98 protein-coding genes and 10 pseudogenes (1 of these 108 running past the window's edge) are annotated in these 113,107 nt (G+C 71.5%); 47 read left to right on the forward strand and 61 right to left on the reverse strand.

Features of this window, described 5'->3' with window-relative positions; all coding sequences use genetic code 11:
- The 3 genes and pseudogenes from ACXKR8_RS46295 to ACXKR8_RS46305 all read left to right on the forward strand — a co-directional run.
- Positions 1-1,149 (forward strand): annotated as a pseudogene (locus tag ACXKR8_RS46295) (sugar ABC transporter ATP-binding protein) (it extends 423 nt beyond the left edge of the window).
- Positions 1,133-2,176 carry an ABC transporter permease gene (locus ACXKR8_RS46300; protein ID WP_458270550.1) on the forward strand — a complete coding sequence of 348 codons (1,044 nt, stop codon included), beginning with the start codon at positions 1,133-1,135 and terminating at the stop codon, positions 2,174-2,176. Before ACXKR8_RS46295 ends, ACXKR8_RS46300 begins: the two are co-directional and overlap by 17 nt.
- A gap of 6 nt (positions 2,177-2,182) precedes the next feature.
- Positions 2,183-2,906, forward strand: a pseudogene (locus ACXKR8_RS46305) (FadR/GntR family transcriptional regulator).
- Here ACXKR8_RS46305 and ACXKR8_RS46310 read toward each other — a convergent pair.
- The 24 genes from ACXKR8_RS46310 to ACXKR8_RS46425 all read right to left on the reverse strand — a co-directional run bounded on the left by ACXKR8_RS46310 (position 2,878) and on the right by ACXKR8_RS46425 (position 29,270).
- Positions 2,878-3,549 (reverse strand): FadR/GntR family transcriptional regulator, encoded by a 672-nt coding sequence (locus tag ACXKR8_RS46310; RefSeq protein ID WP_458270552.1) that lies wholly within the window; start codon positions 3,547-3,549, stop codon positions 2,878-2,880. The pseudogene ACXKR8_RS46305 and the gene ACXKR8_RS46310 overlap by 29 nt on opposite strands.
- A gap of 53 nt (positions 3,550-3,602) precedes the next feature.
- Positions 3,603-5,153, reverse strand: a complete 1,551-nt coding sequence (locus ACXKR8_RS46315; protein ID WP_462100132.1) for an RICIN domain-containing protein — start codon at positions 5,151-5,153, stop codon at positions 3,603-3,605.
- Positions 5,047-7,353: a hypothetical protein gene (locus tag ACXKR8_RS46320; RefSeq protein ID WP_462100133.1), complete on the reverse strand. Its 2,307-nt coding sequence runs from the start codon at positions 7,351-7,353 to the stop codon at positions 5,047-5,049. The genes ACXKR8_RS46315 and ACXKR8_RS46320 overlap by 107 nt, the downstream gene beginning before the upstream one ends.
- Positions 7,268-8,218, reverse strand: coding sequence for a hypothetical protein (locus ACXKR8_RS46325; protein WP_462100134.1), 951 nt, complete (start codon positions 8,216-8,218; stop codon positions 7,268-7,270). Before ACXKR8_RS46325 ends, ACXKR8_RS46320 begins: the two co-directional genes overlap by 86 nt.
- Positions 8,219-8,332: 114 nt before the next feature.
- Entirely contained in the window at positions 8,333-9,745 is a 1,413-nt protein-coding gene (locus tag ACXKR8_RS46330; protein WP_458270554.1) for a nitrosuccinate lyase, read from the reverse strand.
- Complete coding sequence (locus ACXKR8_RS46335; RefSeq protein ID WP_458270555.1) at positions 9,742-11,691, reverse strand: FAD/NAD(P)-binding protein; 1,950 nt, start codon at positions 11,689-11,691, stop codon at positions 9,742-9,744. Before ACXKR8_RS46335 ends, ACXKR8_RS46330 begins: the two co-directional genes overlap by 4 nt.
- A 65-nt stretch (positions 11,692-11,756) precedes the next feature.
- Complete coding sequence (locus tag ACXKR8_RS46340) at positions 11,757-12,476, reverse strand: 4'-phosphopantetheinyl transferase family protein (protein WP_458270556.1); 720 nt, start codon at positions 12,474-12,476, stop codon at positions 11,757-11,759.
- Entirely contained in the window at positions 12,473-13,804 is a 1,332-nt protein-coding gene (locus ACXKR8_RS46345; protein WP_458270557.1) for an aminotransferase-like domain-containing protein, read from the reverse strand. Before ACXKR8_RS46345 ends, ACXKR8_RS46340 begins: the two co-directional genes overlap by 4 nt.
- The gene (locus ACXKR8_RS46350) at positions 13,801-14,901 is read right to left on the reverse strand and encodes an alpha-hydroxy acid oxidase (protein WP_458270558.1); all 1,101 of its coding nucleotides are present in this window, start codon (positions 14,899-14,901) and stop codon (positions 13,801-13,803) included. The genes ACXKR8_RS46345 and ACXKR8_RS46350 overlap by 4 nt, the downstream gene beginning before the upstream one ends.
- Entirely contained in the window at positions 14,898-15,800 is a 903-nt protein-coding gene (locus tag ACXKR8_RS46355) for a hypothetical protein (protein WP_458270559.1), read from the reverse strand. Before ACXKR8_RS46355 ends, ACXKR8_RS46350 begins: the two co-directional genes overlap by 4 nt.
- Positions 15,801-15,802: 2 nt before the next feature.
- The gene (locus ACXKR8_RS46360) at positions 15,803-16,099 is read right to left on the reverse strand and encodes a phosphopantetheine-binding protein (RefSeq protein ID WP_458270560.1); all 297 of its coding nucleotides are present in this window, start codon (positions 16,097-16,099) and stop codon (positions 15,803-15,805) included.
- Positions 16,100-16,155: 56 nt separating this feature from the next.
- Positions 16,156-17,085, reverse strand: a complete 930-nt coding sequence (locus tag ACXKR8_RS46365) for a 3-oxoacyl-[acyl-carrier-protein] synthase III C-terminal domain-containing protein (RefSeq protein ID WP_458270561.1) — start codon at positions 17,083-17,085, stop codon at positions 16,156-16,158.
- On the reverse strand, positions 17,082-18,503 hold the full coding sequence (locus ACXKR8_RS46370) for a condensation domain-containing protein (protein WP_458270562.1): 1,422 nt from the start codon (positions 18,501-18,503) through the stop codon (positions 17,082-17,084). Before ACXKR8_RS46370 ends, ACXKR8_RS46365 begins: the two co-directional genes overlap by 4 nt.
- A gap of 1 nt (position 18,504) precedes the next feature.
- Positions 18,505-20,133 (reverse strand): class I adenylate-forming enzyme family protein, encoded by a 1,629-nt coding sequence (locus tag ACXKR8_RS46375; protein WP_458270563.1) that lies wholly within the window; start codon positions 20,131-20,133, stop codon positions 18,505-18,507.
- 31 nt (positions 20,134-20,164) lie between these two features.
- Positions 20,165-21,136, reverse strand: a complete 972-nt coding sequence (locus ACXKR8_RS46380) for an alpha-ketoacid dehydrogenase subunit beta (protein WP_458270564.1) — start codon at positions 21,134-21,136, stop codon at positions 20,165-20,167.
- Positions 21,136-22,107, reverse strand: a complete 972-nt coding sequence (locus ACXKR8_RS46385) for a thiamine pyrophosphate-dependent dehydrogenase E1 component subunit alpha (RefSeq protein ID WP_458270565.1) — start codon at positions 22,105-22,107, stop codon at positions 21,136-21,138. Before ACXKR8_RS46385 ends, ACXKR8_RS46380 begins: the two co-directional genes overlap by 1 nt.
- A complete protein-coding gene (locus ACXKR8_RS46390) occupies positions 22,100-23,023 on the reverse strand; it encodes a phytanoyl-CoA dioxygenase family protein (RefSeq protein WP_458270566.1) in 924 nt (307 codons plus the stop codon). The genes ACXKR8_RS46385 and ACXKR8_RS46390 overlap by 8 nt, the downstream gene beginning before the upstream one ends.
- The gene (hppD, locus tag ACXKR8_RS46395; RefSeq protein ID WP_458270567.1) at positions 23,023-24,156 is read right to left on the reverse strand and encodes a 4-hydroxyphenylpyruvate dioxygenase; all 1,134 of its coding nucleotides are present in this window, start codon (positions 24,154-24,156) and stop codon (positions 23,023-23,025) included. Before hppD ends, ACXKR8_RS46390 begins: the two co-directional genes overlap by 1 nt.
- A 17-nt stretch (positions 24,157-24,173) precedes the next feature.
- Positions 24,174-25,469, reverse strand: a complete 1,296-nt coding sequence (locus ACXKR8_RS46400) for a beta-ketoacyl-[acyl-carrier-protein] synthase family protein (RefSeq protein WP_462100135.1) — start codon at positions 25,467-25,469, stop codon at positions 24,174-24,176.
- Positions 25,466-26,086 carry a beta-ketoacyl synthase chain length factor gene (locus ACXKR8_RS46405; protein WP_458270569.1) on the reverse strand — a complete coding sequence of 207 codons (621 nt, stop codon included), beginning with the start codon at positions 26,084-26,086 and terminating at the stop codon, positions 25,466-25,468. The genes ACXKR8_RS46400 and ACXKR8_RS46405 overlap by 4 nt, the downstream gene beginning before the upstream one ends.
- Entirely contained in the window at positions 26,083-27,231 is a 1,149-nt protein-coding gene (locus ACXKR8_RS46410; protein ID WP_458275253.1) for a beta-ketoacyl synthase N-terminal-like domain-containing protein, read from the reverse strand. Before ACXKR8_RS46410 ends, ACXKR8_RS46405 begins: the two co-directional genes overlap by 4 nt.
- 26 nt (positions 27,232-27,257) lie before the next feature.
- On the reverse strand, positions 27,258-27,518 hold the full coding sequence (locus ACXKR8_RS46415; protein ID WP_458270570.1) for an acyl carrier protein: 261 nt from the start codon (positions 27,516-27,518) through the stop codon (positions 27,258-27,260).
- 2 nt (positions 27,519-27,520) lie between these two features.
- The gene (locus ACXKR8_RS46420; RefSeq protein ID WP_458270571.1) at positions 27,521-27,790 is read right to left on the reverse strand and encodes an acyl carrier protein; all 270 of its coding nucleotides are present in this window, start codon (positions 27,788-27,790) and stop codon (positions 27,521-27,523) included.
- Positions 27,780-29,270 carry a class I adenylate-forming enzyme family protein gene (locus tag ACXKR8_RS46425; RefSeq protein WP_458270572.1) on the reverse strand — a complete coding sequence of 497 codons (1,491 nt, stop codon included), beginning with the start codon at positions 29,268-29,270 and terminating at the stop codon, positions 27,780-27,782. The genes ACXKR8_RS46420 and ACXKR8_RS46425 overlap by 11 nt, the downstream gene beginning before the upstream one ends.
- 407 nt (positions 29,271-29,677) lie before the next feature.
- Here ACXKR8_RS46425 and ACXKR8_RS46430 point away from each other — a divergent pair, with 407 nt between their 5' ends.
- The 7 genes from ACXKR8_RS46430 to ACXKR8_RS46460 are packed head-to-tail and all read left to right on the forward strand — an operon-like array spanning position 29,678 to position 34,906.
- Positions 29,678-30,118: a class I SAM-dependent methyltransferase gene (locus ACXKR8_RS46430; protein WP_462100136.1), complete on the forward strand. Its 441-nt coding sequence runs from the start codon at positions 29,678-29,680 to the stop codon at positions 30,116-30,118.
- On the forward strand, positions 30,052-30,618 hold the full coding sequence (locus tag ACXKR8_RS46435) for a methyltransferase domain-containing protein (protein WP_462100732.1): 567 nt from the start codon (positions 30,052-30,054) through the stop codon (positions 30,616-30,618). Before ACXKR8_RS46430 ends, ACXKR8_RS46435 begins: the two co-directional genes overlap by 67 nt.
- Complete coding sequence (locus ACXKR8_RS46440; RefSeq protein WP_458270574.1) at positions 30,615-30,914, forward strand: hypothetical protein; 300 nt, start codon at positions 30,615-30,617, stop codon at positions 30,912-30,914. Before ACXKR8_RS46435 ends, ACXKR8_RS46440 begins: the two co-directional genes overlap by 4 nt.
- On the forward strand, positions 30,914-32,110 hold the full coding sequence (locus ACXKR8_RS46445; protein WP_458270575.1) for a glycosyltransferase: 1,197 nt from the start codon (positions 30,914-30,916) through the stop codon (positions 32,108-32,110). The genes ACXKR8_RS46440 and ACXKR8_RS46445 overlap by 1 nt, the downstream gene beginning before the upstream one ends.
- Entirely contained in the window at positions 32,107-32,871 is a 765-nt protein-coding gene (locus ACXKR8_RS46450; RefSeq protein WP_458270576.1) for an ABC transporter permease, read from the forward strand. The genes ACXKR8_RS46445 and ACXKR8_RS46450 overlap by 4 nt, the downstream gene beginning before the upstream one ends.
- A 47-nt stretch (positions 32,872-32,918) precedes the next feature.
- Positions 32,919-33,881, forward strand: a complete 963-nt coding sequence (locus tag ACXKR8_RS46455) for an ATP-binding cassette domain-containing protein (RefSeq protein ID WP_458270577.1) — start codon at positions 32,919-32,921, stop codon at positions 33,879-33,881.
- 35 nt (positions 33,882-33,916) lie between these two features.
- Positions 33,917-34,906, forward strand: a complete 990-nt coding sequence (locus ACXKR8_RS46460) for a UDP-glucuronic acid decarboxylase family protein (protein WP_458270578.1) — start codon at positions 33,917-33,919, stop codon at positions 34,904-34,906.
- 24 nt (positions 34,907-34,930) lie between these two features.
- Here the strand turns inward: ACXKR8_RS46460 and ACXKR8_RS46465 are convergent, their stop codons facing one another.
- The 4 genes from ACXKR8_RS46465 to ACXKR8_RS46480 all read right to left on the reverse strand — a co-directional run bounded on the left by ACXKR8_RS46465 (position 34,931) and on the right by ACXKR8_RS46480 (position 38,792).
- A complete protein-coding gene (locus ACXKR8_RS46465) occupies positions 34,931-35,641 on the reverse strand; it encodes a hypothetical protein (RefSeq protein ID WP_462100137.1) in 711 nt (236 codons plus the stop codon).
- A complete protein-coding gene (locus tag ACXKR8_RS46470; protein ID WP_462100138.1) occupies positions 35,638-36,228 on the reverse strand; it encodes a condensation domain-containing protein in 591 nt (196 codons plus the stop codon). Before ACXKR8_RS46470 ends, ACXKR8_RS46465 begins: the two co-directional genes overlap by 4 nt.
- A gap of 395 nt (positions 36,229-36,623) precedes the next feature.
- Positions 36,624-37,634: a hypothetical protein gene (locus tag ACXKR8_RS46475; RefSeq protein WP_458270580.1), complete on the reverse strand. Its 1,011-nt coding sequence runs from the start codon at positions 37,632-37,634 to the stop codon at positions 36,624-36,626.
- A gap of 351 nt (positions 37,635-37,985) precedes the next feature.
- Complete coding sequence (locus ACXKR8_RS46480; RefSeq protein ID WP_458270581.1) at positions 37,986-38,792, reverse strand: polysaccharide lyase family 7 protein; 807 nt, start codon at positions 38,790-38,792, stop codon at positions 37,986-37,988.
- A 677-nt stretch (positions 38,793-39,469) separates the two neighbouring features.
- Between ACXKR8_RS46480 and ACXKR8_RS46485 the strand changes: the two genes are divergently transcribed.
- The gene (locus ACXKR8_RS46485; protein ID WP_458270582.1) at positions 39,470-39,868 is read left to right on the forward strand and encodes a hypothetical protein; all 399 of its coding nucleotides are present in this window, start codon (positions 39,470-39,472) and stop codon (positions 39,866-39,868) included.
- A 76-nt stretch (positions 39,869-39,944) separates the two neighbouring features.
- Here the strand turns inward: ACXKR8_RS46485 and ACXKR8_RS46490 are convergent, their stop codons facing one another.
- On the reverse strand, positions 39,945-40,781 hold the full coding sequence (locus ACXKR8_RS46490) for a class I SAM-dependent DNA methyltransferase (RefSeq protein ID WP_458270583.1): 837 nt from the start codon (positions 40,779-40,781) through the stop codon (positions 39,945-39,947).
- A 94-nt stretch (positions 40,782-40,875) separates the two neighbouring features.
- Here ACXKR8_RS46490 and ACXKR8_RS46495 point away from each other — a divergent pair, with 94 nt between their 5' ends.
- On the forward strand, positions 40,876-41,454 hold the full coding sequence (locus ACXKR8_RS46495; RefSeq protein WP_458270584.1) for a TetR/AcrR family transcriptional regulator: 579 nt from the start codon (positions 40,876-40,878) through the stop codon (positions 41,452-41,454).
- Between the two features lie 45 nt (positions 41,455-41,499).
- Here ACXKR8_RS46495 and ACXKR8_RS46500 read toward each other — a convergent pair whose 3' ends face one another.
- From ACXKR8_RS46500 to ACXKR8_RS46520, 5 genes and pseudogenes are all read right to left on the reverse strand, one after another.
- The gene (locus ACXKR8_RS46500) at positions 41,500-42,357 is read right to left on the reverse strand and encodes a hypothetical protein (protein WP_462100139.1); all 858 of its coding nucleotides are present in this window, start codon (positions 42,355-42,357) and stop codon (positions 41,500-41,502) included.
- A gap of 172 nt (positions 42,358-42,529) precedes the next feature.
- Entirely contained in the window at positions 42,530-43,249 is a 720-nt protein-coding gene (locus ACXKR8_RS46505; RefSeq protein WP_458270586.1) for a leucine-rich repeat domain-containing protein, read from the reverse strand.
- An 11-nt stretch (positions 43,250-43,260) separates the two neighbouring features.
- Positions 43,261-43,449: a hypothetical protein gene (locus ACXKR8_RS46510; protein ID WP_462100140.1), complete on the reverse strand. Its 189-nt coding sequence runs from the start codon at positions 43,447-43,449 to the stop codon at positions 43,261-43,263.
- A complete protein-coding gene (locus ACXKR8_RS46515) occupies positions 43,415-43,801 on the reverse strand; it encodes a DEAD/DEAH box helicase family protein (RefSeq protein ID WP_462100141.1) in 387 nt (128 codons plus the stop codon). Before ACXKR8_RS46515 ends, ACXKR8_RS46510 begins: the two co-directional genes overlap by 35 nt.
- 177 nt (positions 43,802-43,978) lie before the next feature.
- A pseudogene (locus ACXKR8_RS46520) lies at positions 43,979-44,840 on the reverse strand (oxidoreductase); the annotation flags it as partial.
- Between the two features lie 114 nt (positions 44,841-44,954).
- On the opposite strand from ACXKR8_RS46520, the gene ACXKR8_RS46525 reads away from it, so the two are divergent.
- Positions 44,955-45,899: an ArsR/SmtB family transcription factor gene (locus tag ACXKR8_RS46525; protein WP_458275254.1), complete on the forward strand. Its 945-nt coding sequence runs from the start codon at positions 44,955-44,957 to the stop codon at positions 45,897-45,899.
- Here ACXKR8_RS46525 and ACXKR8_RS46530 read toward each other — a convergent pair.
- Positions 45,851-47,125, reverse strand: coding sequence for an MFS transporter (locus tag ACXKR8_RS46530; protein ID WP_458270589.1), 1,275 nt, complete (start codon positions 47,123-47,125; stop codon positions 45,851-45,853). The genes ACXKR8_RS46525 and ACXKR8_RS46530 overlap by 49 nt on opposite strands.
- A gap of 261 nt (positions 47,126-47,386) precedes the next feature.
- Here ACXKR8_RS46530 and ACXKR8_RS46535 point away from each other — a divergent pair.
- Positions 47,387-47,551 (forward strand): annotated as a pseudogene (locus ACXKR8_RS46535) (STAS domain-containing protein); the annotation flags it as partial.
- Positions 47,552-47,896: 345 nt separating this feature from the next.
- Here ACXKR8_RS46535 and ACXKR8_RS46540 read toward each other — a convergent pair.
- From ACXKR8_RS46540 to ACXKR8_RS46555, 4 genes are all read right to left on the reverse strand, one after another.
- Positions 47,897-49,051, reverse strand: a complete 1,155-nt coding sequence (locus ACXKR8_RS46540) for an IS701 family transposase (protein WP_458270591.1) — start codon at positions 49,049-49,051, stop codon at positions 47,897-47,899.
- An 80-nt stretch (positions 49,052-49,131) separates the two neighbouring features.
- Positions 49,132-50,340, reverse strand: coding sequence for an alpha/beta hydrolase family protein (locus ACXKR8_RS46545; protein ID WP_458270592.1), 1,209 nt, complete (start codon positions 50,338-50,340; stop codon positions 49,132-49,134).
- Positions 50,337-50,732 (reverse strand): hypothetical protein, encoded by a 396-nt coding sequence (locus ACXKR8_RS46550; protein WP_458270593.1) that lies wholly within the window; start codon positions 50,730-50,732, stop codon positions 50,337-50,339. Before ACXKR8_RS46550 ends, ACXKR8_RS46545 begins: the two co-directional genes overlap by 4 nt.
- The gene (locus tag ACXKR8_RS46555; RefSeq protein WP_458270594.1) at positions 50,729-51,361 is read right to left on the reverse strand and encodes a TetR/AcrR family transcriptional regulator; all 633 of its coding nucleotides are present in this window, start codon (positions 51,359-51,361) and stop codon (positions 50,729-50,731) included. Before ACXKR8_RS46555 ends, ACXKR8_RS46550 begins: the two co-directional genes overlap by 4 nt.
- Positions 51,362-51,574: 213 nt before the next feature.
- On the opposite strand from ACXKR8_RS46555, the gene ACXKR8_RS46560 reads away from it, so the two are divergent.
- Positions 51,575-52,489, forward strand: coding sequence for an LPXTG cell wall anchor domain-containing protein (locus ACXKR8_RS46560; RefSeq protein WP_458270595.1), 915 nt, complete (start codon positions 51,575-51,577; stop codon positions 52,487-52,489).
- Between the two features lie 106 nt (positions 52,490-52,595).
- Here the strand turns inward: ACXKR8_RS46560 and ACXKR8_RS46565 are convergent.
- Positions 52,596-53,533, reverse strand: a pseudogene (locus ACXKR8_RS46565) (NADP-dependent oxidoreductase).
- Positions 53,534-53,633: 100 nt separating this feature from the next.
- Here ACXKR8_RS46565 and ACXKR8_RS46570 point away from each other — a divergent pair.
- The 7 genes from ACXKR8_RS46570 (at position 53,634) to ACXKR8_RS46600 (ending at position 59,679) form a co-directional block, all read left to right on the forward strand.
- Positions 53,634-54,242 carry a TetR/AcrR family transcriptional regulator gene (locus ACXKR8_RS46570; protein WP_458270597.1) on the forward strand — a complete coding sequence of 203 codons (609 nt, stop codon included), beginning with the start codon at positions 53,634-53,636 and terminating at the stop codon, positions 54,240-54,242.
- Between the two features lie 72 nt (positions 54,243-54,314).
- A complete protein-coding gene (locus ACXKR8_RS46575; RefSeq protein ID WP_458270598.1) occupies positions 54,315-55,547 on the forward strand; it encodes a phospholipase D-like domain-containing protein in 1,233 nt (410 codons plus the stop codon).
- A gap of 67 nt (positions 55,548-55,614) precedes the next feature.
- Positions 55,615-56,214: an ArsR/SmtB family transcription factor gene (locus tag ACXKR8_RS46580; protein ID WP_458270599.1), complete on the forward strand. Its 600-nt coding sequence runs from the start codon at positions 55,615-55,617 to the stop codon at positions 56,212-56,214.
- The gene (locus ACXKR8_RS46585) at positions 56,211-57,530 is read left to right on the forward strand and encodes an MFS transporter (protein ID WP_458270600.1); all 1,320 of its coding nucleotides are present in this window, start codon (positions 56,211-56,213) and stop codon (positions 57,528-57,530) included. The genes ACXKR8_RS46580 and ACXKR8_RS46585 overlap by 4 nt, the downstream gene beginning before the upstream one ends.
- A gap of 125 nt (positions 57,531-57,655) precedes the next feature.
- Positions 57,656-57,862, forward strand: coding sequence for a hypothetical protein (locus ACXKR8_RS46590; RefSeq protein ID WP_458270601.1), 207 nt, complete (start codon positions 57,656-57,658; stop codon positions 57,860-57,862).
- An 82-nt stretch (positions 57,863-57,944) separates the two neighbouring features.
- Positions 57,945-59,018, forward strand: coding sequence for a phosphotransferase family protein (locus ACXKR8_RS46595; RefSeq protein ID WP_458270602.1), 1,074 nt, complete (start codon positions 57,945-57,947; stop codon positions 59,016-59,018).
- Positions 59,019-59,220: 202 nt separating this feature from the next.
- On the forward strand, positions 59,221-59,679 hold the full coding sequence (locus ACXKR8_RS46600) for a DoxX family protein (RefSeq protein ID WP_458270603.1): 459 nt from the start codon (positions 59,221-59,223) through the stop codon (positions 59,677-59,679).
- Positions 59,680-59,742: 63 nt separating this feature from the next.
- On the opposite strand, the gene ACXKR8_RS46605 is transcribed toward ACXKR8_RS46600, so the two are convergent.
- Positions 59,743-60,297, reverse strand: a complete 555-nt coding sequence (locus tag ACXKR8_RS46605) for a DUF1203 domain-containing protein (protein ID WP_458270604.1) — start codon at positions 60,295-60,297, stop codon at positions 59,743-59,745.
- Between the two features lie 205 nt (positions 60,298-60,502).
- Here ACXKR8_RS46605 and ACXKR8_RS46610 point away from each other — a divergent pair, with 205 nt between their 5' ends.
- The 5 genes from ACXKR8_RS46610 to ACXKR8_RS46630 all read left to right on the forward strand — a co-directional run bounded on the left by ACXKR8_RS46610 (position 60,503) and on the right by ACXKR8_RS46630 (position 65,237).
- Positions 60,503-61,855: a ricin-type beta-trefoil lectin domain protein gene (locus tag ACXKR8_RS46610; protein ID WP_458270605.1), complete on the forward strand. Its 1,353-nt coding sequence runs from the start codon at positions 60,503-60,505 to the stop codon at positions 61,853-61,855.
- A gap of 230 nt (positions 61,856-62,085) precedes the next feature.
- Positions 62,086-62,442 carry a YciI family protein gene (locus tag ACXKR8_RS46615; protein WP_458270606.1) on the forward strand — a complete coding sequence of 119 codons (357 nt, stop codon included), beginning with the start codon at positions 62,086-62,088 and terminating at the stop codon, positions 62,440-62,442.
- 26 nt (positions 62,443-62,468) lie between these two features.
- Complete coding sequence (locus ACXKR8_RS46620) at positions 62,469-63,671, forward strand: RNA polymerase sigma factor (RefSeq protein WP_458270607.1); 1,203 nt, start codon at positions 62,469-62,471, stop codon at positions 63,669-63,671.
- Positions 63,672-63,732: 61 nt separating this feature from the next.
- Complete coding sequence (locus ACXKR8_RS46625; RefSeq protein ID WP_458270608.1) at positions 63,733-64,518, forward strand: DeoR/GlpR family DNA-binding transcription regulator; 786 nt, start codon at positions 63,733-63,735, stop codon at positions 64,516-64,518.
- A 53-nt stretch (positions 64,519-64,571) separates the two neighbouring features.
- Positions 64,572-65,237, forward strand: coding sequence for an NUDIX domain-containing protein (locus ACXKR8_RS46630; protein ID WP_458270609.1), 666 nt, complete (start codon positions 64,572-64,574; stop codon positions 65,235-65,237).
- A gap of 37 nt (positions 65,238-65,274) precedes the next feature.
- On the opposite strand, the gene ACXKR8_RS46635 is transcribed toward ACXKR8_RS46630, so the two are convergent.
- Positions 65,275-68,331 carry an AfsR/SARP family transcriptional regulator gene (locus tag ACXKR8_RS46635; RefSeq protein ID WP_458270610.1) on the reverse strand — a complete coding sequence of 1,019 codons (3,057 nt, stop codon included), beginning with the start codon at positions 68,329-68,331 and terminating at the stop codon, positions 65,275-65,277.
- 336 nt (positions 68,332-68,667) lie between these two features.
- Here ACXKR8_RS46635 and ACXKR8_RS46640 point away from each other — a divergent pair.
- Both ACXKR8_RS46640 and ACXKR8_RS46645 read left to right on the forward strand, forming a co-directional pair.
- Positions 68,668-69,134 (forward strand): annotated as a pseudogene (locus tag ACXKR8_RS46640) (MarR family winged helix-turn-helix transcriptional regulator).
- A gap of 2 nt (positions 69,135-69,136) precedes the next feature.
- Entirely contained in the window at positions 69,137-69,580 is a 444-nt protein-coding gene (locus ACXKR8_RS46645; protein ID WP_458270612.1) for a hypothetical protein, read from the forward strand.
- On the opposite strand, the gene ACXKR8_RS46650 is transcribed toward ACXKR8_RS46645, so the two are convergent.
- The 8 genes and pseudogenes from ACXKR8_RS46650 to ACXKR8_RS46685 all read right to left on the reverse strand — a co-directional run bounded on the left by ACXKR8_RS46650 (position 69,577) and on the right by ACXKR8_RS46685 (position 78,034).
- The gene (locus tag ACXKR8_RS46650; protein ID WP_458270613.1) at positions 69,577-69,891 is read right to left on the reverse strand and encodes a hypothetical protein; all 315 of its coding nucleotides are present in this window, start codon (positions 69,889-69,891) and stop codon (positions 69,577-69,579) included. The genes ACXKR8_RS46645 and ACXKR8_RS46650 overlap by 4 nt on opposite strands.
- A 141-nt stretch (positions 69,892-70,032) precedes the next feature.
- Entirely contained in the window at positions 70,033-72,006 is a 1,974-nt protein-coding gene (locus ACXKR8_RS46655; protein ID WP_458275255.1) for a PTS fructose transporter subunit IIABC, read from the reverse strand.
- 85 nt (positions 72,007-72,091) lie between these two features.
- A complete protein-coding gene (gene pfkB / locus ACXKR8_RS46660) occupies positions 72,092-73,039 on the reverse strand; it encodes a 1-phosphofructokinase (RefSeq protein ID WP_458270614.1) in 948 nt (315 codons plus the stop codon).
- Positions 73,040-73,107: 68 nt separating this feature from the next.
- Positions 73,108-74,740: pseudogene (locus ACXKR8_RS46665) on the reverse strand (SpoIIE family protein phosphatase).
- A gap of 253 nt (positions 74,741-74,993) precedes the next feature.
- Positions 74,994-75,671 (reverse strand): class I SAM-dependent DNA methyltransferase, encoded by a 678-nt coding sequence (locus ACXKR8_RS46670; protein WP_458270615.1) that lies wholly within the window; start codon positions 75,669-75,671, stop codon positions 74,994-74,996.
- A 109-nt stretch (positions 75,672-75,780) separates the two neighbouring features.
- On the reverse strand, positions 75,781-76,128 hold the full coding sequence (locus tag ACXKR8_RS46675) for a DoxX family protein (RefSeq protein ID WP_458270616.1): 348 nt from the start codon (positions 76,126-76,128) through the stop codon (positions 75,781-75,783).
- Position 76,129: 1 nt separating this feature from the next.
- Positions 76,130-77,044 carry a sigma-70 family RNA polymerase sigma factor gene (locus ACXKR8_RS46680; protein ID WP_458270617.1) on the reverse strand — a complete coding sequence of 305 codons (915 nt, stop codon included), beginning with the start codon at positions 77,042-77,044 and terminating at the stop codon, positions 76,130-76,132.
- Between the two features lie 108 nt (positions 77,045-77,152).
- Positions 77,153-78,034 carry a class II glutamine amidotransferase gene (locus tag ACXKR8_RS46685; protein ID WP_458270618.1) on the reverse strand — a complete coding sequence of 294 codons (882 nt, stop codon included), beginning with the start codon at positions 78,032-78,034 and terminating at the stop codon, positions 77,153-77,155.
- A gap of 133 nt (positions 78,035-78,167) precedes the next feature.
- Here ACXKR8_RS46685 and ACXKR8_RS46690 point away from each other — a divergent pair, with 133 nt between their 5' ends.
- Positions 78,168-79,109, forward strand: a complete 942-nt coding sequence (locus tag ACXKR8_RS46690; RefSeq protein ID WP_458270619.1) for an alpha/beta hydrolase family protein — start codon at positions 78,168-78,170, stop codon at positions 79,107-79,109.
- 12 nt (positions 79,110-79,121) lie between these two features.
- On the opposite strand, the gene ACXKR8_RS46695 is transcribed toward ACXKR8_RS46690, so the two are convergent.
- From ACXKR8_RS46695 to ACXKR8_RS46710, 4 genes are all read right to left on the reverse strand, one after another.
- Entirely contained in the window at positions 79,122-79,781 is a 660-nt protein-coding gene (locus ACXKR8_RS46695) for a peptidoglycan-binding domain-containing protein (RefSeq protein ID WP_462100142.1), read from the reverse strand.
- A 324-nt stretch (positions 79,782-80,105) separates the two neighbouring features.
- On the reverse strand, positions 80,106-80,636 hold the full coding sequence (locus ACXKR8_RS46700) for a tetratricopeptide repeat protein (RefSeq protein ID WP_458270621.1): 531 nt from the start codon (positions 80,634-80,636) through the stop codon (positions 80,106-80,108).
- 80 nt (positions 80,637-80,716) lie between these two features.
- Entirely contained in the window at positions 80,717-81,649 is a 933-nt protein-coding gene (locus ACXKR8_RS46705; protein ID WP_458270622.1) for an aminoglycoside phosphotransferase family protein, read from the reverse strand.
- 63 nt (positions 81,650-81,712) lie between these two features.
- A complete protein-coding gene (locus ACXKR8_RS46710; RefSeq protein WP_458270623.1) occupies positions 81,713-82,735 on the reverse strand; it encodes an ArsR/SmtB family transcription factor in 1,023 nt (340 codons plus the stop codon).
- Positions 82,736-82,824: 89 nt separating this feature from the next.
- On the opposite strand from ACXKR8_RS46710, the gene ACXKR8_RS46715 reads away from it, so the two are divergent.
- A complete protein-coding gene (locus tag ACXKR8_RS46715) occupies positions 82,825-84,102 on the forward strand; it encodes an MFS transporter (RefSeq protein WP_458270624.1) in 1,278 nt (425 codons plus the stop codon).
- Between the two features lie 22 nt (positions 84,103-84,124).
- Here the strand turns inward: ACXKR8_RS46715 and ACXKR8_RS46720 are convergent, their stop codons facing one another.
- Together ACXKR8_RS46720 and ACXKR8_RS46725 are read right to left on the reverse strand one after the other, a co-directional pair.
- Positions 84,125-85,183: a hypothetical protein gene (locus ACXKR8_RS46720; RefSeq protein ID WP_458270625.1), complete on the reverse strand. Its 1,059-nt coding sequence runs from the start codon at positions 85,181-85,183 to the stop codon at positions 84,125-84,127.
- Between the two features lie 93 nt (positions 85,184-85,276).
- Positions 85,277-86,302 (reverse strand): alpha/beta hydrolase, encoded by a 1,026-nt coding sequence (locus tag ACXKR8_RS46725; protein ID WP_458270626.1) that lies wholly within the window; start codon positions 86,300-86,302, stop codon positions 85,277-85,279.
- Positions 86,303-86,744: 442 nt separating this feature from the next.
- Here ACXKR8_RS46725 and ACXKR8_RS46730 point away from each other — a divergent pair, with 442 nt between their 5' ends.
- The gene (locus ACXKR8_RS46730) at positions 86,745-87,968 is read left to right on the forward strand and encodes a S53 family peptidase (protein WP_462100733.1); all 1,224 of its coding nucleotides are present in this window, start codon (positions 86,745-86,747) and stop codon (positions 87,966-87,968) included.
- A gap of 19 nt (positions 87,969-87,987) precedes the next feature.
- Here the strand turns inward: ACXKR8_RS46730 and ACXKR8_RS46735 are convergent, their stop codons facing one another.
- Genes ACXKR8_RS46735 through ACXKR8_RS46750 form a run of 4 tightly spaced genes read right to left on the reverse strand, consistent with a single transcriptional unit; the run spans position 87,988 to position 90,531 of the window.
- Positions 87,988-88,827 carry an LLM class F420-dependent oxidoreductase gene (locus ACXKR8_RS46735; RefSeq protein ID WP_458270627.1) on the reverse strand — a complete coding sequence of 280 codons (840 nt, stop codon included), beginning with the start codon at positions 88,825-88,827 and terminating at the stop codon, positions 87,988-87,990.
- A gap of 33 nt (positions 88,828-88,860) precedes the next feature.
- The gene (locus ACXKR8_RS46740) at positions 88,861-89,046 is read right to left on the reverse strand and encodes a hypothetical protein (RefSeq protein ID WP_458270628.1); all 186 of its coding nucleotides are present in this window, start codon (positions 89,044-89,046) and stop codon (positions 88,861-88,863) included.
- Between the two features lie 43 nt (positions 89,047-89,089).
- Positions 89,090-89,554, reverse strand: coding sequence for a cupin domain-containing protein (locus tag ACXKR8_RS46745; RefSeq protein ID WP_458270629.1), 465 nt, complete (start codon positions 89,552-89,554; stop codon positions 89,090-89,092).
- Positions 89,551-90,531: an NADP-dependent oxidoreductase gene (locus tag ACXKR8_RS46750; protein ID WP_458270630.1), complete on the reverse strand. Its 981-nt coding sequence runs from the start codon at positions 90,529-90,531 to the stop codon at positions 89,551-89,553. The genes ACXKR8_RS46745 and ACXKR8_RS46750 overlap by 4 nt, the downstream gene beginning before the upstream one ends.
- 83 nt (positions 90,532-90,614) lie before the next feature.
- Here ACXKR8_RS46750 and ACXKR8_RS46755 point away from each other — a divergent pair, with 83 nt between their 5' ends.
- From ACXKR8_RS46755 to ACXKR8_RS46825, 15 genes and pseudogenes are all read left to right on the forward strand, one after another.
- The gene (locus tag ACXKR8_RS46755; protein ID WP_458270631.1) at positions 90,615-91,175 is read left to right on the forward strand and encodes a MarR family winged helix-turn-helix transcriptional regulator; all 561 of its coding nucleotides are present in this window, start codon (positions 90,615-90,617) and stop codon (positions 91,173-91,175) included.
- Positions 91,176-91,329: 154 nt separating this feature from the next.
- Positions 91,330-92,496 carry an L-rhamnose isomerase gene (rhaI, locus tag ACXKR8_RS46760; protein ID WP_458270632.1) on the forward strand — a complete coding sequence of 389 codons (1,167 nt, stop codon included), beginning with the start codon at positions 91,330-91,332 and terminating at the stop codon, positions 92,494-92,496.
- Between the two features lie 88 nt (positions 92,497-92,584).
- Positions 92,585-94,624, forward strand: coding sequence for a bifunctional aldolase/short-chain dehydrogenase (locus ACXKR8_RS46765; protein ID WP_458270633.1), 2,040 nt, complete (start codon positions 92,585-92,587; stop codon positions 94,622-94,624).
- A gap of 18 nt (positions 94,625-94,642) precedes the next feature.
- The gene (locus ACXKR8_RS46770; RefSeq protein WP_458270634.1) at positions 94,643-96,133 is read left to right on the forward strand and encodes a rhamnulokinase; all 1,491 of its coding nucleotides are present in this window, start codon (positions 94,643-94,645) and stop codon (positions 96,131-96,133) included.
- 81 nt (positions 96,134-96,214) lie between these two features.
- Complete coding sequence (locus tag ACXKR8_RS46775) at positions 96,215-96,970, forward strand: (Fe-S)-binding protein (protein ID WP_458270635.1); 756 nt, start codon at positions 96,215-96,217, stop codon at positions 96,968-96,970.
- Positions 96,971-96,990: 20 nt separating this feature from the next.
- Entirely contained in the window at positions 96,991-98,394 is a 1,404-nt protein-coding gene (locus ACXKR8_RS46780) for a LutB/LldF family L-lactate oxidation iron-sulfur protein (protein ID WP_458275258.1), read from the forward strand.
- Entirely contained in the window at positions 98,391-99,047 is a 657-nt protein-coding gene (locus ACXKR8_RS46785) for a LutC/YkgG family protein (RefSeq protein ID WP_458270636.1), read from the forward strand. Before ACXKR8_RS46780 ends, ACXKR8_RS46785 begins: the two co-directional genes overlap by 4 nt.
- 317 nt (positions 99,048-99,364) lie before the next feature.
- A complete protein-coding gene (locus ACXKR8_RS46790; protein WP_458270637.1) occupies positions 99,365-100,885 on the forward strand; it encodes a sugar ABC transporter ATP-binding protein in 1,521 nt (506 codons plus the stop codon).
- Positions 100,882-101,925: an ABC transporter permease gene (locus ACXKR8_RS46795; protein WP_458270638.1), complete on the forward strand. Its 1,044-nt coding sequence runs from the start codon at positions 100,882-100,884 to the stop codon at positions 101,923-101,925. The genes ACXKR8_RS46790 and ACXKR8_RS46795 overlap by 4 nt, the downstream gene beginning before the upstream one ends.
- Positions 101,918-102,912, forward strand: a pseudogene (locus tag ACXKR8_RS46800) (ABC transporter permease); the annotation flags it as partial. The gene ACXKR8_RS46795 and the pseudogene ACXKR8_RS46800, both read left to right, overlap by 8 nt.
- 167 nt (positions 102,913-103,079) lie before the next feature.
- Positions 103,080-104,178, forward strand: a pseudogene (gene rhaS, locus ACXKR8_RS46805) (rhamnose ABC transporter substrate-binding protein).
- A gap of 125 nt (positions 104,179-104,303) precedes the next feature.
- Positions 104,304-105,322 (forward strand): annotated as a pseudogene (locus ACXKR8_RS46810) (LacI family DNA-binding transcriptional regulator).
- A 163-nt stretch (positions 105,323-105,485) separates the two neighbouring features.
- A complete protein-coding gene (locus ACXKR8_RS46815) occupies positions 105,486-108,410 on the forward strand; it encodes an alpha-L-rhamnosidase-related protein (protein WP_458270642.1) in 2,925 nt (974 codons plus the stop codon).
- Between the two features lie 42 nt (positions 108,411-108,452).
- Positions 108,453-108,989: a hypothetical protein gene (locus ACXKR8_RS46820; RefSeq protein WP_462100143.1), complete on the forward strand. Its 537-nt coding sequence runs from the start codon at positions 108,453-108,455 to the stop codon at positions 108,987-108,989.
- Between the two features lie 10 nt (positions 108,990-108,999).
- Complete coding sequence (locus ACXKR8_RS46825; protein WP_462100144.1) at positions 109,000-111,528, forward strand: alpha-L-rhamnosidase-related protein; 2,529 nt, start codon at positions 109,000-109,002, stop codon at positions 111,526-111,528.
- Positions 111,529-111,595: 67 nt separating this feature from the next.
- On the opposite strand, the gene ACXKR8_RS46830 is transcribed toward ACXKR8_RS46825, so the two are convergent.
- Entirely contained in the window at positions 111,596-113,077 is a 1,482-nt protein-coding gene (locus ACXKR8_RS46830; protein ID WP_458270644.1) for an aspartate-alanine antiporter-like transporter, read from the reverse strand.
- Positions 113,078-113,107: the final 30 nt, after the last annotated feature.

Genomic DNA, 113,107 nt, shown 5'->3' on the forward strand with positions numbered 1-113,107 from the left:
GACATCGACCCCTCGGTGCGGGCCCGGACCTGACCGTGGAGCAGCGCCAGTTCGTCGAGATCGCCCGCGCCCTGTCTTTCGGCGCCCGGTTCATCATCCTCGACGAGCCCACGGCCAAGCTCGACGCCCCGCGGCATCGATCGGCTGTTCACCAAGCTGCGCGAACTCCAGCAGCGGGGCGTGGCGTTCCTGTTCATCTCGCACCACCTGCAGGAGGTGTACGAGCTGTGCGGCACCGTCACCGTCTACCGGGACGCCCGGCACATCCTCACCGCCCCGGTGGCCGAACTCGGCCAGGAGGCCCTGGTGGAGGCGATGACCGGGGAGGGAACCGTCGCCACCGCGCCGAGCGGTCCCTACACCGCGCCCGCGGTGACGGAAGGGCCGGGCCTTCTGGACGTCAGCGCACTATCCCTCCCCGGCGCCTTCGCGGACATCGACCTGGCCGTGCGGGCCGGCGAGCTGGTCGGCCTGGCCGGTGCGGCGGCCAGCGGCAATGTGCAGCTGGGGGAGACCCTGGCCGGGCTGCACCGCGCGTCGGGCGGCGAGGTGCGGGTGGCCGGGCGGCGGGTCCGCAGCGGCGATGTGCCCACCGCGCTGGCGGCCGGCGTGGGAACTCGTTCCCGAGGACCGGCATCTGCAGGGCCTGGTGGTCCAGCGCAGTGTGGCCGAGAACGCCACGCTGACCGTCGGCGACCAGCTCGGTCCCTTCGGCACCGTGCTGCCGGCCAGGACCAGGGCCTTCGCCCAGCGCATGATCAAGGATCTGGACATCAAAGACCCCCGGCCCGGGCACCCTGGTCTCCGCCCTGTCCGGCGGCAACCAGCAGAAGGTGGTGATCGCCCGCGCCCTGGCCACCGACCCGAAGGTGCTGGTCGCGATCCGGCCCACCAACGGCGTGGACGTCAAGTCCAAGGAGTTCCTGCTGGCCCGGATCCGGCAGGTGGCGGACAGCGGAAAGGCGGCGCTGATCGTCTCGGACGAACTGGACGACCTGCGGGCCTGCGACCGGGTCGTGGTGATGTTCCACGGCCGGGCGGTCGCCGAGTTCGCGCACGGGTGGAGCGAGGAGCAGTTTGGTCGCCGCCATGGAGGGCATGGCGACCGACTCACACGAAAGGAAGCACACTGATGTCCCGCAGCACTGACCTCTCCGCGCAGCCGGCGGCCGTCGCGGTCGAGCCGGCCGCCCTGTCGTCCGAGAGCCGGTTCGACTTCAAGCGCTACCGGGAGCTGTCCCTGGTGCCGGTGCTGCTGGTGATCGGAGTGATCGGGTTCATTGCCTCGCCCGCGTTCCTGACCTCCACCAACCTGCTCGGCGTGGCCCAGCAGTCCACCGAGCTCAGCCTGCTGGTGCTGGGCGAGGCACTGATCCTGATCTGCGGCCGGATGGACCTCTCGCTGGAGTCCACCATCGGCGTGGCACCGGTGATCGCGGTCTGGCTGGTGCTCCCCACCCACGGCGGACGCTTCGACGGCCTGGGCCTGATGCCGGGCTGGACCGCCATCCCGCTGTGCCTGCTGATCGGCGCGCTGGTCGGGGCGTTCAACGGCTTCCTGATCCTCAAGCTGCGACTGAACGGCTTCATCGTCACCCTCGGCGGGCTCACCATGCTGCGCGGACTGCAGGTCGCGGTCTCCCAGGGCCAGTCCATCGTCGAACTCCCCACCTCCTTCACCTACCTGGGCCGCGCCTCCTGGCTGGGCGCGCCCGCCGCGATCTGGATCTGCGGCCTGCTGTTCCTGATCGGCGGCTCGGCCCTGGCCTGGCTGCGGCACGGCCGGGCGCTGTACGCGATCGGCGGCAACGCCGAGGCGGCCCGTACCGCCGGGATCCGGGTGGACCGGATCACCTGGATCGTGCTCGTCATCGGCGGCCTGCTGGCCGCCTTCGCCGGGATCCTCTACACCGGCCACTACGGGTCCATCTCGGCGACCCAGGGCAGCGGCTGGATCTTCCAGGTCTTCGCCGCCACCGTGATCGGCGGCGTCAGCCTCAACGGCGGACGCGGCACCCTGTTCGGCGCGCTGACCGGGGTGCTCACCCTGCAACTGGTCGTCAATGTGATGACCCTGGCCGGGGTTCCGCCGCTGTGGAACCAGTTCCTCAACGGGGCGATCATCATCGTCGCCCTGATCATCTCCCGCTTCGCCTCCGGCGAGAAGCAGGAGTAGGCGGCGGTGGCCGTCACTGACGACGCGATCGCCAGGATCAAGGAAATGATCATCGCCGGGGTGCTCGCGCCGGGGTCCCGGCTGCCCCGGGAGGAAGATCTCGCGCTGGCAGCTGGGCCTCTCCCGCAGCTCGCTGCGGGAGGCGGTGCGGGCGCTGACCGCGATGCGGATCCTGGTCAGCAAGCAGGGCGACGGCACCTATGTGTCCAGCCTGGAGCCGCACCTGCTGCTGGAGGCGCTGTCCTTCGTCTCCGACGTCTCGTACGGGGACGGCGCCGCGCAGCTGCTGCAGGTGCGCCGGCTGCTGGAGCCCCCCGCCACCGGGCTCGCCGCCCGGCTGATCACCGATCAGGACCTGTCCGTGCTGCGCTCGATCCTGGCCCAGAGCGTGGCGGCGGTCAGCATCGAGGCGTTCATCGAGTGGGACGTCGCCTTCCACCGGACCATCGTCGAGGCGGTCGGCAACCCGGTGCTGTCCATGCTGCTGGACACCCTGTCCACCCGCACCCAGCGGCTGCGGCTGGTCCGCGGGACGCATCTGCACAACACCCTCGAACCGGTGCACCGCGAGCACGAGACCATCCTGCGGGCCCTGGAGGCGCGCGACCCCCAGCTCGCCGCCTCGGCCGCGATGCTGCACGTGGCCGCGGTGGAGCAGTGGCTGGAGGGCTGCGCCCCCGCCCTGCTTCAGCCGGTGCCGGTCACAGCGCGCGGCCGAGCCAGCGGGTGATGCTGGCGATGTGCACGGTGGACCAGGCCCGCGCCGCCTCGGTGTCGTGAAAGGTCAGCGCCTCCAGGATCGAGCGGTGCTCGGCGACCGTGCGCCGCACCGCCTCCTGCTGAGTGATGCCGCGCCAGATCCGGGCCCGGACGGTCGGCCCGGAGATGGTCTCCAGCAGCGAGCACAGCAGCGGGATGCCGGTGGCCGCGGCGATCCGGTTGTGGAACTCCAGGTCGTTCGCCACCAGGTCCTCGATGCTGGGATCCTCGCCCAGCCGGTCCAGCAGCTCGCCGAGTTCGGTGAGCTGCTGGTCGTTGATGCGCTGGGCGGCGAGGGCGGTCGCGGCCGGCTCCAGGATGCCGCGGACCTGGAACGCCTGCATCACCGTGTCGTCCTGGTGGAAGTCCAGGATGAAGGTGACCGCCTCCAGCAGCAGCTGCGGCTCCAGGCTGCTGACATAGGTGCCGTCGCCCTGCCGGACGTCGAGGATGTTCAGCAGCGACAGCGCGCGCACCGCCTCCCGCAGCGAACTGCGGGACAGGCCGAGCTGCGCCGCCAGCTCGCTCTCCTTGGGCAGCTTGTCCCCCGGGAGCAGCACTCCGGAGACGATCATTCCCTTAATCTTCTCGATCGCCTCGTCGGTGACCGCCACGTGATGCCCTTCTCCTGGATCCTCTGCCTGCCAGTATGGCAGTCATCGGACCGTCAGCTCAGGAAAGCCAGGTTCACCGCGGCGGCCATGGCCTGCATGCCCGCACTGTTGGGGTGGAGGCCGTCGCCGCTGTCGTAGCCGGGGTTGAGGGCGGCGGGGTTGGCCGGGTCCTTCATGACCGCGTCGAAGTCGACCACGCCGTCGAAGGCCCCGCCGGTCCTGATCCAGGTGTTGACGGCGGTGCGGAGCGCCTGCTGGTCGGCGGTCAGCGAGGCCTGGGGCGTGATCGTCCCGCCGATCATCCGCACCCCGGCCGCATGCGCCCGGGCGATCAGGGTCTGGTAGCCGTTGATCAGGTCCTGGGCGGTCAGCGGGCTGCCATTGGCGTTGACCATGGCGTGGATGTCATTGATGCCCTCCAGCAGCAGCACGTCCTTGACGCCCGGTTGGCCCAGGGCGTCCTGGCCGAACCGGGTCAGCGCGGCGGTGCCCTGGTCGGAGTAGGGGGAGTCGGTCAGCACCCGGTTGCCGCTCAGCCCGTCGTCGGCCGCGGCCAGCCGCTGGCCCCCGGGTTCGGCGGCCAGCCGGTCGGCGAGCAGGTCCGGCCAGCGCTGGTCGGCGCCGACGGTGGAGTTGTAGCCGTCGGTGATCGAGTCGCCGAACGCCACCACCGTGCCGGTCGCGGTCGGCGAGACCACGTCCAGCCCGGACAGGTAGTACCAGGAGGTGGTGGTGGTCGGATAGGCCGTCGCGGCGTCCTCGCCGCTGTGGTTCCCGGCGGTGGAGAGATAGCTGGTGGCGATCGCGTTGGAGTGCCAGGTGGACGGGCCGGTACTGCCGGGCAGGTAGATGCTGACCAGCAGGTCCTCACCCTGGGTGACGGTCATCCCGATCACATCGCTCTGCACCGCCGCGCCGGCCGCCACGGTGACCGTGCCGGAGCGCGCGAACAGCGCGGTGTGGTGCGTCCCCGGCACCGCCGCGCCCCCGCTGCCCCGGACCGCGACATCCACCGCCCCGACCGCCAGCGCGGCGCCGCTGCGCTCGTCGGAGACCCGGATCCGCAGCCCGGACCCGGCCACGCTGCTGCGCACCACCATCCGGACGGTCTGGTTGGTGAAGGCCGGGCCGCCGCTGCCCTGGCTGGGCGACCAGGCGGCGACCCTGGGCCGCTCCCGCAGCAGCCACTGCTGCCCGGCCAGCCCGGTGCAGGGCTGCTGCACCAGAGCGCTCCCGTTGGCGGTGGCCGGGGCCGCGGTGTCCAGGCACAGGCCGCTGCTGACCGACCTGAGCGCATAACCCCCGGCCGTGCCGGAGCGGGTGACCTGCCACAGCTGGTTGGCGTGGCCGCTGCAGCCCCACTGGTCCAGCGCGGTGCCGGCCGTGCCGGCGGAGCCGGGGACGTCCAGGCACTGGCCGCTGTGCAGCGCCGCCAGCGAGACATGGCCGCTGCCGTCGCTGACGGCCTGCCAGAGCTGGTTCGGGGCGCCGGTGGCGTCAGCCTGCGTCACTGCGGAGCCCTGCGCCTGCGACGATCCGTGCACCTCGGCGTTCCGCCCGCTGTTCACCGAGGTCAGCGTGTAGACATGGCTGTCCTGCGGCACGGTCGGCGCCGCTGACGCGGTGTCGAAGCGGTCGATCAGCAGATAAGCTGCCGCTCTGCTTGGTGAGGGTGAGGGTGTGTCGGGCCACCGGCAGGCCGCCGACCGAGTACACCGTCTGCTGGGCCGTCCGGCCGGCCGCGCTCGCGTCCACCGTGCCCTGGTCGGCGCCGTCCAGGGAGACCCCGATCTTGCCCTCGTCGCTGCTCCGCTCGGTGAGCAGGCTGATGCCGGTGCCGTAGAAGGCGACGGTGACGCTGTCCCCGTTGGTCGTGGTGTAGTGCACGTCGTCGCCGTAGTCGCCGAACCCGCGGCCGCCCTGGGCGTGCCAGCTGCCGCTGTAGCCGATCGCGGGGTCGGTGTCATTGACGCTGCGGGCCACCGAGAAGCCGTCCAGGGTCATAAAGGTGCCGTTGTTCTTGACCACCTTGACGGTGTGGCTGCCGGGGGTCAGCCCGGAGACGCTGTAGATCGGCTGCTGGGTCAGCCTGCTGGCCGCGGTGGTGCTGACCGCGCCCTTGTCGACCCCGTCCAGGTAGACCTCCACGTCGCCCTGGTCGCTGACCTTCTCGCCGATCACCTGCACCCCGGTGCCGGTGAAGGTGAGCGAGGCGCTGTCGCCGTTGGTCGAGGTGTCGTGGATCCCGTCGTTGTCGTCGCCCAGGCCGCGGAGCTGGCTGGTGCTCCAGCTGCCGGTGTAGCTGATCGCGAGGTCGTCGTCGTCGATCCGGCCGGTGAGCGGCCGGTTCACCCCGTTCGGCCCGGACGCGGCCATCACCGCCAGCGCCGCCGCGGGCCAGACCCCGCCGGAGGCGACGGTGGTACCGGTGACGGTGACATGGGTGCCGTTGTCGGTGAAGGTGCCGGTGTCGCTGGTGTTGTCGTGCACGGTGATGTCATGGATGCTCGGCGTCCACATGAACACCCAGCTCGCCCCCGAGCTGAGGTACTGCACCACATTGTCGTGGGTGTCCCAGCAGGAGCTGCCCTCGTCGTGGTAGATCATGTTGCCGGAGTGGTTGCCGATCGCCAGGACGTTGCCCGCGAGCACGGAGGTGGCGGAGCAGCTGCTCCCGGCCGCGCCGGAACTGCCGCCCTGCCCGCCGAGGGTGTAGATGGCGCCGCCGTCGTTGAGCACCTGCATGACGCTGTGCACATAGTTGTCGGTGACCTGGTTTCCGGCCGCATAGCTGCTGCCGTGCCGGCAGGGGGTGCCGGCCGGGGCGTTGTTCTGCTGGTTGATCAGGGTGCAGTCGGACTGCCAGCCCCAGCCCCAGCCGATCGAGATCCCGGTGTAGGGGGTCTCGCTGACGTCGTTGTGGGAGATCACGGCGTTCTTGGTGAACCCGGCCCAGATGCCCGCGGCGTCCGAGTAGTCCTGGCCGACGTGGTCGACGGTGTTCTGGGTGACCGTGTCGCCGCTGGTCTGCAGGGCGGCCGTGTTCTGGTAGTAGTCGTCGACCTCGCCCAGGGACACCCCGGTGCCGGAGACATCGGTGATCTGACTGCCGGTCAGGGTGGAGTCCTGGGTCTGGTCGGCGAAGTCGATGCCGCTGCCGCCGGTGTGCTCGATCACGTCGTCGCTGAAGCTGATGGCCCGGCCCCGGTGCACCTGGACGGCGGCCGGGATGACCATCGGTGTGTGGGCCACCGGATCCCACAGCACCCCGGCCTGGTTGTCGATGTAGCCGGTGGTCGACGGCTGGTTCCAGGTGGTGCCGGTGAAGGTGATGCCGCTGAAGCCCAGGTCGTGCACCTGGGCGACCACGTCGGGGACGACGGTGAAGCCGTCCACGGTCAGATAGCTGCCGCTGGTCTTGACCAGCTTGACCGTGTGGTTCCCCTTGGCCAGTCCGCTGACCGCGACGACGGTCTGCTGCGCCAGCTTGGTGGGCGCTGCGGTCGAGACGGTCTGGGTCTTGGTCCCGTCCACATAGACGTCCACATTGCCCTGATCGGGGCTCAGTTCGCCGAGCACCTCCAGACCGGTGCCGGAGAAGCTGTAGCTGACCGAGTCGCCGTTGGTCCCGGTGTAGTGGATGTCGTTGCCCAGGTCACCGAAGGCCCGCCCGGTGGAGGTGGACCAGGCGCCGGTGTACGTGGCGGCGCTGCTGGTGTCATTGGCCGGCGCCAGGTGGCCCGGGGTGCCGGACAGGTCCAGCAGCTCCTGCGCGGTGGGCAGTTCGACGTCCGCGGTCGACAACGGCTCGCCGGGGCGCGGGATGTATGTAGTAGACGTAGCCCGCCGTGCTGTCCAGGTAGAACTGGCCCGGCTGGGTGAGCAGTTGGTAGGCGTTCTCGATCCAGCTGAGCCCGGTCAGCTTGGGCAGCCCGGCCCCGTTGAACGGGTACTGGAGGTTGGGGACGCTGGTGTTGTTGTTGGCGAAGCAGGCCGGGTCGATGTTCAGGCTGGAGCCGCCGCCGGACAGCGCGGTGATGCTCGACAGCGGGCAGCGCATCTGCTTCCAGTCGTTGTCGTTGACGATCTCGACCTGGGACTGGTGGGTGAAGGAGGTGTAGGAGGCGTCACTGGTGGTGAAGCTCGACCCGCTGAGGGTGAAGCCGTCGGGGTTGAGCGCGCTACGCGCCCGCTGGGCCCGCACGCCGTTGACGAACAGCTGCCTGCTCTGGGTGCCGGCCGGGACAGCGGCGCGGTAGATGCCCTTGCCGGCGTCGTACAGGGCGAAGCCGTTGACCTTGCTGGCTCCGCTGATCACCGGCACCTGACCGGGGTAGGCCTGGTAGACCACGGTGTGGCCGTTCTGGCCCGAGTCCTGCGGCCCGAACCGCAGCGGGCCGGTCACCCGGTAGGTCCCGCCGAGCAGGTCGACGTCGATGTCGGCGGCCATGCTCGGGGCGAGCGTCCGCACCCGGGTCTCGGCGGCCGGCAGGCTGCACGGCGCCGCCAGGGTGCAGGCGGCCCCCGCGCCTGCTGCGCCGGTGGGGGAGGCGTAGAGGACGGTGGGGGCAGCAGCTGGAGCGGCTAAGGCTGGCGTCTGGGACAGGCCGAGCAGTGACCCGGCGAGAAGACCGGATATCGCGAGGGCGGCAAACGGGCGTGGGGGCATGAACTCTCCTCAGCGAGACTCATGAAGGGCACCCCATTGCTCGGATCTATCCGGGGGCAATGCGCACGTTACGGGAGGATTTCCGATTCATACAAGGGTTACATCCGATGACTATCATCCGGGACGTCGGAGGGCACGGTCGACCAAGGGGCCGGCCGCCCCGGTGTAGCCGGCCGGGTCGAGGAGGTCGGTCAGGGCGGCAGGGGAGAGGTGCTCGGTCACCGCAGGCACCTCGGCGAGCACCTCGGCCAGCGGTCGGCCGGTGGCGTCCGCCGTGATGGAGGCCTCGGTGAGCAGCTGCTTCGCCCGGCCCTTGCCCAAGGCCGGAGCGAGCACCGCCACCACCCGCTCGGAGACCAGCTGACTGCCGGTCAGCCCCAGATTGGCCGACATCCGCTCAGGTCGGACGACCAGCCCTTCGCTGAGTTCCACGGCGGTGTGCACCGCGCCGCCGGTCAGCCGCAGGGCCTCGCGCAGCAGCAGCCACTCGGCGTGCCACACCCCGGCCGAGCGCTCGTCCTCGGCGAGCATGCACTGGGTCAGGCCCATGGCCAGGCAGGGGACCTGGAGCGCGGCGCTGCGGATCAGGGTGGCGAGCACCGGGTTGCGCTTGTGCGGCATCGCCGACGAACTGCCGCGTCCGGTCACCGCCGCCTCGGCCACCTCGGCGACCTCGGTCCGGGTCAGCGACAGTACATCGACGGCGATCTTGCCGACCGCGCCCACCGCGAAGCCCAGCACGGCGGCCAGGTCCGCGATCGGGGTGCGCAGCGCGTGCCAGGGCAGAACCGGCACGGCCAGGCCGGTCTCCGCGGCGTAGGCGGCGGTCAGCCAATCGGCGAAGTCCTCCGGGTCGGGCTTGCCCTCGGCGGCGTCCAGCGTCGCGTACTCCAGGTAGCCGGCCAGGGTGCCTGCCGCGCCGCCGAGGGAGACCGGCAGGCCGCCGGTCAGCACCCGGTCGATCCGCTCCGCCGCGTCCAGCACCAGATCGCGCCAGCCGGCGGCCTTGAGGCCGAAGGTAGTGGGCACGGCGTGCAGGGCCAGCGTCCGGCCGGCCATCAGGGTGTCCCGGTGCTGGGCGGCGAGCACGCCCAGGGCTTCTGCCGTCCGCTCCAGATCGGCCCTGATGATGGTCAACGCACGGGCGCTGACCAGCATCATTCCGGTGTCGAGGACGTCCTGGCTGGTCGACCCCCGGTGTACGTACGGGGCTGCCTCCGGGTCGGTCCGGGCCACCAGTTCGGTGAGCGCGGCGACCAGGCCGACCACCGGGTTGGCGGTCTCCCGGGCGGCGAGGGACAGCGCCCGCAGATCCAGCAGCTCCGCCCGGGCGGCCCGGGTTATCGCCTCCGCGGCGGACGGTGGGAGGGTGCCGAGGTTGGCCTGGGCCCGGGCCAACGCCGCCTCGGCGTCGAGCATGGCCTGCAGCCAGGCCTGATCGCTCACCGCGGCCTCGACCGGGGTGCCGACCCGGACCGGGGACAGCAGACCGGCGTCCAGAGCTTCGTTGTTGTCCGGTGCACTCACGTCATGACCTCCAGCAGATCGGTGTGGGGGCGCTCGCCTCCCACGGGTCGCAGTGCCAGGACCGCGCGGGCGATGGCGTCGGAGTCGCCGAGGGTCACCGAGTTGACACCCGGTCGGATCCCCGCCGCGGTCACCCAGTGCACGGTCTCGGTGGGGACACCGTAGGCGAACAGCCTCTGGTTGGGCCTGCCGGCCGCGTCGAGTACCCGGTAGGGACGCCGGGTCACCGCCAGGCCGCCGGTCCGGTAGTCGGCGCCATGAGCGACCGCCATGCTGTGGGTGCGGCAGCGCGAGGTGCTGAGCAGGTGTTCCAGCAGTGGATCGGCCGTGCGGCGCAGATCGGGCTCGGGCAGCCGGGCCTCGATCAACGCGGTGGCCCGGACCGGCATGCCGCCGACCGAGGCCGATTCGGCGACAAAGGCCGGGCCATCCGGGTCGATGCTGACCCGCATCCGGGGGCCGACCAGCTCCACCACGCCCGCCTCCACCAGCGCCATCAGTTCTTCGATCCGGCTGGCCGGTGGGCCGATCGAGACAAAGGCGTTCAACGGCGTGTACCAGGACTGGAGTTCGTCCCGATAGGAGTTGCCTTCCAGGCCGCCGTGGTCCACCGCGAGCCGAAGTTCGTTGCGCAGATCGCGGAGCACGTCCAGGGCCGCCTTCAGCGGGCCGCTGACATTGCCGGCCCGGGCCTCGCGCACATCATCGGCGAGGTAGTGCAGCAGCCACGCGCCGAACGCCTCGCGGTCGGCGAACTCGGTTGCGCCGTAGGGCTTGGCGATCCGACCCCAGTCCCAGCGCTGGTCGGCGGCTATTCGGTACTCATCCAGCAGGGCTTCCGGAGAGTCGTCCTGATCAATCGTCAGAAACCTTTCCACGAAGTGCTGTTGCTCATCCGCGCGGCCCAGGGCAGCCAGCAGAGTTCCGTAGTAGACACTCTCCACCTCCCGGGCGATCAGCGGCCACAGGTCCAGGCCGAAGTACACCCGTCCACCGGCCGCCACGCGCCCGCGCAACTCGGCGATGTGTTGCAGTGTCAGCAACCGTGGGTGGTAACGGCCGTGGGCGCCCTTCTCATTGTCGCCGCGCGCGTGGTAGGGGATTCCGCGCCGGGAGCCTGCGTAGATCTTCGGCTCCTGGCCGGACGGTCGGTAAGTGAGCCGGTCGGCCGTGCGGGTGAACTCGCCGCCGCGGCCGACTGTCAGCAGCGCCATGTGGTCGAAGAAGTTCAGCCCCAGGCCGCGCAGCAGCAGCGGCTCGCCCGGTTTGATCACCGAGAGGTCCAGGTCCGCCGGATTGGCCGGGAGCAGATACGTCAGCCCGTGGGCGTCTGCCGCGCGGGCCAACTCCGCCTCGTGGGCGGTCGGCTGCACCGGCAGGTGGCCCTGCGCCAGCACGGTCGCGGTCAGGTCGGTCAGTCGGGTGCCGTCGGCGAGGGTCAGGGTCTGTCTGCCGTCCGGCTCGTCCTCGTCCAGGGCCACCGCCAGGGTGCGGTGCACCCGGATCGCCACCTGCGGCGGGGCCATCGACACCACCCGCTCGAACATCTCCTCCAGGTAGCGGCCGTAGAGGGCGCGGCTGGGGTAGTCGTCCGGGCCCAGTCGGCGGGCCTCGGCGAGGAAGTCGTCGTCGAGCAAGGGTGCGTCGGCACCGGCCGCTACCTGGGCCCACTCATACAGGCTGGGCCCCGGCTCGACCGGTCCTTCCAGCTCCACGCTGTCGTCGGTGAACACGGTGACCTGCGAGGCCACCGTGTTCATCAGCAGATGGCGCGACTGGCCGGTGCGCCACACCTGGCCGGGGCCGGGGCGGAACGGATCCACCACATGGATGGTCAGCGCCCTGCGGTCTGCCTGCTGGCGCTCATTGGCGCAGAGCCGCTCCAGAACCGACAGGCCGCGCGGGCCGGCCCCGACGATGCACACCTTGAGGTCTCCGCTGGGCATGTGCGTCTCCGTGAGGTGTGGGGAGCTACGAGCAAAATGAAGGGCTTGCGGTTGAGTCAGGGGTGTCAGTTGTTGCGGTTCGGCCAGGTCCATCGGTGCCGGGCCACTCGGTAGCTCCCGGGACCGGCCAGCGCGAGGGCCGCCCGGTAGCCGGGTGGCGCCGCGACATCGTTGACGTGGTAGTCGAGCGACCAGGCGTCTCGAGGTTGGCCAGCCGGTGCTGGGCCCAGGTCCGGCACCGGTATCCGCAGCCCCTGGGTCAGCCGCCCCCCATGTGCCTTGACCAGCGCTTCCTTGCGGGCCCAGAGCCGGGCGAAGCGGTCGGCCCGGGTCTCACGGTCCGCTGCCGCGCGGACGAAGCAGGCCTCCTCGGGAGGGAAGTAGCGGTTCGCCATCGCGGCCGCGTCCACCCGGGGCAGCACCCGTTGCACATCCACGCCGACCCGGCGCGAGGCGGTGATCGCGACCATGCCGACCTCGTCCGAATGGGAGAGGTTGACCTGTGTCCCGGCGCACCGGCCGGCCAGCTCGGGTTTGCCGTGCGGCCCGCGCTCCCAGCGGATCTCCTCGGCCGCCACCCCGACATACCGGGCGACGATATGGCGGAGGGCGCCATGGGCGAGGATGAACCGGCGGCGGTCGTCGGCCGAGCGGTAGCCGTCGGCACGGAGCCGCTCCTCGGCGTCGAGCACGGCGTACAGCTCCGCCGGCGCCGGCTCGGACGGCTGGTCCGGCACCAGCCACAGCTCGACCGTGTCGACCGCACTCAGCACTGTCGTGGTCATCGGGGCACCGCCGGTTCTGCGTGGTCCCGGACCAGTGCGGCCAGTCGGCGGACGCCCTCCTCGACCTGGGCCGGTTCCAGGGCGCTGCAGGACAGCCGAACTGCTTGGCAGCCTGCGGCGGCGCCGGAGGTGTCGCTGTAGAAGAAGCTCATCGGGGTCCACAGCACCCCGTAGTCGCGCCCCGAGGTCTCCAGCAACCGCACGTCCGCGATCAGCGGCAGCTCGACCACGGCGAAGAAGCCGCCGTCCGGCGCGTTCCAGCGGACCCGCGGGTCCTCGCCGAACTCGCTTTCCAGCGCGGCCAGCAGGGTGCGCAGACTGCGCCGGTAGAACTGGATCTTCTCCTGTCCGGCCGCCCGTGGGCTGCAGCCGGATTCCACCAGGAAGCCGCCGACCAGCGCCTGCGCGATCGGCGAGGTGTTCACCGTCAGCATGCTCTTGACCGTGGAGAGTTCGTCGGCGAGCAGGGTGCGCCGCCCCTCCGCGTCGATCACGGTCTGGTCGGCGACCAGGAAGCCGACCCGGACGCCGGGGACGAAGGACTTGGCGAAGGAGCCCAGGTAGACCACCCGCTGCTCGGTGTCCAGCGCCTTGAGCGCGGGCCGGGGTTCGTCGTCCAGCCCGAACAGTCCGTAGGGGTCGTCCTCCAGGATCAGCAGGTCGGCCTCCGCGGCCACCTCAAGCAGCCGGCGCCGAGCCGGCGTCGGCATGGTCGCCCCGGACGGATTGGCGAAGCTCGGCACCAGGTAGAGGGCGCGCGGTCGGCGTCCGCTCGCCCGCACCGCACGGGCCACCTCCAGCACCGTCTCCGGGTCGAGCCCGCCGGCCGACTCGGGCACCGGCACCACCTCGATGTCCAGCAGCCGGGCCGCCCCGGTCAGGCCGACGTAGCAGGGCTCGACCGCCAGCACCACATCGCCCGGTGCCGCGCACAGCCCGCGCAGCACCACCACCATCGCCTCCTGGCAGCCGGCGGTGACCATCACCGACTGCGCCGGCACCTCGATCCCCTCGTCCACCGACAGCATCCGCGCGATCAGCGCGCCGATGTTGCCGTTGGTCCGGCCGTACTGCAGCAGCTGCGTCTGCCGCTGCTCCTGGCTGAGGCCGAGCTCCTCCAGATGGGCCAGGTAGGTCTTGAGGTACCGGTCCAGGTCGTCGCTGCTGTGGAAGCCCTCGAACGGGCGTCCCGCCGCGAGCGAGATGGCGTCCGGGAACCGGGCGGTGACCTCGTTCAGGAAGTTCATCGAGGCCGAGGCCGGGTCGGCGACCGACCCGTGCAGCTCCTCGCGTGCCAGCTCCACCGCCATCGTCCGAGGCTCCTTCATCTTTCGCTCCTGAGTGCCACGGCGGTGCTGTCGAGCGCCTTCAGGCTGGGCCGTCCGGTGAGCGCCATGGTGTGGGCCAGCTCCTCGGTGGCGAGGTCCAGCACCCCGGCCACCCCGGCGGCGCCGTCTGCGGCCAGCCCCCACAGCACCGGCCGGCCGAGCAGGACGGTACGGGCCCCCAGCGCCAGCGCCGCGAACACATCGGTGCCGCCGCGGACCCCGCCGTCGAAGAGCACCGGGACGGCAGCCCCGATCGCGTCCACCACCTCGGCCAGCGCGTCCAGGCTCGCTGTGGCGCCGTCGAGCTGCCGGCCGCCGTGGTTGGAGACCACGATCGCGTCGGCGCCGTGCTCCACGGCGAGCACGGCGTCCTGGGCGGTGAGAATGCCCTTGAGCACCAGCGGCAGTTCGCTCCGCGCGCGCAGCCAGGCCAGGTCGGCCCAGGTCACTGACGGGTCGACAGCCTCGGCGGTGTGCACCGCCAGCGCGGAGACACCGGCGTCCGTGCGGTGGGCCGAGGCCATCAGCGCCGGATCCAGGTTGACGGCGGAGATGCCGGCCCCGATCGCGAAGCCGTTGCGGGCGTCCCGGTGCCGTCGGCCCAGCCGCGGCGCGTCCACGGTCAGCAGGATCGCGCGGCAGCCGGCCCCGGCGGCCCGGTCCACCAGGCCGGCCAGGACCTCGCGCCGGCGCAGCCAGTAGAGCTGGAACCAGAGCGGCCCGGTGGCCTCGGCGGCGATCTCCTCCAGGGTGCGGCTGGCGAAGATGCTGACCACATAGAGCGCCCCGGCCTTTCCGGCGCCGCGCGCGGTGGCGACCTCCCCCTCCGGGTGCACCAGCCGGTGGTAGGCGGTGGGGGCGACGCCCACCGGTGTGGCCAGCCTGGCCCCGAGCAGCTCGGTGCTGGTGTCGACGTGCGAGACGTCGACCAGCACCCGGGGGCGCAGGGTCACCCGCTCGAAGGCGCGGCGGTTGGCGGCGAGGGTGCGCTCGGTCTCGGCGCCGCCCTCGATGAAGTCCCAGACCGACCCGTCCAGGCGGAGCCGGGCCAGGCGCTGGTAGTCCTCTATGCAGACCGGGGGCGTGGTGGTGGTCATTGCAGCCGCCCATCGACGCCGGCGCCCAGGTCGAAGGCAGCCAGGGAGAACTGGCGCAGCCCGGGGTCGTAGTCGGCCAGGAGCAGGTTCTGGGACGCAGTGGAGGGCTCGGCCAGCTCGCCCGCCAGCTCCCACCACACTCCCGTGCACGGCTGTCCGGCGTCGACGACCCTCAGCTGCTTGTCCTCGGCCAGTGCCTCGGTCAGGGCCGGGACCAGGGCCGCCAGCGAGGACCCGAACACGGCGGTGACGGGCTCGGGGCCGAGGCCGAAGGCCTCGATCGCCGCTTCGGACGGCAGCGCCCGCGTGCTCACCTCGCCGATCCCGGTCACCCGCTCGCCCGGCTCCGGCTCGCCGAACAGCAGCGCCACGCCGAAGTTCCCGGCCGGGAGGGCCACCGGCACCCCCGGGTCGTAGGGCAGCGAGCCCTGCTCGACCACCAGCAGCAGCGCGCGCCGCAGCCCGCCGTCCCCGGCGTAGGCGCGGAGCAGCCGCAGCGCGGTGAACGCCGCGCCGCTGCCCTGGTCGCTGACCGCGAACGCCATCGGACCGCCCGGGCAGATGTGGCTCAGATAGGTGGTGGTGGCCCGGCCGGGGGTGATGTCCGGCACCGCGTAGGCGAGCACCAGCAGGTCCACCGACTCGCCCGCGGGCACGGCCAGCCGGATCAGCGCCTCGGCCATCTCCCCGTAGGACTGCCCCCCCTGCTCCAGCGCGTCCGCGTCCAGCTTGAGCCCGTACGGGCGCAGCAGGTCGGTCAGGTAGAGCCGCAACCGGTCGGTGTGGACGGTGTCACCGGCCAGCGCCGCCGGGTCCGGGAAGGCCAGCCGCACGGCGCGGCGGACGCCCCAGGCGGCAGGCGTCCGCTCTCCCGCTCGGTGGGGGGCGAAGGTGCGCATGGTCACGCTTCCGGGACCAGGTTTCCGGCGACGTAGTCGGCCAGCGTGCCGACCGTGCCGAAGTCGCCGCGGCCGAGGTCCTCGACGCTGATCTCCAACTCGAGGCGTTCCTCCAGTTCCAGGACGAGTTCAAGACCCGTGGTGGAGCTCATCCCGAGGGCCTCCATCAGCGTGGTGTCGGCGGTGGCCCCGGACACCTCGCGCTTGAGGACGTGGGGGAGCAGGGCGCAGATGCTGTCGACCAGCTGCTCGCGCAGGGCCGGGTCGATCGCGGTCAGGGCGGTGTCCTGCTCCGTCATCGGGGATCCTTTCGGTGGGTGCTCTGTGTGCGCCGGGTGCTTTGGGTGCGGAGAGGTCAGTGCTGGAAGGCCATGGCCGAGAAGGTGGCGCCGCGTCCCGCGCCGGCCGCGGCCATCACATAGGGCTCGCCCGGTCGTAACAGCCCCTGCTGCTGCGCCGTGCGGTAGTTGATGAAGGTGTCGGCGCAGAAGACATGCCCCGCGGTGGCCACGTTGTCCAGCAGCACGCGCTCGCGCGGATAGTTGAGGGTCCGACAGACCTGGTGCCAGGCAACGTGGTTGACGTTGTGCGGCAGGATCAGGCTGATCGCGTCCATGGTCAGCCCGGCCCGTTCCACGGCCGCCTGGATCGCGGCGGCCAACGCGTCGGCGTACACCCGTTGGAACTCCAGGGCGTCCTCCTCCTCGTCGGTGTCGAACTCGCCCCTGAGGTCCGTGGCGTAGGACAGCAGCCGGTCGCGTTCGCCGGCGGGGGCGACCAGGCAGGCCGAGGCGCCCTCCCCGAAGAAGGAGGTGTCCGGTACCATCTGCGACTCGCCGGTGAACGCCTTCTCCCCGGCCAGGACCAGCGCCAGGCCGTCGGGATCGCCGTCGGCGTCCAGCAGCCGCCCTGCCGCGTCCACGGCCAACAGGCCCGAGGCGCAGGCGTGCTGGCCGACCGCGAACACGGTGGCGTGGTCGAGTCCGAACTCCTGGCACAGCTCCTGCAGCGGGTTGTACGGGTAGGGCACGACGGTGGGAAAGGTCCGCGCGTGCAGGACGTAGCGGACCCGGTGCTCCTGGCCGCGCAGCGGTTCCAGGGCCGCGACCGCCTGCCGGAGCAGGTCCAGCAGGCTGCCGTCCGGGTCGCGGCCGACCTGGCCCAGCTTGTGGTAGCGCCGGAAGATCTTGAGCTGCATCGGGGTCAGCCCGAACCGCTCGGCCAGGTCCTCGATCGGCACCCGGGTGGACGGCAGATAGCCGGCCACCGCCATCAGCGCGGTCACCGAGCCGGCCCCGGTTGCACCGCGACGGCCGGGGCCGGGGCCGGAGCCCGGGTCGGCACGGCCGGGTCCACGGCCGCCGCGACCGCGATCGCCTCCATGTCCCGTGCCAGCGCCTCGGTCTGGGCCGGGGCGAAGTAGTGGGTGTCCATGTTGATCTCGATCACCAGGCTGTCCGGGGCGTCGAGGATGTTGACGAACAGTCGCTCGGTCGGGTCCTCCCGCCGGTCGACCCAGCGGAAGACGGTCTCGCCCTGCGCCTTCCGCAGCGACTCGTCCAGCTCCTCGGGGCTCAGCACCCGGCTGTCCTGCGGCAGGGCGTGCGTGCTGCGGTCGTTGAAGAAGCAGGCGGTGTCGACCTCCTCGCCCCGTTCCTCGGAGATCCGGGCGGTCAGGTCGCGCGCGTCCTGCGGGTGGAAGTAGGCGTACTTGTAGGCGGACATGGTGCCGCGCCGGGCCCGGTCGACGGCCTCGTCGAAGGTGGTGTCCTCGACGTCGATGGCGCAGATGCCGGCCTGGGCCACCATGCACACCACATCGGCCAGTCCGGTCCTGAAGCGGTTGTTGGAGACCGGCCGGACCACCACCGGGTTGATCCCGGTGATCCGGTTCAGCGCTACCGCGAACAGCGCCAGCAGCACGGTCGAGGTGTCGGTCCCGGTGCGGGCGGCGATCACCGGCAGCGCGGCGGTGAGGGCCGGTGAGCGGAAGTCGGAGAGCCAGTGCCGCGGGGTGCGCGGGTCGGTGGGTCCCGGCAGCCGTTGCGCCTGGACCGACCGGAGGATCCCCTCCCAGTAGCGCAGCGCCTTGTGGTTCTGCCGCTGCCCGGCCGGGGAGTTCTGCCACTGCGCCTGCTCCAGCTGCTGCAGGCCGGTGACCGGCGTGGTCACCCGGTCCTTGACCTCGCGGAGCATGGTCAGCGAGCCATGGGCGTCCATGACCAGGTGGTCCATGATGGTGACCAGATGGCTGGGCCGGCCGTCCTGCCGCACCACGGCCATCCGGACCGGCCACTCGTCGACGTAGTCGAAGTGGGTGCGCCGGTACTGCCGTTCGACGGCGAGGGCGACGTCGTCCGGATCGGCGTCCCCGGCGTCGTAGACCTCCAGGCCGATGGCGCCGGAACCGAACAGCTCCTGGGTGGGCCGGCCCGTGGCGTCGAAGTGCAGCCGGGTGCGCATCGACGGGAACCGGGTCATCAGATAGCGCAGTTCCTCCGCCACGTCGGCGACGGTGGTGCCCTCGGCCAGCGGGATCCGGCCGCCGAGCGGGAGCGAGGTGTTCTGGCCCGACATCGCGTGCCAGATTTCCCACATCCCCCAGGACATCTCCTCGACGCCGGCGCCCTCGCCGGTGAAGTCGACCGGGACCAGCTCGGTGACCGGCGGTACCGGCACCGGTCCGGTCAGCTCGACGGCCATGTCAGACCGCCGCCGTCTCGGCCCGGTGCCGCTGCCGCATCAGGAACTTGCGGACCTTGCCGGTCGGGCCGACGATCAGCTCCTCCTCGGAGACCAGGACGATCCTGCGCAGGGTCGCCGCGGCGGCGTCGGTCAGCGCCGCGCGGACCGCCGGGGTGCGGTCGATGTCGGGGTCGGCCCCGGCGTGCAGGGTGAGCAGCACATCGGTGACCACCTTGCCGTCGACCTCCAGCGAGACCACGGTGCAGTCGTGCACATCGGCGCAGGCGGCCAGGATCCGCTCCTCGGACATGGCGGTGTAGAGCCAGTCGCCGTTGCCGAGGTCCACCGAGTCCACCGCCCGGTCGACGTGGAAGTAGTAGCCCTCCTTGTCCCGGTAGAGCAGATCGCCGGTGAGGTAGTAGCCGTTCAGCCGGTTGCGGTAGGTGGCGACCGAGTCGTTCCAGTAGCCGGGGGCCAGCGTCGGCGCCTTCAGCCCGAAGTGACCGACCTCGCCCTCCGGCACCTCCTCGCCGGTGGCGGTGTCCAGCAGGGCGACCTCGGCGAAGCCGTGCGGCACGCCGACGCAGCGCCCGTAGCGCTCGGTGCCCATGCTGTGGGTGATGTGGAACGCGGAGTGGCCCATCTCGGTGGAGCCCAGGCCGTCCACGAAGCTGGAGCCCGGGATCCGCCGGACGCCCTCGCGGGTGACCGTCTCCTGGGAGCCGGCCGCGACCAGGTTGCGGATGTGCGGCTCGTGCGCGCAGTCGCCGGTGTTGAACCAGAGCGCCACCGAGTCCAGATCGCGGGCGGCCAGGTCGTAGCGGGCCATCTGGGCCCAGGTGGCGGCGAAGCCGAAGACCCCGGTCGGCTTCCAGCGCTCGATCGCCTCCACCACCGCGGCGCCGTCGTTCTGGGTGGACAGGAACATCAGGTCGCTGCGGTTGCACAGGGCCAGGTTCAGCGCCGAGATGCCGGCCGCGTGGGCGGAGGGCAGCGCGCTGAGGATCCTGGCCGCCCCCCGGGCCCGCGGCGCCGCCAGCCGGAACAGCCGGGTGGCCGCGAACAGGCTGTTGTTGGAGTGCACCACGGCGGTGGGCATCCGGGTGGTGCCGGAGGAGTGGGTGATGGCGATCGGGTCGTCGCCGTGGTGCTGGTACGGCGCCGGCGCCAGCGCCGGATCGCCGGTGCCGGGCTCGGCGGTGTCCGCGTGCAGGGCCAGGCCGAGGTCCTGGCCGTCCAGCAGGGCCCGGTGCTTGGGGTCGGTGAGCAGCCCCACGCCCCGCAGCCGCCGGATGTACTCGGCCGCGATGTCGCCGGGGACGTACTGGTTCACCAGCGCCGGGATCGCGCCCAGCCAGGTGAGGGCCAGGAAGTTCAGCAGGCAGTCGGCCGAGCTGGACACATAGATGGCGACCGGGTCGCGCGGCCCGACGCCCTGCGCGTGCCACCAGGCGGCCCGGGCCGCCACCCGCTCGCGCAGCTGACCCAGGGTCAGCCCCTGCCAGGCCGGGAAGCCGTCGACCGGGACGTCGAAGCCGGCGCCGGGTCCTTCCGGGTCGGCGCCGTGCTCGAACAGCTTGTGCAGGACGTTGCCCGCGCCGAGGTCCGGATCCGCGGCCAGCCTCGCTCTGATGTTGGTCCTCGTCACAGCACTCTCCTTGGAATACGTGGTCGGCCGGTCATCCGGCCCCGACCGTCTTCTCGATCGCCACCCGGAGCTGGGCCCGGGTCGGCTGGCAGGCCAGGTCGAGCTCCCGGGCGAACGGCAGGACGGCGCCGTCCGGCCGGGTGACGCGTCGGGGCGGCGCCGTCAGCCGCATCTCCTCGGCTGCGGTGGCGAGGATCTCCGCGCCGATGCCGCAGGACCGGTTGGAGTCGTCGATGACCACCAGGCGTCCGGTCCGCTCCAGCGACGCGGCCAGGCCGGACCAGTCGAAGGGGTGCAGCGAGCGCGGGTCGAAGACCTCGACCGAGATCGTCCCGGCCAGCTCCTCGGCCACCGCCAGCGCGTCGTGCACCAGCTGGCCGACCGCCACCACGGTGACGTCGGTGCCGCTGCGGTGGATCCGGCCGACACCGAGCGGGATCGGCGCGAGCTGCGCGAAGTCCAGGTTCTCCCGGAAGCCGAGCGCCCCGTGCGGGGCGAAGACCACCACCGGGTCGTCGTCCCGGATCGCCGTCGCCAGCAGGCCGTAGGCGTCCGAGGCGGTGGCCGGCACCACGGTCTTCACACCGACATGCGCGAACAGGCTGTACGGGTGGTCCGAGTGCTGGCCGGCCCAGCTGTCCCGGGAGCCGGAGCCAGGGAGCAGATAGGTCACCGGCACCCGGGTCTGACCGCCGGTCATCAGCGAGAACTTGTGCGCCTGGTTGGCGATCTGCTCGAAGACCAGGAACAGCAGCGCCGGGATCTGGAACTCGATCAGCGGGCGCAGCCCGGCCATCGCCGCGCCGGTGGCGAAGCTGGTGAAGGCCTGCTCGGAGATGGGCGTGTCCAGCACCCGGTCCGGCCCGAACCGCTTGAGCAGCCCGGCGGTGGCATTGGTGACGGCCACCCCGACGTCCTCGCCGAAGACGCAGACGGCGGGGTCGCGGTCCATCTCGTCGCCGATGGCGCGGTTCAGCGCCTTGAGGTAGGAGAGGTTCGGCATCAGAGCGCCCCCGCCCTGGCCCGCATCCCGGTGGCGTAGAGGTGGTCGAGCGCGGTGGCCGGGTCGGGGTGCGGCCCGGCCTCGGCGAACTCCACCGCCGCGTCCAGCAGCGCCTCGATCTCGGCGTCGATCCCGGCGCGGGTGGCCTCGGGGATCCGCGCGCCCTGGATCTCCAGCGGGTCGCGGGCCCGTCCCTCGGCGACCTCTTCGTCGGTGCGGTAGCGGGGGCGGGCGGTGTGCTCCCAGGTGTGGTGGGCGTCGAAGCGGTAGGTCACGCACTCCAGCAGCGAAGGGCCGCCCCCGGACCTGGCCCGGGCCACTGCCTCGGCGGTCGCGTCGAGCACCGCCTCGGGGTCCATCCCGTCCACGGTGCGGGCCGGGATGCCGAAGGCCTCGGCCCGTCCCAGGATCGTGCCGGCCACCGAGCGCTCGGTCCGCATCGAGGTGGCGAAGCCGTTGTTCTCGCAGACCAGGACGACCGGGACGCGCCACAGCGCGGCCAGGTTGAAGGTCTCCAGCACCACGCCCTGGCTGACCGCGCCGTCGCCGAAGTAGGTGACCGCGACCCGGTCGGAGCCGGCCCGCCGGAAGGCCCAGGCGGCGCCGGTGGCGATCGGCACCGCCGCGCCGACGATGGCGTTCGCCCCGAGCACGCCCACGCCGAAGTCGGCCGCGTGCATCGAGCCGCCGCGGCCCTGGTTCAGTCCGGTGGTCCGGCCCGCCAGCTCGGCCATCATCCGGGCCGGGTCGGCGCCCTTGGCGAGCACGTGGCCGTGGCCGCGGTGGGTGCTGGTGATCACGTCGTCGGGGCGCAGCGCCGCGCAGGTGCCCGCGGCGATCGCCTCCTGCCCGGTGTAGGGGTGGATGCCGCCGCGGATCACCCCCGACTTGACCAGCGCGATCGCCCGCTGCTCGAAGCCTCGGATCAGCGCGACGGTGCGGTAGAGGCTTTCTGAGGGAGCGTCAGTCATGGTCGGCCCGCCAGAGCACCGGGCAGAACGCCGGGTCCGCGTAGTCGGGACGCCCGTCCGGGAGCCGCCGGACCAGCACGTCGTGGTTGTAGCTCGCGAGGTCGCCGTTGCTCAGCTCGAACCTGCGGTACTCGTTGCCGCCGTCCTGCAAGTGGAACGAGAGCGCGCGGCGCGGCCGGTCACTGCGGTTGGCGCCGCTGCCGTGGTAGGTCCGGCAGTGGTGGAAGCTCATGTGCCCCTTGGGGATGATCAGCGGCACCTTGCGGACCTCGGTCGCGTTGTAGGCGGCGTTCTCGGCCAGCACCCGCTCCAGGTCGGTCTTGTCGCGCTCGGCGAAGTGCTTGGTCATCGAGTCGTCCCGGCCGGTCTCCTGCCACAGGTGGCTGCCGTCGACCACGGTGAGCGTGCCCATCTCCTCGTCGCAGTCGTGGAACGGGATGAACGCGGTCAGCATCCGCTCGGAACTGGACGACGACCAGTAGTGCTTGTCGAAGTGCCAGGGCACGATGTTGCTGGGCTCGCCGCTGACGGCCGGCTTGAGGATCAGCGTGGACTGGAACACCCGGATCTCGTCCGCCCCGGCCAGCAGCGCCGCGACCGCGCCGATCAGCGGCTTGCGCAGGACGTCGGCGATCGGGTCGCTCTCGTAGTGGACGTAGTCGTTGTGCCGCTGGACCGGCCCGTCCGAGGGCTGCCAGGCCGCCAGCCGGGGCGGCCGGACCGGCAGCGCCCGGCTGCGCTCGCCGGCGTAGTAGGCCTCGCTGGCCGCGACCAGCCGGTCCACCTCCTCGTCGGTGAGCAGCTGCTTCGTCAGGTACCAGCCGTGCTCGGCGTAGAAGGCGATGTCGTCGGCGTCCGGCAGGAGCGCGAGCTCCTCCTCGGTGAGGGCGAACGAGCGGGTGGTGGTGTCGGTCATCAGAGGCCTGCCTCTACGCTCTCGACCGGCAGGTCCATCTCGACCGGCAGGGGTATCTCAACGGTTTGGCGCACGGTGGCGAGCTCCCTCTCCTTGGCCTCGTAGAGGGCCGGAATATTGCTGGTGCCGAAGGTGCGGGCGCCGTGACGCTCGATCAGTTCCCAGAAGAACGTGCGCCGCACATGCAGGGACTTGGCGAAGATCTGGTACATCTGGCCCCAGTGGTCCCGGTCCACCAGGATTCCGCGCGGCAGCAGCTGCTCCACCGGCAGGTCGACCGCGCCCAGCCGCCCGTCCAGCGAGGAGTAGTAGCTGGCCGGGGTGGACGCGAAGCCGATGCCGCGCTCCGCCAGGGTGTCGACCGCGGCGACGATGTCGCGGCTGCTCAGCGCCAGGTGCTGGACGCCGGGGCCGTCGTGCCAGGCCAGGAAGTCGTCGATCTGGCCGGGGGAGCGGCTGAGGTCCGGCTGGATCAGGGTGAGCGTGACGCCGCCGCCGGGGCTCTGCACCACCTGGGAGAACATCCCCTGCTTGCCGACCTCGATGTACTCCTCGAAGATCATGTTGAAGCCGAAGGCCTTGCGGTAGTAGTGCGTGATCGCGTCGAGCTGTCCGTCCGGCACGCAGACCGCGGCGTGGTCGATGGTCTGCAGCAGGTCCGGGGTGGCCGGCGGCGGTACGTCCAGCATCTCGATCGCGCCGGGCAGGAACTCCCGGTCCGAGCCGTGCCGTTCGACCAGCCGGTGCACCACGTCGCCGAAGCCGGAGACGGTGGCGGTCACCACCGACGCGCCGCCGCCCTCGTAGGTCCAGGGCTGCTCGATCGGGGTGGCGCCGCCCGCCACCGAGCCGGTGAACGCGGCCGCGGCGTCACTGGTGCCGAAGGCGATCACGGCCACCCCGTCGCCGTGCCGGGACACGTACTCCACGGCCGGGTGACCCGGCAGCAGGCCCGAGGTCAGCAGCACCCGGCAGTCGCCCTGGCCCAGCAGCAGGCTGCGCTGCCCGGGCAGGCCGGTCTCCGGACCGCCCTGCCCGTAGAGGCGGAAGCCGAACGCGGAACACAGCAGGTACGCCGCCTGGCGTGCGTCACCCACATAGAACTCGACATGATCGACGCCGAGGAAGTCCATTGCCGCTCCATTTCCGATCACTCGGTGTCGTCAGGTTGTTCGGGACAGCCGGGTGCTCGGCCGTCCGTAGACAAGGCTGATGTTGTGGCCGCCGAACCCGAACGAGTTCGACATGACATGGCTGAGCCCGGGTGCCGGGCGGGGACCTTGCGGATGTGGTCGAGTTCGCAGGCCGGGTCGGGGTCGTCGAGGTTGTGCGTCGGCGGCAGCAGTTCGCGTTGCAGCGCCAGCACCGAGACCGCCGACTCGACCGCCCCGGAGGCGCCGAGCATGTGCCCGGTGACCGCCTTGGTGGAGCTGACCGGCGGGGACTCCTCGCCGAAGACCCGGCGGATCGCCACCACCTCGGCGAGGTCGCCGAGTTTGGTGCTGGTGCCGTGGGCGTTGATGTAGCCGACGTCCTCCGCGCCGATCCCGGCGTTCGCCAGGGCCAGCCGCATGCACGCGGCGGCTCCCTCGCCGTCCGGGCGCGGGGTGGTGGGGTGGTGGGCGTCGTTGGTGGCGCCCCAGCCGAGTACGTCGGCGTACCCGGCCGCGCCGCGGGCGTCCGCGTGCTCGGCGCGTTCCAGCACCAGCACCCCGGCCCCCTCGCCCAGCACCAGGCCGTTCCGGCGGCGGTCGAACGGGCGGCTGGCGGCGGTCGGGTCCGCGGCCCAACCCCGGGCCAGCGCCCGGGCGTTGCCGAAGGTGTCGGCCAGCGTCGGGAACAGCGGCGCCTCGCCGCAGCCGACCACCACCACATCGGCCTCGTCGGCGCGCAGCAGTCGCAGGCCCTCGCCGATGGACTGGGCCCCGGCCGCGCAGGCGGTGCCGATCGAGGAGCTGTAGCCGCGGATGCCGTGCCGGATGGCGACCCGGGCCGCGCTCATATTGGGCAGCATCCCCGGCAGCAGATAGGGGCTGACGCCCAGTCGGCCGCGCTGGGTGCGGATGATGACCTGGGCCTCCAGGGTGGCCAGACCGCCGGCCCCGGACAGGATCACCCCGATCCGGTAGGGGTCGACATCGCGGCCCACCTCGATCCCGGCGTCGGCCAGCGCGTCCGCCGCGGCCTGCATCGCCAGCACGATGTAGCGGTCCACCACCCGGCTGTCCGGACCGGAGAGCAGCGAGGCGGGGTCGATCGGCGGGGCGAAGGCGGCCACCTCCAGTGAGTCGGTCAGCGGCCCTTCGGGCGGACGGACGATCCCGGACCGGCCCTCGCACATCGCCGCCATCACCTCGGCGGCGCTGGTGCCGACCGGTGTGACCATGCCCATCCCGCTGACGACGACTTCCGCTCGTCCGGCGTTTCTGTGTCGCGCCTCGGTCACCGTTGTTCTCCCTTGCGGTGGTGCGGTTCTGTGCTGTTCTGAAGCGATAAGTCGCCTGGTGCGTCCGGGTCCTGCGGCGCTCCGGCCCGTAGCAGGACGGCCCCGGCCCGGTCGCGCCCATCGGCGGTGGGGGCTTGGTCGACCCGGATCAGCAGGGCCTGGTCGGCGTCCCGGTCCGCGAGCAGCAGGGCTGCCACCTCCAGTCCGGCCCGGGTGTCACCGACGCTCACGACCGGTCCGGTCAACTGCCACAGCGCGGCCACATGGCCGGCCACCGCGTTGGGGACCGCCTGGAAGAACAGCAGCGGCCCGACCCGGCGGCCGTGGTCCACGGACTCGGCCACATGCACCGCACCGGCCAGGTCGCCCAACGGGCTGACCACGACCAGGGCGGTGACCGGAGGTTCCGCCGCTTCACCGGCCGTCCTGCGGTCGAGGCAGCGGCGGGCCACTTCGGCGGCGAGCGGGCTGAACGAGGAGACGATGAATCCGGCGATCGGCGGTGCGGTCCGGTCCTCCGCCGACTCCGGCCACGAGGCCCGGGCCAGCACCTGGAGACCGGCCGCGTCGGCGCTTGCGCTCAGTTCTGACGCTGCGTCAGTGGTGGTCCCGGTCACGGTGTGCCGACCAGGAGTGCGGTGTTCGCCCCACCGAAGGCCATGGTCAGGCTCAGCCCGAAGTCACCCGCCGGATCCGCGGCCTGATCGAGAATCAGATTCAGCTCACAGGTCGGATCCGGGCCCAGGTAGCCGGCGTTGACCGGGAGTTTCCCGGCCCGCAGCGCGGCCATGGTGACCACCAGCTCGAGCAGGGCGCCGGCCTCCAGCGCCTGGCCGTGCACCGACTTGGTGGAACTGACCGGGACGGTCGCCGCGGTCTCGCCCAACGCCCGGTGCAGGGCCGCGGATTCGGAGGTGTCGCTGATCGGTGTGCCCGCGCCGTGGGCGTTGACATAGCCGATCCGCTCCGGCCCGATCCGGCCGCGGTGCAGGGCGTCGGTGATCGCCCGGGCCAACCCCGCGCCGTCGGGCCTGGGTTGGCAGACATGGAAGGCGTCGCCCGCACGCCCCCAGCCGGCCAGCCGGGCCAGTGGCCGGGCCCGCCGTCCCCGGGCCGCCTCGGCGGACTCCACCACCACGGCGACCACGCCGTCGCCCAGCAGCAGCCCGCCGCGCCCGGCACTGAACGGGCGGACCCGTCCGTCCCGGGCCAGCGCGCGGCCGGCGTCGAAGACGGCGAACTGGTCGGCGTCGACCAGATAGCCGGCCGCGACCACGATCCGGTCGGCCTGGCCCCGGGCGATCGCCGCGGCGGCGTCGGCCACCGCGGTGCTCGACGCCACACAGGCCGAGGTGTAGGCCCTGGTGGCGGCGGAAAGACCGCTGCGCCGGGCGATGTCGTCGGCGAACACGTCCGCGCCATGGGCGGTCCGGTCCGCCTCGGCCACCCGTGGCAGCGCCGGATCACCGTGCACCGCGAGGTGCAACCGGCAGTCGGCACGCTGGGCGGCGGACAGGCCGGCCTGGTCGCAGGCCTGTCCGATGATCCTGGTCAACTCGTCGACCAGGAACGGGTTTCCGGGGTGGGTGGCGGCCTGTTCGGCGCGCCGGTCGGAGACGTCGAAACGCTGGACCGGCGCGAACGCCGGCCTGCCGTCGAGTGCGGCGGACAGCAGCGGTTCGACGCCCTCGCCGAAAGCGCTGAGCACGGCGGCCCCGGTGACCACGACGGCGCCGGCTCCGCGGCGGGCTACCGACACCATCTCAGTCACCTCGTCTCCTTGATCGGTCAGGCACGGTCGGGCTCTTCTGCAGCCAGTGGGGTGGTGGTGCCGGGCAGCAGGTCGGCGAGCACCTTGACCACGCCGGACACGGTGGTCATCCCGGCCAGGTCGTCGTCGTCCAGCCGAATGCCGTACTGCTGCTCGATCTGGTGGACCAGCCAGGCCAGTTCCATCGAGTCGATGCCCTCGGGGACCTGCTCGGGCGTGCGGTCCCCGAAGCCGGTGAGCATCGCGACGACCTCGGCGCGCCCGGGTCCTGCCGTCACGCTCAGTGGCCCGCGGCCGACGCGGACACGATCCGGGCGGCCACCGCCGCACCGAACTCGCCGACGGTCATGGTGCCGAGCAGCTCGGCCTCGTCCTCGTCGAATCGGACGCCGAAGCGCTCCTCGACCCTGACCCCCAACTCGGCCAGCGAGAGCGACTCCAGGTCGGCGCCGGCCGGGCCGAGCGGGGTGTCGTCGTCGACTCCGGTGATGTCGTAGTTCATCTCGGTCAGTGACGCGAGCACGAACTCTCGGATCTCCTCAGTGGACATCGCGGTGGCTCCCCTTCTCGTGGACCTGGTGGTTCTGATGGACCGGTTCTTGGACGGTTGGTTGGTGCGGCCCCTGGCCGGTGTCCCGCAGGACGGTCCGGTCGCGGACGAGTTTTCCGGTGGCGGTGCGCGGCAGTTGGTCCACCACGTGGAGCAGACGGGGCCGTTTGTAGGCCGCCAGACGCTCCGTCAGCTGGGCTTCCACCCGCGCCTCGGTGCCGGGTTCGCGCAGCACCACGTAGGCCTCGATCGAGGTGCCGAACACCACCACGCCGGAGGCGACCTCAGGCAGCTCGGCCAGGGTGTGCTCGACCTCGGTGAGGTCGACCTTGAGACCGCCGATCGACACCTGCGAGTCGCGTCGCCCCAGCACCCGGACCAGCCCGCTGTCCGGGTCGACCGCGCCGCCGTCCCTGGTGTGCAGCCAGCCGTCGGACCAGCGGGTGGGATCGTCGAAGTCGATGTACGGGGACTGCTCGCGGGCGATCAGCAGCTCGCCGTCCTGCTCACGGAGAGTGAGGCCGGGGGCCGGGGTCAGTTCCGGGCGGTCGCGGCCGAACAGGTCGGTGGCGATGACGCCGACCTCGGTCATCCCGTACATGCTGCCCAGCCGGATGCCGTAGCGGTCCACGAAGGCGTCGTGCACCTGGGCCCGGACCAGCTCGCCGCCGGTGGTCATCCCGGTGAGCTGGGGCAGCCGGGGCGGTTCGGTGACCCAGCTGAGCAGTTCGATGTGGAACGGCACCCCGAGCAGGGTGGTCGGTTCCGGCCCTGCTGCCACGGTGGCCAGGATCCCGTCCGCGGTGGGCCGCCGCGGGATCGCCAACTGCACGCCGGCGTACAGCGAGTGCAGCAGTCCGCCGACCAGTCCCAGGACGTGGACCATCGAGGCCATCGAGACGATGCGCTCACCGGCCCGGGGGACCCCGTCGATCTGCGCGTAGCGGTCGATCTCGGCGATCAGGTCGGCCGCCGTGCGCCCGATCACCTTGGCCGGGCCGGTCGAGCCGGAACTGAGCTGCACCACGGCGTGCGCGGTGCGGGCGGGGACACCCGCGCGGGCGGCGACGACCTCGCTGACGTCGTAGAACCCGCGCGCCGGGCCGCCGCCGATCTGCTCGGCGGAGACCACGACCTGGGGTTCCAGCCGGGTCAGCGCCCGCTCGGTCTCGAAGGGCGTGAGCCGGTGGTCCAGCAGCGAGGCCTGGGCCCCGATCCGCCACGCCGCGAGCAGGTTGGCGACCAGCGCGAGCGAGGGGGCCAGGCACAGCGCGACAGAGCCGCCCCGGCGCAGGCCGGCCTCGGCCAGGACGGCCTGCCGTTCCCGTACCAGCGCGCGCAGTTGCTCCCGGCTGACCGGATCGTCCAGGTACAGGCAGGTCTCGGCGCCGGAGCCGGCGAGGAGGACTTCGTCGACCCAGGAGGGATCGAGCGCAGGCGGGCCCGGGCCCTTCGGCGGAGTTGCGGCGGCAGCCTTCATGAAGAACCAGAACCTCTTCCCCGGTCACGATCAGCGGTCACGATCAGCCGAGCTGACGGAATTCCCACGCCGAACTTTCAACTCTGAATTGTTCCCTGTCAAGGCCCAGAATCCGGCGCCGCCATTTCCGCAACTCTCCAGGCGATCAATCGGCCACCGATGGTCTTTTTTGGTGCATTGACGGGAGATCGCTCTCCCGCTAGTGTGGCCGCCGGTTGGCCAACTGCCGTGATCCGGCAGCGATTTGCCATTCCCGAACTACTCGTCAGTAACACTCGCCGGTTCGGCCCGTCAGTTCACTTTTTTCAAGGTGGCTGCATAAAGCGGCCGGTTTCCCGAGGCTTCGAGTTTCTTTCAAGCTGCCTTCGAGCGCGCATTCACGCCAACTTTTCGAGGATTGGCCATCAGTGGAACCAGGGATTGACTCCGGCCTGAACACGGCCGTGGAGCGCTACTACGACATCACCCTCGACCTCTACGAGGACCTCTGGGGTGAGCACGTCCACCACGGCTTCTGGGATCCCGGCGAGGCCCCCGGCCTCAACGGGGCGGACCGGCACGCCGCCACCGACCGCTTGGTTCGTGAACTGGTCGACTTCGCCGGCGTTCCCGCCGGGTCGAAGGTCCTCGACGTGGGCTGCGGCATCGGCGGGCCCGCGCTGTACCTCGCCGGGCCGCTGGGCTGCACCGTCGAGGGCGTCACCCTGAGCGCCCTGCAGGCCGCCCGCGCCAATGAGAAGGCGCTGGCCGCGGGGTCGCCGACCGGGCCCGCTTCCACCAGCTGGACGCGCTCAGCACCGGCTTCCCGGACCAGTCCTTCGACGTGGTCTGGGCGGTGGAGAGCCTGATGCACCTGCCGGACCGGCCGGCCTTCTTCGCCGAGGCCCGACGGCTGCTGCGCCCCGGCGGCCTGCTCGCCGTCGCCACCTGGTCGGTGCGGGACGGCGAACTGGAGCCGGACGAGCAGGAGTTGGTCCGGAAGATCCTGCAGCACCAGGTCATGCCCGACTTCTCCTCGCTGGAGGAGCACGAGCGGCAGGCCCGCGCGGCCGGCTTCGAGGACGTCTCCTCGGTGGACTGGAGCAAGGCCGTCGCCAACTCCTGGGACCCCGGCTTCGCGCAGATCCAGCAGTTCGAGCGGGGCCGCACGGTCATGCGCGACCTGGCCCGCGAGCGCGGCGTCGACGTGCTCGGCTTCTTCCACGCCGGACCGCTGATGAAGAAGGGCTTCGACACCGGCGTCATCACCTACGGCGCGCTGCGGGCCATCGAACCGGACCCGCAGGCGGCCCCGGTGGCAGACCCGCAGGCGGCCCTAGAGGGCCCGCCAGCTGGTCGGACGCCATGAGCGCCGGGCTCGTCCGCGAGGTCGCCGAGCTGCTGCAGGACATCGTCGGCGAGGACGAGGCCTGGCTGGAATCCGTCGGTCCTGACGCCAGGATCGACGGAGACCTGCTGGTGGAGAGCCATGAGCTGGCGGAGTGGAGCCTGGCGCTGCGCCGGCACTACGGGGACCGGATCGACCTGGTCGACCATGTCGCCGGGCTGGACATCGACGAGATCATCGCCCTGACCGTCGCCGACGTGGCCGCGTACGTCGCCGCCCGGCGGGGCGACACCGTGCCGCCCGCGGTCGGTGGCTGATGGGGCGCTACCTCTTCGTCTCGCTGCCGCTGGCCGGCCATGTGAACCCGATGGGCGCGGTGGCCAAGGAGCTGCTCGCCCGCGGGCACGAGGTGCTCTGGGCGGGCTCCGAGTCCTTCCTGCGGCCGCTGCTCGGCCCCGAGGCAGTGATCGCCAAGATCCCGCTGCGGGCCCACCGCGGCCAGGCCGACCGGGGGATGGCCGCGGCCAAGTCCCGCTGGGACGGCTACATCGTCCCGCATGCCAAGACCACGCTGCCCGGCATCGAGCGCGCGGTGGCCGATTTCCAGCCGGACGTCCTGGTGGTGGACCAGCACGCGGTGGCCGGCGCGCTGGCGGCGCACCGGGCCGGACTGCCCTGGGTCTCCATCGCGCCCACCACCATGGAGCTGACCAGGCCCTACCGGGCGCTGCCCAAGGTCGAGGCCTGGCTGCAGGGGCGGCTGGCGGCGATCTGGACCACCGCGGGACTGCCCGGCGAGCCGCCGCACGACCTGCGCTTCTCACCGCACCTGCTCATCGCTTTCACCGGCCATGCACTGACGGGCCCGCTGGAGTGGCCCGACAACGCTGTCCTGGTCGGCCCCGCGCTGGCCCCGCGGCCCCCGGACCCCGACTTCCCCTGGGACTGGCTCGACCCCGGCCGCCGGCACGTCCTGGTCACCGTGGGCACCCTGGCGCTGGACCTGGCCCAGGAGTTCCATGCCCGGGTGATCGAGGCGCTGCGCCCGCTCGGCGACAGCGTCCAGGCCATCGTCGCGGCGCCGGACGGCACCGTCGTCGATGCGCCCGGGCATGTGCTGGTCCGACCCCGGGTGCCGGTGCTGGAACTGATGCCCCGGCTGGACGCGGTGGTCAGCCACGGCGGCCTGAACACGGTCTGCGAGGCACTGGCGCACGGGGTGCCGCTGGTCGTCGCGCCGATCAAGGGGGACCAGCCGATCAACGCCGCCCAGGTGGCGGCGGCCGGCGCCGGCCGCCGGGTCCGCTTCGCGAGCGTGCGGCCCAAGCCGCTGCGCGAGGACCTGCTGGCGGTGCTGGACGACCCCTCCTACCGCGCCGCGGCGGGCCGTATCCGCGACTCCTTCGCCGCCGCCGGCGGGGCGCCCGCCGCGGCCCGGCACCTGGAAGCCGTGCTCATCTCCCCTGACCCCTATTCGAAGCTCATCCAAAGAACGGGAAGCGCACCCACGTGAAGACGCTCCGCGACACCTGGCTGGTGTTCCAGCGGCACATGCTGCTGATGACCCGATCACCGCTCTCGATCGTCCTGGGCGTGGCCCAGCCGGTCGTCTACCTGGCCCTGTTCGCGCCGCTGCTGAAGCCCGCGCTGGCCTCCATGGGTGCGGGCTCGATGGCCGACGCCTACCGGATCTACGTCCCCGGGATGCTGGTCGCGCTGGCGCTCGGCGGCGGCCTCTACGTCGGCTTCGGCCTGCTGGCCGAGCTGAGCTCGGGCGTCATCGAGCGGGCCCGGGTGACCCCGATCAGCAGGGTGGCGCTGCTGCTCGGCCGCTCCCTGCGGGACGTGGTCACGCTGGTGATCCAGGCCGGCATCATCATCGTGCTGTCGCTGCCGCTCGGCCTGTTCGTGCGGATCCCCGACCTGCTGCTCGCCTACGCCCTGCTGGCCCTGATCACCCTGAGCAGCTCGGCCCTCTCCTACGGGATCGCGCTCAAGGTGACCAACCCCAATGTGCTCGGCCAGCTGGTCAACAACCTGGCCCAGCCGCTGATGCTGCTGTCCGGCACGCTGCTGCCGCTGGCGCTGGCACCGCTCTGGCTGCGCCGCGCGTCCGACTGGAACCCCTTCAGCTGGGCCGTCGTCGGTATGCGCTCGCTGTTCGCGGGACACCCCGGCGACGCCGCGGTCTGGGAGAGCCTCGCGCTGATGGGCGGGGTCGCGCTGCTGGCGCTGACCTGGTCGTCCCGGCTGTTCGCCCGCTCCGTCCGTTGAATCCATCCCCTCATCCCGACCCGACCGACCCCGACAAGGACGTCCTGATGATCGAGACCAGCGGACTGCGGAAGTCCTTCCAGACCGGGCGCCGGAAGAAGTCCGCCACCGTCGACGCGGTGACCGGAATCGACCTCAGCGTGGCCGAGGGCGAGATCTTCGGCTTCCTCGGCCCCAACGGCGCCGGCAAGACCACCACCCTGCGGATGCTCGCCACCCTGCTCCCGCCGGACGGCGGCCAGGCCGTGATCGCGGGCGCCGACCTGCGCACCGAGCAGGCGGCGGTGCGCCGCAACATCGGCTACATCGCCCAGGGCGGCGGCACCTGGGACGACGTGACGGCCCGTGAGGAACTGGTGATGCAGGCCAGGATGCACGGCCTCAGCAAGGCCGAGGGCCAGAGCCGGGCCGTCGACGCCCTGGCCGCCTTCGACCTCACCGAGTACGCCGACCGCAACTGCCGCACCTACTCCGGCGGTCAGCGCCGCCGGGTGGACATCGCGCTCGGCGTGATCCACCGGCCCAAGGTGCTCTTCCTGGACGAGCCCACCTCGGGCCTGGACCCGCAGAGCCGGGCCCACATGTGGGACGAGATCCGTCGGCTCCGCTCCGAGGGCATGACCGTCTTCCTGACCACGCACTACCTGGACGAGGCCGACGCGCTCTGCGACCGGATCGCCATCATCGACGGCGGCACCATCGTCGCCCGGGGCACCCCGGCCGAGCTCAAGCGGGAGATCGCCGGCGAGGTGGTCACCGTCGGCGTGGCCGACGCCGAGGTGGCCGAGAAGGCCTCCGAGGTGCTGGCCGAACAGGACTGCGTCCGCTCGACCGAGGTCCGCGAGGACGGCGACCTGCGGCTGTCGGTGGACTTCGGCGAGACGGCGATGCCGCAGATCATGCGGGCCCTGGCCGACGCCGGGATCGAACTGGCCACCATCGAACTGCACCGCCCGACGCTCGACGACGTGTTCCTCACCAAGACCGGCCGCTCGCTGCGGGAGTCCTGACCATGACGCGTGGCGCGACGACGAAGGAGACGGACATGGCTGTGGAATCCGGTTCAGGTGCGGACGAGGGCTTCCGGGTCCGCCGCGCGGTGGTCACCGGGGGCGCCGGCTTCGTCGGCTCGCACCTCTGCGACCGGCTGCGCGCGGAGGGGGCCTCGGTCGTCTGCGTGGACAACCTGCTGACCGGCTCGGTCGACAACCTGGGCACCCGGCCCGAGGAGGACCCGGAGTTCACCTTCGAGGAGAGGGACGTCTCCGAGCCCTTCGACGTGGAGGGACCGGTCGACCTGGTGCTCCACCTGGCCTCCCCGGCCTCCCCGCACGACTACGCGCGGCACCCGATCGAGACCCTCAAGGCGGGCGCCCACGGCACCCTGAACGCCCTGGAGCTGGCCCGCCGCAAGGGCGCCCGCTTCCTGCTCGCCTCCACCTCCGAGGTCTACGGCGACCCGCTGGTGCACCCCCAGGTCGAGTCCTACTGGGGCAACGTCAACCCGGTGGGCCCGCGCAGCCAGTACGACGAGGCCAAGCGCTACGCCGAGGCGCTGACCACGGCCTACCGCACCACCTACGGGGTGGACACGGTGATCGTGCGCCTCTTCAACACCTACGGTCCGCGGATGCGGCCCAAGGACGGCCGGGCGGTGCCGACCTTCATCACCCAGGCGCTGGCCGGAGAGCCGCTGACGGTGTCCGGGGACGGCGCCCAGACCAGGTCCATCTGCTACGTCGACGACACCGTGAGCGGGATCCTCGCGGCGGCCGCCAGCGGGCACCAGGGACCGATCAACCTGGGCAACCCGGTCGAGCTGAGCGTCCTGGACCTGGCCCGCCACGTCCGCGACCTCTGCCGTTCCACCTCGTCGATCGTCTTCGTCGAGCGGCCGGGCGACGACCCCACCCTGCGCCGGCCGGACATCAGCCTGGCCCGCACCGCGCTGGGCTGGCAGCCCAGCGTGGACTTCGACAAGGGCCTGACCCTGACCATCGACTGGTTCTCCCGGCTGGCGCTCAGCGGTTCCTGACCGCCCGCCAGCCGGGAAACCGGGCTAGACCTGCAGCACCCTTCCAGCGGCCGCCCCCACCAGGGCGGCCGTTTCCATGCCGCGCACCAGCGCCTCGCCGTCGGCCAGCGACAGGCAGTGGGTGTCCATCACAAAGGTCATCCGCACCGTCTCGGGGACGTCGTCGACCTGCAGGAACAGCGACTCCAGCGAGGGCGCGTCCTGGCTCAGCACCCAGCGGAAGGCGCCCGGTTGCGGGGCCCCGTCCTGGTCCGGTGCGGCGGAGCCCGGGCCGGCCGGGCTGCTCGGGCTCCCCGGCTGCTGGGCGGCCGCGCCGCGGCGGTCGTTGAAGAAGCAGGAGGTGTTGACGGTGACCCCGCGCTCCTGCTCCACCCGCTGCCTCATCTCCTCCATGGCGGCCGGTTCGAAGTAGCCGTGCTTATAGGCGCTCATCAGGGACCGCTGGGCCTGCTGCACGGTCTCGTCGAGCGAGTCGGGCGACACCTCCAGCACACACATCCCGGCCTGCGCCAGGGTGCAGACCACACCGGAAAGCCCAGGTCGGAACCGGTTCCCGACGATCGGCCTGAGCAGCACCGGGTGGATCCCGGTGACCTCGCTCAGCGAGGTGGCGAAGAGGGCGAGCAGGACGGTGGAGGAGCCGAGGCCGGTGCGCTCGGCGATGGCCTGGACCGCGGGAAGCATCGCCGGGGAGTCGAACTCCCCCTGCCAGTAACGGGGCTGATCAGGGGTCACCTGCTCCCGGTAGCGGCGCGGTTCGGCGTTGCGGAGGATGCCCTCGTGGTAGCGCAGCGCGGCGTCGTTCTGCCGTCGCCCGGCCGGGGACTGCTGCCACCGGGCCTGCGCCAGCGGCTGCAGGTCGGGGACGGGGCGCTCGCGCCCGTCGCCACCTCGGTCATCATGATCATCGCACCCGCGCCGTCGACCGCGAGGTGGCTCATCAGCACCACCAGGTGCGTCAGTTCGCCCTGGTGCCGGACCACACCCATCCGCACCGGCCAGTCGGTGGTGAAGTCCAGGTCAGCGGCCCGGTAGCGCTCGCTCACGGCGTCGGCCACCTCGGCCGGGTCGATCTCCCCGGCGTCGATGATCTCCAGCGCGATCTCGCCCGAGCCGCTCACCACCTGGATCGGCCGGCCGTCGGCGTCGGCGTCGAACCGCAGCCGGGTGCGCATCGGCTGGTAGCGGCCCATCAGATACCGCAGCTCGGCGGCGATGTCCTCGATCGAGGTCCCCGGCTCGAGCGGCTTGACCCCGCCCAGCGGGAACCAGTTGCCGATGGCCGCGATCGTCGACCAGTTCTCGCTCTGGCCCCAGGACAATGGCCCCTCCCCGGCGCCGTCACCCTCGAATGGGACCGCTATCCGCTCGACTGAACCAGTCAAAATACATCAGCCTTCCCGTGCGACTCCAGGGGCCTGCCCCGCGGGTCGGTCAGATAATAACGTGCACGGCGGGACCCGGAGGGGGCGTTGGGTATACGCGAGAGGTTCCGGAATCACCGCGGTGGGAGACAATGGATACCTGCGGCGTCAGTCTCCATGGAATTGTCATGTCCATTTCGAATTCCCGGGAATTCCCTGGCCGCATGGCCGGAAACATCCGTCCCGGAACCACTGACAGCCAATCAGAAATCATGCCCGAGGGTGTGTCGGTGTCCGCGTGCCCCGCCCGACGCCCTGGATCTCGTGCACTGACGTTGAATGTGCGATGTCGGTCAGCATCCTCGGTCGTAGATCGCCCGCAACCACGGTTCGCCGACGGCGGGCATCCGCGCGAGTGTGTACCGGAAGGCATTCCTGGACGGCTGGAACGGGTACCACGGGTGCGGCGGCAGCGGGTCGTCCCGCTCGACGCCTGCCGGCAGCCCGCCGACCACCGGCAGCCGGGTCCGGTGCGGCTCCGAGAAGGCGAGTTCGGCCCAGAGTGCGGCATCCATGGGGACCGGCGCCGACCCGGTGCGCGGCTGCCAGATGTCCCCGGTCTGCGGATGGACCGGCACCAGCACCAGGTCGGCGGCCGGCTCGGCCAACCCCGGGCCCGCCAGGTCCAGCCGCATCGCGCCTTCCTCAGCGGGCAGCAGCGCGCCGAGTGCCCGGCCGAGGAGTTCCGCGACCGGCCCGGGCGCCACCTCGACCGGTGCGCCCCCGGCGGCCAGCACCACCTGAGCGAGGGCCGCGCCCGCCGGGATGTCCCGGTACTCGCTCAGCCGGCGCCACAGCGCGCCGGTGGCGAGCAACTCCGCCCAATCCATGATCGGCCGCTCCGGTGGGCCGGGCAGCCGCACGACCGCCTGCGGGACGAGCCGGACGACCTGCCAGCACCCGCAGTCGTCCATCCTCGTTCCCACCGGCAGATCGCAGCCCAGGCAGGCGAGGTTCGGCCCGTCCCTTCCGTCGATGCCCCTGCAGTAGCCCTCGGCCCGTTCGAGGATCAGCCCGGTGCCACGCATGTCGCCGGGCGCGAGCAGGACGGTGTCCGACGGTCCGTCGGACAGCGCGCCGCACGGCGCGAAGCGCCCTCGCTCTGCCGCCTCACGCGCCCCGACCTCGTCCCACTGCCGCCACGGCGGCCCGTACGGCGCGGGGTCGACGGCGTAGGACCCGGCCTCCAGCAGTGGCGGGTGCAGCTTCTCCCAGTGGGTGTCGGCCAGGTGGATCGGCAGCGCCACCTCCGACACCGCCGCCGTCAGGACCGCACCGCAGCCCGCACAACCGAACACCGCCAAGCTGTCCCCCCGCCGTCGAAGCCCCTGCATCCCACGAGACGTCATGGCATCGATCATGCCGAACACGCAGCCACCCGCGCCAACGCATTGGCTGAACCATCAAACTGACTGCCGTGACAGCCAAGAATGGAACATTCGAGGGCCAGCCCCAGACCCCCACGGGGCCAACCGCGACGGTGCCCGGGGCCTGGGCCGGCTGGCGGCCGGGCTGCTGCTGGAGTGCCGGCCCGCCCAAGCCCGCGCGGTGGTCGACGACGTCCGCGACATGCGCATGCCGCGGACCTGGTCCCGGGGTTCGGGAAGGTCCGCGGCATGCGTGTGGCCGGCAGGCCGGTTCGGAGCCCGGCGGGGTCAGCTGTGGGAGACGGTCAGACCGTAGAAGGCAACCCGTGCGCCCTTGGTGGTGCTGCTGGAGGACGACTGGTTGTAGGAGCCGGCCTTGAAGTAGTTCTTGTAGGGGTAGAAGGACGACGGGATGGTGTACGTGGTGGTGCTGCCGTTGATCGAGAGGGTGAGCTTGTTCTGCCCCGACTCCTCGATCAGGTAGGTCCAGGTCTTGCCGACCGCCACGTGGCCCACGGTGTGCGTGGTCTGGCCGCCCGAGGGCGAGTTCTCTATGCCGACGATGATGTCGCCGTTGTTGTAGTAGTAGAGCTCCAGCAGCGGCTTGGTCGAGGACCCGCCCGTGCCGAGGTGGATCTGACCGACCGTCACATGGTCGGTGACCGACACCACGCGCAGGGTCGCGTTCAGCTTGTTCGTGCCGCCGAGCGCCCAGTTCGCGGCGCTGCCACTGGAGTTCATCTCCCGCAGCTCGGAGCGCGCGAAGTTGGAGTTGGCCGTGGTGACGCCCTTCTCCGGCGCCCAGAACGTCATCGCACCGTCCTTCTGGTCGGTGTAGAAGTACGAGTCCTGGAAGCCGTTGGAGCCCTGCAGCCTCGACGAGGAGATGGTGGTGGGGGAGCCCGGAGAGCCCACGGGCTCCTGCAGCTCCCACACCTTCAGGTTGAAGTTGCCACCCGGCGCGACCGAGGTGCTGGCATTGGGGCTCAGCGTCTTGGTCGTGGAGGCCTGGGCGCTGGCGGTGCTGAGCAGGCCGATCGTGCCTGCGACGGCCACGCCCGTGGTGGCCGCGATGATCTTGGTGCGACGATTCATGGGAGTCCTTGGGTTGTGGGGGAGTGCGCCTGTGCAGATAGATATGACCGGTGATGACGTCGGATCTCTCCGGGTCAGGCAGACAGCAGCAGCCGGACCGACCGTCCTCGGGGAAGGAGCCGTGGGACCGATTGAGCAGGTCGCAGCTCGACCGGGGGGTTGTCGAGCGGTACCTGAAGGTGCGTCAAAAGCAGCCTGGGGCAAGGGGTGGGGCCGCTGACGCTGCCGACATATACGTGAACGTCAGTCATATCTGTGCTTGCGTCAGTCACAGTAGGACTGGTGCACCAGCTTGTGCAAGCGTTCGTTTTAGCAGGTTTACCAGGAATCTGCCCATGCAGAGGAAGGCGGAGGCGCCCCATGGGCCGCTCCGCCCTCTGTTTCAACGCCTGCTCGTATGCTTCTGACCTGCCGCTTTCCAGGCATCCCTGCGCACAGACGGGCGCCTGTGGACCAGACCATTGACGTGGCCATGCGAAAGAAGTTTCATCGAGCCTGAGGGCAGGAGGGCCTTCATGTCCGTACGCATACATGAACGACCATCGTGGGGAACGCCAGGCCCGGCTGGGGCGAGCCCGAGCTCGTGCCGTTCCTTTCCCGTGCCAGGGACGCCACAATGCGGGTGTGCCATCACTGCAGGGGACCACGGGGGGACCATGTACGGGCAACGGGTCGTCATGTTCGAGTGCAGACACTGCAGGATCGTCTGCACGCCGGAGACCGTGACCGTGGTCCCCCGGCGCTGGGGGTTCACCCAGTACGACCACGTCTTCCGGGTGGACGGTCAGTGGCCGATGCACCTCCGCCACGCGATCCGGCAGCGTTACTGGCGCCGCCCTCGCGGCCGGATCTTTCATCTCAACGACATGCGACCGGTCGAGATCCTCCCCAGGACCGGCCACTGGCCCCGCCGCCGCCCCGCCGCCCTGCGCTTCACCAGCAACTCCCGCCCCACCTGGACGATCACGGTCCCGATCACCGAGCACCTGCTGATCGAGAACCCGGGATTCGTCCACCGGATCAACGACCGCATCTCCGGCGGCAAGCCGGACGTCCCCTGGCGACGGCGACCGTGACCGACTCGTCCGTACCACCACGACCGCCCTCCGGCTTCCATGCCTTCCTGGACCAGCGCCGAACCTGCTGTCAGCGTCACGCCCCGTCGGGCCGCGCGCGCAGCGCGGATCGGGTCGCGGTGACCGCCATCGTGGCGTAGGGCATCGTGAAGCTGCCGCCCATCCGGTCGATGGCAGTTCCGACGCCGTCCAGCACCTCGGCGAGCTGGTCCGGCGGGAGCCGGGTGGAGGCGCCCAGGGTGGGCATCTGCTCAAGCCATTCGTCCCGGGTGTACGAGCACTCCCAGTCGAAGCGCCACTGCTCCGGGTCGCCGAACCCGCCCGCCTGCCGGATCCCGTCGGCGGAGCGGGTGAACTGCGTCTGGTGCAGGTCCACGGCCGATTTCGTCAGCGCCGCCCGGAAGTTGAACGGCGAGTCCGGCATCACCCGCTCGCAGACGTCGGCGACGGCCTTCGCCACGCCGGGCGGAAGCTGCGGAACGTGCCAGAACGGCGCCAGCCGGCCGCCGGGCCGCAGTACTTGGCCGGCCTTGGCGGCCCCCGCGACCGGGTCGACCCAGTGCCAGGCCGTTCCGGCGACGACCGCGTCGAACTCCCGCCCGGCCGGGTCCCAGGCCTCGAACGTCGCCGCCTCGGACTCGACCCCGGTCTGCCGCGCCAGGTCGGCCATCCGTGCGTCGGGCTCGACCCCGAGCACCCGGCAGCCGAGCGCCTGGAACTGCCGGGCGGCGATGCCGGTACCGCAGCCGACGTCGAGGACGTCGAGGACGTCGAGCCCGGGCAGGGCGGCCAGGATCCGCCCCACCAGGGCGTCGGGGTAACGGGGCCTGGTCCGGTCGTAGCGTTCGGCGTCGGTGCCGAACGACTCGGCTGTCTCCCGGTGCCGATGGGGCTCGTGCGCAGATGGGGGCACGTCTTCCGGCGGTATAGTGGGCACATGCCCACCGTAATGGGCATGTGCCCACTCGTCAACGGGCGCACCTGGCCGGGGAATGAGGAGATGCACGGTGCCGACAGGGACAGCCCTTCGCGACGCCCGCGAGCAACTGTTCGACGCCGCCGAACGGGTCCTGCTCCGGGACGGGTCGAGCGCGCTGACCAGCCGGGCGGTCACCACCGAGGCCGGCTGCGCCAAGGGGGTGCTGCACCGGCATTTCGCCGACTTCGACGCCTTCCTGGCCGAGCTGGTGCTGGACCGCATCGCCCGGATCGACGACCAGGCCGTCGCCCTGCGCGACTCCGCCGGGACCGGAACCGTCGCCGACCACCTCACCGACGCGCTGATCGAGCTGTTCCGGCCGGTCGCGGTGGCGATCGTCGCCCTCGTCACCTCCCGGGACGGTCTGCGCGCCCGGTTGCGGCAGGCCGGGACGGCCGGAATCCCGATCATGACGGAAGCCACGGCGATGCTCGCCTGCTATCTCGCGGCCGAGCGTGAACGGGGCCGCATCGCGCCGGACGCCGACGTCGACACGCTCGCTCCCATGCTGATCGGGGCGGGACACCTGCTGTTCGCCGACCGGGAAGGCGCCCCGCCGGACGCGGCAGCCGTCCGCAAGGTCGTGACCGCGGTGATCCGCCCCTGAGTCGGCGTCAGGCCTGGCCAGCTCCAAGGCCCCAAGGCCACCTGGCTACGCGGTGGCGGGGAAGTCCTTGCGCTTGATCTTGGCGCGGCGACCGTCCGGGTGGTGGAAGACGATGCCCTCGGCCAGGGTGCCGGGGGCGAAGTGGCTCTCCAGTCCGGCGAGGAAGTCGTGCAGGCCGGCGTAGTCGCGCGGCACGTCCTGGTAGACCGGCGCCTCCAGGTTGAACGGCACGCACCGATGGTCGTCCAGCCGCAGTGGGTTGCCCTGGATGCGGGGGCCGAGCGCTTCGCAGGAGTGCTCGCCGTCCGGCCATGAGGTGACGTCGGTATTGCGGGCGGCGGCGAGGATCCACTTGTCCTCCGCGGCGCCCTCGGCCGTGTCCACGTACCAGCCGTCCTTGATCCCCTGCTGCTTCTGCAGCTTGCTCGGGTTGCACCGCTTCTCCACCCGTACCAGCTGATGGGCCCGGACGGTGAGACGGACGTTGGTTCCGTCGAGTTTCTCGGTCGGGGCCCCCTCGCCGTCGAACACCCAAGCGCACTCGGTCTGCGGCCGGTCGACGACCCGAAAGTCGTCGTCCCGCTCGAACAGGGTGGGGATCTTCTCCATGACCTGCATGCCCTTTCTGACGTGGCCGATCAGTTCCTCGTGGGTGATGGCGCCGTCCGCCAGGCCGCCCGCCAGCGCGCGGACCAGGTCCGCGACCGAGACCTCGGCCTCGACGGCAACCCGCTTCAGCGCCTTCTTCTCCTCGGGCGAGATCCAGGCGACCAGTCGGGACCAGCCTTCGGGCGGCGTCCACCGCGCGAGCTGCTCCGGATTCTTCCCGCGGCCGACCGGGTCCTCTGCGCTCCTCCATGGGCAGCAGCCTAGGCCGGTATTTAATGATGTGTCAATTGGCATAATAGAAAATGAGTCAGGTCGGGGACATGAGTGTCGGGGACATGAGTAAGGCGTCGGCCAGGACGGGGGAGACCTGGCCGACGCCGGTAGCGGGTGTGGGCGGCATCCGTTGCTGCACCCGCACATCTTGTCCAACGGTCAACCACTGTCGGAGGTTCCCGCCCGGGCTGTCTCACTTCAGGACGAAACAACCGCGCCGGGCCAAAGCGTCCAGCAGGTCGGGGGCGGGCTCGACGTCGTTCCAGCGCAGGTCCAGCTTCTCCAGTGAGGGCAGCTGGGCGAGCCACTCCGGGAGCCTGCTGAGACGGTTGCTCCGTAGGTCGAGGTGGCGAAGCAGCGGGAGCGTCGCCAGTGCCTCCGGGATCTCCGTGAGCGCGTTCTCCCGAAGGTCCAGGTGGCGCAACTGGGTCAGTGCGGCCACGGAGTCCGGCAGGCACGCGATTGCGTTGCCGCGCAGCCACAGTTCGCGCAACTGGAGCAGGCCGCCGACCGAGTCCGGCAGCCCCGTCAACTGGTTGTGCTGGCAACGCAGTTCGACGAGTCCGCGCAGGTCGCCGAGGCAGTCCGGGAGTTCGGTGAGGGCGTTCTCGCTGACGTTGAGGTAGTCGAGTTGCGTCAGGCGGCCCAGCGATTCGGGAAGCACCGTCAGCTGGTTGTCATGGAGATAGAGGAAACCGGTCAGCGCGGAGAGGTCGCCCAGGGTGTCGGGGATCTCGGTGAGGGCGTTGTGTCCCAGGTCCAGGGTGTGCAACTGGCCGAGTCGGGCAATCCGGGGCGAGATCGAGGTCAGCCCGTTGTCCGCCAGGATCAGCACCCGCAGTTCGGTCTGCTCCCAGACCGACTCCGGCACCTCGCCGAGGCCGTGACGCCAGAAGTTCAGCGACTGCGCCATGGGCGACGGGCTCACTGCCAGCCTGCTGCCTCGACCTCGGCTGCGGCGACCTCGGCGACGGAGCGTGTGGTGGCGTCGACGGTGAAGTCCTCGACCCCGGCCCGGTCAAGGATTCCGGCCAGTTCGCCGGACCTGTCCAGGTGCCAGCGCAGGGCCTCGGGATCGTCACTGTGGCGGCGGGCCAGCCGCTGGTGGACCACCGGCAGGTCCACCTGGAGCCGGCACACCGACAGTTCGACACCGACCGCACTGGCGAAACTGCTTCCGTTCGTCGTGCTCCTCGACCACGCCGGCGAGGACCAGGCGGACCGCACCGGCGTCGAGGTAGTTGGTGGCGATGCCCCGCAGATTCCGCAGCAGCAGGTCGAAGTTGAAAGGATCCCCCTGAGGCGTCGGCCAGGACTGACTCAGCCAGTCGAGATCGATGACGGCATGCGGCATACCCCGCGTTGTGAGCAGATCGCCCACGGCCACCGCCGCCGAGGTCTTGCCGGCACCGACGGTGCCGTTGATCAGGAGGGCGCGGGGTTCCGGAGAGTTGTCGACGTGCATGCCGGGATCCTACGCCGGGGCTCCTGCCGAGGGCCTCGCTGGCAGCCCCGCCAGGAGCCCCGTCGAGGGCACCCGCGCCTACCCGGCCCCGCCGCGCGACCGGGTAGCGAACCGTGGTGCGGCCGGTGCGGCCAGCGCCTCGCGTGCGTCGGGTGCGTCGCGTGCGGCCACTGCGTCGAGCGCGTCGAGCGCGCGCAGCGCCCGCGCCGGCAGGTCGACCGCCGCCGCCGCGATGTTCTCGCGCAGGTGTGTCGCCGAGGACGTGCCGGGGATGAGCAGAATGGTGGGGGAGCGCTGCAGCAGCCAGGCCAGTGCCAGCTGCCGCGCGGTGACGCCCAGGTCGCGGGCGAGGCCGTCCAGGGCGTCGATCTGCAGCGGCCGGAAGCCCCCCAGCGGGTAGTACGGCACATAGGCGACGCCCTGCTCGGCGCACTGGTCGACGAGTGCGTCGTCCTGGCGGGAGGCGAGGTTGTAGTGGTTCTGCACGGCGACCACCGGGGCGATCCCCTGGGCGGCCCGTACCTGCTCGGCGCTGACGTTGCTCACGCCCAGATGCCGGATCAGGCCCTGCTCGCGCAGTTCGGCCAGCACGCTGAAGGGCCCGGCGATGTCGGCGGCGTCCCGGGTGTCCGTCATCCGCAGATTGACCAGGTCCAGCGCCGCGACATCCAGGCGGCCGAGGTTGTCGTGGACGGCCTGGACCAGCTCGTCCCTGGACAGCGCGGCGGGCCAGCCGCGGTCGGGGGTGCGGCGGGCTCCCACCTTGGTGGCGATCCGCAAACTGCTCCGGGTACGGGTGCAGCGCCTCCCGGATCAGGTCGTTGACCACGTGCGGGCCGTAATAGTCGCTGGTGTCGATGTGGGTGATCCCGGCCGCGACGGCGCCCGCCAGCACGGCGAGGGCTCCGTCCCGGTCGCGCGGAGGCCCCCAGGCCTTCGGGCCCGCCAGTTGCATCGCGCCGTAGCCGATCCGGGTGAGTTCAAGACCGCCGAATGTCCAGGTTCCGGCTGCGGCTGCGTCGATCGTCCCTGAGGTCATGCCGGAATGATCTCCACGGGGGTAGGCTGACGGCCATTGATTCAGTTATGACTGAATCCTGAGAGGGTGGCCGTCCTGACGGAGTTGGCGTTCTCGGCGGGCGATCTGGCGCAGATGCGGTTCGCGGTCTCGCCGATGTGGGAGGTCGGGACCAGTTTCCGACTGCTGGCCTGCGGCTCCGCGCATCCCGTGCACCAGCCCTGGATCGAACAGGTACGGCCGCGGGTGGCGGCGGCCGGTCTCGACCGGGGCTGGCTCGCCGAGCTGGTCCCGCCCTCGGGCTATGTCGCCGACTTCATCAACCCGGCGCCCGCCGGATCGTCCCCCACCCTGGCGGAGGAACTGGCCGGGATCCTGGCCGCTCCCCCCGACCGGGTGCGCGAGGACCTGGACCGGCTGCGACACGACCAGGGCCGGCTCGGCCCCAAGTCGCGGACCCTCTACGCCGAGCCACAGGCCCGGCTGGTCCGGGTCGCCGAGGAGATCGAGACCTACTGGGAGTTGGCGCTCGCCCCCTACTGGGCGCGGATCCGGACCGTACTCGACGCCGACGTCTTCCACCGGGCCCGGCAGGTCGCCGAACACGGTGCTGGCCGCCTCCTCAACGACCTTCACCCCGCCCTGAGTTGGGACGACAACACGCTGCAACTGACCCGCCGTCAGCGGACCCTGTCCCGGACCACGGCGGGCGCGGGGCTGCTGCTGATTCCCTCGGCCTTCACCGGACCGGCCCCGCTCACCCGGGTCACGCCGCCGGAACCCCCGCAACTGGCCTACCCGGCGCGCGGGATCGGCTCATTGTGGGAGCCCCGGCCCAGTACCGGATCCGATGCCCTGGTCGCCGTGCTCGGCCGCTCGCGCACCCTGCTGCTGACCGAACTGGACACACCGGCCTCCACCACCGAACTGGCCCACCGCACCGGGCTCTCCGCGGCCGGGGTCTCCCAGCACCTCACCGCGCTGCGCGACGCGGGCCTGGTCAGTGCCCACCGGGCCGGGCGCTCCGTGCTCTACGCCCGGACCTCCGTCGCCGAGTCCGTGCTCGGCGCCTGCCGATAGGGCTCGGTGGGACGCGTGTTCTCGGCCCAGCGGGCCAGCGGCGGGCCGCACACGCCGAGCGCGGCGAAGAAGACGCCGAGCAGCAACCAGCCGCCCTGGCCGAGGCCGAGGCAGACGGTGGTGAGCACGATCGGGGCGGCGGCCTGCCCGGCGTCGAAGCCGATGCCGAGCAGACCCTGGTACTGCCCCTGGGCGTGGTCGGGTGCCAGGCCGAAGCCCAGGGCGAAACCGGCCGAGGACTGCCACACCTCACCGATGCTGTGCACGGTGATCGCGGCGATCAGCAGGCCCGGTGCGACCCAGCGGGGAACGTCGGCGGTCAGCGCCATCAGCGGACAGCTGACCAGGAAGAGCAGTCCGGCGTGGCGGAAGGCCCGGCCGCCCTGCCGCGGCGTCTCCACCGTGGAGCCGATCCTGGTCTGCACCAGCACGCACACCGCGCAGTTGACGGCGAAGACCGCGGCCACGCTCCAGCGCGGGGCGTGGGTGTGGGCGGAGATCCAGATCGGCAGCAGCAGGGACGCGGCCTGGTACTGCAGACCCATGGCGCCGTCCAGTGCGGTGAAGGCCACGAACGGCCGGTCGCGCAGCACGGCCCAGCGGTGGTGCTGCGGAGGGCTGGGCAGGGCCGGGTAGTCGGGGACGCGCAGATGCAGCAGCGCACAGAACAGGTAGCTGGCGGCGTTGGCCAGGATCAGCACGGTGTAAGCGGCCCGGGAGTCGGCCTGGATGGCGAAAGCGGCGCCGACGGTTCCCAGGATGATGCCGAGGTTGTTGACGTTGCGCAGTTTCGCCCGGAAGAGGGCCGGCCGGTCACCGCTGCCGCGGGCGACGAGGGTGCCGCGCGCGGCGTTGTAGCCGGAGGCGGCCAGCCGGTCCAGCGTGGCCACCAGCGTGAACGCGAGCCAGCTGTGGATCAGGACGAACGCGGCCATCGTCACGGTCTGGACGGCGAGCGTCGCCAGCACGACGATGCGTGGCCCGAACCGGTCCGCCAGATTCCCGGAGGGGAGCCCGGCCAGCAGCCCGACCAGCCCGGCGAGGGTGAGTCCGAGGCCGACCTGGGCGGCGGGCAGATGCACCACCAGCGTGAAGTAGAGCACCGCGGCGGTGTTGAAGAGCCCGTTGCCGATCCGGTTGACGAAACTCGACAGCACCAGCGCCCGCTGCGGACCGCTGGTCGGCAGGGCCTGGGTCACTCGCCGTGCCAACCCGTTTCCGATCATGCGGATCAGGCTAACCCGTCGGACCCGGTTCCGTCCTCGGGTGACTCCTCGAACACCCCGACGCTGCTTGGACGTTGAGGAGTTATTCGCTGAAATCGTCACGTTTCGCCGGGGTCGGTGCGACGGCATCCCGGGGGGGCGGATGAGATATTCAAATGGGGCTTTTACCGGACTTTTGCCGCATGTTGTTGTCAGGGTCATCTAGGGGGTTCAAGGTCGAGTACCAACCTGCTTCCGCCTCTGAACCCCCGGGAGGCCCTCATGACCGCCGTGACCGAACCAGTTTCCTCCGCCCGAGTCCTGGTGGTGCTGGACGGTGAGCTGGACATTGCCACCGCCGAGCGGACCGGGGAAGCGCTGGACGCCGCGCTGCAGCGTGCCGTGCGGCTGGTGGTGGACCTGCGCCGGGTGACCTTCATGGACTGTGCGGGGCTGGCCCCCTGGTCCGCGCCCTGCGCCGGGCCCGGCGGGGCGGCGGCGGCATCACCGTGCTGGTCACCGGCCCGCGCCTGCCGCGCCTGCTGGACGCGACCGGCCTGCGGCCCTGGTTCACCGTGGTGGACACCCCGGCGCCCGGCGGCCTCCCGGCAGCGGTCTCCGGTTAGTACTGCAACCGCATCTGGGGGTTGTGTCCTCGGCGTTTGTAGTGGGAGTTGCGGGCGCGGGCCTGGCTTCGTCGTCGGAAGCGTGACCAGTGCAGATGGTGTTCGTTGGCATGGTGGTGGGCTGCAACGACGATGTGCCCCATCAGTCGGCGGATCTCCGGGACGCTCAGCGGTATGAGCTCGTCCGCATTGTCGGCGCTTCCCCTTTTTGGGCTTCTTCGGCGCGGACGGCGGTCAGGTAGGCGAGTGCGGCCATGGACAGGGTGATGTGGCGGTACCAGGCCCGGTAGAGCCGTACCTGGTAGTGGTCCAGGCCGCACTCGCCCTTCGCGGTCTGGAAGCACTCCTCCACCGCCCACCTGGCAGCAGCCACCTTGACCAGGTCTTTCAGTCGGGTGGCGACCGGTCCGTAGCAGACGTAGTAGGCCAGTTCGCTCGGGTCGCTGACGCTGCGACGGGTCAGGACCCAGTGCCCGAACCCGTTCTCCCAGGTCTCGCGGACAGCGACCCTGGCCCAGTCGTAGATCCGCTCGCCGTGTGCGCCCCGGCCCCCCGACAGGCGCTTCCACGCCTGCCGGGGCAGGTCGGCGATCAGTTGGTCCACTTGCGCGGCCCTGCCGTGGGCGGTGGTCACGATGTCGTTGACCTTCGTGGCCAGCACGTGCGCCACCGATCGTTCCTCCAGCCAGGCGCGCAGGTGCCTCACCTGCCCGAACGCCTCGTCGGCGGTGACCCATGCGAAGGGGATGCCGGCGTCGATGGCGCGCTGCAGCATCCACTTGAAGTGCTCGTTCTTGGTCGCGAAGGGGACCTCGTCCCCGATCCCCGCGGCCCGGCAGCGTGCGCGGTCATCAGTCCACGAGACGGGGACGTAGAGCTCGCGGTCGATCAACGCCCGCCCCCTGCTCGAGGCATAGGCCAGGAACGTCCCGATCTGGCTGTTCTCGGTGCGGCCCGCGGTTCCGGTGTACTGGCGCTGGACGCCTGCGGACTTCGTGCCCTTCTTCAGGAATCCGGTGTCGTCGCCGATCAGCACGGCGTCCCTGGCGCCGATGCTCTCCACAACGAAGCCGCGCACGTCATCGCGCACCGCATCCGCGTCCCACTCGGAGTGGTTGAGCAACCGCTGGACGCCGTCGGGACGCACCTGCCCGACCTGCTCGGCCACCGTCCAGCCGTTCTTCCGCTCCAGGGGCGCGAGCAACCCGTTCAGGTAGTCCAACGCCCGCTCGCGGGGCTCCGACCTCCCGAAATGACGGGCGAACCGGGCATGAAACCCGGCTATCCCCTCGGACCACGACTCGACCTGCTCAACCGTCAACTCATTGGCACACAGTCAGACCAACGAGCACCCACGCTCAAAGTCACGCCCAGATGCGGTTGCAGTATTAGGTCCGGTGGTCAGATCGTGGCGTCGAGCCAGTCGTAGATCCGGCCGGACAGCAGCCGTTGCGCACCGACGTGGCAGTGCTCGTCGGCGCCTTCCTCCGCGGTGAAGGTCAGGAGGGTCTTGTCGGGGGCGGTGAGGTGCTGGTAGAGCCGTCGGGGTTCGGTGTGCTGCTTGTCCTTGAAGAAGTGGTCGTCCGTCGCCTCGCAGACCAGTACCGGACAGGTGATGCGTTCCGCGACGCCGCCGGCCAGGGTGAACTCCAGGAATCGGGCCAGGAACTCGCGGTCGGTGGCCACGCCCAGGGCGTAGCGGCCGTGGGCGAACGCCCATCTCGCCGTGGGGCTGTTCGCGGCCATCGCGGCCAACGCCTTGTCGAGTCCCTCGTCGTGTTCGGCTCCGGCACGGCGTTCGATCTCGGCGCGGTCCCAGGGGAGGGGTTCGGTGATCGCGGCGGCGGCGTCGTAGAGGCCGTCGCACGCCACCACCGCGGCGAGCCTGGGTTCGAACGCGGCGGCGCGGGGTGCGAGGTGGCCGCCGAAGCTCATCCCGAGGAGGGCGATCCGGTTCTGGTCGACACCGGGGTCGGTGCTGAGGTGATCGAGGACCGCTCCGACCACGTGCTCCCAGTCCGGCCGGAACACGAGGCCGTGCCGGCGGAGGGCGCTGGGCTGGCCGGGCCCGTCGAAGGTCAGCACGTGGTAGCCGCGCTCCGGTCCGGCCGCCGCTCCTTGGTAGTGCAGTTCCTCGGCGCCGCCGTCGAACCCGCTGTGCATGATCAGGGTCGGCCGGCGGCCGGCTCCCGGGGCGCGGTAGAAGTACCCGTCCAGGACGGTCCCGTCGTAGGGGATCTGCACCAGCTCCACGGCAGGCTCGAACAGGGCGGCGGCTCGCTGGAAGCACGCCTGGCTGAGATCGTAGGTGGCGGCGACCCGGGGGTCGGACGGGTCCGCGTGCAGGAAGAAGCCGGCGGTGAAGTAGTACGTCGAGGCGCGCAGCAGCAGGTCCCGCTCGGTGACCGGCCTGGCCTGGACGGCCTCGGCCCGAAGCCTGTCGGCCTGAGCCCGGAAGGCGTCGTGCCAGCTGTCGTAGTCCCCTTCGGTGACCTGTGATGCCGCGGCCAGCACCTCGCCGAAGTCGGAGCCGCCGTAGGAGGCGTTGCCGAACAGCCGCAGGGTCTCGAACCAGAACTGGGTGTCGCCGGGGAACAGCAGCTGCTTCATCGGACCCGCTCCGGAGTGGTCGTGGCCGAGGCCGGTGCCGCGGTCTTGGGGGTGAAGAAGCGGTGGTCGGCCAGGGGGCCCAGCAGGGCCACGGTGAGCCCGAGTCCGATCGCGACGACCAGCGCCGGGTCGCCCGTGGAGTGCTTGATCCCTTCTTCGATCAGGGCGGCTGTCGCGACCAGCGCGGCCTTGGCCGCGAGGAGGGGGACCAGGTGAACCTGCACGGATTTGCGTTGCAGTCGCATCCGCATCACCAGCATCAGCACCGCGAAGACGCCGAGGGTGCGCAGTGCTTCCTCCCAAGGCGTCCGGCCGCGGTTGAGATACCAGAACCCGCCGATCAGCAGGCCCCCGACGACGTAGCGGATGAGGGCCTTCGAGGTGGGCTTCATGAGCTTTCTCCTGCCAGTGTGTTGACGCCGGTGAGCAGCCAGTTGAGGGCGCTGCCGTAGAGCGATTCGGGGACCAGGGCGGGGTCTGTGCGCCGCAGCTGGACGAGCCCTTGGAACAGGGCCAGCAGAACGGTGGACAGGTCGTCCAGGGGAATGTCCGGATGCCGGGTCCGGGTGGCCAGGACCTCGGTCAAGGTGTCCCGGGTGGTGCGGAACTGCGACGAGAGGTGCTCCTGGACCTCGGGCCGGCGCATCGCGTAGAGCCAGAACTCCGCTTGCAGGGGGGCGAGATCCCCGTCCTTGTCCGCGGCGGTGACCAGCAGCTGCCCCAGCGCCTGGCGGCGGTCGGCGAGGGTGCTGTCCTCCTCGACCACGATCCCGGCCGCCTCGGCGAGCAGGCTGCCACTGCGACTGGCCAGAAGTTCGAGGAACAGGTCCTCCTTCTTGGCGAAGTTCGAGTAGAGGGCGCCGACGGAGAAGCCCGCGCTCTCGGCGATGCGGTCGACCGAGGCACCGGCGAAGCCCTTGCGGGCGAACTCCCGTGCGGCAGCGTCGAGCAGCAGGGCTCGGGTGCGGGCCTTGGTTTCGGCGCGGGTCAGACGCTTCGGCTGCGAGTCTTTGCTATCCATATAGCGGAGACTATTCGAATAGCGCTCGCTATGTCAATGACGACAGCCTGCGCGCGGCACGGAAGTTGACATACCGGCCGATTCCGCGGGAGACGGCGATCGTTCTTACCGTGCTCATATGTTTATTCTCATTTGCGGCTACTGGCGGGGACTAGTGTCCAGGCTTCGCGACTTCTTTCGTGCCCCAGCAACCTCAGAAGAGGCTTCCACCACATGCCCCTGCGCAGAACATCCGCCGCCGTCTCTCTCGCGGCCCTCAGTGGCCTTGCCGTCCTCGGTACCGCGTCGTCGGCGGTGGCCGCGGCCGCCACCGTCCCGTCCCCGCCCTCGGGGATCTGCAAGACCGGCACCACTGGGCCCCTGCTCCACACCACCCTGACCGGTCTGAGCCTGGCCACCCTCCAGCAGGGCGGGCCGGCCAAGACCGGAACGGTGAAGGTCACCAATGACTCGGGCAGTGCGCTGAAGCACTTCTCGCTCTTCCTGGCCATCGGCCAGAAGGACCTGACGGGCGTGCTCTCCGTGAGCGAGTCCAAGGACGGCGGCGCCTGGGGCGCCGTCAAGCAGGTGACCGCGGGGTTCTACGACCTCGAGAACGACACGACCCTGGCCAAGGGCGCCACCGTCACCTACACCCTCAAGGCCTCCGCCCTGAAGAACGCCCCGGCCGGGGCGTACGGCCTGGTCGTGGAGGCCCTGGGCGCGGCCGGCAGCGAGACGCCCAAGGTGGTGACTCCCAAGAGCCAGTCCCTGATCCAGGGCGCGAACCAGGCCCCGGCCGAGAGCACCCCGGTCGCCCCCGCCTCGCCCTCCGAGTCGGCTTCGGCCTCGACCCCCGCGACGCCTCCCACGGCTGCCCCCGGGGCGCCCGTGCAGGGCGGCGGTGACTGCGTCCAGTTCTGGGGCGGCGAAATCACCGGCCTGCGCATCGTCAAGGCCCCCGGCACCCCGTCGGCGAGCCCCACTCAGGCGCCCTCGGCCACCGCCAGCCCCACCGGCCCGGTCCTGGCCACCACCGGAGGCGGCTCCAACACCGGCACCACCGCCGCGATCGCGGCAGCCCTGGTGCTGGCCGGCGGCGTCGGCGTCGTCGCCACCCGCCGCCGCAAGCGGGGCGTCCACAGCTGAGTCCGTCCCCGCGCAGACCCGGATCAGCGCAGACCTGCGTTCGCAGGGAGGCCGGCCCCGGAGCCCATCGGCTCCGGGGCCGGCCTGCTCACTGCTCGGAAAGGCGTTACCGGGTGAGGGTCAGCACGATCTTCCCCTGGGTGTGGCCGGACTCGATGAGCTGGTGGGCCTTGGCGGCCTCCGCCATCGGCAGGGCGTCCTGGACGTACGGGCGCAGCCGCCCGGCGTCGACCAGGTCGGCGATATCCTGCAGTCCCAGCTGGTCCGGCTCCACGGTGACGCCGGCGAAGCGCCTCCCGGCCGCCACTGCGGCCTGTTGCAGCGCGCTGTCGGTCCGGTCCACCAGGGTGAGCAGCAGGCCGCCGGGGCGCAGGACCCGGATCGACCGCGGGCCGTAGTCGCCGCCCACGGCGTCCAGGACCAGGTCGGCGTCGGTGACGACGTCCGTGAAGTCGACGCTGCGGTGGTCGATGACCTCGTCCGCGCCGAGGCCGCGGACGAAGTCGTGCTTGGCGGCGCCGGCGGTGGCGATGACATGGGCGCCGCGGGCTTTGGCGATCTGGACCGCGAGGTGCCCGACGCCGCCGCCGGCGCCGTGGATGAGGACCCGCTGCCCGGGCTTGACCTGTGCGGTGTCGACGAGGCTCTGCCAGGCGGTGAGCCCGGCCATGGGCAGGGCCGCCGCGTCGGCGTGGTCGAGCGCCGCGGGCTTTCGGACCAGTTGGCGGGACGGCACGGCGACGTACTCGGCGTAGGCGTGGCCGGGCCGGGGAAGAAGGGCATGCCGTAGACCTCGTCGCCGACCTGGAAGCGGGTGACGCCGGGGACGACCTCCTCGACCACGCCGGAGAGGTCCCAGCCGAGGACGAACGGGGGTTGGCCGAGCAGTGGGAAGGCCCCGGCGCGGACCATCGCGTCGACCGGGTTGACCGCCGCCGCGTGGACCCGGACCAGCACCTCGGAGGGCAGCGGCTGCGGCCGCTCCACCTCGGTGGGCTCGAGGACGTCCGGGCCGCCGAAGGAACGCTGGCTGATCGCGTACATATCCGTACTCCTGTCCAAGGGAATCCAAGGGAAGTTGTCTTTAGCGATCGCTACAGCAGGAAACGTAGCACAGCTTTAGCGATCGCTATAGAGTCATTCCATGAGCACCGCACGAGCCCCACGACGGGCCTTCGACCGGGACGAGGCGCTGGAGGTCGCGCTGAGGGAGTTCTGGCAGCACGGCTACGAGACCACCTCGGTCGCCTCGCTCACCCGGGCGATGGGGATCAATCCACCGAGCCTCTACGCCGCCTTCGGTGACAAGCGGCAGCTGTTCGGCGAGGTCGTCCAGCGCTATGCGGCCGGCTACGGCAGCTACGGGGAGCGCGCCCTGGCCGAACCCACCGCACGCCGCGCGGTCGAGACGCTGCTGCGGCTGGCCGCGGCCGAATACACCGACCCCAGCCATCCGCCGGGCTGCCTGGTCATCAACGGCGCGACCAACTGCACGCCGGCGGCCGAGGAGGTCAAGGCCGAACTGCGGGCCCTGCGCGAGGGGACCAAGCACGCCCTGGAGCGGAAGATCGAGGCCGACATCGCTGCGGCGCGGCTGCCCGAGGGCACCGACGCCCGGGCGCTGGCCACGTTCTACGCGGCCGTCGTGCAGGGGATGTGCACCCAGGCCTGCGACGGGGTCGGCCGCGAGGAGCTCGACCGCGTGGCGGAGATCGCCCTCCGGGCCTGGCCCGCTGATCAGGTGTGCAGGTGAGAGAGGGGTCATTGGCCTGGCGGGCGCTGGGATAGCCTCGTGCGGGCCGCCCACCACCCCCGGAGATTCCACATGATCGACGACGCCCCCCTGCTCCCGTCCGCCGCGCCGGCGGAGGACTTGTCGACGGAGGACTGGCCCGCGGAGGCCGCCGCGCGCAAGCAGCGGATCCGGCGGCGGCTGGAGCGTCTGATCGGGGTGGCCGCGACCGAGGGCAACGAACACGTGGTGCTGCGCAACGGGGACGAGATATTCCCCGCCATGCTGGCCCGGGTCCGCGCCGCCGAGCACACCATCGACATGATGACGTTCGTGTACTGGCGGGGCGAGATCGCCCGCGAGTTCGCCGCCGCCCTGGCCGAGCGCGCACGGGTCGGGGTGCGGGTCAGGCTCCTGCTGGACGGATTCGGCGCCAGCCGGATCGAACAGCATCTGCTCGACGACATGGACGCGGCCGGGGTCCAGGTCGCCTGGTTCCGCAAGCCGTTGCTGCTCTCCCCGTTCAAGCAGAACCACCGGTGCCACCGCAAGGCGCTGATCGTGGACGAGACCACGGCCTTCACCGGCGGGGTCGGCATCGCCGAGGAGTGGTCCGGCGATGCCCAGGACCCGGAGCACTGGCGCGACACCCACGTCCAGGTCCATGGCCCGGCCGTCGACGGCATCGCCGCCGCCTTCGCGCAGAACTGGGCCGAGTGCCACGAGGTGCTGTTCGACGACCGCGACCGCTTCATCGAGCACAAGCCCCGCGGCGAGGCGGTCGTGCAGGTCGTGCGCGGTTCGGCGAGCATCGGCTGGCAGGACATGCAGACCCTGATCCGGGTCATGCTCACCACCGCCGAGCACCGCTTCCGCCTGGCCACCGCGTACTTCGCGCCGGACGACTACTTCATCGACCTGCTGTGCCGGACCGCGCGTCGCGGGGTGCGGGTCGAAATCCTGCTGCCCGGCACCCACACCGACCAGCGCGCCTGCCAACTCGCAGGCCAGCACCACTACACCGCGCTGCTGGCGGCGGGTGTCGACATCCGCCAGTACCAGCCCACCATGATGCACGCGAAGATCATCACGGTGGACCGGGTCGCCTCGCTGATCGGCTCCACCAACTTCAACCGCCGCTCGCTGGACCACGACGAGGAGATCATGCTCGCGGTCCTGGACGAGACCTTCACCGCCACCCTCGACCAGCACTACGACCAGGACCTGCAGTGCAGCGAGGCTGTCGACCCGACCCGCTGGAACCACCGGCCGATCGCCCAACGCCTGCGCGAGGCAGCCGTCCTGCCGCTGCGGCGCTTTCTGTAGCCGGTACTTCGCCCTGGCCCGGTCATTCGCCCTTGACGAATGGTCAAGATATGTTGACCATTGGGCGGTGACCACTGACGGCACTGATCCCACTGCCTCCGCAGACGATGGGGTCGTCCGCGTTGAGACCGACGCACAGCTCCATGCCATCGGCAGCCTGGTGCGGCACCGCGTGCTGCGGGTCCTGCGCGACGGGCCCGCCACCGTGACCCAGATCGCCGGCCGCCTCGACATCGCCAAGGGCAGCTCCAACTACCACGTCAAGGTCCTCGCCAAGGCGGGCCTGATCGAGGTGGTGGACACCCGCAAGGTGCGCGGTGTGACCGAGCTCTACTACGGCCCGGTGGGCAAGCTGGTCGAGCTCCCCAAGAGCGGTGCCGGCCGACCGGACTTCCTGATGCGGCACGCCCTCGCCGATGTCGAGAGCTCTCCGGACGGCGCGGACATGGACATCCGCCTCAAGCTGCTGCGACTCAGCCCGGCGAACTTCGAACTGGCCGTCGAGAAGCTGGTCGCGCTCCACGCCGAGCTCTCCGCGCTGCACGACCCGGAGCAGCCGGCCGCCGACCTCTTCACCGCGTTCTACCGGCCTTTGGACACCAAGCTGAAGGCCCGAAAAATGGACCCTACCGCTGACGCCCGCGAGAACGGAACCCCTGCCCCGTGACCGAGCCACTCACCGACGAGCGTGCAGGGCGCGCCGGGCGGGCCAAGCTGCCCGCCGCCTTCCACCGGATATGGGCCGCTTCGACCCTCTCCTCGCTCGGCGACGGCGTCTACTTCTCCGCGCTGCCGCTGCTCGCCCTCACCCTGACCCGTGACTCCACCGTCTTCGGGGCGATGGAGGCCGTCACCCTGCTGCCCTGGCTGCTGTTCGGCCTGATCGGGGGCGCCCTGGTCGACCGCTGGGACCGGCGCCGGACGATGGTGCTCGCCGACCTCTGCCGCGGCCTGCTGCTCGTCCTGGCGACGGCCGCGGTGGCCGGGGGCTTCCTCAGCATCGGCCTGCTGATCGTGATCGGCTTCCTGCTCGGCATGGGCGGCGTCCTGTTCGACACCGCGTCCATGGCCTACCTCCCGGAACTGCTCGACCGGGATCCGGACGCCCTGCAACGCGCCAACTCCCGTCTCCAGGGCGCGCAGAGCGCGATGGGCGGCTTCGTCGGTCCGCCGGTCGGCAGCCTGCTCTTCTCGCTCAGCCGCTCCGTGCCGTTCCTGGCCGACGCCGTGTCCTTCTTCTCCAGTTCGCTGCTGATCCGGACGCTGCCGGTGCCGGCGAAGAAGGCCGCCGGGCCGAGGACCTCGATCCTCAAGGACGCCAGGATCGGTGCCTCCTACCTGATGCGGCACCAACTGCTGCGCGCGATGGCGATGCGTCCTGCGGTCGGCAACTTCGCGTTCTGTGGTGTCGGCGCGGTGCTGGCGCTCTACGCCCATGAAACGCTGCATCTGGGCACGGCCGGCTACGGGGCCTTCCTCACCACCGAGGCGGTCGGCGGTCTGGCCGGAACCTTCACCGCGGGGTGGCTGAGCGCGCGGCTGGGCATCGGCGGGACGCTGACCCTGACCGCGTTCGTCGAGGCTGCGGCGCTGCTGGGGATCGGGGTCTCCGCGAACGCCTACTTCGCCGGGGCCGGTTTCGCCGTGCTCGGAGCGTCGATGGCGGCGACCATGACGCTCGGGCCCTCGGTCCGGCAGGCGATCGTCCCGGACCAGCTGATGGGCCGGGTCGGCGCGGCGTCCCGGCTGACCGCCTACAGTGCGGGCCCGCTCGGCGCCCTGTTCGGCGGCTGGCTGGCGCACCTCGCGGGGCTGCGCGCGCCGTTCCTGGTCGGGGCCGGAATCCTGCTGCTGATGGCCTGCCTCGCGGCCCGCACCACCGGCAACAAGCGCATCAACGCCGCCCTGGCCGAAGCCGCCAGGACCCACGAGGACGAGCAGACCACGACGCAGGGAGCCGCCCAGCCCGCGACCGCGGTCTAGGCCGGTGCGCGTGTCCCGGGCCGGAAGCAGGGGTGCGGGTGCGGGGGTGTGGGAGGTTGTGAGCGACCAAGTGTTGTGTCCGCAGCGGCGGACGTGCCGCGCCGCACCAGCCGGAGGACTCGTAGATGACTGTTCCACTGACCAACAGGCGCAGGTCGGCACGTGTGGTGCGGATCGATCCGCAGGACGCGGTGCGTGCCGGTCGCCTCGCCGAGCGGGATGCCGCCTACCGGGCCGCGTTGGGCCTCGCCGACGAGGACCCGCTGCCGGGCGCACCCGCGGGACGCGGCCCGCTGGCCCAGCCCGCGACTCCGCAACCGCGCCGCCCCTGAACGTGTTTGGATGGTGGCCACGGAACTGTCGAGGTCGCCACCGAGAGGACGCCGGGCTGTGCGGAGCAGGACGCAACGGGAGTTGTCAGCCCACGGGGTCGCCGATCTGGTCCGTTTCTCGCTGGGCTCCTCCTGCCGGGTGGCACACGCGGTCGAACTGGCCGGGGGCGGATTCGCGGCCGTGTGGCGGGTGGAGCTGGTCGGGGCGCCGCCGGTGGTGCTGAAAACCGCGCCGCCGCCGGGAGTTGACCTGCTCGGTTACGAACGCGGGCTGCTGGCCGCCGAGGCCGCGTACTTCGAACGGCTCGGACGGGAACTGCCCGGCCTTCCGGTGCCCGAAGTGCTGTACCACGGCACGGATCCCGCCGGGTGCGACGGCGGTTGGCTGCTGATGACGCTGCTGCCGGGAACGCCGCTGAGCGCATTGGGAGCGGGCGGGGCGTTGGGCGCGGGCGGCGCGTTGGGCGCGGACGCGGCCGACGCGCCGGTGCGGGAGGAGCTGGGCCGGTTGCTGGCCCGGCTGCACACCCTGCGCGGAACCGAGTTCGGCTACCCGGGGGAGGGGCGCCGGCGTTCCACCAGCTGGCGTACGGCCTTCCTCGGGATCATCGACGACCTGCTCGCGGACGCCGAACGACTGGCCGCGCCGCTGCCGGTGCCCGCTGCCGAGATCCGACGGACCGTCAAATCCGCTTCGCAGGTCCTGGACGACGTCAGGGAACCGGTGTTGGTGCACTTCGACCTCTGGGACGGCAATGTGCTGGCCGCCCCGGGCCCCGAGGGCGGCCTGCGGCTCACCGGCCTGGTGGACGGCGAACGCTGCCTGTTCGCCGACCCGTTGGTGGACCTGGTCTCGCCGGTACTGTTCGGCGCGATCGAGGACGAGCCGGCGCACCCCCTGCTGCGCGGCTACGCCTACGCCTCCGCCGCCTCTTCCGCGTTGGAAGGGGAACCGTGGCGGTGGGACGAGTCCTCACTACTGCGGGTGCGGCTCTACCGGGTCTGGCTGTACCTGGTGATGAATGTGGAGGTCCCGGCCCGGGGCATGGACGGCCCGGAGCACGCCGATCAGCGCGCCCATCGGGCGCGACTGCTGCGCGGGGCACTGGACGCGGTCGGCCGCACGGCTTTCTCACCCGCATCACCGTTGACATGAATTGACATGTGCGCAACGCTCATGGCAGGGATCGGCCCGGTCAGAGCCGTCCCTGGTATGTCTCCCGTTCCGGTACCGCACAGGCACGTGCGCGTGGCGGACGACGGGGCCGGATCTGGCCACACCACTGCCGCACGTCGGCGATGAGCCCGGTCCACCCCCGTGGGGATCCCGTGAAGGCTCAATTCGACGGAGGACCGCAGTGCTGTACGACAAATTCTGGCCGCATGTCCTGTCTCTGTTCCGTGTCATCGTCGGGGCGCTGTTCGTGTCCCACGGCGCGGCCACGATCTTCGGGATCCTGGGCGGGAGCATGGGCTCCGGGGCGGCGACCCCGGTCGGCACCTGGCCCGGCTGGTGGGCCGCCCTGATCCAACTCGTCGGCGGGGCCCTGGTCGTCCTGGGCCTCGGCACCCGTCCGGCCGCGCTGTTGTGCTCCGGCTCGATGGCTTACGCCTACTTCAGCATCCATCAGGACAAGGCCCTGCTGCCGATCCAGAACTCCGGCGAACCAGCCGTGATGTTCTGCTGGACCTTCCTGCTCATCGCCGTCGCCGGGCCGGGCACCTGGGCCCTGGACACCCTGCTCACCAGGGCCGGGAACACCCCGGGACGGCAGCACCGGGAAGCCGCCGCGGTGCAGGAGAACGTCGCGGCCTGATCCGGAGCCAGAGCGGTCGCGGTCGCCGCCCACGCCTCTGCGGCGGCCGCGACCCGGACAGCCCTACCCCCGGCGGACCTCGGCGACGAAGCAGCCGTGCCCCACGGCCCGAATGTGGACCAGGGCCACCGCAGGGTCGGCGAAGAGTCCGCGCAACGCGGGGTCCACCACGGCGTGGACCTGTTCGGGCGGGGCGGCCTGGACCGGTTCGCCGCGCAGGATCCGCCCCTGCGCGTCATAGGCGCGGAAGACCCGCGTCCCGTGCATCGCGGACGGATAGCCCTCGCCGGGTTCGGGCCCTTCGCAGTCCTCGGCGGCGGCGTGGATGAACACCGGGCCCTGCTCGTCGTACGCGCCCGGATCCACCCCGCTCTCGGCCGCCCAGCGGCGCAGCGGCGCGTACGACACCAGGGCGATCCGCTCGCCGGGACGGCTGTGGCGCAGGCAGCAGCGGAGCGGGCTGCCGCCCTCCTCGTCGCGCTCGGGCAGCATGGGCCGCCCGGCGTCGTCGCGTTGGCGCAGGCGCGCGGCCACTGCGGGGGAGAGGGACAGCACGCGGTAGTCGGTGCGGAGGTCGGCTGCGGGAACGGCAGTTGGCGATGTCGTTGTGGTGGTCATGGGACCAAGTCTCGCTCTGCGGGGACGGGGAAGCTGGCGGGCATCCGACAGCGCGTTCAGCTGGTGCGGGGACACATCTTGACGCGTGTCCATGCCAAGGTTGATAGTTCCCAGAGACCCCACCGCCGCCCGGAGGGGCCGTCCCGCACGCCAAATGAGAGCGCTCCCAAACGGGGTGCCTCCGGCGCACTCCTGGGAGCCGCAGATGACCTGTACAAGCGAACGACGCCGCCGCAACCGCAACCGCAACCGTGGCCGCGGCCGTAGCTCCGTGGTGCTGGTGACGATCGGACTGCTCGCCGCATTGCTGGCCTTCCCCACCAGCGCGAACGCGGTCACCGTGCCTGCGCCGCCCTCGGGTTGGAGCACGGCGTTCAGTGACAGCTTTGCCGGTGGGTCCGGCAGCGCGCCGTCCTCGTCCAACTGGATCTACGACACCGGTCCCGGGTCGAACTTCGGTACCGGTGAGATCGAGACGATGACCAACTCGACCAGCAACGTCCACCTGGACGGGAGCGGTCATCTGGACATCACCGCCCTTCGCAGCGGCAGTAGTTGGACCTCGGGCCGGATCCAGACCCCGAGCGCCAACGTGGGCGCGCCGGCCGGCGGCAAGCTGCAGGTCACCGCGTCGATCGAGCAGCCGAACCCGGGCAGTGGGCTGGGCTACTGGCCGGCGTTCTGGATGCTGGGCCCGGGCCAGTGGCCCGAGAACGGCGAGATCGACATCATGGAGGACGTCAACGCCCTCTCCCAGGTGGCCGGCACGATTCACTGCGGCACCTATCCGGGTGGCGTGTGCAACGAGGGCAACGGCATCGGCAGCGGCCTGCGGGCCTGCTCGGGCTGCCAGACCGGTTACCACACCTACTCGATGATCCTGGATCGCACCAACACCTCGGCCGAGACCATCACCTGGTACCTGGACGGGGCCCAGTACTTCAGCGTGAGTGAGAGTCAGGTCGGCGCTGCGACCTGGCAGGCGGCGTTCGACCACAATCTGTCGATCATCTTCGACCTGGCCATCGGCGGCGGTTTCCCCAACGGGGTCTGCGGTTGCACCAGTCCGACCTCCGCGACCAGCTCCGGCGCGACCATGAGCGTGGGCTATGTCGCGGCATACACCACCACCGGCAGTGGCGGCGGAGGTGGGGGCGGCGGCGGTACCGGCACGGGTGGCGCGGTCACCGGCTACGGCGGCCTGTGCCTGGACGACCGTTCGTCGAGCAGTGCCAACTTCAACCCGATCCAGGTCTACACCTGCAACGGCACCGCCGCGCAGAAGTGGACCTTCGTCCAGGCCGGCACCACCCTGCATGTGCTGGGCAAGTGCCTCGACATCAACGGAGGCGGCACCGCCAACGGGACGGTCGTGGACCTGTACGACTGCAACAACACCGGGGCCCAGGTCTGGATACCCCAGGCCAACGGTTCGCTCTACAACCCGCAGTCCAACAGGTGCCTGGACGACACCGGCTGGTCCACCACACCGGGCACCCAGGCCGAGATCTGGGACTGCACCGGCGGCGCCAACCAGGTGTGGCATCTGCCTTCCTGATTCCCGTCGCCCCTCGGACCCCGGACCCCGGTCCCCGCTGCCGCACCACGGCACCGGGGGCGGGGGCCGGGGTCCGGTTCGTCCGGGGAACGTCGGAGGAAACGGCCGAGGAAACGTCCGGGTTGAAAAGATCTTCATGCGAAGCTGTAGTGGAGGGCCCGGCCCGTTCGTCATCCAGGTGACTGCCGGGATCGGTGGTCGCGGCCGATACTGCGATGGCCGATATCGTGATGGGAGCAAATCCTGTGAAGTACCTGATGCTGGTGTGCGTGGATCCGAGCTACACCCCGGGCCAGGACGACGGGGCGCCCGATATCGATGACTGGGTGAAGGAGATGGACGGCAGCGGGGTCCGGTTGATGGGCAACCGCACCCGCCCGGCGAGTGATGCCACCACGGTCCGGGTCCGCGACCGCGAGGTGCTGCTGACCGACGGGCCGTACGCGGAGACCAAGGACCTGATGGCCGGCTTCGACATCATCGACTGCGCCGACCTCGACGAGGCCATCGAGGTGGCGTCCAAGCATCCGATGGCGTGGGCGGGGATGATCGAGCTGCGGCCGTTCTGGCCCGACGACGAGGACTGACGACGAGGACGGGGTTCCGCCCGACCATGAACGACCAGATCGCCGAGATCTACGCCGCCGGATGGAGCCGGATCGTGGCCACCATGATCCGGCTCACCGGCGGTGACTGGGATCTCGCCGAGGAGTCCGTGCAGGACGCGTTCGCCCAGGCCCTGCAGAAGTGGCCGGACCAGGGCGTGCCGGACCAGCCGCTGGCCTGGCTCACCACCGTGGCCCGCAACCGGGCCGTCGACCGGATGCGCCGTGCGTCGACCGAGGCGGTGAAGGTACGAGAGGCGGCTGCGATGGAAGCGGACGGCCCGCCGCCGTACCTCAGCGACAGTGAGATCCCCGACGAGCGGCTTGAGCTGATGTTCACCTGCTGCCATCCGGCGCTGAATCTCGACGCCCAGGTGGCGTTGACGCTGCGGAGCCTGGCCGGCCTGAGCACCGCCGAGATCGCGCGGGCGTTCCTGGTCTCGGAGCACACCATGGGCCAGCGCCTCTTCCGGGCCAAGCAGAAGGTCGCCCATGCGGCCGTCCCGTTCCGGGTGCCGCCCGCGCACCTGCTGCCGGAGCGGCTGCCCGCCGTCCTGCATGTGCTCTATCTGTTGTTCAACGAGGGGTACGGCGATCCGCAGAAGATCCGGCTGTCCGAGGAGGCCATCCGGCTGGCCCGGGTGCTCGCGGCGCTGATGCCGGACGAGCCGGAGGCGCACGGGATGCTCGCGCTGATGCTGCTGCACGACGCCCGGCGCGCGTCCCGGACCGACGCCGAGGGCAGGCTGGCCACCCTGGAGGAGCAGGACCGCTCGCTGTGGGACCGGGCCGGCATCGCCGAGGGCACCGCGATCCTGGAACGGGCCCTGCGGCGCGGCCGGGCCGGACCGCTGCAGATCCAGGCGGCCATCGCGGCCTGCCATGCGACCGCGCCGGTGGCCGCCGAGACCGACTGGCGTCAGATCGTCGGGCTGTACACCCAACTCGCGCGGGTGGCGCCGAGCGCGGTGGTGGAGCTGAACCGCGCCGTCGCCATCGGCATGGCGGACGGGCCCGAGGCGGCGTTGCCGCTGGTCGACGCGCTCGCCGAGGCAGGGCAGTTGAACGGCTACTACCTGTTGCACGCCACCCGCGCCGACCTGCTGCGTCGTGCCGGTCGATCGGCGGAGGCCGACGCCGGCTACCGGCTGGCCGCCGACCTGGCGCCGACCGAGGCCGAGCGCCGCTTTCTGCGGGACCGGATCGGCTGACCCACCCGCCTTTCGCACATGAATTTACCAAGACGAACAGTGCTGTGTTAGAAATGCAGGCATGGGTCCTGCGAACCGCCTCGATGTCACCTTGCGCCTGGTGCAGGGCGCCGAGCGGATGAGCGTCGGCGAACTGGCCCGGCGGCTTGGCGTCTCGGAGATGACCGTGCGCCGGGATCTTGATGAACTGGAACGCCAGGGCATGGTCCAACGCGTGCACGGGGGCGCCCGCGCCCTGGGCCTGCACGAGCGCGGTGCCGGCTTTGCGGCGCGCGAGCCCTGGCAGGCGGCCACCAAGGACCGGCTGGGCGCCGCGGTGGCGGCGCTGGTGGAACCGGGGCAGACGGTGCTGCTGGACGCGGGCACCACGACCGTGCACGTCGCGGCACACCTGATCGCCCGCGCCCCGCTGACGGTCGCGGTGCTGAGCCTGCAGGCAGCGGTGCGGCTCGCCGACCAGCCCGGTATCCGGCTGCTGGTGCTGGGCGGCGAATCCCGCCCGGCCGAGCAGTCCCTGGTCGGGCCGCTGGCACTGAGGGCCGTGGACAACCTGGCCTTCGACTGCTTCGTCATGTCGATCGGCGGGGTGCACGCCGATCACGGCTGGTCGGAGTTCTCCCTGGACGACTGCGCGGTCAAGCAGACCGCTCTGGCCCGGGCCACCCGCACGGTCGCGGTCGCGGACGCCACCAAGCTGGGGGTCCAGGCGTTCAGCCGGGTCGCTCCCCTCGCCGCCGTGGACGTCTTCGTCACCGACGTCACGGGCGCCGACCCGGCCACCCACCCCAGCGGCCCGCACACCCTGGACGCGCTCCGCGACGCGGCCGTGGACACCCGACTGGTCTGACCTCGGCCCACCCCGGCCGTGTCCCTGAACTCCCCATGAAAGGCTGCCCGCCGATGACCGCAGGCCTCACCACCCCGGACCGCCGCGGACGTACCCAGCTGGACCAGGCCGGACGCGGGCTGACCGGCAACCCCCGGGTCAGGGTCCGCGACGTCACGCTGCTGTCCTGCCACTGGTACGTCCTGCGGACCACCACCTTCGACTACCAGCACGCCGACGGCCACTGGAGCACCGAGCAGCGCGAGACCTACGACCGCGGCGACGGCGCCACCGTCCTGCTCTACAACCTCGAGCGCGCCACCGTGCTGCTCACCCGTCAGTTCCGCTACCCCGCCTACGTCAACGGCCACCCGGACGGCATGCTCATCGAGACCGCGGCCGGGCTCCTGGACCAGGACGACCCCAGGACCGCGGTCCGACGCGAAGCCGCCGAGGAGACCGGCCACACCATCGGCGAGGTGGAGCACATCTTCGACGTCTATATGAGCCCGGGTTCGGTCACCGAACGGATCCACTTCTACGCGGCTCCCTACGACGCCGCCACCCGTGCCACCACCGGCGGCGGCCTCGCCGAGGAGGGCGAGGACATCGAGGTTCTGGAACTCCCCTTCAGTCAGGCCCTGGACCTGGTCCGCGCCGGCGGCATCGCCGACGCCAAGACCATCATGCTGCTTCAGTGGGCAGCCCTGCACGGCCCCTTCGCCACGCTCCGAGCCTGACGGACTACCCGCCGCTGACGGCTATCGGCCCTGACGACTACTCGATCCTGGCGCCTTCGATGCTCCTGGTCACCGCGGCCTCGCCCTGGTGGTCACCGATCTTCTGGAAGAGCACCAGGGCCTGCTTCCACAGATCGGCCGCGGCCGCCGGCTGCCCGTCCGCCTGTTCCGCCCGGCCCCACTCGTGCAGGGCGTGAGCCTCCCCGCTCCGGGATCCGAGGTCCCGAAAGTGGACCAGGGCACGCTGCTGCAGCTCGACCGCGGCTCGGACGTCGCCGGTGGCCGTACTCACCCGTCCCAGATCCCACAGGGCGTAGGCCTCGCCGAGGCGGTTGCCGAGGTCCTGGAAGATGGTGAACGCCTGCCCCAGCAGCCGGGACGCCTCCGGGTAGTCCTCGGTCGCGAGCCGGACCCGGCCCAGGTCCCAGAGGGCGTTGGCCTGGCCCAGGCGGTGTCCGGTGTCCTGGAATATCGCGAGGGCCTGTTCGTAGAGGGCGGCTGCCTGTGGGTAGTCCTCGGTGGTGAGGCGGACGCGGCCGAGGTCCCAGAGGGCGTTGGCCTGGCCGAGGCGGTGTCCGGTGTCCTGGAAGATTGCGAGGGCTTGTTCGTAGAGGGCCGCCGCGCCCGGGTAATCCTCGGTGGTGAGCCGGACCCGGCCGAGGTCCCAGAGGGCGTTGGCCTGGCCCAGGCGGTGCCCGGTGTCCTCGAATATCGTCAGGGCCTGTTCGAGTGCGCCGGTCGCGGCCGTGAAATCACCGGCGACATAGCGGGCCCGCCCCATCGACCACAGGGCCCGGGCCTGCGCGCCCAGGTCGCCGAGGTCCTCGAAGATCGCCAAGGCCTGGGACAGCACGCTCACGGCGGCTGCCGCGTCCGCGGCCACCAGGTGCACCTGGCCCAGATCCCACAGGGCCCCGGCCTCGCCGTGCTGGTTGCGGTGCTCATGTGCGACGGCGGCGGCACGGCGATGCAGGGAGGCCGCCTGCGACCACGGGCCCTCCTGGTAGAGCAGCACGCCCAGGGCGGCGGTCAGGCCGATGACATGGCGCGGCGAGGTACGCGGGTCGGCGATGGCGTCGAGCAGGTTGTCACGTTCCGCGCGCATCCAGGACAGCGCGGACAGACGGTCGGTCAGTTCCGGCACGAACCGTTCCTCGGAAGGGGCCGGTATCTCGCTGGTGAGGCCCCGGTTGTCGAGGTGGGCGGCTGCTCGGAGAGCAGTGCTCTCGTAGTAGTTCAGCAGTCTCGCCAGCGGAGCCTCCCGCTCCTCCACCCGGCCCACGTCACGGACGCCCCGCTCCTGGGCGTACAGCCGGACCAGGTCGTGGAAGCGGTAGCGGCCGGGGGTGTACTGGGTGAGCAGATGGTGGTCGAGCAGGGACTCCAGCAGGTCCTCGGCCGTGCGGTGGTCGGTCCCGATCAGCTGGGCCACCGCGTGGACGTCGATGTCCGCGCCGGGCACGATGCCCAGCAGCCGGAACAGCCGCTGCTCCGCCCCGGACAGGGCGGCGTAGGAGGACTCGAAGACGGCGGCGAGGCTGCGGTCCTCGTCCCGGAACCGGGTCAGCCGGCTGTGCTCGTCCTGCAGTTGAGCGACCACGGCCTCGACCGTCAGCGCACCGCGGTGGCGCAGCCGGGCGGCGATGATCCGGATGGCCAGCGGGAAGTATCCGCAGAGCGAGAGCAGATCCCCGGTCGCGGGCCCGGGCTCCGGAAGCCGGCGAGGGCCGGCCACGGCCCGCAGCAGGGCCAGCGCTTCGTCCGGGGGCAGCACGTCCAGGCTGACCGTGTGGGCGTCGTCCAGGCCGGTCAGCCGGCGGCGGCTGGTGATCAGGACCAGGCAGCCGGAGGCGGCCGGGAGCAGGGGGCGCACCTGAGCGGCGCCGACGGCGTTGTCCAGGACGATCAGGGTCCTGGTGTCGGCCAGCCGATCCCGGTAGAACGCCATGCGCGGCTCCAGCCCCTCGGGGACCAGTTGTGGTGGCACACCCAGCGAGCGCAGCAGGCCGGCCAGGGCGTCGTCGGCGGTCAGCGGCGCGATGCCGCTGGTGTGGCCGTGCAGATCGATGAACAACTGCCCGTCGGGGAACTCCGCCCGCAGCAGGTGGGCGGCATGGACCGCCAACGTCGACTTGCCGATACCGCCCAGGCCGTCGATCGTGCAGATCGCGGTCGCCCCTGTACCGCGGGGTGCTTCCTGGGCCCAGGCGACCAGTTGGTCGACCTCATCGCCGCGCCCGGTGAAGCTCCGGGTGTCGGGCGGGAGTTGGAACCGCGGACCGCCCTGGTGCGCGGTTCCCGTCCGCGGGGCCACCGCCTCCGTGCCGGATCGGGCGGCGGCGGGTGCGGCCAGTTCGGGGTCGGCGTTCAGGATCCGGTGGTGCAGTTGCTGGATCGACGCGGAGGGCTCCACGCCCAACTCCTCGGTCAGGACGCCGCGGAGGTCCTGGAACACCTCAAGCGCCTGTGCCTGCCGACCCGCCCGGTAGAGGGCGAGCATCAGCTGTCCGTGGAACGACTCCTGGAGGGGGTGCGCGTCGGCCTGGGCCCGGATCGTGGCGATCAGCTCCTGGTGCCGTCCCAGCCGCAGATCGGCCTCGTTGCGGCCCTCCCAGGCCAGCAGCCTGGTCTCTTCCAGCCGCCGCAGGGCGGTGCTGATGGTGAGGTTGCGGGTCATCCCGGCGAAGGGCTCGCCGCGCCAGAGCGCGAGGGCATCGGCCAGGAGGTCGGCGGCAGCGGCCCACTGACCTGCCTTCAAGGCCTGGCGGCCACGCCTGCATCCGTCCATGAACTCGAGTTCGTCCAACTCGCCGTCGTTGATCTCGACGAGATAGCCGGGCGCCACGGTACGGACCCGGGCGGCGGCCGGCGGCCCTAGCTGCCGACGCAACCGGGCGACATGGTTGCGCAGCGAGGCCACGGCGGCCATCGGCCGCTCGTCCCCCCACACGGAGGCCGCCAGCTGCTCCACCGTCATCACCTGGTTGGCGTTGAGCAGCAGGGTGGCGAGGACGGTGCGCGGGATCCCGGCTGCCAGTTGCAGAGTCTCCGACTCCGTGCTGACGGTGATGGGACCCAGCAGAGCAAACCGCACCGCATGCCCCCGTCGATCGTCCGCCGTCCCCGGAGGGTGTTATGACGATCTTAGTCCGCTGTGACGGCCTCGGGGATCAGTGGTCAGTGGTGCGGAGCCAGCGCTGAGGCGTCGGGCCAGGCGCAGCGGAGCATATGAGGGGCGCCGTGGAGGCGGGACGGCACGCCCCCGGGCGGAGGAATCAACACTCTTTCCACGAAGCTGCCGTGCATCGACATCATCGCCCCTCTCCGTTGACTGGAACCACTGGATGATCGCAGGCGCCGGCTGCCCCGTCACCGGAATATCGCTCGAAAATACTAGCCATGTACCTAGTATCCATGTACTGTATCTGTCATGAGTACAGCACCCGAGGGTTCGACGCCCGGCTTCCTGGTCTGGCGTCTGTCGATGAAGTGGCGGGTCGCCGTTGACCGGGCCGTCGGGCCGATGGGCCTGACCCATGCGCAGTACTCGCTGCTGGGGTCACTGCTCGGCATGGAGCGGTCCGGACTGAGGCCCAGCCAACGCCAACTCGCCGACCACACCGGCCTCGAACCGCTCTACGTCTCGAAGCTGGCCCGCACCCTGGAGGGCGCCGGTCTCGTCGAGCGGGTCCGGACCCCGCCGACACCCGGGCGGTCCAACTGTCGCTCACCGCCCAGGGACGCGAGGTCACCCTCCGCGCGATCGCGGTCGTCAAGCAGCTCCACGAGCAGCTCCTGGAGCCCTTGGGCGGTCTGGGCGGACAGCGAACCGAGGCGTTCTGCCGCGACCTCGCGGCCCTTCTCGACGCACCATTCGATTCCCCCGTCAAGGAGTAGCCATGTCCACCATCCCCACCGTCAACGGCCAGGTCATCGGCCAGGCCCACTACGCCACCCGGGCCATCCTGGAGCTCCTGCTGGCTCGCACCGGCACCACGTTCCACCAGTCGGTGGCCCTCAACGCCACCGCCGACAGCGGTGCGGTCATCAACCGCGAGCAGCTGATCACCCGGATGACCGGGACCTTGAAGATCGACGATTCGACGGCACGGGCGGCGCTCGCCGAACTGACCGGCTCGGCGCTGATGGAGGCCGTGCCCGGGGACGAGTCAGGTCTCCGGCTCACGGATGCGGGCCAGACGCTGAACCGCAGGATCCGCACCGACCTCGCCGAGATCACCGCTCGGCTGTACGCCGACTTCTCGGCCGATGACCTGGCGACCGCCGGCCGCCTGCTGACCGTCGTCACCGCCCGGGCCAACGCGGAGCTGGCCAGCCTCTAGGACGACACGAAAGTCTGACCGACCGACAGGCGCCCGCTGCCGCTGACCGTGGACGCCGCCGCCGACGCCAACCTGCCGGGCTCGGTGGGCTCGGTCGGCTCGGCCCACGAGGGCTCCAGGATTCGGCCCAGCACCGCGGTCAGGGCCCGAGCGGATTCGCGTACCGACTCCGGCTCCGCCTCGCCGCGGGCCGCGATCGTGCCGGCCAGGCCGAGCGCGACCTGGAGCACGGCGCGGTGCACCGGCACCGTCTCCAGTTCCGAGGGCTCCGCCGGGTCCCGCTCCGCGGCGTCCGGTGGCGGCGGCGCCATCACCGCCACCGGTCCCGCCCGCCATCGCGGACGCCGCACACCCCGATGGGCGCCCGCGCCCGCACCCAGCCCATGCCGTCCCGTGCCACTCATACCCGGCACAACGACGGTGCGCCGATAAGGTCGCCGATCGGGTCGCCGCTACGCGCTTGCGGCGGCCTTCCTGCTGCGCATTTCCTTGAGCAGTACGACCAGGGCGCAGGAGACCGCGGTTCCGGCCGCCACGGCCACCAGGTAGAGCAGCGGGTTTCCGATCAGCGGGACCACGAAGATGCCGCCGTGCGGGGCGCGCAGGGTGCAGTCGAAGGCCATCACCAGGCCTCCGGTCACCGCTCCGCCGGCCATGGACGCGGGGATCACCCGCAGCGGGTCGGCCGCGGCGAAGGGGATGGCCCCTTCGGTGATGAAGGAGGCGCCCAGCACCCAGGCGGCCTTGCCGTTCTCGCGCTCGGTCTTGCTGAACAGCCGGCCCCGCACGGTGGTGGCCATCGCCATCGCCAGCGGCGGGACCATGCCGGCTGCCATGACCGCGGCCATCACCTTGAGGCTGCCCTCGTTGGGGGTGGCCAGGCCGCCGACCGCGAAGGCATAGGCGACCTTGTTCAGCGGGCCGCCGAGGTCGAAGCACATCATCAGCCCGAGGATGACGCCCAGGCCCACCGCGTTGGCGCCGGACAGGCCCGCGAGCCAGTCGGTCAGGGCCTTCTGCAGCGCGGCGATCGGTCCGCCGACGACGAGGAACATCAGCAGGCCGACCACGGCCGAGGAGATCAGTGGGATGACGACCACCGGCATGATGCCGCGCAGGGCCGGTGGGATCCGCACCTTCTGGATGGCCAGGACCGTCGCGCCCGCGAGCAGACCGGCGATCAGACCGCCCAGGAAGCCGGCCTCCACCACCAGTGCGATCGCACCGCCGACGAAGCCGGGGACTAGGCCCGGCCGGTCGGCCATGCCGTAGGCGATGAACCCGGCCAGTACCGGCACCAGGAAGCCGAAGGCCAGCCCGCCGATCTGGAAGAACAGCGCCGCCCAGCTGTGGGCCTCGGTCCACAGGAAGTGCTCGGTGACCGAGGGCGCCTGGTCGATCTGGTATCCGCCGATCGCAAAGGCGAGCGCGATCAGCAGGCCGCCCGCGGCGACGAACGGCACCATGTAGCTGACACCGGTCATCAGCCACTTGCGCAGCCGGGTGGCGTAGGTGTCGCCGCTGTCCGCGCCCGCGTCCATCGGCGCGGAGGCGGCGGAGGAGGAGGCGCTGGTCTCGCCCCGCTCGGCCTTGCCCCGGACCTCGGCGATCAGCTCCTGCGGCCGACTGATGCCGGCCTTGACGCCGACGTCGACCGTGGGCTTGCCCGCGAACCGCTCCCGGTCCCGGATCTCCACGTCATGGGCGAAGATCACCGCATCGGCTGCGGCGATCACGGCCTGGTCGAGTGCGGAGAACCCGGCGGAACCCTGGGTCTCCACGACCAGCTCCACACCCGCGGTCTGGCCCGCCTGTTCGAGCGACTCGGCCGCCATGTAGGTGTGGGCGATACCGGTCGGGCAGGAGGTCACCGCGACAATCCGGAACGGACCGGACGGCGCGGGCGCCGCCGATGGCACGCTGACCTCGCCCGCAGCCACCTCGCCGCTGATCAGGGCGACCGCCTGCTCCGGGGTCCGGGCGGTGCGCAGGGCTCCGGTGAACTGATCGTTCATCAGCTGCCGGGCCAGCGAGGACAGGATGGCCAGGTGGTCGTTGTCGGCCCCGGCCGGGGCGGCGATCAGAAAGACCAGGTCGGCCGGACCGTCGTCGGCGCCAAAGTCCACCGGGGTGGTCGCTCGGGCGAACCCGAGGGAGGGTTCGGTCACATGTTCGCTGCGGCAGTGCGGGATGCCGATCCCGCCGTCGAGTCCGGTGGGCATCTGGGCCTCGCGGGCGGCGACGTCGGCGAGGAATCCGTCCAGATCGGTCACCCGTCCGGCGTCCACGAGCCGTCCGGCCATGGCGCGGATCGCCGCGTCCTTGTTGGCGGCGCGCAGATCCAGGTCGACCAGCGCGGTCGTGATCAGGCGATGGCCGGCCTGGTCGGGCCCGGCCCCCTCCTGGCGGGTCGGGTCATGGGTCATCAGCTGGCTCATCGCGGACTCCTTTACCTGCGTCTGCTTGCGTATGTGCTCGGGTGTGCGTTCATACGTACGGGCGCCGCTGTGCTCAGGGCGCGGGCTCCGACAACCGCCGGTCCAGGGGCACATCGGCGCTGACGCTGACCCCCTGGCGGTCGAGGTCGGCCGGGGTGGGCATGACGCTCCCGGGCAGCCCCACCGCCGCGGCTCCATAGGCGAGCGCGGCCGCGAGCGCCTCGGGCCCCTCCCCGCCGGCGGTCAGGAATCCGGCCAGCGAGGCGTCGCCTGCGCCGACATTGCTGCGTACCAGGACGACCGGCGCGGTGCCGAACCAGGTGCCCTGACTGGTCGTCAGCAGCTGTCCGTCCGCGCCGAGGGAGGCCAGGACGCTGCCGGCGCCCGCGGCGCGCAGATCGTTCGCGGCCACGACCACGTCGCCCACGGTGTGCAGCGGGCGGCCCACGGCCTCGGCGAGTTCGGCCGCGTTGGGCTTCACCACATCGGGGCCGCAGCCGAGCGCGGCGGTCAGCGCGGGGCCGGACGCGTCCAGCGCGATCCGGCAGCCCACCCGGTGCACCCGCTCGACCAACTCGGCGTACCAGTCCGGGTCCAGGCCGCGCGGCAGGCTGCCGCAGCAGGCGATCCAGGAGGCGCGTCCGGCGTGGGCGACGACGGTGCCGAGCAGGGCAGCGGCCTCGTTGGAGCTGAGCCGGGGGCCCGGCGCGTTGAGTTTGGTGAGGGTGCCGTCGGGCTCGGCCACGGAGATGTTCACCCTGGTGGCCCCGGCCACCGGGACCGGCGCGACCTGGATGCCCTGGGCGGACAGCAGTCGGGCCAGGTCGCTGCCCTCGGAGCCGCCCAGCGGCATCACCGCCAGGGTGTCGTGGCCGGCCGCGGCCACCGCGCGGGAGACATTGACGCCCTTGCCGCCCGGGTCGGTGCGGTCCGTCCTGGCCCGCACCACACCGCCACGCACCAGGGTGCCCACCTCATAGGTGCGGTCCAGACTGGGGTTGGGAGTGACAGTGAGGATCATGCATTCAGACTAGGGCCACTTTCGGACACAACAGAATCAAATGGACCATTTCCGGAAAGAAGCGGACTTTAGTCACGTACCGGCGGGACTGAAGTCTCGTCAGTCGCGCCGACGGGGATCCGCTGATCGAACCAGACCACTTTGCCGGTGCTCAGCCTGGTCGCCCCCCACTCGTCGGCGAGGCAGTCGACCAGGTAGAGGCCCCGACCGCCCTCGTCGCTGATCCGGGCATACCGCATCCGGGGGACCTTCGGCGAGTCGTCGCCCACCTCGCAGCGGAGCACGTCCGTGCGCAGCAGCCGCAGGGTGATCGGCCGGGAGGCGTAGCGGACGGCATTGGTCACCACCTCGCTGACCATCAGCTCGGTCGACTCCAGCATGGTCTCGAGGCCCCAGCGCCGCAGCGTCCTGCGGGTGAGCCGCCGGGCCCGCTCCGCGGTCTGCGGACGCGGCTCCAGGAACCAGTACGCGACGTCGGACGAGGGAATGCCGTCGAACCGTGCGGCCAGCAGCGCTATGTCGTCGTCCCGGGTGCCCGGACCGAGGGCGCTCAGCACCTGGTCGCACAGCTCCTCCAGGGGCGGCGAGGCGAGCGGGGCGGCTGCGGCCTGCACCCGGGCGCAGAGCAGTTCCACCCCGGTCCAGACGTCCCGGTGGCGGGATTCGACCAGGCCGTCGGTGTAGAGCAGCAGGGTCGCCCCGACCGGTGCGGAAAGCTCCACGGCCTCGAAGGGGACGCCGCCGACGCCGATCGGCGCCCCCGGCGGTATCCACAGCACCTCCGTACGCCCGTCCGGGTGCAGCAGCACCGGTGGGGTGGCCGGCGTTGGCCACCAGGAGCCGGTGCGACACCGGGTCGTAGATCGCATACAGGCAGGTCGCCATGTGCTCGCTGCCCAGCCGCTGGGCCTGCTCGTCCAGGTGGTGCAGGACCTCTTCCGGAGGGAGGTCGAGCCCGGCCAAGGTCTGTACCGTGGTGCGCAGTTGGCCCATGATCGCGGCGGAGGTCATCGAGTGGCCCATCACGTCGCCGACGACCAGGGCGATCCGGTTCCCGGGCAGCGGGAGCGCGTCGTACCAGTCGCCGCCGACCCGGGCGGTCTCGGAACAGGGCAGGTAGCGGCTGGCGAGCCGGACGCCGGCGGGCTCGGGCAGCGAGGAGGGCAGCATCGCGCGCTGCAGCGCGTCCGCGACCGAGGCCTCGCGTCCGTACAGCGCCGCTTTGTCGAGCCCCAGGGCGGCGTGGGTGGCGAGTTGGGAGGCCACTAGCAGGTCGTCAGCGGCGAAGGCCGGCCGGGTGGGACCGCGCAGCAGCAGGACGGCGCCGAGGGCGCGACGGCGGCCGGACAACGGGGCGACGATCAACCCCCGGCCCCGCAGTGCCGTCCCGAACTCCCGTGCCGCCGAGGCCAGTAGGGCGGCTGCGGCGGTGCTGACCCCCGGCGCGTCGCCGAAGGCCGGACGCCCGGCGAGCAGCATCGCGGCGAGGCGGGCCGAGATGGCCACCTCTTCGGTCTCGACGGCCTCCGTGGGCGCCGCCTCCGTGAGTGCCTGATCGGTCCGGTGCAGGCGGAGTACGGCGCTGGGGGACGCTGTCTCGTCGCCGACCGGCATCGGGTCGCAGAGGAAGACGAGTATCGCGTCGGCGAACGCGGGGACGACCGCCCCGCGCAGTTCCTTCAGCGTCTCGTCCAGGTCCATGCCGCTGGCGATCCGCCGGGTGGCCGTGTCGAGATACCGGAGCCGGTCGGTCTGCGGCTCGGACGGGCAGGTCGAGTCACCCCGGCCATGCTCCGACTGGGGCTGCGGCTGGGGCTGGTTGGGGGCGGCGCGCAGTTCCCCGAAGGCGTCCGGCTGGACGCCGGGGCGTTCGTGGGGTGCGCGCTGCCCGGTCACCTGTTCCGTTCCGTCGGCGGACGGCTGCCGCCGACCGTGCCGGGTGGGTGGGACGGCATCAGCCGGCGACCTTGCAACGCAGGAAGATCTGCTCCTCCGGCGGCACGTCCGCGATGGCCGGGGCGTAGCTGTAGGAGGTCTCCGCCACGATCTCGAAGCCCGCCTCCTCGACCACCTTGCGCAGTTCGTCCCGCAGGTAGCCGGAGACCCGGACGAGGTTTCCGAGGAACGGGATCGCGAAGTCGTCCACGTCCGCCTCCACCATGGAGAAGGCGAACAGCCCACCAGGGAGCAGGAGTTGACGGATCGTCCGGAGTGCGGTCGGGATCTCGGCCCGGGGCAGCATCAGCAGCGAGAAGAAGGCCGTCGCCGCGTCGAAGCGACCCAGGTCGGGTGTGCCGCCGAGTTGCACGTCCGCGATGTCCAGTTGGTGGAACGTGGCGGTCGGGACGTTCTTCCTGGCGAGCTCCACCATCACACCGGAGAGGTCCACACCGGTGACATCCAGTCCACCGTCCGCGAGTTGACGGGCCGTCGGCAATCCGGTCCCGCTGCCGAGGTCGAGCACCCGGGAGTCGGCCGCGAGCGACTCGACCAGCCACTCGCCGGCCTCGGTCTGGCCGCCCTTGTGCGGGAAGGCCTCGTCGTAGCGATCACCGATGGCGTCGAAGGCCTCGGCCTGACCTGAGTGGTCGGATCGAATGCCCTGACCGAGCCCATTGTTCTCGCTGCCCATAAATGATTCCCCTTGGCCGAGTGGTGCCAGAATATGGCCATACACTACTGGATCGGACGGGGGGTCAGGTCGAACCAGAGTGAACAACTGCCCCTCCGGTGATGGTGCTTCACCGGGCCAGGTCCAGGGCCAGCGCGGCCAGGGCCAAGGTCAGGAAGCCGGCGGCCAGGCCGTATCCGCGGTCCCCGGCCCGCAGGTGGGTGAGGATCGCGCCGAGGAAGAACAGCACGATCCCGATCAGTGCGGCCGTACCGACCAGCGGCACGCCGAGCAGTCCGAGCAACAGCCCGACGGCTCCCGCACCCTTGGCCGCGCCCAGGCCGGGCAGCCAGAAGCTCGGCACCCCGGCGGCCGCCATGCTGTCCAGGATCGGCTGGTAGCGGATGAAGTCCATCACCGCGGAGAAGGTGCAGTAGAGCACCACCACAGCAGCGGTCACGGTGTACGCGGTGTCCAATTCATGCCTCCGGTTCCAGCCTGGCGAGCTTGTCGGGGTTCGTCACGGCGTAGATGCCGCAGACCTGTTCGCCGTCCGGCGTCAGGTCGAGGACCAGCACGGCGACCGGGGAGTCCGCGTTGAACAGCAGGGCCGAGGGGTCGCCGTTGACCTCCCGGAAGCGGATGTCCATGCCGCCGGGGCGGCGTCCGGCCCGGCGGAGCAGCAGCCGGGCGACCAACGCCCGTCCGTGGACCGGCCGCGGCCCGGCGGCGGGCGCCTTGCCCCCACCGTCCACCCAGGCCGTCACCTCGGGGGCGAGCAGTCGCAGCAGCGCGTCCATGTCGCCGCCGAAGACGGCCGCCAGGAACTGCTCGGTGACCTGTCGGCGCAGCACCGGGTCGGCCCGGTAGCGGGGGCGCCGCGCCTGGACGTGCTCGCGCGCCCGGTGCGCCAACTGCCGTACGGCGGCCGGGGTTCGGTCGATGATCGCGGCGATCTCGGGGTGCGGGTAGCCGAACACCTCGTTGAGGACGAACACCACCCGCTCCAGCGGGGTGAGCGTCTCCAGCACCACCAGCATGGCCAGCGACACCGCCTCGGCCCTGGTCGCCGGATCCTGGTCCTGGTCCTGGTTGGGGCCCGGATGCGAGAAGGTGGCCAGCGGTTCGGGCAGCCACGGCCCGACGTACTGCTCCTTCCGCCGCCGGATCGCCCCCTGCCGGGCGAGCGCTCTGCTCACAGCGACCCGCACCAGATACGCCCGGGGGTTGGCGATATCCGCCGCCGCCGGCGCTTCGGTGCGCGCCGCCCAGGCCAGCCAGCTCTCCTGCAGCACGTCCTCGGTGTCGGCGACGCTGCCCAGCATGGTGTAGACGATGGAGAAGAGCAGCTCCCGGTACTCCAGGAACACCTCGGTCCCGGTCCTGTCCGTCATCCTGTGCCGCTCCTCCGTGGCTCGCGGTCCGTTGCGCCTGTTTCACCCCATGAGAGCGAAGCCGGCCGGAGGAGTGTGACATCAGCCCGCCCGAATGTGACCCGGGTCTCAGCGGGCGTGCTGCGAGGCCGCCACCGCGGGGTGGAGGTCGCCGGTCCGCAGCTGGTGCGAGGGCGGGTCGGGCAGGGCGATCGTGGAGCTGAGCACCGGGCCGGGGGCGACATGGACCAGCTCGCCCGGCCGCATCAGCCGCCAACCGGGGTCCTGGTCCATCCGCTCGCTGGCGACCACCACGCAGGGCGCGTCGGCCAGGTCCGAGGAGCGGGCGCGCAGATGTCGGCTGCTGTCGGCGTGGTCCAGGGGCTCGGCGGGTCCGGGGCCGCCGGCCGCGCGGTCCAGCACATAGAGCTCATGGGTGTCGGGGTAGCGCAGCGCCCACAGGCCGTCCGGCGTGGTCAGTACGAGATTGAGGCAGTAGAGCGGCAGCTGGTCGGCCGCCCAGGCCGCCGCGGCGGTGATCCCGGCGCCGACGTCCCCGTGATTCCTCCGGATCTCGGCGGTGACCAGGGCGAAGAACCGCTCCGAGTCGGTCTGGCCGTGGACCAGCCGCGGCACGTCGGCGCCCAGCTGGGCCAGTCTGGCGTCGAGCAGGTCCAGGCCCTCGACCACGCCGTTGTGGGCGAACAACCGGCCTTCCTGTTCGAACGGGTGGGTGTTGGCCTCGGTGAGGCCGCCGGTGGAGGCGAAGCGGACATGGGCCACGAAGGTCTGCGACCGCAGGTTCCTGGCTTCCAGGGCGAACTCCTGGTCCTGCCATGCGGCCATCGCCTGGCGGTGCACCACCGGGGCGCCGTCCTCGGCGAACACCCCGATCCCGGTCCCGTCCGGATTGGCCCGGCTCTGCGACTCCAGGCTGTCAGGGGCTTGCAGCAGCCAGAAGGCGGCCTGGATCCGACGGGGCGCGCTGGAGAGACCGAAGAGGCGACACATGTCCCACCACCTGCCCCCTCGGCAGATCCCGAACCGCGGCGGGGCGGCGTGCCGGGGGTCTTTGACAAAGCGGAACACTGCTCCGTATATTAAGTGGAACAACGCTCCGCTTAAACAGGAAGGGCATCCCGCCATGGCTGAATCGACTTTCGCGCCCACCCCGGTCCTCTCGGTCAGTCCGGTGGTGCTGTCCGTTCCCGGCCGGGCCGTGGACCTGGAGCTGCGGGTCTCCGCGCCGCTGACCGGGAGTGGGCTGCCGGTCATCCTGCTCTCGCACGGCCAGGGCCACTCCCACAACCTCTCCTCGCTGAACGGCTACGCCCCTCTGGTCAACTTCTGGGCGGCGCACGGCTTCGCGGTGATCCAGCCGACCCATCTGAGCTCGACGACACTGAGCCTGGAGCCCGGCACCCCCGGAGCGCCGATGTACTGGCGGTCGCGGGCCGAGGACATGAGCCGGATCCTGGACCGGCTCGACGAGATCGAGACCGCCGTCCCGCAGCTCCGGGGCCGCCTGGACCACGGCCGGGTCGCCGTGGCCGGGCACTCGATGGGCGGGCACACCGCGAGCCTGCTGCTGGGCGCGCGGCTCACCGACCCCGACGACGGAACGGTGGCCGACCTGGCCGATCCCCGGATCACCGCGGGGGTGCTGCTGGCCGCACCCGGCAGGGGCGGCGACGCGCTGACCGCGTTCGTGCTCGAGAACTACTCGTTCTTCTCGACCACGGACTTCTCCCGGATGTCGACGCCCGCGCTCGTGGTCGCCGGCGACAAGGACTCCTCGCCCCACCTGACCGTCCAGGGCCCGGACTGGCACGCGGACCCGTATGCGCTCTCCCCGGGGCCCAAGTCCCTGCTCACCCTGTTCGGCGCGGAGCACGGGCTCGGCGGGATCTCCGGCTACGACGTCGCCGAGACCACGGACGAGAACCCCGAGCGGGTCGCCGCGCTCCAACGGCTCACCTGGGCCTACCTCCGCAGCGAGCTCCACCCCGGCGACTCCGCCTGGCAGACGGCGCGCGACGCACTGACGACCGGACCCGACGCGGTCGGCCGGGTCGTCTCCAAGTAGCCCGGCCCCGGCTCAGTCACCGGCCTCCAGCGCGGCACGGGTGTGGGGACCGTAGACGCCCGCCGGGTCGCCGGTGATCCCGCGGTTCTGCTGGAGCTGGGTGACGCCGCGCGTGGTGGCCTGGTCGAAGACACCGGTGACCGCGGCATAGGTGAAGCCCTGGTCGAACAGCTGCCGCTGCAGGTCGGCGACATCCGCGCCGCGGTCGCCAGGCTCCAGTACCGCGGGGGTTGCGGACTGGTTCCGCGGTGCCGACAGGGGTCCTGATGCGGTCCCGGTGGCAGTGGCGGAGGAGCCGGCGCGAGCACCGGCGGCGGGCACGGCGGAGGCGGCGGCGGACGCTGGTACGGGGTTCCGCGGCGATACCGAGCCGCCCGACGGCGGCTGCGCCCCGGAGGCGGTAGCCGTGGCGGCGGCGGCCGTGGGCAGAGCACCGCCGGCGTCGGGCGAAGCGCCGACGGCCGGCAGCGCCCTGGCCGGGGCACCACCCGAGGGTGCGGTCACCTCCACCAGCGTGACGACGGCGGCCGCCGTCGCCCCGAGCACCAGCAGGGCGAGCAGCACGGGCCGCGAACGGCGCCCGGGCCGAGCGGGCGTCAGCTGGCTGCCGGCAGGCGCAGCGGGCGCAGGGGGCTCGGGGGAGGCGTCCTCGGTGCCCGGGGTCGCTCCCACACCGCCGTGGTCCAGGAACCGGCCGATGCCCCGGCATCTGGTATCGCCGCGGGCACGGGCACCGGCCCGAGCGGTTCGGCCTGGTCGGCCCGGGGTGCGTAGGGGCGGACCAGGCCATCGGGTTCGGTGCTGCGCGCTGCGTTCATGCTCGGCGTTCTCGCTCTCGTACGGCACAGGCCACATCTGCTCCGTGGCTGCGCTGACCTCCGCCCGCGCCAGGTGGCGCCTGCCTGCGGCGTCTGGAATCAGAGGGGCGGCGGGGACGGCGAAGTGCATCATGCCACCACTGGCGGCTTCCCGTCGCGCACGCTGCTGCGGCGGGCGCTACCGGGTCTCGCCGCTGTCGAGGCTGTCGGCGTAGGCGGTGATGGCGCGGCGGTAGGCCTGCACCTCCGGGTCGGCGCTGGTGGCCACGGACACCAGGAGCAGGGTGCGGACGGCCTCGCCGGACTGTCCGTCGCAGTGCAGGGCCATGGCGAGGAAGGTGAGCAGCGCGGCGTCGTCGGGAAACTCCGCCAGGCCGAGGCGCAAGGTGGCCAGCGACTCGTCGTAGCGGCCCAGCATCCGGTAGGTGCTGCCCAGGCCGAGGAAGACCCCGTGCCGGTCCTCGGGCGGGAGGCCCGGCAGCTCCAGGGCGCGCCGGTAGAACGGGACGGCCTCCGCCTCCAGCCCGAGCGTGTCGTGCACCCATGCGGTCTGGTAGACGACGCCGGCCAGCCGCGGGTGCTGCTCGCTGAGAGCGACCAGTCGGGTCCTGGCCTGCTCGGTGCCCTGCTGACGCAGCCGCACGGCCTGAGCGAGCACATCCTGCGGCAGCGCGTCGCGGGAAGGGGCGTCCTCGGCTTGATCGTCCATGCCGCCCACCCTGCCACAGTCGTCGGGCTGCCACAGTCGCCGGCCGGATCAGCAGGGCGGCTGCCGTCACCGTCGTGGGATCAGCTCGGGCCCGTCTGCCGCGACGGGTGGAAGCGGTCGTGGTCGGCCAGCACCTCGCCGAGCACGCGATGCTGTTCGGCGGCCCGTTCCTGGTCGGTGTCGATGCACTCGGTCAGGACCAGCAGCGCCTTCCACAGCGCCCAGCCCCTGGCCCGGGCCCAACTGCCCGGGTCCTGGCCGACCGTGCGGGTGAACGCCTCCCGGCCGGCGCCGGAGAACAGTCCCCAGGCGATCACCAGATCGCAGGCCGGGTCACCCACGCCCGACGTGCCGAAGTCGATGACGGCCGTCAGTTCGCCGTCGGCCACCAGCAGATTGCCCGGCGCGATGTCGCCGTGGAACCACACCGGCGCCCCGTGCCATTCCGCGGCGAGGGCGGCGTCCCAGACGGCGGCTAGCCGGTCGGTGTCGACCCGGCCCTTGAGTGTCGCCAGGCAGCGGCGGGTCTCGTCGTCGTAGTGGGCCGGTGACGCCCCCCGGTACCAGCTGTGCGCCCCCGCGAGCGGTCCGCCGGTGGCGTCGCAGCGCTGGAGGGCGCGGATGAACCGGGCCACCTCGACCGCGAACCGCGGCATGTCGCCGATCAGGCCGGGGGCGGCGGTCCGGCCGGGCAGCCAGCCGCGGACCGACCACGGGAACGGATACCCTTCGCCCGGGGCGCCCTCGGCCAGGACCGGTGGAACGGCGACCGGCAGGGACGGCGCCAGCCGGGGCAGCCAGTGGTTCTCCTTGGTGACCGCGGGGACATAGCCGGGGGCGGTGGGCAGCCGGGCCGTCATCGTGTCACCGAGGCGATAGGTCCGGTTGTCCCAGCCGTCGACCTCCACCGGGACGACGGGCAGCGTGCTCCACTGCGGGAACTGCGCGGCGATCAGTCGCTTCACCAGCGCGGCGTCGATGCCGGCCCGGCCGTCGGGGGGAGTCACAGTCATCCCGCAAGCCTCGCCTTCGGCCCCCGCGCCACGCAAACGGGTTGATCCGCACCAGGCAACGCGCTAATCCGTCCGCCGAGGGCCCGGTGACGGGGCGTCAGCCCTGCTCGCGCCGCCGACCAGGGCCTGGCCGAGGGGGGTGCGCCGGTACAGCACCGACCGGCCGGAGCGGGCGCGGACCAGGAGCCCGGCGTCGCGCAGGATCGCCAGGTGGTCGCCCACCGCGCCCGGGGTCATGGTGAGGCTGCGGGCCAGCTGGGTGGTGCTGGCCGGGGCGTCCAGCACCAGCAGCAACCGGGCCCGGGCCCGGCCCACCAGTGCGACCAGCGCGTCAGGTCCGGGGGCGGCCTCCGGCTCCTCCCACAGCGCGGCGGTGCCCCGGGCCGGGTAGACCAGGGTCTTGGGCCAGGGGTCGTCCATGTGCGTGGCGATCGAGGGCCCGACCAGGGCCGAGGGGATCAGCAGCAGCCCTTCCCCCGCCAGCCGGACCGTCCCGCCCCGCTTGAAGGAGGCGAGCTCGATGCCACCGGCGCGCCAGACGATGTCCGGGTGCAGGCCTTCGACGGCCGCGCCCCAGCCCTCCTCGCCGATCACCCCCACCCGGTGCACCACGTCGCGTTCGCAGATCGCACGCAGTTGCGGCCAGTCGGCGGCGAGCAGTTCCTGCCAGGCCCGGTCCATCGCTTCGGCGATCCTGGGGACCGCGTCCGCCGAGTCCAGCACCGCGCGGACCCGCGGATCACGGGAGGACGCCGTGGCCGGGAAGTCGGCGAATTCGCGGCGGGCGGTCTCCAGCGGCGTCGCCCGGATCGCGGCCAGGTCGTCCGCCCAGGTCTGGCGCAGGCCGCGCGGCGGCGGCGCAATGAAGTCCGCGCCGGACTGCGGGGTGTGCAGGGTGAGGGCGGCGTCCAGTTCGGTCTCGCGGCGTAGCCGTTCGAAGGCCGGCATCAGCCGGGCGGCCCAGGCGCGCGGCAGCGGCCGGTCCCGCCCGGCGAGCGAGCGCAGCAGTTTGCAGAGTTCCATGGCCGGCGACAGCGCGAAGCGGCTGCGCAGCAGGTCCTCGATCGAGGCTTCGAAGCGGAGCACGGCCTCATGCTACAAGGCCGGGACCGCTTTCATTCGTCCAGGGACGAATCATTGGCGCGCCCCGCGGTCGCGCGGGGAGGCTGACCGTCATGACCACAACCGTCGAACCCTCCCGTGACGCCCCGCGCGCCACCTATCGGGAGGTGCTGGCCGAGCCGCGGTTCCGGCTGCTGTTCCTGACCCGCAGCGTGGCCATCACCGCGGACTCGCTGCGGATCACCACCTTCTCGGTGCTGGTCTTCGCCACCACCGGCTCCGCGCTGTTCAGCGCGCTGGCCTTTGGCATCGGCTTTCTGCCGCAGCTGTTCGGCTCGCTGCTGCTGGGCTCGCTGGCCGACCGGCTGCCGCCGCGCGCGCTGATCGCCGGCGGCTACGCGCTGGAGTGCGCCGCGGCGCTGCTGCTCGCCCTGGTGCGGATGCCGATCGCGGCAAGCCTCGGCGTGGTGGCGCTGGTCGCCTTCGCCACCCCGGTGTTCAGCGGCGCGTCGAGTCGGCTGGTCGCGAACTGGCTGAAGGGCGACGCCTATGTACTGGGCCGTTCGCTGAACAATATGGCCTCCTCCAGCGCGCAGCTGCTGGGCCTGGCCCTGGGCGGTGCGGCGGTCGCGGTACTCGGCGCGCATCAGGCGCTGGGGGTGAGCGCCGCGCTGTATCTGGGCTGCGCGCTCGCCGTCCGGTTCCGGCTGCCCGCGACGGCCGCGTCGGCCCCAGCGTCTTCGGGAGCTGCCGGTTCCACGGAGGGTGCCACGGCAGGCGGCGCCGTCCGGGCCAGCCTGCGCGGGGCCGGCCTGCTGCTGCGCGGTCGGACGGTACGCCGACTGATGCTGGCCCAGTGGCTGCCCTCCGCGTTCGTGGCGGGGGCGGAGGGCCTGATCGTCGCCTACACCGGCGGGCGCCACTTCGCACCCGGCTGGTACGCGGTGCTGATGGGGTGTCTGCCGATCGGGATGCTGATCGGCGACCTGGTGGCCGGCCGACTGCTGCGCCCGCCCACCAGGGAACGGCTGGTGGTCCCGCTGGTCGCGCTGATGGGCCTGCCGCTGGTCGGCTTCGCCACCGGTCCCGGCCCGGTGGCGGCCGCCGGTCTGCTGCTGCTCTGCGGCCTGGGCTTCGCCTACGGCCTCGGCTTGCAGCGGCCGTTCCTGGATGCGCTGCCCGAGGACGGCCAGGGCCAGGCCTTCGGGCTGCTCGGCTCCGGCAATATGACGCTGCAGGGCCTGGGCCCGGCCTGCTTCGGCGTGCTGGCTGCGGCTACCGGGACCGGCGGCGCGATGGCGCTGGCGGGCGTCGCGGCGGTGCTGACCAGCGGCTGGATCCTCAGCTGGCAACCATCCCCGTCCCGGGCCGAAGCAGCGCCGGCCGACTGACCGCCGGCCGGCTGACGTTCGGTCAGCGCTTCGGGAGGACGGCGCTGCCAGGCGCGGCAGGGAAAAGCCGGGGGCGCAGCGACCTGACCCTGCTTTCGGAGCGCCCGAGTTCATAGCCGGCGAAGGGGATTCCGGCGGTGACGGCCAGCGTCGCCGCCTCGTGCTGGAAGAAGCCGGGCTCGGGCATGCTGGCGAGCCAGCGTCCGTCGGCGTCGAGCAGCATCAGCACGCTGTCGACACTGCTTCCGATGCTCTCGCGCACCTCGACCATTTCGGCGGCCCGCTCGATCGGGACGGTGACGCTCCGCCCGTAGTCGTCGGTGAAGGTGATCGCCTCGCCGTCCCAGACCAGGGCGGCGTCCCGGTCGCGGACCGGGTTCTTTCGCTTCCTCCCGGCGATCCGCGGGCGGATGGTGAGCGGAGCACCGCGCCCGGATCGCGGCCGGCGTTCGAAGGTGGGCATCGGGCGGCCGAGCCAGCCCCGGTCGGGATCGAAGCCGGGGGCCGGTACCACTCCGCTGTACATGAGTTGGAAGCGGTTGGGTTTCATCAGCTCCTCCGCCACCACGCCGAGCGTGGCGGCGCGGCGCAGCGGGGCGGGCCACAGCCGCCACAGCGGGAAGTCGAGCAGCCCGGGCAGCGGCGAGAACAGCAGCAGCCACAGCGCGGTGGTCCCGCTCACCGACGCCAGGTGGTTGAGGTGGTCGTAGTGGTCGTATCCGCTGTCCCCGTCGCGGCGCCACTCCCAGTACGCGCAACTGATCAGCGCGAAGCAGGAACCGAAGAGCAGCAGGGCGGACCCCCGCCAGCAGGCGCGGCGATGCCGGCGGCGCCAGCGCAGGCCCTCGGGCGCGTCGCGGTCCGGGGCGCGCCATAGCGGCCAGGTCCCGGCCAGCAGCCAGATCGGCAGTGCGGCGGAGAGCCAGATGTTGTCGGTGGCGAGGTCGTCGTCGGTCCCCGGGATGAACACGAGGATCCCGAGGACCACCAGGGCGACGGTGGGCAGCCACCGCAGCGCGCGGGCCCAGCGACGCCGACGACGTCCCAGGCCCGCGGCTATCCTGCCGAACGCGCTGCTCATCCGAGTCCCCTCCTGGTGGCTGCCGTTGAGGGAGGAGGCTACCGCTCGCGCCGCCGGCGGGGTGCGCCCGCGCCGGCAACACCCCGCCCCGCCTCAGGGCTGGATGCGTCGGGCCAGCCAGTCCAGCGCCAGCGGGTAGCGGTAGTCGATTCCGCCGTGCCCGCCCTCGAAGAGCTCGAAGTGGATCGACTCCTCCGGCAATCCGGCAGCCTGCAGGGCCTGGTGGAACGCCTGCGCGCCGAGGTCGAGGTAGTACTCGTCGCGCACCCCCGCGTCGATCCAGACCGCCCGCAGCGAGCGGACGGCATCGAGGCGCCGGGGGACCATCCGCACCGGGTCGAGGTCCAGCCAGCGCTGCCACACCTCGGGGACGATCTCCCCGGTCACCGGGTTGAACGGCAGCTGCGGGGTGCCGTCCTCGTCGGCGGAGAAGCAGGCCGCCACGCCCAGGGTGGAGAGCAGCACCGCGTCCTCGGGCCGAGTGAGCGCGGCGCGGGTGCGAAAGTCGTCCCACCATTTGGCGATATTGCCGTCCCATGACCGGAGCGCGCGGACCGCCTGCGGGAACTCGGCGATATAGCAGTACTCATACAGGGCGTCCCCGGCGTGAGTGGCCAGGGCGCCGAAGAGGTCCGGGCGCAGCATCGGGGTGATCATGGCCCCGTAGCCGCCGCTGGATTTGCCGGAGATCGCCCGGTGGTCCCGGTCGGCCAGGGTGCGGTAGTGCGCGTCGACGAACGGGAGCACCTCCTCGCACAGATAGGAGTGGTACTGGCCGGTGCCGGGGGAGTCGACGAACTGGCTGCCTCCGTAGGAGGTCCAGGCGTCGACGAAGACCACGATGACCGGCGGCGTGCCGGCCGCGAACAGCGCGTCGGCGGTCTCCGGGAACGGCTGGCGGAACGGGGTGCGGTTGGACCACATCGCCAGGTGCCCGGTGTAGCCCTGGATCACATAGACGCTCGGATAGCGGCGGTCGGGGTCGTCGTCGTACCCGGGCGGCAGATAGACGTTCAGCGGGCGCTCGAACGGATCACCCAGGACGTTCCCGCGCAGCAACTCACTGACGAGGACGTGCTCCTCGATCCGTCCAGCCAGGTCGGCCTTCCAGGGCAGCATGCGGACTCCTTCGTAGGGAAAGCACCATCAGCCTGTCATTCTCGTTCACGCCGGACGACCCAGTCGTGAGGGCGGTCGGTCGCTCCCGTGTGCGTCCTGTGCAGGGTGGGCCGGTCGAGCTGTCGTTGGTCTGTCCCGATGCCGGTCGCTGCTGACCCCGCTGACCTGCGCGAACGCGGACGGCCCGGGCTTCCGATCCCTGGCGGGACCGGCTCCCGTGACGCGCGTGGCCGGGTGAGAGGCCTTGTTACCACCCCGTAAGGGGTGTTTGATGGCGCACGGTCAAGCGGTAGCGCCGATTCCACTACGCCCGGCGCGATCCGCCACTGATGCCGCGACTCCGTGCCCTCACGCGGAACCGTGCGCCCAGCCACCTCATGGAGGCACCACCTTGCGTACCACCACCACCGCTGCGTCCGCCCGCACTGCGCACGCCCGCACCATGTCCGCCCGCCGGATAGCACTCCCCGTCCTCGGCTCGGCCGCGTTGGCCCTGTCCGCGCTGGCCACGGCCGCCCCGGCCGGTGCGGCGGCCGGCTCCACCGCCCACGTGCGGCAGCTCTGCGCCGCGCCCGCCCACGCCGGGACGATGTCCTGCCTCGCGCTGGTCCGCACCAACGTGAGTGAACCCAAGGCCCTGACCGCGCAGGGGGTCTCCGCCGACGCCACCCCGGCCGGCTACGGTCCCGTCGACCTCCTCAGCGCCTACAACCTGCCCGCGAACGGGGGAGCCGGGGCGACGGTCGCGATCGTCGACGCGCAGGACGACCCCAACGCCGCCGCCGACCTCGCGGTCTACCGCTCCCAGTACGGCCTGCCGGCCTGCACCGCGGCAAGCGGCTGCTTCAGCAAGGTGGACCAGAACGGCGGCACCAACTACCCCACCGCTGACTCGGGTTGGTCCGGTGAGATCTCCCTGGACCTCGACATGGTCTCCGCGATCGCGCCCAACGCCCACATCATCCTGGTCGAGGCCACCACCGCCAGCATGACCGACCTGGGCACCGCGGTGAACCGAGGGGTGACCCTGGGGGCCAAGTTCGTCTCCAACAGCTACGGCGGCGGCGAGAGCGCCGGTGACGCCGGCTACGACAGCCAGTACTTCAACCACCCCGGTGTGGCCATCACCGCCAGTTCCGGCGACAGCAGCTACGGCGTCGAGTACCCCGCCGCGTCCCCGTATGTGACCGCCGTCGGCGGCACCGCGCTGACCCGGGACTCCAGCAGCCGCGGCTGGGGCGAGTCGGTGTGGTCCACCAGTTCGACCGAGGGCGCCGGCTCCGGCTGCTCGGCCGACGACCCCAAGCCCAGCTGGCAGCAGGACACCGGCTGCGCCAACCGCACCGTCGCCGACGTCTCGGCGGTGGCCGACCCGGCCACCGGCGTCGCCGTCTACGACAGCTACGGCGCCTCCGGCTGGCAGGTCTACGGCGGCACCAGCGTCGCCTCCCCGCTGATCGCCTCCGTCTACGCGGACGCCGGCACCCCGAGCGCGGGCGTCCCCGCCGCCGACGCCTACGCCTACGCCCACCCCGACGCCCTCAACGACGTCACCACCGGCGCCACCGCCGGCTGCACCCCCGCCTACCTGTGCACCGCCGGCACCGGCTACGACGGCCCCACCGGCCTGGGCACCCCCAACGGCCTGGCCGCCTTCACCGGCTGACCGCGCTCATCGAACCCGCTCAGGTCAGGGCGGACAGCGCGCCGGCCAGCGGCTCCAGTACGGCCGGGGTGTACGGGGTCGGCAGGTAGACGATCGCCAGTTCGGCTCCGGCCGCGCCGAGGGCCGCGGCGGTGGCGGCCGTCTCGGCCGGATCGCCGGTGAACCGCACCTGGCTGGACAGCAGGATCTCCGCGGGGTCGCGCCCGACGTCCGCGCAGTGCTGGTGCAGCACGGTCCGGGCCCGGACGAACTGCTCGGGCGTCCCGCTGTCGAAGTTCCAGTGCTGGGCGTAGCGGGCCGCCGTGCGGAGGGTGCGCTTCTCGCCGCTGCCGCCGATGCAGAGCGGCGGGTGGGGCTGCTGGACCGGCTTGGGGTTGCACCGGGCCTCGGTCAACTCGTAGTAGCGTCCCTTGAAGGTGGTGGTCTGCTGCGGTGAGAGCAGCCCGGTGAGCACCTGGCAGGCCTCCTCCAACCGGTCGCTGCGCTGCCGTGCGCTGCCGAGTTCGATGCCGTAGGCGGCGGACTCCTGCTCGTTCCAGCCGGTCCCGATACCGAGCTCCAGCCGCCCGCCCGACACCACGTCGAGCGTGGCGGCCATATTGGCCAGCACCGCCGGATGCCGGTAGTGGATGCCGGTGACCAGCGTCCCCAGCCTCAGCCGCCGGGTCGCCTGCGCCAGCGCGGTCAGCGCGATCCAGCCCTCCAGACGTGCGGCGGAGGGATCGTCGCCGTGCATGGCGTGGAAGTGGTCGGACGTCCAGCCCGACTCGAACAGCTCGATGTCGTCGGCGGCCCGCCACAGCGCGAGCATGGCGTCCCATGTGGTGCTCTGCGGCGAGGTCTTGAAGGCGAAGCGCATGGCCCCCAAACTACCCGTGCCGCGAACGGGCGGTCAGGGCTGGACCGGGGTGGCCCAGTGGCGGCGGGTGAAGGCGGCGGCGGACGGGTCGTTGCCCGGGGTCTCCACGGTCACCACCGGCACGCCGCCGAGGGTGCCCTCCTCGGCGACGTCGCCGCCGATGTCGAGCGGGCCGTGCCGCAGGAGTTCGTCGAGGGTCTGGCGCTGCTGCCGGCTCATGGTGGTGCCTTTCCAAAAGCTGAATGGGGTGCGTGACGCTCCGTCAGCGCGGCGGGCCGAGGATGATCTGGCCGTAGAGATCGGCGCCCTCGGCCAACTGCTCGGGCGAGATCTGGAAGCCCTCGGGACGCGGGGTCGACAGGTCGTGTCCGGAGTGGCGGAACATGCCCTCGATGCCGCCGGGGGTGCAGATCATCAGCAGGTCGGCGGTGTCGGAGGTGATCCGGTAGCCGTGCGGCACGTTCTTGGGCAGGTAGACGATGCCGCCCTCGGACAGCTCCATCTCCTGGTCGTCGGACCAGACCAGGGCGGTGCCCTTGATCAGCATGAACACCTCGTCCTCGCGGGTGTGCACGTGGTACGGCGGGGCCTGGCCCTTGCTGACGGTGAAGCGTCCGACGGTCAACTGGCCGTCGGTGGCCGCGCTGTCGAGCAGGACGGTGAACATGCCGTCCAGCCACTCCAGCTTCTGCTGCTGCTCGGGCTGGGCCAGGTAGGGGATGCTCATGCCGTGGCTCCATCGGTGGCGGGGACGTCGGAGGCGGGGACGTCGGTGGCGGGGATGAGGACGACCTTGCCGCGGATCTGGCCGGCAGCGCTCTGCTCGTGCACCGCCGCGGCCTGCGACAGCGGGTAGCTGGCAGTGACGTCGACCCGCAGCTCGCCCGCGTCGACCTTCTTGACGAGGGTGCCGAGCTGGCCGGCGTCGGCGCGCAGCTCCATGCTCACGCCCCGCACGTCCCGGTCGGGGTCGCCCTCGGTGGGAGTGACGGTGGTGACCGCCACCCCGCCGGGCCGGACCAGCGCGACCAGGGCCGCCAGCTGCTCGGGAGCGGCCGGGACCAGGGTGAGCAGCACGTCGACCGGTTCGGTCAGCGCCTCGGCCGGGGTGGTCGCGGTGTAGTCGACGATCTGGTCGGCGCCGGCCGCCCGGACCGCGTCGGCACTGCGCGGGCTGGCCGTGGCGATGACGAACGCCCCGGCCTGCTTGGCCAGCTGCACGGCGAAGCCGCCGACACCGCCGCCCGCGCCGTTGACCAGCACCCGCTGCCCCGCGCGCAGTCCGGCGTGCTCGAACAGCGCCTGCCAGGCAGTCAGCGCCGCCGCGGGCAGAGCAGCGGCGGTGGACAGCGGGACGGTGGTCGGCGCGGCGGCCAGCAGCTCGGCCGGGACCGCCACGAAGTCGGCGAAGGCGCCTTCGAGCGCCATCGGCAGGTAGCCGACCACCTGGTCCCCGGCGGTCCAGCCGGTCACGCCGGGGCCGGTGCCGACCACCGTGCCGGCCAGGTCGATACCGGGGATGTGCGGGAGCGCCAGCGGGAAGACCTGCTGCAGATAGCCGGCCCGGATGCCGGCGTCGACCGGGTTGAACGAGGTGGCCACGACCTTGACCAGGACCTGACCGGCGATGGGGACGGGCTGCTCGGCGTCCTCGTAGCGCAGGACGCCGGTGTCGCCGTACTCGTGGAAGCGAATGGCCTTCATGGGAGACTCCTCGACTTGTTGCGAATTCGAAGCAATCACGACTGTAGTACTGCTTCGAATTCGTTGCAAGTAGAATCTGTGGCATGCCCGACATCGACCCCCCGGCCGCTGAGTCACTGGCTCCAGGGCCACTGGCTCCAGGGCCACTGGCTCCAGAGCCACTGGCCCCTGAGCAGCTGTCCGCCTACTTCGCCCTGATGGAGGTGAGCAGCCTGCTCCAGCACGCGGTGGACCAGCAGCTTCGCGACGAGGGCGGCCTCAGCTACACCCAGTTCCAGATCCTCGCGGTGCTCGGGGACGCACCGAGCGGGCGGCTGCGGATGACCGACCTGGCCGACCGGCTGGTGCACAGCCGCAGTGGGCTGACCTACCAGGTCACCCAGCTGGCCAAGGCCGGGCTGCTGACCCGGACGCCCTCCGGTGAGGACGAGCGCAGCGTCATGGTCGCGGCCACCGAGCAGGGCCGGGAGCTGCTCGGCCGGGTGCTGCCCGGTCACGTCGAGGTGGTGCGGCGGCTGCTGTTCGCGCCGCTGGTCGAGTGCGACCTCGCGGTGCTGGAGGGGGTTCTCGGCCGGGTCCGCACCCATATGCGCACCGTCCCGCCCCGCTCGGCGGCGCCGCGCCGCAAGCCGCGCACCGGCTGAACCCGCACCCGTGCGGGGCTATGGACTCACGCGCGGGGTTTGAATCGTCACTCACGCAGCCTGCCTAGCTGCTTCCGTCTCTTGACGAGGTGTTGTGGTGGGGCTAGATTGCCCGTGCATGAAACGATTCATTTAAAGAATGACAGGGAATCCCATGACGGATCTGTCCGCGGTGAAGGCGGCGCTGAAGGCCCAGGAGATCGAGACTCCGTCCTGGGGATACGGCAACTCGGGCACCCGGTTCAAGGTGTTCGCCCAGGAGGGCGTGCCCCGCGACCCGTTCGAGAAACTGGAGGACGCGGCCCAGGTGCACGCCGCGACCGGGGTGGCCCCGCGGGTCTCGCTGCACATCCCGTGGGACACGGTCGACGACTACGCCGCGCTGGGCGCCTTCGCCGCCGAGCGGGGGCTGATGCTGGGGGCGGTCAACTCCAACACCTTCCAGGACGACGACTACCGGCTCGGCAGCGTCGCCCACCCCGACCCCAAGGTGCGCCGCAAGGCGGTCGACCACCTGCTGCGCTGCGTGGACATCATGGACGCCACCGGCTCGCGGGACCTCAAGCTGTGGTTCGCCGACGGCACCAACTACCCCGGCCAGGATGACGTCACCGCCCGTCAGGACCGGCTGGCCGAGGCCCTGGACGAGGTCTACGCCCGGCTCGGCGCGGACCAGCGGCTGGTGCTCGAGTACAAGCTCTTCGAGCCCGCCTTCTACACCACGGACGTGCCGGACTGGGGCACCTCCTACGCCCACTGCCTGCGGCTGGGGGAGCGGGCCAAGGTGGTCGTCGACACCGGGCACCACGCGCCGGGCACCAACATCGAGTTCATCGTCGCGTTCCTGCTGCGCGAGGACAAGCTCGGCGCCTTCGACTTCAACTCCCGCTTCTACGCCGACGACGACCTGATGGTCGGTTCGGCCGACCCGTTCCAGCTGTTCCGGATCCTGCACGAGGTGGTCAAGAACAACGGGTTCGCGCCGGAGCGCGGAGTGGCCTTCATGCTCGACCAGTGCCACAACATCGAGGCCAAGATCCCGGCGGTGATCCGCTCGGTGATGAACGTCCAGGAGGCCACCGCGAAGGCGCTGCTGGTCGACCTGACGGCGTTGCGGGCGGCGCAGCAGGCCGGTGACGTGCTCGGGGCCAACGCGGTGCTGATGGACGCCTACAACACGGACGTGCGTCCGCTGCTGCGCGAGGTCCGGGCCGAACAGGGGCTCGCCCCCGACCCCGTCGCCGCCTACGCCGCCACCGGCTGGCAGCAGCACATCGCCGCCACCCGCGTCGGCGGCCACCAGGCCGGCTGGGGCGCCTAGCGCCTTGACGGCCGGCCCCCGGCGACGCGCCACCGCCGCCGACCCGCAACGGACTCCCTCCCCACTCCCCGCATTGAGGACTGCCACCATGTCGCTCCATCCCGAGGTCGCCGCCCTGCTGGCGCGTTCCAATCGGCTGGGTTCGGATCCGCGCAACACCAACTTCGCCGGCGGGAACACCTCCGCCAAGGGCACCGCCGTCGACCCGGCCACCGGCAGCGCCGTCGAGCTGCTCTGGGTGAAGGGCTCCGGCGGTGACCTGGGCACGTTGACCGAGCCCGGCCTGGCCGCCCTGCGGCTGGACCGGCTGCGGGCCCTGGCTGCCGTGTATCCGGGGGTGGAGCGCGAGGACGAGATGGTCGCCGCGTTCGACTACTGCCTGCACGGCCGGGGCGGCGCCGCGCCGTCCATCGACACCGCCATGCACGGCCTGGTCGAGGCCGCCCACGTGGACCATCTGCACCCCGATTCGGGCATCGCGCTGGCCACCGCCGCCGACGGCGAGAAGCTGACCGCCGACTGCTTCGGCGACACCGTCGCCTGGGTGCCCTGGCGCCGCCCCGGCTTCCAACTCGGCCTGGACATCGCCGCCATCAAAGAAGCGAATCCGCAGGCCATCGGCTGCGTCCTGGGCGGCCACGGCATCACCGCCTGGGGCGACAGCAGCGAGCAGGCCGAGGCCAACTCGCTGCACATCATCCGCACCGCCGAGGCCTTCCTCGCCGAGCGGGGCCGGCCCGAGCCCTTCGGCCCGCCGCTGGACGGGTACGCCGCGCTGCCGCAGGCCGAGCGCCGGGAGCGGGCCGCCGCGCTGGCCCCGCTGATCCGTGGGCTCGCGTCCACCGACCACCCGCAGGTGGGTCACTTCAGCGATGCCGAACCGGTGTTGGACTTCCTGGCCCGTGCCGAGCACCCGCGGCTGGCGGCTCTCGGGACCTCCTGCCCGGACCACTTCCTCCGCACCAAGGTCCGCCCGCTGGTCCTCGACCTGCCCGCCGACGCACCCCTCGACCAGGCCAAGACGCGGCTGCGCGAGCTGCACGCCGAGTACCGCACCGCCTACCAGGCCTACTACGACCGCCACGCCACGCCGGACTCCCCGGCGATCCGCGGCGCGGATCCCGCGGTCGTGCTGGTCCCCGGGGTCGGCATGTTCACCTTCGGGAAGGACAAGCAGACCGCGCGGGTGGCCGGTGAGTTCTACCTCAACGCGATCAACGTCATGCGCGGAGCCGAGTCGGTGTCGTCCTACGCCCCGATCGAGGAGTCGGAGAAGTTCGCCATCGAGTACTGGTCGCTGGAGGAGGCCAAGCTGCGGCGGATGCCCGTGCCCAAGCCGCTGGCGACCCGGGTCGCCCTGGTCACCGGCGCGGCCAGCGGCATCGGCAGGGCGATCGCGCACCGCCTGGTGGCCGAGGGCGCCTGCGTGGTGGTCGCGGACCTGAACGCGGACAGCGCCGTCGCCGTCGCACGGGAGTTGGGCGGCTCCGACCGGGCCGTGGCCGTCACCGTGGACGTGACCAGCGAGGAGCAGATCGCCGAGGCGTTCAAGGCCGCCGCGCTGGCCTTCGGCGGGGTGGACCTGGTGGTCAACAACGCGGGCATCTCCATCTCCAAGCCGCTGCTGGAGACGACGGCCGCCGACTGGGACCTGCAGCACGACATCATGGCCCGCGGCTCCTTCCTGGTCTCCCGCGAGGCCGCCCGGCTGATGGCCGAGCAGGGGCTCGGCGGCGACATCGTCTACATCGCGTCCAAGAACGCGGTCTTCGCCGGGCCGAACAACATCGCCTACTCCGCTGCCAAGGCCGACCAGGCGCACCAGGTCCGTTTGCTGGCAGCCGAGTTGGGTGAGCACGGGATCAGGGTCAACGGCGTCAACCCGGACGGAGTGGTCCGTGGCTCGGGGATCTTCGCCGCCGGTTGGGGCGCCCAGCGCGCGGCCACCTACGGCATCGCGGAGGACAAGCTCGGCGAGTTCTACGCCCAACGCACCATCCTCAAGCGCGAGGTGCTGCCCGAGCACGTCGCCGCCGCGGTGTTCGCGCTCACCGGCGGCGACCTCACCCACACCACCGGCCTGCACATCCCCGTGGACGCCGGCGTCGCCGCCGCGTTCCTTCGCTGACATCACGTCAGGCAATTCATGACATCCAATCAACTCACCATTCCCCAGGGTCTATTCGCCGCTGCCGACCTCGGCGCGACCAGTGGCCGGGTGGTCCTCGGCCGGGTCGGCGTCGGCCGGTTGGACCTGACCGAGGTGCACCGCTTTCCCAACGCCCCGGTCCGCGACTCCACCGGACTGCACTGGGACATCCACGGCCTCTACCGGGGCGTCCTGGACGGACTGCGCGCGGCGCACACGTCCGCCGGCGGTCGGATCACCTCGATCGGGCTGGACAGTTGGGCCGTGGACTACGGGCTGCTGGACGCGACCGGCAGGCTGCTGGGCACCCCGTACCACTACCGGGACCGGCGCACCGAGGGTGTGGCCGAGCGGGTCCGGGAGCGGATCGGCGCGGCCAGGCTCTACCGGATCGCCGGACTGCAGCACCTGCCGTTCAACACCCTCTACCAACTCGCCGCCGAGGCAGGTCGTCCAGAGTTCGGCCGGGCCGAGCGGATGCTGCTGATCCCGGACCTGCTGACCTACTGGCTCACCGGCACCATCGGTGCCGAGGCCACCAACGCCTCCACCACAGGCCTCTACGACACCCGGGCGGCCACCTGGTCGGCCGCGCTGACCGGGCCCGTCGGCATACGCGCCGACCTGCTGCCGCCGCTGCGGCACCCCGGCGACCCCTGCGGCACCCTGCTGCCGCAGGCTGCTGCCGCCACCGGGCTGCCGGCCGGGACGCCGGTGACCGCCGTCGCCTCGCACGACACCGCCTCGGCCGTGGTCGCCGTCCCCGCCGACCGGCCGGACTTCGGCTATGTCTCCTGCGGCACCTGGTCGTTGGCCGGACTCGAACTGGACGCGCCGGTGCTCAGCGAGGCCTCCCGGGCGGCCAACTTCACCAATGAACTCGGCATCGACGGCACCACCCGCTATCTGCGCAACATCATGGGCCTGTGGCTGCTCAGCGAGTGCCAGCGGACCTGGCAAGGCCAGGGTGAGCCGTACGCACTGGGCCCGCTGCTGGAGCAGGCGGCCAGGGCCCGCCCGCACGCCGCCGTGATCGACCCGGACGCCCCGGAGTTCCTGGCGCCCGGCGACATGCCGTCCCGGATCGAGGCGTTCTGCCTGCGGACCGGGCAGCGCCCGCCGCCGGACCGGGGCTCGCTGGTGCGCACCATTCTGGAGGCTCTGGCACTGGCCCACGCCAGGACGTTGCGACAGGCAGGCCGACTGGCGGGACGTGAGGTCTCGGTGATCCACCTGGTCGGCGGCGGCAGCCGGAACGGCCTGCTGTGCCAGCTCACCGCGGACGCGTCCGGGCTGCCGGTGGTGGCGGGTCCGGCCGAGGCCACCGCGCTGGGCAACGTCCTGGTCCAGGCCCGTGCCCACGGCCTGGTCCGCGACCGCGCCGAGATGCGCCGACTGGTGGCCGACACCCAGCAGGTCACCCACTACCGCCCGCGCGGCGACCCGGCCGCCTGGACGGCGGCCGCCGCGCGCGTCCATCCCGTCTGAGCGACCCCGCTCCACCCCCACCCTGAGCGACCCACCTGAGCGTCCCACCCTGAGCGTTCCTGCCCACCCCTAGGAGCCGCGATGCGCGTCGCACTCTTCCTGACCTGCGTCAATGACGCGATCCACCCGCGCACCGGCCGGGCCGTGACCGTGCTGCTGGAGCGTCTGGGCGTCACCGTGGAGTTCCCGGCCGGGCAGACCTGCTGCGGCCAGCCGCAGTACAACACCGGCTACCGGCACGCGACCGAGCCGCTGATGGCCCGGATGGCCGAGGTCTTCGCGGGCTACCCCTACGTGGTCACCCCCTCCGGCTCCTGTACCGCCATGGTCCGCGACAACTACCCGCGGATCGGCGCCAGGGCCGCCGCCGAGGGCCGGGGCACCGCCCTGGCCGAGGCCGCCGCCTCGCTGGCGCCCCGGGTGCTGGACCTCACCGAGTTCCTGGTGGACGTGCTGGGGGTGACCGACGTCGGCGCGTACTACCCGCACCGGGTCACCTACCACCCGTCCTGCCACGGCCTGCGGATGCTGGGCCTGGGGGAGCGGCCGCGGCAACTGCTGGAGGCCGTGGACGGTCTGCAGCTGGTGGACCTGCCCGGGGCCGAGGAGTGCTGCGGCTTCGGCGGCACCTTCGCGGTCAAGAACCCGGACGTCTCGGCCGCGATGGGCGCGGACAAGGTCCGCCACGCCCTGTCCACCGGCGCCGAGGTGCTCTGCGGCGCCGACAACTCCTGCCTGCTGCACCTCGGCGGCACCCTGCGCCGGGCCGACTCCCCGATGCGCACCGTGCACCTGGCCGAGATCCTGGCCTCCACCCGGACGGAGCCGTTCCAGTGAGCGACAGCACCTACCTCGGCATGCCCTCCTTCCCGCAGGCAGCCAAGGAGTCCACCAAGGACCTGCGGCTGCGGACCAACCTCACCCGGGCCACCCGTACCATCCGCGACAAACGCGCCCACGCGGTGGCCGAGTTGGACGACTGGGCCGAGTTGCGTGAGGCCGGCAAGCGGATCAAGGATCAGACGCTGCGTCACCTGGACCGCTATCTGGTCCAGGCGGAGCAGCAGGTCACCGCGGCCGGCGGCACGGTGCACTGGGCCGCCGACGCCGAGGGGGCGAACCGGATCGTCGCCGACCTGGTCAAGGCCACCGGCCAGACCGAGGTGGTCAAGGTCAAGTCGATGGCCACCCAGGAGATCGGGCTGAACGAGGCGCTGGCCGCCGAGGGGATCACCGCCTATGAGACCGACCTGGCCGAGCTGATCGTCCAGCTCGGCGACGACCGCCCGTCGCACATCCTGGTCCCGGCGATCCACCGGAACCGGGGCGAGGTCCGCGAGATCTTCGCGGCGAGCATGGGGGAGTGGGGCCGCCCGGCCCCCGAGGGACTGACCGACGAACCGGCCGACCTGGCCGAGGCAGCACGGTTGCACCTGCGGGAGAAGTTCCTCCGGGCCAAGGTGGGCGTCTCCGGGGCGAACTTCCTGGTCGCGGAGACCGGCACGCTGGTCGTGGTGGAGTCCGAGGGCAACGGCCGGATGTGCCTGACCCTGCCGGAGACGCTGATCTCGGTGGTGGGCATCGAGAAGGTCATCCCGACCTGGCGCGACCTGGAGGTGTTCCTGCAGCTCCTGCCGCGCTCGTCCACCGCCGAGCGGATGAACCCCTACACCTCCACCTGGACCGGCACCACCGACGGCGACGGCCCGCAGGACTTCCATCTGGTGCTGCTGGACAACGGCCGCACCGACACCCTCGCCGACGAGGTCGGCCGGCAGGCGCTGCGCTGCATCCGCTGCTCGGCCTGCCTGAACGTCTGCCCGGTCTACGAGCGGGCCGGCGGCCATGCCTACGGCAGCGTCTACCCGGGTCCGATCGGCGCCATCCTCAGCCCGCAACTGCGCGGCACCACCAGCGCGATCGACGCCTCGCTGCCGTTCGCCTCCACCCTGTGCGGGGCGTGCTACGAGGTCTGCCCGGTCGCCATCGACATCCCCGAGGTGCTGGTCCATCTGCGCGAACAGGTGGTCGAGCAGGGTGGCTCCGGCCACCGGGCCGAACGTGCCGTGATGAAGGCCGCCGGCTGGCTGCTGGACCACCCCGCCGCGCTGGGGGCGGCCGAACGCGTCGCCGCGAAGACCCGCGGGCTGCACCCGAGGAAGCTCCCGATCGGCCCGGCCAAGGCCTGGTCCCACAGCCGTGACCTGCCCGAATTTCCGGAAGAACCCTTCCGCGACTGGTGGAGGAAGAACCGACCATGACCTCCGTACGAGAACAGACCCCGACCGCCGTCCGTGATCAGACCCTGGCCAGGATCCGCGCCGCCGTCCAGGACGCGCCCGAGCCGGAGCCGGTGCTCCGGGACTACCGGGTGAGCCATCAGCCCGACGATCCCCCGGCCCTGGTGGAGCTGCTGGCGCGGAACCTCGCCGACTACCGCGCCCGGGTGCATCGCTGCCCGGCAGAGTCCCAACTACCGTCGCTGATCGGGCGGTTGCTGGCCCGACACGGCTCGCGCAGCCTGGTGGTCCCGCCCGGGATCCCCGGTTCCTGGCTCGCCGCCTGCGGGGTCGAGGTGCTGCAGGACGAGCAGCCGTTCGCACCGGCCCGGTTGGACGCGGTCGACAGCGTGCTGACGCGCTGTTCGCTGGCCGTCGCCGAGACCGGCACCCTGGTGCTGGACGGCGGTCCCGGCCAGGGCCGGCGCGCGCTGACCCTGGTTCCGGACCACCATCTGTGCGTGGTCCGGGTGCCGGGGCAGGTGGTCGCCTCGGTGCCACTGGCGCTGCCGCGACTGGACCCGCGCCGTCCGCAGACCTGGATCTCCGGGCCCTCGGCCACCAGCGACATCGAACTGGACCGGGTGGAGGGCGTGCACGGCCCGCGCACCCTCGACGTCGTGCTGCTGGGATGACCCATGAATGAACAACGTTTCAATTCCCCTCGGGCACCAGTACCGAGCGCCCGTCCGGCGCAGTTGAACGACATGTTATTGAATCGTGTCAATCGTGTTCGACCACCCATGAACACCACGTTTGCGCAGGTCGGGGTTTGTGCCGGGGCCGGGCCGCCAACGACCCCGGTGGCCGCACGGTATGCCATGGCCGCGAGCATCCCTTGACGCCCCCCGAGGCCGAAGCTAACTTCACGGCAACTCCTTTGAAACAATTCAGTTCAGCAGGTCGCAGAACAGCCCGGGCCGCACCGGCCCCGAGAGCCAGGAGACTCCCCATGACCCACCCAGCTCCGGACCGCGTTCCGGTCCTCGCACTCGAGGGGGTGAGCAAGTCCTTCGGCGCCGTCCGCGCCCTGCGCGGGGTCTCCCTGGAGCTGTACGGCGGAGAGGCGCACGCCCTCGCGGGCGAGAACGGCGCGGGCAAGTCCACCCTGATCAAGGCGCTGGCCGGAGTGCACCGTCCGGACGAGGGCACCGTGCTGCTGGACGGTGAGCCGGTCGTCTTCCACGGCCCGGCCGACGCCAGGGACGCCGGCGTGGCCGTCATCTACCAGGAGCCGACGCTCTTCCCCGACCTGTCGGTGGCCGAGAACATCTTCATGGGCCGCCAGCCGCGCCGCTCCCTCGGCCGGGTGGACCACAGGGCGGTGCACGCCGCCACCGCCGACCTGTTCCGCCGGCTCGGCGTCGACCTGGACCCGGACCAGCCCGCCCGCGGCCTGTCCATCGCCGACCAGCAACTGGTCGAGATCGCCAAGGCGCTCTCCTTCGACGCCCGGGTGCTGATCATGGACGAGCCCACCGCCGCCCTGACCGGCAGCGAGGTGGCCCGGCTGTTCGGGGTGGTGCGCACGCTGCGCGAGCAGGGCGCGGCGATCCTCTTCATCTCGCACCGGCTGGAGGAGGTCTTCGCCCTGTGCCAGCGGGTCACCACCCTGCGCGACGGCGGCTTCATCGCCAGCGAGCCGGTCGAGGGCCTGGGCGAGGACGACCTGATCCGCCGGATGGTCGGCCGCGACCTGGACGAGCTCTACCCCAAGCTGCCCGCCGAGGTCGGCGAGGTCGCGCTCAGCGTGCGCCGGCTGACCAGGGAGGGCGTCTTCACCGATGTGTCCTTCGAGGTCCGCGGCGGCGAGATCGTCGGCCTGGCCGGCCTGGTCGGCGCCGGACGCAGCGAGGTGGCCCGCGCCGTGTTCGGCGTGGACCGCTGGGACGGCGGCTCGGTCGAGGTGGCCGGAAAGCCGCTGAAGCCCGGTGCGCCCAGCCTGGCCATGGCCGCAGGGCTGGCGCTGGTCCCCGAGGACCGCAGGGCGCAGGGCCTGGTGATGAATATGTCGATCGAGCGCAACATCGGGCTCACCGGACTGCGCGGGACCTCCAGGGCCGGGCTGATGAGCCGCGCGGCCGAGCGCAGCCGCGCCGTCGACTGGGCGGTCAAGCTGCAGGTCAAGTACGCCCGGCTGGGCGATCTGGTGGGCACCCTGTCCGGCGGCAACCAGCAGAAGGTGGTGCTGGCCAAGTGGCTGGCCACCGCACCCGCGGTGCTGATCGTGGACGAGCCCACCCGCGGCATCGACGTCGGCACCAAGGCCGAGGTGCACCGGCTGCTCTCGGAGCTCGCGGCGCAGGGCGTCGCGGTACTCATGATCTCCTCCGACCTGCCGGAGATCCTCGGCATGGCGGACCGGGTGCTGGTCATGCACGAGGGCCGGATCGCCGCCGAGATCCCCAGGGCCGAGGCCACCGAGCAGTCGGTGATGGCGGCGGCCACCGGCGTGACGAGGAGGGCGGCATGACCACCACCCTGGAACCCGTCCTGGTCGAGGCCCCTGCCTCCGGCGGGCTGCTGGACCGGGTGCTGAAGATGCGTGAACTGGCCATCCTGGCTGTTCTGGTGCTGATGCTGGTGGCCACCCAGATCGACAACAGCGCCTTCCTGTCGGTGCAGGGGATCAAGGACCTGCTGCTGAACGCGACCATCCTGGTGCTGGTCGCGGTCGGCGAGGCGATGGTGGTGATCACCCGCAATGTCGACCTCTCGGTCGGCTCGGTGCTCGGCATCACCGCCTTCGCGGCCGGCAACTTCCTGCAGGGCGGCGGCAACCCGCTGGTGGCTGTCCTGCTGGCGGTGGCCCTGGGCGCGGCCTTCGGCGCGCTGAACGGCCTGCTGGTGAGCATCGGCCAGGTGCCGGCCCTGGTGGTCACCCTGGGCACGCTCTACATCATCCGCGGCGTCGACTCGATCTGGGTCGGCTCCCGCGAGATCACCGCCGGGGTGCTGCCGTCCGGGTTCACCGACTTCGGCCACAACGGAGTGTCGGCGATCCCCTATCTGGCGGTGCTGGCCGCGGTGGTGCTGGTGGCCGTCGCCTACTACCTGCGGAACTACCGCAGCGGCCGGGAGTCCTACGCCCTGGGCTCAAGCCCGGAGGCGGCCGGGCTGGCCGGCGTCCCGGTCCGCAAGCGCATCCTGACCGCCTACATCGCCTGCGGCGCGCTCGCCGGGCTGGCCGGCGCGCTCTACCTGGCCCGGTTCGGCAACGTCGACTCGGGCACCGGCACCGGCTATGAACTCACGGTCGTCAGCGCCGTGGTCGTCGGCGGTGTCGCCTTCACCGGAGGCTCCGGCAGCGTCTACGGGGTCGCCCTCGGCGCACTGCTGCTGACCTCCATCAACAGCGTCCTGCCCTCGATCGGCGTCAGCTCGGTCTGGGTCCAGGCCATCGACGGAATCCTGCTGCTCACCGCCATCGCCGTGGACCGGATCGTGGCCCTGCGGGTCGCCGGGGTGCTGCGGAAGCGGGCAGCGGAGACAAGGAGCGCCCGCCATGGCTGACACCGCACTCGCCGCCCGGCTGCGCGACGCGGTCCGCTGGGACACCGTCGTCGGCGCCCTGCTGCTGGTCCTGCTGGTCTGCTCGTTCTCCTTCGTGGACAACTTCGGCAATGCGCTGAACCTGTCCTTCCTGATCGGCAACACCCTGCCGATCGCGATGATCGCCCTGCCGATGACGCTGCTGGTGGTCTCCGGCGAGATCGACCTGTCGGTGGGTTCCACCGCGGGCCTGTCCGGGCGGTGCTGGGCGCGCTGTGGAACGCCGGCTACCCGATCGAGACCATCATCCCGATCTGCCTGCTGCTCGGCATCGTCTGCGGGCTGGTCAATGGCCTGCTGGTGACCCGGCTGGGGCTGCCCTCACTGGCCGTCACCATCGGCACGCTGGCCGCCTACCGGGGGATCGCCCAGATCGTGCTGGGCGCGAACTCGGTCACCGACTTCCCGCAGCAGTACCTGGACTTCGGCTCCGGCCGGATCGCCGGCAGCTTCGTCCCCTATGCCGCGATCCCCTGGGCGGTGCTGCTGCTGGTGGCCGCGGTGGTGCTGCACGCCACCCCGGTCGGCCGCGCGCTGTTCGCGGTCGGCGCCTCCGAGGAGGCCGCGCGCTTCAGCGGGGTCCGGGTGAAGCGGCTGAAGCTGTCCATGTTCGTCGCCACCGGCTTCGTCTCCGCACTGACCGGCGTGTTCTGGGCGCTGCACTACGCCAGTGCCCGCTACGACAACGCCACCGGCCTCGAACTGTCCGTGGTCGCCGCGGTGCTGCTCGGCGGGATCGACTTCGACGGCGGCCGGGGCACCCTCGGCGGCGCGGTGGCCGGGGTCTTCCTGCTCGGGGCGCTGCAGAACGTGATGAGCCTGGTCAATGTCTCGGCCCAGTCCCAGATCGTGGTCACCGGTGTGCTGCTGGTGGTCTCCGTCCTCGGTCCCCGGGTCGCCCGGCAGCTCGCGGTCGCCCGCGCCCGGCGGCGGACGATGTCGCCACCGACCCGCCACCGCCGAACCCGCCACCGGCCCGGGACGCGACTCCGGTCGCGGCCGGCGGCACCTGACCCTCCCTCCCGCACCCCTCCACCCCATTCCGCCTGCACCCCCCTCATCCAGGCGTCTGCCTGCCCATGTGCTGCCGCGCGGCAGCGAGAGGAACCACCACCATGTCCCAGAGATACGCCCCCGCCGGCCGCCTCGGCGTGGCCCTTGCCGTCACCGCCTCCGTCGCTCTGGCCCTGAGCGCCTGTGGTGGGACCACCAAGAAGTCCACCGACACCGCGGCCTCCTCCGCACCGGCCGCCGCGGCCGGGAGCACCGCCGACCCCAACGCCGCCACCAAGGACCGGGCTGACCGTCGCCTTCCTGCCCAAGCAGGTCAACAACCCGTACTTCACCATCTCCGACAACGGCGGCAAGGCCGCGCTGACCACCCTCGGCGAGACCTACAAGGAGGTGGGCACCAGCAGCGGCACCGACACCGCGGGCCAGGTCTCCTACGTCAACACGCTGACCCAGCAGAAGGTCTCCGCGATCGCGGTCTCGGCCCAGGACCCCGGGGCCCTGTGCACGGCGCTGAAGCAGGCCATGAGCAACGGCATCAAGGTGGTCACCTACGACTCGGACACCAACCCGGGCTGCCGGCAGCTGTTCATCTCCCAGGCCAGTTCCGAGGCCTTGGGCCGGAGCCAGGTCGACCTGCTCGGCAAGCAGTTGAACTACACCGGCGACATCGCGATCCTGTCGGCCGCGCAGACCGCGACCAACCAGAACACCTGGATCGGCTTCATGAAGGACGAACTGAAGAAGCCCCAGTTCGCGAAGATGAAGCTGGTCAAGATCGCCTACGGCAACGACGACGCGCAGACCTCGTTCCAGCAGACCCAGGGCCTGCTGCAGCAGTACCCGGGCCTGAAGGGGATCATCTCCCCGACCACGGTCGGCATCAAGGCCGCGGCCCAGTACCTGGCCGGGTCGAAGTACAAGGGCAAGGTGCTGCTGACCGGTCTGGGCACCCCGAACGACATGCGCGCCTACGTCAAGAACGGCACGGTCCAGGGCTTCGAGCTGTGGGACCCGGCCAAGCTCGGCAGCCTCGCCGCCTACGCCGCCACCGCGCTGGCCTCCGGCCAGATCACCGGGGCCACCGGGCAGACCTTCAAGGCCGGTGCGCTGGGCAGCTTCACGGTCGGTGACCAGGGCACCGTGGTGCTCGGCGAGCCGACGGTCTTCGACCAGGCCAACATCGACCAGTTCAACTTCTGACAGCACTGGGCCCACCGGGTGCCGCCGCCACCACCGGCGGCGGCACCCGGGTGCGACCCCATACGATGAGCAGTCACCGGAGGTCCGAACACCCCGGTGTCGGCGCGAGGCGGCAGGACGGGCGCGTGGCACAGATGGTGGGTATCAAGGACGTGGCCCGGCAGGCCGGGGTCTCGGTGGGCACGGTGTCCAACGTGATCAACCGGCCGGACATGGTCTCCGAGGAGACCAGGTTCCGGGTGCAGGCCGTGATCGAGCGCCTCGGCTACGTCCGGAGCGAGTCCGCCCGTCAGCTGCGGGCCGGGCAGAGCCGGATCATGGCGCTGCTGGTCCTGGACATGGGCAACCCCTTCTTCGTGGACGTGGCCCGCGGCGCCGAACGCGCCGCCCGCGCGGCCGGGCTCGGGGTGATGGTCTGCAACAGCGGCCAGAGCGCCTCCGAGGAGGCCGAGTACCTCTCGCTGTTCGCCGAGCAGCGGGTGCGCGGCGTGCTGCTGACGCCCGCCGACGCCAGCGGGCGCAACCTGGACTCCTTCCGCCGGCACCGGATCCCCTTCGTCCTGGTGGACCGGGTCGCGGCCGGCTCGGCCGAGTGCTCGGTCTCGGTGGACGACGTGGCCGGCGGCGCCCTGGCGGTGCGGCACCTGCTGGCCGCGGGCCACCGCTCCATCGCCTATGTCAGCGGCCCTGGGCACCTGCAGCAGATCAAGGACCGCCGGGCCGGCGCCCTGGCCGCGCTGGCCGAGGCCGGCCTGCCCGCGGAGATCCTGCAGGACCTGCCGACCGAGGGGCTGAACGTGGCCGCCGGCCGGGACGCCGGGGCCAGGCTGCTCGGGCTGACCCGCCGTCCCACCGCCGTCTTCTGCGCCAACGACCTGCTGGCGCTGGGTGTGCTGCAGGCCCTCTACGCGGCCGGGGTCAGCGTGCCCGGCGACCTGGCCATCGTCGGCTACGACGACATCGAGTTCGCGGCGGCTGCCGCCGTCCCGCTCACCTCGGTCCGTCAGCCGGCCCTGACCATGGGCACCCTGGCCGCGGAACTGCTGCTGGAGGAGACGGACGACGAGGCCGGACGCACCGGCACCAGCGGGTGGTGCTGCAGCCGGAGCTGGTGGTGCGCAGTTCCTCCATCGCTCCGCGCTGACCGGCCTTTCGACCGGCCTCCGACCGGCCTTTTTGACCGGCTCACGTCGAACCCATTGACGGCTTGCGGCCGCGCTCATACATTTCCTACGTATCGCGTATTTGAAACGTTTCACTGAATTCACTCCCGCCGTGCTTTCCCATGCCTCGGAAAGGCCAGGGCCATGCATATCCTCCACCCCGGACTGCGCCGCACCTGGATCGTGCTCGTCACCTTGCTGGCCTGCGCGGCAGCCGGCCTCACCGTCGGCCCGGCCGCTTCCGCGGGCCCCCGTGCCGCTGCCGCGTCCGTCCCCGCTTCTGCGGCCGCGTCCGTCACCGCGTCCGTTCCCGCGGACACCTTCGCGCCGTCCACCCGGACCCTCGCCCCGGTCGCCGTCCAGAGCACCTCCGGCACCGTGAGCTCGCCGCAGAACGTGCTCGCGGGCGCCGCCACCCGGATCTCCGGGGCCAACTCCTACCTGGTCCTGGACTTCGGCAAGGAGGTCGGCGGCCTGGTGACGCTGACCTTCGGCGGGGCCAGCGCCAGTGGCCGCCAGGTCGGTCTGGCGTTCAGCGAGTCCTCGCTCTACGTCGGCCCGGTCAGCGACCTCAGCAGCGGCACGGTCTACAGCGGCGCCGGGACCGACGGCGCCCTCTCCACCACGGTGAACGGCGCGAGCAGCTACACCATGCCGACCGACAAACTGCGCGGCGGCTTCCGCTATCTGACGGTGTTTCTGAACTCCTCCGGCTGGGTCGACCTGACCGGCGTCTCGCTGGCCTTCACCGGCGCCGCCGGGATGAGCGACCCCACGGCCTACGCCAACTACTTCTCCTCCAGCGACCCGCTGCTGAACAAGATCTGGGCCGCCGGCGCCTACACCGTGCAGATGGACACCATCGCCCCCGACACCGGCCGCGCCTACCCGCCGCCCGCCTCGGGCTGGGAGAACAACGCGACGGTCGGCGCCGGGGCCGGCGTCCTGGTCGACGGCGCCAAGCGCGACCGCGCGGTCTGGCCCGGCGACCTGGGCATCTCGCTGCCGACCGCCTACGACTCCACCGGCGACCTCGCGTCCAGTCGGAACGCGCTGACCGCCCTCTACCAGCACCAGAACACCTCGACCGGAGAGCTGGAGTACGGCGGACCCGCCGTCAACTTCTACGGCTCGGACACCTACCACACCTGGACCCTGATCGGGACCGCCACCTACTACACCGACTCCGGCGACAAGGCCTGGCTGGACTCCATCTGGAACCAGTACAAGCTGGGCATGGCCTTCATCAACGCCAAGATCGACGGCAACGGCCTGCTGAACGTCACCGGTGCCGCCGACTGGGCCCGCGGCGACCAGGGCGGCGAGAACATCGAGGCCAACGCGCTGCTCTACCAGGCCCTGACCAGCGGCGCCGCGCTGGCCACTGCCGAGGGCGACAGTGCCGACGCCACCAGCTGGCAGCAGCGGGCGGCCACGCTCAAGGCCGCCGCCAACCAGCGGCTGTGGAACAGCACCATCGGCCTCTACCGGGACAACCCGACCAGCACCCTCTACCCGCAGGACGGCAACTCGCTGGCCGTCTGGTACGGGCTGACCGACAGCGCCGCCAAGAACACCAGCATCGCCCAGGCGCTGACCACCCGGTGGAACCAGTACGGCGCGGCCAGCCCGGAGAAGGACGGCGGCGCGATAGGCACCTTCCCCGGCTCGATGGAGGTGCAGGCCCACTTCGTGGCCGGCGACGACATCGACGCGCTGACGCTGATCCGGCGCGAGTGGGGCTACATGCTCAACTCCCCGCTCGGCACCGGCAGCACCTTCTGGGAGGGCTACCGCTCGGACGGCTCGTTCGACTACGGCGGCACCTACATGAGCCTCGCCCACGGCTGGGCCACCGGGCCGACCTCCGCGCTGACCTCGTACGTCCTCGGCCTCGCGCCGACCGGCACCAGCCAGTACAGCTTCGCGCCGCACCCCGGCGACCTGACCCACGCCGAGGGCACGATCACCCTGCCGCAGGGCAAGGTGGCCGGCTCCTGGGACTACAACGCGACCGCCGGCACCCTCGCCGGGACGCTCACCGCCCCGACCGGGACCACCGGCGCCATCGGTGTGCCCACGTACGGTGCGTCCGGCGTCAGCGTCACTGTCGACGGCGCCACGGTCTGGAGCGGCGGAACCTTCCACGCCGGAGCCGGGATCACCGGCGGCTCGTCCGCCGCCGGCTACATCCACCTCACCGGCATGCCGGCGGGCAGCCACACCGTCTCGGTCACCGGGCTGGGGGCGCAAACGCCCTTCGCCACCTCGGTCACCGGGAACGGGCTGCCGGTCGGCTACACGCTCTGCGCGGTCGAGGGCGGGACCTGCACCCCCAGCGGCAGCCAGGTACTGGCCTACGGCGCCGGAAGCTACGCCTATCGGACCGTCAGCACGGCGACCACGTGCGGCAGTTCGTCGTTCGGCGGGACCGACCCGGCGTACGGGGTGCTGAAGTCCTGCTATCTCGCCCCGGTCGGCGGGCCCGCCGGTTACACCCTGTGCGCGGCCGAGAACGGCAGCTGCACGGTCAGCGGGACCAGGGAGGTCGCCTACGGCCTCAATGGCGCCTATCGCTTCCAGGTCGTCACCGGCAGCACCCCCTGCACCAGCGCCGCCTTCGGCACCGACCCGCTGGCGGGCGTCGTCAAGAGCTGCTGGACCGCCCCGTCCGGAGCGCCGCCCGGCGGTTGGACCGCCTGCGCCGCCGAGGCCGCCACCTGCACGGTCACCGGGGCGCAGCCCCTCGCCTACGGCGCCGACGGCGCCTTCTGGCTCGGCCGCTCCAACGGCGCGACGGTCTGCGGCAACGCCACCATGGGCATCGACCCGATCTACAACGTGGCCAAGGCCTGCTACGCCCCGTCCGGGCCGCCGACCGGCTTCGGCGCCAGCTGCGCGGCCGAGAACGGGACCTGCTCGTTCAGCGGCCAGCGGACCGTCGCCTACGGCGCGGACGGCGACTTCCTCTACCGGACCTTCACCGGCGGCGCTCCCTGCACCAACGCCGCCTTCGGAAACAGCGACCCGATCTTCGGCGTCGCCAAGTCCTGCTATCTGACCTCCTGACGCACCGGCGATTTGAAAGCGTTCAATCCCGAGGGAGCACACATGATGCATCGTCGTCGAACTCATCCACCGCGCGTTGGGCGCCCGGCCAGTGCGGTCCAGGCACTCGCAACCGTCCTCGTGCTGCTGTGCGCGCTGGGATCGGCCGCCCAGCCGGCGCACGCCGCGTCGTCGTCCACCCCCTGGCCGGCGTCGCCGCCCTGGCAGGGCTATGTCGAGGCGCCGTCGGCTGCGGACGTCTGCCCGGTCGCGGTGCAGAGCAGCTCCGGCGTCGTGACCGGTGCCCAGAACCTGCTGTGCGGGGGATCGGGCTCGGCGACGCTGACGCTGACCGCGGGCGGTGCGACGCCGACCGTGGTGCTGGACTACGGCAAGGAGACCGGAGGACTGCCCTACTTCGCGGTCTCCGCCGAGACCGGCTCGCCGGTCCTCAAGGCCGGTTACAGCGAAGGGCTGCCGTATGCGAGCGCCAATGGCGACGGCGCCGCGCCCTGGGCCGAGGGCGACCCGTCCCGCAACGACAGCTATCCGGTCTCCGGGCCCGGCACCCTCACCAACAGCCAGGTGCAGGGCGGTTGAGCGCTACCAGGTGATCACGCTGACCTCGCCCGGCAGCGTGACGCTGAGCGCGGTGGGCGTGCACGACCTCGCCGACCGTACCCAGGCCTCCGGCTACGCGGGCTACTTCGCCTCCAGCTCGGACCAGTTGAACAAGATCTGGTACGCCGGCGCCTACACCGTCCAGACCAACGCCGTCCCGGCCGGCTCCCTGCCGGGCAGCTGGACGGTCAAGGGCGGCACGCTGGACGCCGGCGGATCGCCGATCAACGAGGGCGTCGGCATCCTGAACCAGGGCACCGGGTGGGGCGACTACACCAGCACCTTCCAGACCAGCATCAGCAAGAACCAGGCCGGCTGGATGGTGCGCGGAAAGGACGCGGAGGACGGCTATCTGTTCATCCTCGATGACAGCACCGACACCACCGGCGCCGCCAACACCCTGCAGGAGTTCGACCTGCACGACGGCAGCTACACCAGCCTGGGCTCCCAACCCCTGCCCGCCGCCGTGGTCGCGGGCAGCTGGCACACCATTGCCACCACGGTCTCCGGCACGAGCATCGCGGTCTCGGTGGACGGCGCGTCGGTCGCCCAGCTCAGTACGACGTCTCTCCCCTCGGGCGCGGTCGGCTACGCCAGTGGCACGGTGGGCTTCCGCGAGTACACCGGGGAGGAGGCATCCTTCCGCAACCTCAGCGTCGTCGGCAGCAATGGCGGCCAGCTCTACAGCAGTGCCCTGGACGCCACCGCGAAGCTGGCGGACTTCACCGCTCCGGGCGTCAACGCCCTGGCGACCATGGTGGACGGGGCCAAGCGCGACCGTGCGATCTGGGTAGGCGACCTGAACGTCGAGGGCCCCACCGACTTCTACTCGATCGACAACGCCGCCTACATCAAGAACTCGCTGCAGATCCTCGGCAGTTACCAGCTCTCCAGCGGCTTCGTCACCGGCGACCTCGCGCCGGAGGCGATCCCGCGGATCGGTCCGCTGATCCCGGGCACCACCAGCTCCTCCTACTCGGCCTCGTACTCGATGTACTTCGTCACCGCGCTGGCCGAGTACTACCTCTACACCGGCGACCAGGCGTTCGCAGCCCGGGAATGGCCGGTGGTGCAGCGCGAACTCGCTTGGAACGCGAGCCAGTTGGACGGCAACGGACTGTTCGTCAGCAATGCCGCCGACGGCGCCGACTGGGACTACTACGACCAGCCCAAGACCGGCGAGGTCTCCGCGTACAACCTGCTCTACTACCAGGCGCTGCTGGACGGCGCGTCGCTGGCCACCGCCGCCGGGCAACCCGCCGCTGCGGCCAACTACACCACCGCCGCAGGCGCGTTGAAGACCGCCATCAACGCCCACCTCTACAACCCCGCCACCGGTCTGTACAAGATCAGCGACAGTCAGCCGGGCCCGGCCGCCCAGGACGCCAACGCGCTCGCGGTGCTGACCGGGGTGGCACCCGCCGCCAACGACGCCGCGATCCTGTCCACCCTGAAGACCGACCTGTGGACCAGCCCCTACGGTCCGACCCCGTTCTCCCACGACGCCGGGAACAGCGGCATCATCAGCCCCTTCACCAGCGGACTTGAGCTGAACGCCCGGCTGGCGACCGACGACACCGCCGACGCCGAGGCCCTACTGCAGAACGAGTGGGGCCATATGATCGCACCCGGCCCCGACCAGACCGGGACCTTCTGGGAGAACGTCTCCAGCAGCGACGGCACCCCCGGCAACGGGGCCGGCACCAGTCTGTCCCACGGCTGGTCCAGCGCCCCCGTCGCGGCGCTGTCCGGCTATGTGCTGGGGGTCCGGCCCACCGGGCCCGGCTACGCCACCTGGTCGGTCCAGCCGCACCCCGGCGATCTGGCCTGGACCGAGGGGCGGGTGCCCACCCCGCACGGCGAGATCGACGTCGACTGGGCCGGGCAGCGCGGCGGCGGGCAGTTCAGCATGAATGTGACCGCGCCCGCGGGCACCGCCGGCACCATCGCGATCCCCACCTACGGCGCGGCCGACCCGGTCGTGTCGGTCAACGGAGCCGTGGTCTGGCGCGGCGGCGCCTTCACCGCCACCCCCGGCATCACCGGGGCCACCGCCGACGCCGGCTACGTCCGCCTGACCGGGGTACAGCCCGGGACCTACCTGGTGGTGTCCAACCCGGGCAACTACCCGACCCCGCCCACCGGTTACACCCTCTGTGCCGGCCAGAACGGCACCTGCTCCTTCAGCGGCACCCAGTCGGTGGCGTACGGGGCGAACGGCGTCTTCGGCTACACCACCGCGACCGGCGGAACCGCCTGCACCGACGCGCAGTTGGGCGACCCCGACTACGGCGTCGTCAAGTCCTGCTACGTCGGACCGGTCACCGCCGGTCCCAGCGGGGCCGGCTACTGCGCCGCCGAGAACGGCCTCTGCTCCTTCACCGGCACCCGCACGGTGGAGTACGGCGCGGGCGGCAGCTTCACCACAGTCCAGCTGACCGGTGGAACCCCCTGCACCAACACGGTCTTCCACGACCCCGACCCCGGCGTCGTCAAAGCCTGCTTCCTGGTGAACTGACGGTCGAACAGCTGGAGCGATGCGGCCGACCGCGCCGGTGGGGCGCGGTCGGCCGGGGGCGGGAGGGTCAGACCTTGAGGCCGATGATGCCGACGAAGATCGGGCCGGTGAGCGGGAGAAGGAAGTTGGAGATGGTGTAGGTGATGGTGTAGCCGAGCATCGGCACACTGGAGTTGGCGACGTTGCTGACGGCGGTGATGGCCGGGGTGGAGCACTGCTGTCCGGCGATCGCGCCGATCAGGATCGGCTTTTCGATCTTGAGGAACTTGCGGCCGATGAAGAGGCCGAGGAAGGCCGGCACGACCACCATGGCGATGCCGGACAGCGGCAGCAGCAGCGGGTACTGCTTGAGCAGCGGTCCGGCGTCCGGTCCGGCGGCCAGGCCGGTGACGGCGATGAACATGGACAGGCCCCAGTCCTTCATGGTCTGGGCGGCCACCGGCGGGTAGGCCCCGAAGGTCGGGCGCTGGGCCCGGACCCAGCCGAAGACGAGGCCGGAGATGAGGCAGCCGCCGCCGGTGCCCAGGGCCAGGTTGGCACCGCCGAGCTTGACGGTGACCATGCCGAGCAGCACACCGAGGCAGATGCCGAGACCGATGTAGATCCAGTCGGCGCTGTCGGTGCGGACCTTGGCGCCGACGCTCTTGGTGAAGCGTTCCACCTTGGAGCGGGTGCCGACCACGGTGAGGGTGTCGCCCTGGTGCAGCTCGGTGGAGCCGACCGCGGGGATGTCCTGGTCCACCCGCTGGATACCGGTCAGGTAGATGCCCTCGGTGGCCTGGTACTGGGTGGTGCGCAGGGTGTCGATGCTCTGCCCGTTGGCCCGCTTGTCGGTGATCACCACCTGGCGCACCGTCAGCGGACTGTCCAGGCCGGGGACGCCCGGGGTCTCCGGCCCGAGGTCGTGGCCGGTGTCGATGACCGCCTGCCGTCGGCCGACGACCAGGACCTGGTCCCCGCGCTGCAGCCGCAGCCCGGTCGCGACCTCCAGGACCTTGTTGGCGCGCTTGACGCCCTCGATCGATGCCTCCTGCTGAACCGCGTTCTCCAACTGCTCGATGCTGCTGCCCTCGCCCTGGGAGACCAGGTAGGTCCGGCCGACCAGGCTGGGCAGCGCCGAGGTCTCGCCCTCCTCCAGGTCGCCGCCGCCGCCGCGCATCTTCTCCCACAGCTCACGGCAGGCGTCGGCCAGGTTGATCTTCAGCAGCATCGGGAAGAACTGGCTGGTCAGCAGGACGATGCTGATCAGGCCGAAGAGGTAGCAGACCGAGTACGCGGTCGCCACATGCGCCTGCATGGCGGTGGACTGGTCCGGGGTGATGCCGGGGAGCTTGGCGATCGCCTCCTGGGCGGTGCCGACCACGGCCGATTCGGTGGCGGAGCCGGCCAGGATCCCGGACGCGGTGCCGACGTCCAGCCCGGCGGTCTTGGCGATGCCGACCGCCATCAGCACCACGATGACGGCCTCCATCACCGACAGCACCGCGAAGCGAAGGCCCTTGGCATTGAGGTTGGCGAAGAACTGCGGCCCGGCAATGTGGGTCTTCAAACTTGATGGGCCGTCAGCGGCTTGAGCCAA

It is taken from the genome of Streptacidiphilus sp. PAMC 29251 (assembly GCF_054208735.2).

What these genes read in the sequence shown, in the direction of transcription:
- ACXKR8_RS46740 (WP_458270628.1), bottom strand. Translation starts at nt 89,046, where the DNA reads ATGAGCCGGCAGCAGCGCCAGACCCTCGACGAACTCCTGCGGCACGGC.
- ACXKR8_RS46680 (WP_458270617.1), bottom strand. Translation starts at nt 77,044, where the DNA reads ATGACGGACAGGACCGGGACCGAGGTGTTCCTGGAGTACCGGGAGCTG.
- ACXKR8_RS46775 (WP_458270635.1), top strand. Translation starts at nt 96,215, where the DNA reads ATGCGCGTCGCACTCTTCCTGACCTGCGTCAATGACGCGATCCACCCG.
- ACXKR8_RS46700 (WP_458270621.1), bottom strand. Translation starts at nt 80,636, where the DNA reads ATGGACGATCAAGCCGAGGACGCCCCTTCCCGCGACGCGCTGCCGCAG.
- ACXKR8_RS46500 (WP_462100139.1), bottom strand. Translation starts at nt 42,357, where the DNA reads ATGCCAATTGACACATCATTAAATACCGGCCTAGGCTGCTGCCCATGG.
- ACXKR8_RS46625 (WP_458270608.1), top strand. Translation starts at nt 63,733, where the DNA reads ATGGGTCCTGCGAACCGCCTCGATGTCACCTTGCGCCTGGTGCAGGGC.
- ACXKR8_RS46460 (WP_458270578.1), top strand. Translation starts at nt 33,917, where the DNA reads ATGGCTGTGGAATCCGGTTCAGGTGCGGACGAGGGCTTCCGGGTCCGC.
- ACXKR8_RS46550 (WP_458270593.1), bottom strand. Translation starts at nt 50,732, where the DNA reads ATGAAGCCCACCTCGAAGGCCCTCATCCGCTACGTCGTCGGGGGCCTG.
- ACXKR8_RS46690 (WP_458270619.1), top strand. Translation starts at nt 78,168, where the DNA reads ATGGCTGAATCGACTTTCGCGCCCACCCCGGTCCTCTCGGTCAGTCCG.
- ACXKR8_RS46750 (WP_458270630.1), bottom strand. Translation starts at nt 90,531, where the DNA reads ATGAAGGCCATTCGCTTCCACGAGTACGGCGACACCGGCGTCCTGCGC.
- ACXKR8_RS46770 (WP_458270634.1), top strand. Translation starts at nt 94,643, where the DNA reads ATGACATCCAATCAACTCACCATTCCCCAGGGTCTATTCGCCGCTGCC.
- ACXKR8_RS46525 (WP_458275254.1), top strand. Translation starts at nt 44,955, where the DNA reads ATGCGGTTCGCGGTCTCGCCGATGTGGGAGGTCGGGACCAGTTTCCGA.
- ACXKR8_RS46795 (WP_458270638.1), top strand. Translation starts at nt 100,882, where the DNA reads ATGACCACCACCCTGGAACCCGTCCTGGTCGAGGCCCCTGCCTCCGGC.
- ACXKR8_RS46575 (WP_458270598.1), top strand. Translation starts at nt 54,315, where the DNA reads ATGATCGACGACGCCCCCCTGCTCCCGTCCGCCGCGCCGGCGGAGGAC.
- pfkB (WP_458270614.1), bottom strand. Translation starts at nt 73,039, where the DNA reads ATGATCCTCACTGTCACTCCCAACCCCAGTCTGGACCGCACCTATGAG.
- ACXKR8_RS46545 (WP_458270592.1), bottom strand. Translation starts at nt 50,340, where the DNA reads ATGAAGCAGCTGCTGTTCCCCGGCGACACCCAGTTCTGGTTCGAGACC.
- ACXKR8_RS46420 (WP_458270571.1), bottom strand. Translation starts at nt 27,790, where the DNA reads ATGTCCACTGAGGAGATCCGAGAGTTCGTGCTCGCGTCACTGACCGAG.
- ACXKR8_RS46655 (WP_458275255.1), bottom strand. Translation starts at nt 72,006, where the DNA reads ATGACCCATGACCCGACCCGCCAGGAGGGGGCCGGGCCCGACCAGGCC.
- ACXKR8_RS46645 (WP_458270612.1), top strand. Translation starts at nt 69,137, where the DNA reads ATGTCCACCATCCCCACCGTCAACGGCCAGGTCATCGGCCAGGCCCAC.
- ACXKR8_RS46705 (WP_458270622.1), bottom strand. Translation starts at nt 81,649, where the DNA reads ATGACTGTGACTCCCCCCGACGGCCGGGCCGGCATCGACGCCGCGCTG.
- ACXKR8_RS46325 (WP_462100134.1), bottom strand. Translation starts at nt 8,218, where the DNA reads ATGCCCCCACGCCCGTTTGCCGCCCTCGCGATATCCGGTCTTCTCGCC.
- ACXKR8_RS46605 (WP_458270604.1), bottom strand. Translation starts at nt 60,297, where the DNA reads ATGACCACCACAACGACATCGCCAACTGCCGTTCCCGCAGCCGACCTC.
- ACXKR8_RS46815 (WP_458270642.1), top strand. Translation starts at nt 105,486, where the DNA reads ATGCATATCCTCCACCCCGGACTGCGCCGCACCTGGATCGTGCTCGTC.
- ACXKR8_RS46410 (WP_458275253.1), bottom strand. Translation starts at nt 27,231, where the DNA reads ATGGTGTCGGTAGCCCGCCGCGGAGCCGGCGCCGTCGTGGTCACCGGG.
- hppD (WP_458270567.1), bottom strand. Translation starts at nt 24,156, where the DNA reads ATGGACTTCCTCGGCGTCGATCATGTCGAGTTCTATGTGGGTGACGCA.
- ACXKR8_RS46300 (WP_458270550.1), top strand. Translation starts at nt 1,133, where the DNA reads ATGTCCCGCAGCACTGACCTCTCCGCGCAGCCGGCGGCCGTCGCGGTC.
- ACXKR8_RS46570 (WP_458270597.1), top strand. Translation starts at nt 53,634, where the DNA reads ATGAGCACCGCACGAGCCCCACGACGGGCCTTCGACCGGGACGAGGCG.
- ACXKR8_RS46555 (WP_458270594.1), bottom strand. Translation starts at nt 51,361, where the DNA reads ATGGATAGCAAAGACTCGCAGCCGAAGCGTCTGACCCGCGCCGAAACC.
- ACXKR8_RS46755 (WP_458270631.1), top strand. Translation starts at nt 90,615, where the DNA reads ATGCCCGACATCGACCCCCCGGCCGCTGAGTCACTGGCTCCAGGGCCA.
- ACXKR8_RS46455 (WP_458270577.1), top strand. Translation starts at nt 32,919, where the DNA reads ATGATCGAGACCAGCGGACTGCGGAAGTCCTTCCAGACCGGGCGCCGG.
- ACXKR8_RS46345 (WP_458270557.1), bottom strand. Translation starts at nt 13,804, where the DNA reads ATGAAGGAGCCTCGGACGATGGCGGTGGAGCTGGCACGCGAGGAGCTG.
- ACXKR8_RS46785 (WP_458270636.1), top strand. Translation starts at nt 98,391, where the DNA reads ATGACCTCCGTACGAGAACAGACCCCGACCGCCGTCCGTGATCAGACC.
- ACXKR8_RS46780 (WP_458275258.1), top strand. Translation starts at nt 96,991, where the DNA reads ATGCCCTCCTTCCCGCAGGCAGCCAAGGAGTCCACCAAGGACCTGCGG.
- ACXKR8_RS46715 (WP_458270624.1), top strand. Translation starts at nt 82,825, where the DNA reads ATGACCACAACCGTCGAACCCTCCCGTGACGCCCCGCGCGCCACCTAT.
- ACXKR8_RS46485 (WP_458270582.1), top strand. Translation starts at nt 39,470, where the DNA reads ATGTTCGAGTGCAGACACTGCAGGATCGTCTGCACGCCGGAGACCGTG.
- ACXKR8_RS46530 (WP_458270589.1), bottom strand. Translation starts at nt 47,125, where the DNA reads ATGATCGGAAACGGGTTGGCACGGCGAGTGACCCAGGCCCTGCCGACC.
- ACXKR8_RS46670 (WP_458270615.1), bottom strand. Translation starts at nt 75,671, where the DNA reads ATGGGCAGCGAGAACAATGGGCTCGGTCAGGGCATTCGATCCGACCAC.
- ACXKR8_RS46560 (WP_458270595.1), top strand. Translation starts at nt 51,575, where the DNA reads ATGCCCCTGCGCAGAACATCCGCCGCCGTCTCTCTCGCGGCCCTCAGT.
- ACXKR8_RS46355 (WP_458270559.1), bottom strand. Translation starts at nt 15,800, where the DNA reads ATGCGCACCTTCGCCCCCCACCGAGCGGGAGAGCGGACGCCTGCCGCC.
- ACXKR8_RS46380 (WP_458270564.1), bottom strand. Translation starts at nt 21,136, where the DNA reads ATGCCGAACCTCTCCTACCTCAAGGCGCTGAACCGCGCCATCGGCGAC.
- ACXKR8_RS46745 (WP_458270629.1), bottom strand. Translation starts at nt 89,554, where the DNA reads ATGAGCATCCCCTACCTGGCCCAGCCCGAGCAGCAGCAGAAGCTGGAG.
- ACXKR8_RS46445 (WP_458270575.1), top strand. Translation starts at nt 30,914, where the DNA reads ATGGGGCGCTACCTCTTCGTCTCGCTGCCGCTGGCCGGCCATGTGAAC.
- ACXKR8_RS46610 (WP_458270605.1), top strand. Translation starts at nt 60,503, where the DNA reads ATGACCTGTACAAGCGAACGACGCCGCCGCAACCGCAACCGCAACCGT.
- ACXKR8_RS46820 (WP_462100143.1), top strand. Translation starts at nt 108,453, where the DNA reads ATGATGCATCGTCGTCGAACTCATCCACCGCGCGTTGGGCGCCCGGCC.
- ACXKR8_RS46360 (WP_458270560.1), bottom strand. Translation starts at nt 16,099, where the DNA reads ATGACGGAGCAGGACACCGCCCTGACCGCGATCGACCCGGCCCTGCGC.
- ACXKR8_RS46385 (WP_458270565.1), bottom strand. Translation starts at nt 22,107, where the DNA reads ATGACTGACGCTCCCTCAGAAAGCCTCTACCGCACCGTCGCGCTGATC.
- ACXKR8_RS46590 (WP_458270601.1), top strand. Translation starts at nt 57,656, where the DNA reads ATGACTGTTCCACTGACCAACAGGCGCAGGTCGGCACGTGTGGTGCGG.
- ACXKR8_RS46515 (WP_462100141.1), bottom strand. Translation starts at nt 43,801, where the DNA reads ATGCACGTCGACAACTCTCCGGAACCCCGCGCCCTCCTGATCAACGGC.
- ACXKR8_RS46335 (WP_458270555.1), bottom strand. Translation starts at nt 11,691, where the DNA reads ATGCCCAGCGGAGACCTCAAGGTGTGCATCGTCGGGGCCGGCCCGCGC.
- ACXKR8_RS46790 (WP_458270637.1), top strand. Translation starts at nt 99,365, where the DNA reads ATGACCCACCCAGCTCCGGACCGCGTTCCGGTCCTCGCACTCGAGGGG.
- ACXKR8_RS46720 (WP_458270625.1), bottom strand. Translation starts at nt 85,183, where the DNA reads ATGAGCAGCGCGTTCGGCAGGATAGCCGCGGGCCTGGGACGTCGTCGG.
- ACXKR8_RS46730 (WP_462100733.1), top strand. Translation starts at nt 86,745, where the DNA reads ATGTCCGCCCGCCGGATAGCACTCCCCGTCCTCGGCTCGGCCGCGTTG.
- ACXKR8_RS46425 (WP_458270572.1), bottom strand. Translation starts at nt 29,270, where the DNA reads ATGAAGGCTGCCGCCGCAACTCCGCCGAAGGGCCCGGGCCCGCCTGCG.
- ACXKR8_RS46650 (WP_458270613.1), bottom strand. Translation starts at nt 69,891, where the DNA reads ATGGCGCCGCCGCCACCGGACGCCGCGGAGCGGGACCCGGCGGAGCCC.
- ACXKR8_RS46620 (WP_458270607.1), top strand. Translation starts at nt 62,469, where the DNA reads ATGAACGACCAGATCGCCGAGATCTACGCCGCCGGATGGAGCCGGATC.
- ACXKR8_RS46340 (WP_458270556.1), bottom strand. Translation starts at nt 12,476, where the DNA reads ATGACCACGACAGTGCTGAGTGCGGTCGACACGGTCGAGCTGTGGCTG.
- ACXKR8_RS46725 (WP_458270626.1), bottom strand. Translation starts at nt 86,302, where the DNA reads ATGCTGCCCTGGAAGGCCGACCTGGCTGGACGGATCGAGGAGCACGTC.
- ACXKR8_RS46350 (WP_458270558.1), bottom strand. Translation starts at nt 14,901, where the DNA reads ATGACCACCACCACGCCCCCGGTCTGCATAGAGGACTACCAGCGCCTG.
- ACXKR8_RS46630 (WP_458270609.1), top strand. Translation starts at nt 64,572, where the DNA reads ATGACCGCAGGCCTCACCACCCCGGACCGCCGCGGACGTACCCAGCTG.
- ACXKR8_RS46735 (WP_458270627.1), bottom strand. Translation starts at nt 88,827, where the DNA reads ATGCGCTTCGCCTTCAAGACCTCGCCGCAGAGCACCACATGGGACGCC.
- ACXKR8_RS46480 (WP_458270581.1), bottom strand. Translation starts at nt 38,792, where the DNA reads ATGAATCGTCGCACCAAGATCATCGCGGCCACCACGGGCGTGGCCGTC.
- ACXKR8_RS46505 (WP_458270586.1), bottom strand. Translation starts at nt 43,249, where the DNA reads ATGGCGCAGTCGCTGAACTTCTGGCGTCACGGCCTCGGCGAGGTGCCG.
- ACXKR8_RS46685 (WP_458270618.1), bottom strand. Translation starts at nt 78,034, where the DNA reads ATGTGTCGCCTCTTCGGTCTCTCCAGCGCGCCCCGTCGGATCCAGGCC.
- ACXKR8_RS46765 (WP_458270633.1), top strand. Translation starts at nt 92,585, where the DNA reads ATGTCGCTCCATCCCGAGGTCGCCGCCCTGCTGGCGCGTTCCAATCGG.
- ACXKR8_RS46390 (WP_458270566.1), bottom strand. Translation starts at nt 23,023, where the DNA reads ATGACCGACACCACCACCCGCTCGTTCGCCCTCACCGAGGAGGAGCTC.
- rhaI (WP_458270632.1), top strand. Translation starts at nt 91,330, where the DNA reads ATGACGGATCTGTCCGCGGTGAAGGCGGCGCTGAAGGCCCAGGAGATC.
- ACXKR8_RS46370 (WP_458270562.1), bottom strand. Translation starts at nt 18,503, where the DNA reads ATGGCCGTCGAGCTGACCGGACCGGTGCCGGTACCGCCGGTCACCGAG.
- ACXKR8_RS46440 (WP_458270574.1), top strand. Translation starts at nt 30,615, where the DNA reads ATGAGCGCCGGGCTCGTCCGCGAGGTCGCCGAGCTGCTGCAGGACATC.
- ACXKR8_RS46615 (WP_458270606.1), top strand. Translation starts at nt 62,086, where the DNA reads ATGGGAGCAAATCCTGTGAAGTACCTGATGCTGGTGTGCGTGGATCCG.